Annotated in this window: 102 protein-coding genes and 2 pseudogenes (1 of these 104 only partly in view); 57 read left to right on the plus strand and 47 right to left on the minus strand. The window is 42.7% G+C overall.

Annotated features, from left to right (window positions below; translation table 11 throughout):
• Both cobB and GPUN_RS11200 read left to right on the plus strand, forming a co-directional pair.
• Window positions 1–686: the 3' portion of a Sir2 family NAD+-dependent deacetylase gene (cobB, locus tag GPUN_RS11195; RefSeq protein WP_006006754.1), read on the plus strand. It extends 55 nt beyond the left edge of the window; only the last 686 of its 741 coding nucleotides appear in the window; its start codon lies off the left edge, out of view; its stop codon occupies window positions 684–686.
• A 538-nt stretch (window positions 687–1,224) separates the two neighbouring features.
• Window positions 1,225–2,985, plus strand: coding sequence for a protein adenylyltransferase SelO (locus tag GPUN_RS11200; RefSeq protein ID WP_006006756.1), 1,761 nt, complete (start codon window positions 1,225–1,227; stop codon window positions 2,983–2,985).
• 20 nt (window positions 2,986–3,005) lie between these two features.
• Here GPUN_RS11200 and GPUN_RS11205 read toward each other — a convergent pair whose 3' ends face one another.
• Complete coding sequence (locus tag GPUN_RS11205; protein ID WP_040521003.1) at window positions 3,006–4,478, minus strand: flavin-containing monooxygenase; 1,473 nt, start codon at window positions 4,476–4,478, stop codon at window positions 3,006–3,008.
• Between the two features lie 173 nt (window positions 4,479–4,651).
• On the opposite strand from GPUN_RS11205, the gene GPUN_RS11210 reads away from it, so the two are divergent.
• From GPUN_RS11210 to GPUN_RS11220, 4 genes are all read left to right on the plus strand, one after another.
• The gene (locus GPUN_RS11210) at window positions 4,652–4,909 is read left to right on the plus strand and encodes a hypothetical protein (RefSeq protein WP_006006760.1); all 258 of its coding nucleotides are present in this window, start codon (window positions 4,652–4,654) and stop codon (window positions 4,907–4,909) included.
• A gap of 190 nt (window positions 4,910–5,099) precedes the next feature.
• Window positions 5,100–5,492, plus strand: coding sequence for a DUF4149 domain-containing protein (locus GPUN_RS11215; RefSeq protein WP_006006763.1), 393 nt, complete (start codon window positions 5,100–5,102; stop codon window positions 5,490–5,492).
• Window positions 5,493–5,864: 372 nt separating this feature from the next.
• Window positions 5,865–6,113, plus strand: coding sequence for a type II toxin-antitoxin system RelE family toxin (locus tag GPUN_RS14020; RefSeq protein WP_081483955.1), 249 nt, complete (start codon window positions 5,865–5,867; stop codon window positions 6,111–6,113).
• A 336-nt stretch (window positions 6,114–6,449) separates the two neighbouring features.
• Window positions 6,450–7,568 carry a zinc-binding dehydrogenase gene (locus GPUN_RS11220; protein ID WP_040521028.1) on the plus strand — a complete coding sequence of 373 codons (1,119 nt, stop codon included), beginning with the start codon at window positions 6,450–6,452 and terminating at the stop codon, window positions 7,566–7,568.
• A gap of 229 nt (window positions 7,569–7,797) precedes the next feature.
• On the opposite strand, the gene GPUN_RS11225 is transcribed toward GPUN_RS11220, so the two are convergent.
• The gene (locus GPUN_RS11225; RefSeq protein ID WP_006006766.1) at window positions 7,798–8,928 is read right to left on the minus strand and encodes a M14 family metallopeptidase; all 1,131 of its coding nucleotides are present in this window, start codon (window positions 8,926–8,928) and stop codon (window positions 7,798–7,800) included.
• A 394-nt stretch (window positions 8,929–9,322) separates the two neighbouring features.
• Between GPUN_RS11225 and GPUN_RS11230 the strand changes: the two genes are divergently transcribed.
• The 3 genes from GPUN_RS11230 (at window position 9,323) to GPUN_RS11240 (ending at window position 12,056) form a co-directional block, all read left to right on the plus strand.
• Complete coding sequence (locus tag GPUN_RS11230; RefSeq protein ID WP_006006770.1) at window positions 9,323–10,090, plus strand: exodeoxyribonuclease III; 768 nt, start codon at window positions 9,323–9,325, stop codon at window positions 10,088–10,090.
• A 204-nt stretch (window positions 10,091–10,294) separates the two neighbouring features.
• A complete protein-coding gene (locus tag GPUN_RS11235) occupies window positions 10,295–10,735 on the plus strand; it encodes a tellurite resistance TerB family protein (RefSeq protein WP_006006772.1) in 441 nt (146 codons plus the stop codon).
• Window positions 10,736–10,763: 28 nt separating this feature from the next.
• Window positions 10,764–12,056, plus strand: coding sequence for a cystathionine gamma-synthase family protein (locus tag GPUN_RS11240; protein ID WP_006006775.1), 1,293 nt, complete (start codon window positions 10,764–10,766; stop codon window positions 12,054–12,056).
• Here GPUN_RS11240 and GPUN_RS11245 read toward each other — a convergent pair.
• The 7 genes from GPUN_RS11245 to GPUN_RS11275 form a co-directional block, all read right to left on the minus strand.
• The gene (locus tag GPUN_RS11245) at window positions 12,049–14,076 is read right to left on the minus strand and encodes an NADPH-dependent 2,4-dienoyl-CoA reductase (RefSeq protein ID WP_006006778.1); all 2,028 of its coding nucleotides are present in this window, start codon (window positions 14,074–14,076) and stop codon (window positions 12,049–12,051) included. The two genes, GPUN_RS11240 and GPUN_RS11245, sit on opposite strands and share 8 nt — an antisense overlap.
• Window positions 14,077–14,331: 255 nt before the next feature.
• Window positions 14,332–15,381, minus strand: a complete 1,050-nt coding sequence (locus GPUN_RS11250; RefSeq protein WP_006006780.1) for a metal-dependent hydrolase — start codon at window positions 15,379–15,381, stop codon at window positions 14,332–14,334.
• Window positions 15,382–15,453: 72 nt separating this feature from the next.
• On the minus strand, window positions 15,454–17,427 hold the full coding sequence (locus tag GPUN_RS11255; RefSeq protein ID WP_006006782.1) for a response regulator: 1,974 nt from the start codon (window positions 17,425–17,427) through the stop codon (window positions 15,454–15,456).
• 14 nt (window positions 17,428–17,441) lie between these two features.
• Complete coding sequence (locus tag GPUN_RS11260) at window positions 17,442–17,915, minus strand: response regulator (protein WP_040521030.1); 474 nt, start codon at window positions 17,913–17,915, stop codon at window positions 17,442–17,444.
• Between the two features lie 21 nt (window positions 17,916–17,936).
• The gene (locus tag GPUN_RS11265; RefSeq protein ID WP_040521004.1) at window positions 17,937–19,409 is read right to left on the minus strand and encodes a sensor histidine kinase; all 1,473 of its coding nucleotides are present in this window, start codon (window positions 19,407–19,409) and stop codon (window positions 17,937–17,939) included.
• Window positions 19,410–19,421: 12 nt separating this feature from the next.
• Complete coding sequence (locus tag GPUN_RS11270; protein WP_006006790.1) at window positions 19,422–19,655, minus strand: histidine kinase dimerization/phospho-acceptor domain-containing protein; 234 nt, start codon at window positions 19,653–19,655, stop codon at window positions 19,422–19,424.
• A complete protein-coding gene (locus GPUN_RS11275) occupies window positions 19,652–21,004 on the minus strand; it encodes a sigma-54-dependent transcriptional regulator (protein ID WP_006006792.1) in 1,353 nt (450 codons plus the stop codon). The genes GPUN_RS11270 and GPUN_RS11275 overlap by 4 nt, the downstream gene beginning before the upstream one ends.
• 373 nt (window positions 21,005–21,377) lie before the next feature.
• Between GPUN_RS11275 and GPUN_RS11280 the strand changes: the two genes are divergently transcribed.
• The 4 genes from GPUN_RS11280 to GPUN_RS11295 all read left to right on the plus strand — a co-directional run bounded on the left by GPUN_RS11280 (window position 21,378) and on the right by GPUN_RS11295 (window position 25,108).
• Window positions 21,378–22,745, plus strand: a complete 1,368-nt coding sequence (locus GPUN_RS11280) for an MATE family efflux transporter (protein ID WP_006006794.1) — start codon at window positions 21,378–21,380, stop codon at window positions 22,743–22,745.
• 193 nt (window positions 22,746–22,938) lie between these two features.
• A complete protein-coding gene (nhaC, locus tag GPUN_RS11285) occupies window positions 22,939–24,354 on the plus strand; it encodes a Na+/H+ antiporter NhaC (RefSeq protein ID WP_171901019.1) in 1,416 nt (471 codons plus the stop codon).
• 164 nt (window positions 24,355–24,518) lie between these two features.
• The gene (locus GPUN_RS11290; protein WP_006006798.1) at window positions 24,519–24,719 is read left to right on the plus strand and encodes a hypothetical protein; all 201 of its coding nucleotides are present in this window, start codon (window positions 24,519–24,521) and stop codon (window positions 24,717–24,719) included.
• Between the two features lie 119 nt (window positions 24,720–24,838).
• Window positions 24,839–25,108, plus strand: coding sequence for a hypothetical protein (locus GPUN_RS11295; RefSeq protein WP_006006800.1), 270 nt, complete (start codon window positions 24,839–24,841; stop codon window positions 25,106–25,108).
• Window positions 25,109–25,213: 105 nt separating this feature from the next.
• Here the strand turns inward: GPUN_RS11295 and GPUN_RS11300 are convergent, their stop codons facing one another.
• The 5 genes from GPUN_RS11300 to GPUN_RS11315 all read right to left on the minus strand — a co-directional run bounded on the left by GPUN_RS11300 (window position 25,214) and on the right by GPUN_RS11315 (window position 30,678).
• On the minus strand, window positions 25,214–25,795 hold the full coding sequence (locus GPUN_RS11300) for a PqiC family protein (protein WP_006006802.1): 582 nt from the start codon (window positions 25,793–25,795) through the stop codon (window positions 25,214–25,216).
• Window positions 25,795–27,414 (minus strand): intermembrane transport protein PqiB, encoded by a 1,620-nt coding sequence (pqiB, locus tag GPUN_RS11305; RefSeq protein WP_006006804.1) that lies wholly within the window; start codon window positions 27,412–27,414, stop codon window positions 25,795–25,797. The genes GPUN_RS11300 and pqiB overlap by 1 nt, the downstream gene beginning before the upstream one ends.
• Window positions 27,407–28,096, minus strand: a complete 690-nt coding sequence (locus GPUN_RS13750) for a paraquat-inducible protein A (RefSeq protein WP_051987341.1) — start codon at window positions 28,094–28,096, stop codon at window positions 27,407–27,409. The genes pqiB and GPUN_RS13750 overlap by 8 nt, the downstream gene beginning before the upstream one ends.
• A complete protein-coding gene (locus GPUN_RS13755; protein WP_051987342.1) occupies window positions 28,083–28,694 on the minus strand; it encodes a paraquat-inducible protein A in 612 nt (203 codons plus the stop codon). The genes GPUN_RS13750 and GPUN_RS13755 overlap by 14 nt, the downstream gene beginning before the upstream one ends.
• Before the next feature lie 100 nt (window positions 28,695–28,794).
• A complete protein-coding gene (locus GPUN_RS11315) occupies window positions 28,795–30,678 on the minus strand; it encodes a M1 family metallopeptidase (RefSeq protein ID WP_006006805.1) in 1,884 nt (627 codons plus the stop codon).
• 280 nt (window positions 30,679–30,958) lie between these two features.
• On the opposite strand from GPUN_RS11315, the gene GPUN_RS11320 reads away from it, so the two are divergent.
• The 3 genes from GPUN_RS11320 to GPUN_RS11330 all read left to right on the plus strand — a co-directional run bounded on the left by GPUN_RS11320 (window position 30,959) and on the right by GPUN_RS11330 (window position 35,979).
• A complete protein-coding gene (locus GPUN_RS11320) occupies window positions 30,959–32,860 on the plus strand; it encodes an alpha-amylase family glycosyl hydrolase (RefSeq protein ID WP_006006807.1) in 1,902 nt (633 codons plus the stop codon).
• Window positions 32,861–33,366: 506 nt separating this feature from the next.
• Entirely contained in the window at window positions 33,367–34,752 is a 1,386-nt protein-coding gene (locus GPUN_RS11325; RefSeq protein WP_006006809.1) for a hypothetical protein, read from the plus strand.
• Window positions 34,753–34,920: 168 nt separating this feature from the next.
• Window positions 34,921–35,979 carry an endonuclease/exonuclease/phosphatase family protein gene (locus tag GPUN_RS11330; protein ID WP_006006811.1) on the plus strand — a complete coding sequence of 353 codons (1,059 nt, stop codon included), beginning with the start codon at window positions 34,921–34,923 and terminating at the stop codon, window positions 35,977–35,979.
• A gap of 71 nt (window positions 35,980–36,050) precedes the next feature.
• Here GPUN_RS11330 and GPUN_RS11335 read toward each other — a convergent pair whose 3' ends face one another.
• From GPUN_RS11335 to GPUN_RS11345, 5 genes are all read right to left on the minus strand, one after another.
• Window positions 36,051–36,788 carry a hypothetical protein gene (locus tag GPUN_RS11335; protein ID WP_006006813.1) on the minus strand — a complete coding sequence of 246 codons (738 nt, stop codon included), beginning with the start codon at window positions 36,786–36,788 and terminating at the stop codon, window positions 36,051–36,053.
• Window positions 36,789–36,879: 91 nt separating this feature from the next.
• Window positions 36,880–37,038, minus strand: coding sequence for a hypothetical protein (locus GPUN_RS14390; RefSeq protein ID WP_158309276.1), 159 nt, complete (start codon window positions 37,036–37,038; stop codon window positions 36,880–36,882).
• A 92-nt stretch (window positions 37,039–37,130) separates the two neighbouring features.
• The gene (locus GPUN_RS11340; RefSeq protein ID WP_006006817.1) at window positions 37,131–37,814 is read right to left on the minus strand and encodes a thiol:disulfide interchange protein DsbA/DsbL; all 684 of its coding nucleotides are present in this window, start codon (window positions 37,812–37,814) and stop codon (window positions 37,131–37,133) included.
• Between the two features lie 90 nt (window positions 37,815–37,904).
• Complete coding sequence (locus tag GPUN_RS14395) at window positions 37,905–38,048, minus strand: hypothetical protein (protein WP_158309277.1); 144 nt, start codon at window positions 38,046–38,048, stop codon at window positions 37,905–37,907.
• A 34-nt stretch (window positions 38,049–38,082) separates the two neighbouring features.
• The gene (locus GPUN_RS11345; protein ID WP_081483956.1) at window positions 38,083–39,186 is read right to left on the minus strand and encodes a polysaccharide deacetylase family protein; all 1,104 of its coding nucleotides are present in this window, start codon (window positions 39,184–39,186) and stop codon (window positions 38,083–38,085) included.
• 271 nt (window positions 39,187–39,457) lie between these two features.
• On the opposite strand from GPUN_RS11345, the gene GPUN_RS11350 reads away from it, so the two are divergent.
• From GPUN_RS11350 to GPUN_RS11360, 3 genes are all read left to right on the plus strand, one after another.
• Complete coding sequence (locus tag GPUN_RS11350) at window positions 39,458–40,687, plus strand: NRAMP family divalent metal transporter (RefSeq protein WP_006006824.1); 1,230 nt, start codon at window positions 39,458–39,460, stop codon at window positions 40,685–40,687.
• 119 nt (window positions 40,688–40,806) lie between these two features.
• Window positions 40,807–41,565 carry an SDR family oxidoreductase gene (locus GPUN_RS11355; RefSeq protein ID WP_006006826.1) on the plus strand — a complete coding sequence of 253 codons (759 nt, stop codon included), beginning with the start codon at window positions 40,807–40,809 and terminating at the stop codon, window positions 41,563–41,565.
• A 137-nt stretch (window positions 41,566–41,702) separates the two neighbouring features.
• Window positions 41,703–41,969, plus strand: a complete 267-nt coding sequence (locus GPUN_RS11360; protein WP_006006828.1) for a hypothetical protein — start codon at window positions 41,703–41,705, stop codon at window positions 41,967–41,969.
• 85 nt (window positions 41,970–42,054) lie between these two features.
• Here the strand turns inward: GPUN_RS11360 and GPUN_RS11365 are convergent, their stop codons facing one another.
• Window positions 42,055–42,732: a polyamine aminopropyltransferase gene (locus tag GPUN_RS11365; RefSeq protein ID WP_006006830.1), complete on the minus strand. Its 678-nt coding sequence runs from the start codon at window positions 42,730–42,732 to the stop codon at window positions 42,055–42,057.
• A 60-nt stretch (window positions 42,733–42,792) separates the two neighbouring features.
• A complete protein-coding gene (locus GPUN_RS11370) occupies window positions 42,793–44,352 on the minus strand; it encodes a bifunctional GNAT family N-acetyltransferase/carbon-nitrogen hydrolase family protein (RefSeq protein ID WP_006006832.1) in 1,560 nt (519 codons plus the stop codon).
• 440 nt (window positions 44,353–44,792) lie between these two features.
• On the opposite strand from GPUN_RS11370, the gene GPUN_RS11375 reads away from it, so the two are divergent.
• Window positions 44,793–46,283, plus strand: coding sequence for a RimK family ATP-grasp domain-containing protein (locus tag GPUN_RS11375; protein ID WP_006006836.1), 1,491 nt, complete (start codon window positions 44,793–44,795; stop codon window positions 46,281–46,283).
• Window positions 46,283–47,473, plus strand: a complete 1,191-nt coding sequence (locus GPUN_RS11380) for a peptidase C39 family protein (RefSeq protein WP_006006838.1) — start codon at window positions 46,283–46,285, stop codon at window positions 47,471–47,473. Before GPUN_RS11375 ends, GPUN_RS11380 begins: the two co-directional genes overlap by 1 nt.
• 136 nt (window positions 47,474–47,609) lie before the next feature.
• Here the strand turns inward: GPUN_RS11380 and GPUN_RS11385 are convergent, their stop codons facing one another.
• The 3 genes from GPUN_RS11385 to vapB form a co-directional block, all read right to left on the minus strand.
• Window positions 47,610–48,410, minus strand: coding sequence for a TlpA family protein disulfide reductase (locus tag GPUN_RS11385; protein WP_006006839.1), 801 nt, complete (start codon window positions 48,408–48,410; stop codon window positions 47,610–47,612).
• A gap of 530 nt (window positions 48,411–48,940) precedes the next feature.
• Window positions 48,941–49,342, minus strand: a complete 402-nt coding sequence (locus tag GPUN_RS11390; RefSeq protein WP_006006843.1) for a type II toxin-antitoxin system VapC family toxin — start codon at window positions 49,340–49,342, stop codon at window positions 48,941–48,943.
• Between the two features lie 11 nt (window positions 49,343–49,353).
• Entirely contained in the window at window positions 49,354–49,581 is a 228-nt protein-coding gene (gene vapB, locus GPUN_RS11395) for a type II toxin-antitoxin system VapB family antitoxin (RefSeq protein ID WP_006006846.1), read from the minus strand.
• 379 nt (window positions 49,582–49,960) lie between these two features.
• On the opposite strand from vapB, the gene GPUN_RS11400 reads away from it, so the two are divergent.
• Genes GPUN_RS11400 through GPUN_RS11410 form a run of 3 tightly spaced genes read left to right on the plus strand, consistent with a single transcriptional unit; the run spans window position 49,961 to window position 51,628 of the window.
• The gene (locus tag GPUN_RS11400; protein WP_006006848.1) at window positions 49,961–50,611 is read left to right on the plus strand and encodes a CIA30 family protein; all 651 of its coding nucleotides are present in this window, start codon (window positions 49,961–49,963) and stop codon (window positions 50,609–50,611) included.
• A gap of 25 nt (window positions 50,612–50,636) precedes the next feature.
• A complete protein-coding gene (locus tag GPUN_RS11405; protein WP_006006850.1) occupies window positions 50,637–50,954 on the plus strand; it encodes a hypothetical protein in 318 nt (105 codons plus the stop codon).
• Window positions 50,942–51,628 (plus strand): DUF4919 domain-containing protein, encoded by a 687-nt coding sequence (locus tag GPUN_RS11410; RefSeq protein WP_006006852.1) that lies wholly within the window; start codon window positions 50,942–50,944, stop codon window positions 51,626–51,628. Before GPUN_RS11405 ends, GPUN_RS11410 begins: the two co-directional genes overlap by 13 nt.
• A 159-nt stretch (window positions 51,629–51,787) precedes the next feature.
• Here GPUN_RS11410 and GPUN_RS11415 read toward each other — a convergent pair whose 3' ends face one another.
• The 4 genes from GPUN_RS11415 to GPUN_RS14025 all read right to left on the minus strand — a co-directional run bounded on the left by GPUN_RS11415 (window position 51,788) and on the right by GPUN_RS14025 (window position 54,505).
• Window positions 51,788–52,453, minus strand: a complete 666-nt coding sequence (locus GPUN_RS11415) for a glutathione S-transferase family protein (protein WP_040521006.1) — start codon at window positions 52,451–52,453, stop codon at window positions 51,788–51,790.
• Between the two features lie 95 nt (window positions 52,454–52,548).
• Complete coding sequence (locus GPUN_RS11420) at window positions 52,549–53,499, minus strand: DNA ligase (RefSeq protein WP_006006856.1); 951 nt, start codon at window positions 53,497–53,499, stop codon at window positions 52,549–52,551.
• Between the two features lie 258 nt (window positions 53,500–53,757).
• A complete protein-coding gene (gene hpf, locus GPUN_RS11425; protein WP_006006857.1) occupies window positions 53,758–54,114 on the minus strand; it encodes a ribosome hibernation-promoting factor, HPF/YfiA family in 357 nt (118 codons plus the stop codon).
• A 187-nt stretch (window positions 54,115–54,301) separates the two neighbouring features.
• Window positions 54,302–54,505 carry an AbgT family transporter gene (locus GPUN_RS14025; protein ID WP_425307103.1) on the minus strand — a complete coding sequence of 68 codons (204 nt, stop codon included), beginning with the start codon at window positions 54,503–54,505 and terminating at the stop codon, window positions 54,302–54,304.
• A gap of 419 nt (window positions 54,506–54,924) precedes the next feature.
• Between GPUN_RS14025 and GPUN_RS11430 the strand changes: the two genes are divergently transcribed.
• Window positions 54,925–55,443: a YgjP-like metallopeptidase domain-containing protein gene (locus tag GPUN_RS11430; RefSeq protein WP_040521043.1), complete on the plus strand. Its 519-nt coding sequence runs from the start codon at window positions 54,925–54,927 to the stop codon at window positions 55,441–55,443.
• A 3-nt stretch (window positions 55,444–55,446) separates the two neighbouring features.
• On the plus strand, window positions 55,447–55,833 hold the full coding sequence (locus tag GPUN_RS11435; RefSeq protein WP_006006865.1) for a YacL family protein: 387 nt from the start codon (window positions 55,447–55,449) through the stop codon (window positions 55,831–55,833).
• A gap of 164 nt (window positions 55,834–55,997) precedes the next feature.
• Here the strand turns inward: GPUN_RS11435 and GPUN_RS11440 are convergent, their stop codons facing one another.
• The 3 genes from GPUN_RS11440 to GPUN_RS11450 all read right to left on the minus strand — a co-directional run bounded on the left by GPUN_RS11440 (window position 55,998) and on the right by GPUN_RS11450 (window position 61,235).
• Window positions 55,998–56,270 carry a TIGR03643 family protein gene (locus GPUN_RS11440; RefSeq protein ID WP_006006867.1) on the minus strand — a complete coding sequence of 91 codons (273 nt, stop codon included), beginning with the start codon at window positions 56,268–56,270 and terminating at the stop codon, window positions 55,998–56,000.
• 63 nt (window positions 56,271–56,333) lie between these two features.
• Window positions 56,334–58,376, minus strand: a complete 2,043-nt coding sequence (locus GPUN_RS11445) for a tetratricopeptide repeat-containing sulfotransferase family protein (protein ID WP_006006870.1) — start codon at window positions 58,374–58,376, stop codon at window positions 56,334–56,336.
• A gap of 210 nt (window positions 58,377–58,586) precedes the next feature.
• Window positions 58,587–61,235, minus strand: coding sequence for a TonB-dependent receptor (locus GPUN_RS11450; RefSeq protein ID WP_006006872.1), 2,649 nt, complete (start codon window positions 61,233–61,235; stop codon window positions 58,587–58,589).
• Between the two features lie 257 nt (window positions 61,236–61,492).
• Between GPUN_RS11450 and GPUN_RS11455 the strand changes: the two genes are divergently transcribed.
• Both GPUN_RS11455 and GPUN_RS11460 read left to right on the plus strand, forming a co-directional pair.
• Complete coding sequence (locus GPUN_RS11455; protein ID WP_006006874.1) at window positions 61,493–63,454, plus strand: BCCT family transporter; 1,962 nt, start codon at window positions 61,493–61,495, stop codon at window positions 63,452–63,454.
• 14 nt (window positions 63,455–63,468) lie between these two features.
• Complete coding sequence (locus GPUN_RS11460; protein ID WP_006006877.1) at window positions 63,469–63,942, plus strand: MarR family winged helix-turn-helix transcriptional regulator; 474 nt, start codon at window positions 63,469–63,471, stop codon at window positions 63,940–63,942.
• Between the two features lie 35 nt (window positions 63,943–63,977).
• On the opposite strand, the gene rho is transcribed toward GPUN_RS11460, so the two are convergent.
• Window positions 63,978–64,955 (minus strand): transcription termination factor Rho, encoded by a 978-nt coding sequence (rho, locus tag GPUN_RS11465; protein WP_081483961.1) that lies wholly within the window; start codon window positions 64,953–64,955, stop codon window positions 63,978–63,980.
• A gap of 236 nt (window positions 64,956–65,191) precedes the next feature.
• Here rho and GPUN_RS11470 point away from each other — a divergent pair, with 236 nt between their 5' ends.
• Complete coding sequence (locus tag GPUN_RS11470; protein ID WP_051987347.1) at window positions 65,192–66,649, plus strand: YfcC family protein; 1,458 nt, start codon at window positions 65,192–65,194, stop codon at window positions 66,647–66,649.
• A gap of 26 nt (window positions 66,650–66,675) precedes the next feature.
• On the opposite strand, the gene GPUN_RS11475 is transcribed toward GPUN_RS11470, so the two are convergent.
• On the minus strand, window positions 66,676–68,820 hold the full coding sequence (locus GPUN_RS11475) for an exonuclease domain-containing protein (RefSeq protein WP_006006882.1): 2,145 nt from the start codon (window positions 68,818–68,820) through the stop codon (window positions 66,676–66,678).
• A 213-nt stretch (window positions 68,821–69,033) separates the two neighbouring features.
• Between GPUN_RS11475 and GPUN_RS11480 the strand changes: the two genes are divergently transcribed.
• The 5 genes from GPUN_RS11480 to GPUN_RS11495 all read left to right on the plus strand — a co-directional run bounded on the left by GPUN_RS11480 (window position 69,034) and on the right by GPUN_RS11495 (window position 72,364).
• Window positions 69,034–69,225 carry a zinc ribbon domain-containing protein gene (locus tag GPUN_RS11480; RefSeq protein ID WP_006006886.1) on the plus strand — a complete coding sequence of 64 codons (192 nt, stop codon included), beginning with the start codon at window positions 69,034–69,036 and terminating at the stop codon, window positions 69,223–69,225.
• On the plus strand, window positions 69,225–69,887 hold the full coding sequence (locus GPUN_RS11485; protein WP_006006889.1) for a flavin reductase family protein: 663 nt from the start codon (window positions 69,225–69,227) through the stop codon (window positions 69,885–69,887). Before GPUN_RS11480 ends, GPUN_RS11485 begins: the two co-directional genes overlap by 1 nt.
• Window positions 69,871–70,014, plus strand: a complete 144-nt coding sequence (locus tag GPUN_RS14475; protein ID WP_006006890.1) for a hypothetical protein — start codon at window positions 69,871–69,873, stop codon at window positions 70,012–70,014. The genes GPUN_RS11485 and GPUN_RS14475 overlap by 17 nt, the downstream gene beginning before the upstream one ends.
• A gap of 212 nt (window positions 70,015–70,226) precedes the next feature.
• Window positions 70,227–70,517 carry a high-potential iron-sulfur protein gene (locus GPUN_RS11490; RefSeq protein ID WP_006006892.1) on the plus strand — a complete coding sequence of 97 codons (291 nt, stop codon included), beginning with the start codon at window positions 70,227–70,229 and terminating at the stop codon, window positions 70,515–70,517.
• Window positions 70,518–71,059: 542 nt separating this feature from the next.
• Window positions 71,060–72,364, plus strand: a complete 1,305-nt coding sequence (locus GPUN_RS11495; protein ID WP_006006895.1) for a mechanosensitive ion channel family protein — start codon at window positions 71,060–71,062, stop codon at window positions 72,362–72,364.
• A gap of 247 nt (window positions 72,365–72,611) precedes the next feature.
• Here the strand turns inward: GPUN_RS11495 and GPUN_RS11500 are convergent, their stop codons facing one another.
• Window positions 72,612–72,827, minus strand: coding sequence for an amphi-Trp domain-containing protein (locus GPUN_RS11500; protein WP_006006897.1), 216 nt, complete (start codon window positions 72,825–72,827; stop codon window positions 72,612–72,614).
• A gap of 677 nt (window positions 72,828–73,504) precedes the next feature.
• Here GPUN_RS11500 and GPUN_RS11510 point away from each other — a divergent pair.
• Window positions 73,505–74,518: a D-cysteine desulfhydrase family protein gene (locus tag GPUN_RS11510; RefSeq protein ID WP_006006904.1), complete on the plus strand. Its 1,014-nt coding sequence runs from the start codon at window positions 73,505–73,507 to the stop codon at window positions 74,516–74,518.
• Window positions 74,519–74,738: 220 nt separating this feature from the next.
• Here GPUN_RS11510 and nhaC (GPUN_RS11515) read toward each other — a convergent pair whose 3' ends face one another.
• The 4 genes from nhaC (GPUN_RS11515) to GPUN_RS11525 form a co-directional block, all read right to left on the minus strand.
• On the minus strand, window positions 74,739–76,244 hold the full coding sequence (gene nhaC / locus GPUN_RS11515) for a Na+/H+ antiporter NhaC (protein ID WP_006006906.1): 1,506 nt from the start codon (window positions 76,242–76,244) through the stop codon (window positions 74,739–74,741).
• A gap of 19 nt (window positions 76,245–76,263) precedes the next feature.
• Window positions 76,264–76,401, minus strand: coding sequence for a hypothetical protein (locus GPUN_RS14400; protein WP_006006907.1), 138 nt, complete (start codon window positions 76,399–76,401; stop codon window positions 76,264–76,266).
• 53 nt (window positions 76,402–76,454) lie between these two features.
• Complete coding sequence (locus GPUN_RS11520; RefSeq protein WP_006006909.1) at window positions 76,455–76,868, minus strand: Ohr family peroxiredoxin; 414 nt, start codon at window positions 76,866–76,868, stop codon at window positions 76,455–76,457.
• 61 nt (window positions 76,869–76,929) lie between these two features.
• Window positions 76,930–77,115, minus strand: a complete 186-nt coding sequence (locus GPUN_RS11525) for a hypothetical protein (RefSeq protein ID WP_006006911.1) — start codon at window positions 77,113–77,115, stop codon at window positions 76,930–76,932.
• A gap of 271 nt (window positions 77,116–77,386) precedes the next feature.
• Here GPUN_RS11525 and pnuC point away from each other — a divergent pair, with 271 nt between their 5' ends.
• Window positions 77,387–78,202, plus strand: a complete 816-nt coding sequence (gene pnuC / locus GPUN_RS11530) for a nicotinamide riboside transporter PnuC (protein ID WP_006006913.1) — start codon at window positions 77,387–77,389, stop codon at window positions 78,200–78,202.
• Window positions 78,199–79,227: a multifunctional transcriptional regulator/nicotinamide-nucleotide adenylyltransferase/ribosylnicotinamide kinase NadR gene (gene nadR, locus GPUN_RS11535; RefSeq protein WP_006006915.1), complete on the plus strand. Its 1,029-nt coding sequence runs from the start codon at window positions 78,199–78,201 to the stop codon at window positions 79,225–79,227. The genes pnuC and nadR overlap by 4 nt, the downstream gene beginning before the upstream one ends.
• A gap of 50 nt (window positions 79,228–79,277) precedes the next feature.
• Here nadR and GPUN_RS11540 read toward each other — a convergent pair whose 3' ends face one another.
• Entirely contained in the window at window positions 79,278–80,231 is a 954-nt protein-coding gene (locus GPUN_RS11540) for an NADP-dependent oxidoreductase (protein ID WP_006006917.1), read from the minus strand.
• A gap of 488 nt (window positions 80,232–80,719) precedes the next feature.
• On the opposite strand from GPUN_RS11540, the gene GPUN_RS11545 reads away from it, so the two are divergent.
• A complete protein-coding gene (locus tag GPUN_RS11545; RefSeq protein ID WP_006006919.1) occupies window positions 80,720–81,394 on the plus strand; it encodes an HAD family hydrolase in 675 nt (224 codons plus the stop codon).
• 466 nt (window positions 81,395–81,860) lie between these two features.
• Window positions 81,861–83,957, plus strand: a complete 2,097-nt coding sequence (locus GPUN_RS11550; protein ID WP_040521008.1) for a TonB-dependent receptor — start codon at window positions 81,861–81,863, stop codon at window positions 83,955–83,957.
• Window positions 83,958–84,160: 203 nt separating this feature from the next.
• Here the strand turns inward: GPUN_RS11550 and GPUN_RS14805 are convergent.
• Window positions 84,161–84,391: pseudogene (locus GPUN_RS14805) on the minus strand (EamA family transporter); the annotation flags it as partial.
• Window positions 84,392–84,856: 465 nt separating this feature from the next.
• Window positions 84,857–85,024, minus strand: a complete 168-nt coding sequence (locus GPUN_RS14405; protein WP_006006925.1) for a site-specific integrase — start codon at window positions 85,022–85,024, stop codon at window positions 84,857–84,859.
• 613 nt (window positions 85,025–85,637) lie between these two features.
• Here GPUN_RS14405 and GPUN_RS11555 point away from each other — a divergent pair.
• The 8 genes from GPUN_RS11555 (at window position 85,638) to GPUN_RS11590 (ending at window position 97,418) form a co-directional block, all read left to right on the plus strand.
• The gene (locus tag GPUN_RS11555) at window positions 85,638–88,514 is read left to right on the plus strand and encodes a TonB-dependent receptor (protein WP_006006927.1); all 2,877 of its coding nucleotides are present in this window, start codon (window positions 85,638–85,640) and stop codon (window positions 88,512–88,514) included.
• A 412-nt stretch (window positions 88,515–88,926) separates the two neighbouring features.
• Window positions 88,927–89,934, plus strand: coding sequence for a TRAP transporter substrate-binding protein DctP (gene dctP, locus GPUN_RS11560; RefSeq protein WP_006006929.1), 1,008 nt, complete (start codon window positions 88,927–88,929; stop codon window positions 89,932–89,934).
• Between the two features lie 11 nt (window positions 89,935–89,945).
• Window positions 89,946–90,458 (plus strand): TRAP transporter small permease, encoded by a 513-nt coding sequence (locus GPUN_RS11565; protein ID WP_006006931.1) that lies wholly within the window; start codon window positions 89,946–89,948, stop codon window positions 90,456–90,458.
• A gap of 3 nt (window positions 90,459–90,461) precedes the next feature.
• Window positions 90,462–91,733 (plus strand): TRAP transporter large permease, encoded by a 1,272-nt coding sequence (locus GPUN_RS11570; protein WP_006006933.1) that lies wholly within the window; start codon window positions 90,462–90,464, stop codon window positions 91,731–91,733.
• Window positions 91,734–91,788: 55 nt separating this feature from the next.
• On the plus strand, window positions 91,789–93,006 hold the full coding sequence (locus tag GPUN_RS11575; protein ID WP_040521010.1) for a CaiB/BaiF CoA transferase family protein: 1,218 nt from the start codon (window positions 91,789–91,791) through the stop codon (window positions 93,004–93,006).
• The gene (locus GPUN_RS11580; protein WP_006006937.1) at window positions 93,003–93,911 is read left to right on the plus strand and encodes a hydroxymethylglutaryl-CoA lyase; all 909 of its coding nucleotides are present in this window, start codon (window positions 93,003–93,005) and stop codon (window positions 93,909–93,911) included. The genes GPUN_RS11575 and GPUN_RS11580 overlap by 4 nt, the downstream gene beginning before the upstream one ends.
• 120 nt (window positions 93,912–94,031) lie before the next feature.
• Window positions 94,032–95,453: a mannitol dehydrogenase family protein gene (locus GPUN_RS11585; protein WP_238528978.1), complete on the plus strand. Its 1,422-nt coding sequence runs from the start codon at window positions 94,032–94,034 to the stop codon at window positions 95,451–95,453.
• A gap of 453 nt (window positions 95,454–95,906) precedes the next feature.
• Complete coding sequence (locus tag GPUN_RS11590; protein WP_141567285.1) at window positions 95,907–97,418, plus strand: alkaline phosphatase D family protein; 1,512 nt, start codon at window positions 95,907–95,909, stop codon at window positions 97,416–97,418.
• Between the two features lie 219 nt (window positions 97,419–97,637).
• On the opposite strand, the gene GPUN_RS11595 is transcribed toward GPUN_RS11590, so the two are convergent.
• Window positions 97,638–98,591: a sugar kinase gene (locus tag GPUN_RS11595; RefSeq protein ID WP_006006944.1), complete on the minus strand. Its 954-nt coding sequence runs from the start codon at window positions 98,589–98,591 to the stop codon at window positions 97,638–97,640.
• Between the two features lie 382 nt (window positions 98,592–98,973).
• Here GPUN_RS11595 and uxaC point away from each other — a divergent pair, with 382 nt between their 5' ends.
• A complete protein-coding gene (uxaC, locus tag GPUN_RS11600) occupies window positions 98,974–100,389 on the plus strand; it encodes a glucuronate isomerase (RefSeq protein WP_006006946.1) in 1,416 nt (471 codons plus the stop codon).
• A 45-nt stretch (window positions 100,390–100,434) separates the two neighbouring features.
• Window positions 100,435–101,631 (plus strand): mannonate dehydratase, encoded by a 1,197-nt coding sequence (gene uxuA / locus GPUN_RS11605; protein WP_006006949.1) that lies wholly within the window; start codon window positions 100,435–100,437, stop codon window positions 101,629–101,631.
• A 128-nt stretch (window positions 101,632–101,759) separates the two neighbouring features.
• Here uxuA and GPUN_RS14410 read toward each other — a convergent pair whose 3' ends face one another.
• Window positions 101,760–101,897 carry a hypothetical protein gene (locus tag GPUN_RS14410; protein WP_006006951.1) on the minus strand — a complete coding sequence of 46 codons (138 nt, stop codon included), beginning with the start codon at window positions 101,895–101,897 and terminating at the stop codon, window positions 101,760–101,762.
• A 732-nt stretch (window positions 101,898–102,629) separates the two neighbouring features.
• Between GPUN_RS14410 and GPUN_RS11615 the strand changes: the two genes are divergently transcribed.
• The 4 genes and pseudogenes from GPUN_RS11615 to GPUN_RS11630 all read left to right on the plus strand — a co-directional run bounded on the left by GPUN_RS11615 (window position 102,630) and on the right by GPUN_RS11630 (window position 107,609).
• Entirely contained in the window at window positions 102,630–104,048 is a 1,419-nt protein-coding gene (locus GPUN_RS11615) for a 3-keto-disaccharide hydrolase (RefSeq protein ID WP_006006955.1), read from the plus strand.
• Window position 104,049: 1 nt separating this feature from the next.
• The gene (locus GPUN_RS11620; protein WP_006006958.1) at window positions 104,050–105,381 is read left to right on the plus strand and encodes a Gfo/Idh/MocA family protein; all 1,332 of its coding nucleotides are present in this window, start codon (window positions 104,050–104,052) and stop codon (window positions 105,379–105,381) included.
• 98 nt (window positions 105,382–105,479) lie between these two features.
• Window positions 105,480–105,584: pseudogene (locus GPUN_RS14840) on the plus strand (IS982 family transposase); the annotation flags it as partial.
• Window positions 105,585–106,568: 984 nt separating this feature from the next.
• Window positions 106,569–107,609, plus strand: coding sequence for a LacI family DNA-binding transcriptional regulator (locus tag GPUN_RS11630; protein ID WP_006006962.1), 1,041 nt, complete (start codon window positions 106,569–106,571; stop codon window positions 107,607–107,609).
• Between the two features lie 61 nt (window positions 107,610–107,670).
• On the opposite strand, the gene GPUN_RS11635 is transcribed toward GPUN_RS11630, so the two are convergent.
• From GPUN_RS11635 to GPUN_RS14675, 4 genes are all read right to left on the minus strand, one after another.
• Entirely contained in the window at window positions 107,671–108,876 is a 1,206-nt protein-coding gene (locus GPUN_RS11635) for a Gfo/Idh/MocA family protein (protein ID WP_006006963.1), read from the minus strand.
• A 109-nt stretch (window positions 108,877–108,985) separates the two neighbouring features.
• The gene (locus GPUN_RS11640) at window positions 108,986–109,741 is read right to left on the minus strand and encodes a FadR/GntR family transcriptional regulator (protein ID WP_006006968.1); all 756 of its coding nucleotides are present in this window, start codon (window positions 109,739–109,741) and stop codon (window positions 108,986–108,988) included.
• A gap of 953 nt (window positions 109,742–110,694) precedes the next feature.
• Window positions 110,695–110,856, minus strand: coding sequence for a hypothetical protein (locus GPUN_RS14670; RefSeq protein ID WP_006006970.1), 162 nt, complete (start codon window positions 110,854–110,856; stop codon window positions 110,695–110,697).
• Window positions 110,853–111,050, minus strand: coding sequence for a FadR/GntR family transcriptional regulator (locus GPUN_RS14675; protein WP_006006972.1), 198 nt, complete (start codon window positions 111,048–111,050; stop codon window positions 110,853–110,855). The genes GPUN_RS14670 and GPUN_RS14675 overlap by 4 nt, the downstream gene beginning before the upstream one ends.
• 737 nt (window positions 111,051–111,787) lie before the next feature.
• Here GPUN_RS14675 and GPUN_RS11650 point away from each other — a divergent pair.
• The 4 genes from GPUN_RS11650 to GPUN_RS11665 are packed head-to-tail and all read left to right on the plus strand — an operon-like array spanning window position 111,788 to window position 115,107.
• Window positions 111,788–112,219, plus strand: coding sequence for a hypothetical protein (locus GPUN_RS11650; protein WP_040521015.1), 432 nt, complete (start codon window positions 111,788–111,790; stop codon window positions 112,217–112,219).
• Window positions 112,216–113,286 (plus strand): TRAP transporter substrate-binding protein, encoded by a 1,071-nt coding sequence (locus tag GPUN_RS11655; RefSeq protein ID WP_006006976.1) that lies wholly within the window; start codon window positions 112,216–112,218, stop codon window positions 113,284–113,286. Before GPUN_RS11650 ends, GPUN_RS11655 begins: the two co-directional genes overlap by 4 nt.
• On the plus strand, window positions 113,279–113,803 hold the full coding sequence (locus GPUN_RS11660) for a TRAP transporter small permease (RefSeq protein WP_006006979.1): 525 nt from the start codon (window positions 113,279–113,281) through the stop codon (window positions 113,801–113,803). The genes GPUN_RS11655 and GPUN_RS11660 overlap by 8 nt, the downstream gene beginning before the upstream one ends.
• Before the next feature lie 2 nt (window positions 113,804–113,805).
• Complete coding sequence (locus GPUN_RS11665) at window positions 113,806–115,107, plus strand: TRAP transporter large permease (RefSeq protein ID WP_006006981.1); 1,302 nt, start codon at window positions 113,806–113,808, stop codon at window positions 115,105–115,107.
• Window positions 115,108–115,343: the final 236 nt, after the last annotated feature.

Below are 115,343 nucleotides of genomic sequence, written 5' to 3' on the forward strand. Positions count from 1 at the left end.
TGACCGGGGCAGGTATATCTGCCGAATCGGGTATTAGCACTTTTAGGGACAATAAGGGCTTATGGGAAAATCATACGGTAGAGGAAGTGGCTACGCCAGAAGCATTTGCGCGCAATCCAGAGTTAGTGTATCGATTTTACAATGCTAGGCGTCAACAGCTGTTGAACGATGAAGTTGCCCCAAATCCAGCCCATATTGCACTGGCTAAACTGCAAAGAAAACTGCAGCAAGATTTCGTACTGATTACTCAAAATGTAGATAACCTGCACGAGCGCGGCGGCTGCAAAAATGTTATTCATATGCACGGTGAACTGCTATCTGCAAAATGTATAAATTCCAACAGCGCCGTTAGCACTGTTGACGACGTAAGTTCTTGTACAAAATGTGCTTGCTGTGACACGCCAAGCCCAATGCGCCCCGACATTGTTTGGTTTGGTGAAACACCCTATCACATGAAGGCGATTCAAACCCACCTGCAAGAGGCTGATGTCTTTGTGTCAATAGGCACGTCGGGTAATGTTTATCCTGCCGCTGGCTTTGTTCAAGAAGCACAGTATGTGGGTGCTCACTGCATTGAATTAAATCTAGATCCCAGTGAAGGTCAAAGTAATTTTACTGAGTGTCATTACGGCCAAGCTTCAACGCTTGTGCCGTGGTTTGTAGATGAAATCTGTGCGGCTATCTAGCCATCAATGATAAACTAAATGGCAAGCGCAGCCCAACTAGGTTCTAGCGTTATCAAGGTCTTAGATTGACTTGAAAAATACCACTGCGGTGTTCATTAAAACCCTCCTGGCGCACAGTAAGAGAGCCTTAGCCTGTTTGGCTTGTAGCTTTTAATATCTATGTCAATACTATGTGAAATTAGTGTGAAATATACGATTTATTTTCACGTTTTTACCTTTATTAGCCGACTATCTAGTAGCCCTAATCGTGTTTGAAAATTCGCACTAGATGAATGGGCGCCTTGGACAGACAACGGCAGATCTACCGAAGTAGTAACAAACGATGCTGAACATGACCAAGTGACTGGATTTACCTTACCAAGCCAAGTGTTGCCACCCCAGCGTGCAGCTATGTGCTTGCTGCTTGGTCATTGATACCTTGCGATGCGTATACTTAATATGTTTACAATAGATATGAAAGCTCTTACGTATCTTATAAACAAATATACGCACAGCGTTTATAGTTGGGTAAAGCCATAAAACATCTTGGAGAATACACATGAATATGAAGGCAAACATCCAAAGTGAGCAAGTGTCGACTACTATTGCAAAGCTTGAAGACATCGCCAAGCTCGCAGACTACTCGCTTATGGACACTTTGAACTGCGATCCCGATGCCACTGCAAACGGAGATGATCACGAACCAAGACAGGTGTTTTCGGGTCATTATGTGCCGGTGACCCCTACGCCAATTGCAAATCCCGAGTATGTGACGCACAGCAAAGACTTTTTTCGTGAGCTTGGCTTTAACGACGCTATGGCTGAGTCGACTGATTTTATGGCTATGTTTTCTGGTGACATATCACACCTTCCACAGCCAATGCGAAAAGTGGGCTGGGCAACGGGCTACGCGCTTTCTATTTACGGCACTGAATATATTCAGCAGTGCCCGTTTCGAACCGGCAATGGCTATGGCGATGGCCGCGCAGTGTCGGTACTTGAGGCGGTTATTAATAATCAACGCTGGGAAATGCAGCTAAAAGGCGGTGGTCGCACACCATACTGCCGCGGTGGCGACGGGCGCGCGGTGCTGCGTTCGAGTATACGGGAATTTTTGGCCCAAGAGCACATGCATGCGCTTGGTGTGCCAACGTCGCGTTCTTTAAGTTTGTATGTGTCTAAAACCGAAAAAGTTAGGCGACCGTGGTACTCACAAGGTTCGCACGCGCAAGATCCCGATACCTCTTTGGTAGAGCCTGTAGCTATATCGACGCGGGTTGCGCCGTCATTCATTCGCGTTGGCCAGTTAGAACTTTTTGGCCGCCGCGCGCGCAGCAATCAACATCCAAACGCTATGCAAGAGCTTGAGAAAATTGTGCAACACGGGATTGACCGTGAGTACAGCAAGGTCATCGATAACAGCCTTAGCATGCCTGAAAAAATCGTGCTGCTAGCGCAAGAATTTCGCAATCGCCTTACGTCTCTTGTGGCGAACTGGGTGCGTGTAGGTTTTTGCCAAGGCAATTTCAACAGCGACAACTGCGCGCTTGGCGGCTACACACTCGACTACGGACCGTTTGGTTTTGTTGATGCGTTTCACCCTTTCTTTCAGTCATGGACGGGCGGCGGTCAGCACTTCGCATTTTTGAACCAAGGCGAAGCAGCCCAGCGTAACTTTGATATGTTCTGCACGGCGGTGCGTCCGCTGCTCGCACAACATCAGGATTTTGCACAGCAATTGACCGAGATTCAAATTAGCTTTTCTAAAGCAATGCAAACAAAAATGGAAACCATGTGGGCTGCCAAACTCGGGTTAAATATATATGACCCTATGCTGTTTAGTGAGCTTGAAAGCCTTATGGTGCAAACACCGGTAGATTACACCATCTTCTTTCGTGAGCTTTCATCACTTCCCCACGACATTGGCTCACTTGAAAAGAGCTTTTATAAAGGCGTGAACGGTTCTGCGCAATCCAACCACAGCGCAAATCCAGAAGCGTTGAAAAAAGCTTGGTCTGCTTGGTTCGTAAAATGGAATTCCCTTATTGAGCTTGAAAGTGTTGCTTCAGGGCATTCTCGTGAACAGGTTTCAAAGCAGATGAAACTCGTCAACCCAAAGTACAGTTTACGTGAATGGTTTGTGGCGCCTGCATATCAGCAGGCCAGTGAAGGGAATTACACGCTTGTTAAAGAGCTACAAGATGTAATGACGCAGCCTTACGCTGAGCAAACACAAGTGCAACAAGATAAGTATTACAAACTAAAGCCTCTGGCGTTTTTTGATGTAGGTGGGCTGTCGCACTATAGCTGTTCGTCATAGCTGTTCGTCATAGTTGTTCGTCACAGTTGCTCCTCATAGCTTATAGAAGCAAACATTAGGCTGTCGTCTATTACCGATGAATAGCCTAAGCTTATACGATCAAGTATGTAGTTTTGATTGAGTTTCCAAGGCTTGCTGCTACCCTGCTGGGGCATTTGGCTAAGCGATCGCAGCACATAGCTTGAAGTGAAGTCTATCAAAGGCTCTGCCTGTATGCCTTGTGCAGGTAAAACAGGCTGGCAGTAGTCATATTGATGCTTATCCATATGATTAATTAGGCGACAGACGTATTTCCCTACCAAGTCTGATTTTAAGGTCCACGACGCATTTGTGTAGCCCATCGTAAAGGCGAAGTTAGGCAGTGAGCTTAACATCATGCCTTTATAGCAATAGCTATCGGCAGGCGTAAACGCTATGTTGTCGACACTAAGATTATATGAACCAAGCACCTGTAGCGTGAGACCCGTAGCGGTCACAATAATGTCGGCCTCTAACACTTCGCCCGACTGCAGCTTTATACCTTGCTTAGTAAAACAATCAATTTGGTCAGTTACTAGGCTGGCTGAGCCATCTTTTATTGCGCTGAATAAATCACCGTCGGGCACCAAACACAAGCGCTGATCCCACGGCTCGTAGCTGGGTTTGAAGTGCTTATCCACCGGATAGTCTTTGCCTAAAACCGCGAATATCTCTTTTCGAAGCAATTTCTTTAGTACTTCTGGCCTGCTTTTAGCGATCTTATACATTAGCATGCCAAGCAATATGTTTTTCCAACGGCTAATGCTATAGGCCGCTTTAGCAGGCAGGCAGCGGCGCAAGAAATTCGCCACAGCGTCTTGTTCAGGCCTTGCCAGTACATAGCTAGGTGAGCGCTGCAGCATGGTGACATGCGCTGCGGTTTTTGCCATGGCCGGCACCAGCGTTACGGCGGTGGCGCCGCTGCCAATCACAATCACTTTTTTACCGCTATAATCTAAGTCTTGTGGCCAATGCTGTGGGTGAATTACACGACCAACAAAGGTTTCAATCCCTTTGAAATAAGGCGTATAGCCTTTCTCATAGTTATAATAGCCCGCGCATGAAAAAAAGAATCGACTGATATACGTGCAATGCACGCCGGTTTTTACGTTGAGTACTTTTGTATGCCATTTAGCACACGCGCCATCCCAGTTAGCGGCTATTACTTTATGCTCAAACACAATATGCGGCGTAATACCATTTTCATTGGCCGCTTCACTCACGTAGGTTTTAATATCTTCACCTGGAGATATTGCCTTTTGGGACGGCCAAGGTTTAAAATTAAAACCAAAGGTATACATGTCTGAGTCGGAGCGAATGCCCGGGTAGCGAAACAAGTCCCACGTGCCGCCCATAGCGCTGCGCGCTTCTATAATAGCGTATGACTTACGTGGGCAGTTTTTTTGTAAATGATAAGCTGCGCCAATACCAGAAATACCGGCGCCTATAATGAGCACGTCTACTTCTTTTTTCATGCTGCTCAAGCTAAGATCTCCTTTATTTTTACGCGGTAAATCGTAACTTGTTTCGCACTATAGACAGTCTGGTCAGCTATTTAATTAGTACCAAGGTGGTTACCATTTGCGGTCATATTTTTATTTTGCCTAGCAATTAACCATAGCATAAATCGCATAAAATAGTGAATTTGTTGGCCATATTATATAAGCGCAAGGGTCATCCTGAGAAAACCTTTGAGATTTATGAATTTCTAGATAAAAACAACATTTTGTCGTATACGGTACTAGAAAATTTCGCCTCTATTCTATTTAAAGAAGGCGATACACAAAGAGCCGATGGCTTAATGCAGAAAATAGAATTAACTAATGAAGATAATCCTTCTTGGCTGTATGCGGCGAGAAAACAAGTAGAACTTCAAAACTATACATGTGCAAAACGTTACTTGTGAATAAGCCTAGGGCTTGCAGCGCTAACAGGCGAAATTTATGGCTTATACGAATAAGGAGTCTAAAGCCTGACTATGCTTAACTCGTTTAAATCTTTGAATAGTCTATCCAAAGCATAATCGGTTCTGAACCAGATTGACCAAGGCGCGTATCCTATTATCTATGCGAATTTTACATCATAAGGCTTAATCCATGCTTGACGCACTTCAGCTAGTGTTATTATCCGTCATATTTGGCGGCATGGTGACATTCCAAATTCTATTTGCACCCTTAATCTTTATCAAGCTGAAAATAGATATTGCTAGGCCGTTTATTCGTGCTTTTTTTCCCTTCTACTACCTGTACTTTGCTGCACTTAGCCTAGCATACCTGATCATTTGTTTATTCGTGGGTGACAATGTTCAAGCGATTATAGCAGGCGTGTCTTTACTCGGATTTATAATCTCACGTCAACTCCTTATGCCTAAGGCAAATACAGCGTCTGATGCGAATCAAAAGTCGAGATTTAATTTACTGCACAGGGCTACGGTTGCCATAAATACACTGCAGTTGGCGGCATTTTTTGCTGCTTTGATATTAATCTAGCCACTTGCTGCGATACCAAATAAGCTAAAATTAAGTATGCAGTTGTGCTCTGATTGGTCGTAAATATTGAGTCAATCTTAAGCTTGGCTTTTAACAGGTAAAGGCAGCAGGTGTAAATATTACCTTGAAGCCAGCTATACGCTGGTAAACAGACCATCAAAGGCGAGTCCAATCGATATTATTGTTGTCATCCTAATAGTCAAGCTATGGAGCGCGTTTCGGGATTATTTTTTTCCCAGAAAATAGGCAATACATCCCTGTTAGATCTTCACAGCTAAGTTTTAGATTGGATTTGTCTTCGCTTCTATTCAGTATCAGCTCTATTATATTTATTCTGTTCGTTACTTTGGTGCCAATTAGGCAAATTATAGAATAACGTTTAAAAAATCAGTCGCAAAGGATTTAAAGTCATTACCTAAATCGGATGTTATTAAAATAATCGCAAAGATCGCTAGTCTTGCTGAAGATCCAAGGCGGGTTGGTGCAATCAAACTCAACGGCAATGAATTATACCGCATACGTCAAGGATTTTATTGTATTGTGTATGAGATTAAGCATCAAGAACTGACGGTTTTGTGCATAAGAGTAGGGCACAGGTCTGATATACACAAACGCACGTAACAATGCAAATAAAGACGGGCAGCCTAGAAGAGCCCTTAGTCTGACGCTTATTTCGGTGTTAATTTTAAGGTCTGTTATTAAGAAACACCTAAGAAACACCTAAGTATAAAGCATTGACATTTCGTGTTTTTAAATAGAGCTGTCTTATTCTTCAATGGCAGAAAGCTAATGGATCAGGTCCACTTAGCAAGCACAAAGTATAACTAGGAAAATCTCTCAAGGTCAGGTTGACTTAGCAAACACAAAAGGCATAACTAGTAAGCATGTAAACGACATGTTATTTTATGCATAATGACAACGCTAGTTACTATCAATCCCTTAATTTGCGAGAAAAAAATGACCACTACTAAGCAACTGTTTACCCATATTTCATCTGATGCGTTCTTAACCATTTCACTTGACGAGGTAGATGTACCCGCGCCAAAACCGCATGAAGTGATTGTTAAAATTGAAGCTGCGCCTATTAATCCCTCTGATATGTGGCCTATGTTTGGCCCAGCTAATCTGGCAGATGCCACGTTTGATGCCAGCAGCAATAAGCTTAGTGCGCCGGTGCACCCCGGTATTCTGTCCCGTATACGGTCGCGCGTAGATCAAAAGTTGCCCATCGGGAATGAAGGTGCAGGTACCGTTGTTGCGGCCGGTGACAGCCCACAAGCACAAGCGCTTATGGGCAAAACGGTTGGCGTACTTACAGGCGCAACGTATACGCAACATTGTTGCGTGCCTGTGCAGGCATGTATTGTGCACAATGAGGGTACGAGCGCTCGCCAAGCAGCCTCTTCTTTTGTTAATCCGCTCACCGCTTTGTGTATGGTTGAAACAATGTGCCGTGAAGGGCATACCGCGCTTGTGCACACCGCTGCCGCTTCAAGCTTAGGTGTTATGCTAAATAAAATTTGTATTGCGCAAGGCATCAGCTTAGTTAACATTGTGCGCAAACAAGAGCAGGTAGATATGCTCAGTGATTTAGGCGCTAAATATGTGCTCAATTCTACCAGCGAAAGTTTCAAAAAAGACCTATATAAGGCCATAAAGGAAACCGGAGCAACACTGGCATTTGACGCAATTGGCGGCGGCAACCTCGTCAGCGATATTCTTAGTGCAATGGAAGCCGTAGGCAGCAAAGACGCTACCGGCTTTAACACCTATGGCTCTGCCGAAAATAAGCAAATATACGTTTATGGTAATTTAGATTTTACCCCCACGGTATTAAATCGCGCCTACGGTATGACTTGGAATATAGGCGGATGGCTGCTGATGCGCTTCTTAGGTTCACTAGAAGTTAAAGACGTATTGGCCTTGCATAAACGAGTTGCCGATGAGATAAATACAACCTTTGCGCTTGAATTTAGTAATGAAATTTCACTCATTGACGCCATGAAACCTAAGAATATCACTCGTTATAATGCAAAGAAAACCGGCGAAAAATTCTTTATTAATCCATCTTTATAAGTCACTGTAGTGTAGCCGCCTATTTTGCGATTGCGGACTTGATGCGTTCTCAATCGCAGCGGCATCAACAATCAGTATTACTTATCTTTGCTTATTGGTGCTGTCTTTGTTTACTTGATAATTGAAAGGCTTTTCACATAAATTAGGGCCCATACTTAAATGCGCTATAAGTATTTTCAGTGCTCAAAATAATAATAACGATAAGAAAAAAAATGCGGGGTATAGCCTTCTACAGCTCAAAGTAATTTGTAAAGCACTTATAAAGCTGTGTACCGCCGAAAACGCTGGCAGACGGGAAGTGAAGAATAGGTATCAAATCGCAAGGTGCAATAACCTCAAACGTTGCTTTTTCATTATCGAGTTCATCAATATTAAGTACTCTTGCCAAAACCCCCCCTTTTTCGACAACCGTGCCGGGTTTTGCCACATATTCAACCATACCACCAAACTGACTAAACATTACTTTGTAGTCTTTCAGGTAAACTGCGCGCCTAATCATTTCCTTTGGTGAATACTGCTTTGTTACAAAGCATTTTTTATGGGATAGGTACGTTAGTATACTGATAGAATCTGCAACGCCTGCTTCAAATTCGATGACCTCTTGAGATCCCATTTCAACTGTAAAAGCTTCTACACCAAAGTCCCACTCTTTTTCTGGGAACTTTTCTTGCAGCGCGTTTTTCAAAGACCACCAAGGGCAAAACGTTGCCTCATCTAAGGCACCAGAAAAGACATTTGGGATCAGAATAACATTTGGAATATTGAAGAACTTCGCGGAATGTTGAGCGTATTCAGGCACGTAAATATGCCTGGTTGATACAGGACCATTATGAAGATCAAGCACAATATCTGCTTCAAGTGCCATTTTTTGGAGCTTTAAGTTCAAGCACTCAGCAAGCCCTAAACCCCAAATATTGTTAAGTTTCTTCTCAATTGACACCTTTAGTTTGCTGCGGTACTCAGTTTTGATTTTATCAATATCACTGTCTGGATTAATACTGTTTGCGTACTGCGCTATTAAATCTTTGTCGTAGTGGTAGGCGCGATTCCAGTTTTGACCGTTAACTGGATCAAATCGGCCTAAGGTATACTCTCCCGATTTAAGGTTACTTCCTACTGGGTTGCAGTTGGGAACAAGCGTGATTTCCCCTCTAAGATCAGCTCCTTGCAAGTGTTTTAACAAGTGAAACAGTACAATATTCCCCTGTACTTCAGCGCCGTGAATGGAACTTTGAAGGTATACTTTGGGTCCAGGCAAGTTACTTTTAAATTTATAAACCGGTACATTTAAGTCTCGCCCTGATGCATTTTGCGCGACGACTAAATACTCTTTTGAAAAGGCTACCTTAGCTTTAGCCATTTGCTATACCTCAACCTTATGAATAAAGCTTTGAATATAAGCGTTAAAGCCATGCTGAGGGTCACAAATTCGATAAACAGGCACGTTAAGACCTAGATCCGACGCATATTGAGCAACGGTGATATGAGAGTTTGGTAGACGAGTATGAGCTTTTGGCATTGTTAGGAATTAGCAGATTGCATTGATTGGCTTCGTCATTTGACAATAAAGCATTGCACTTTTGAAGTAAATCACCGCGTTAACAAAATTTACAAAAAATGCTTATAAAGCATCAAAGTATATGGATGTGAGCTATATAGTAATAGCAAGGCTTGGCATTAGCTCACCAATCTATACAATACTGGTTAAGCATAAGCACCATAGTAAGTAACAAATAGCATATTTGGAGAATTAAATGAAACTAGTATCTTGGAACGTTAACGGCATTCGAGCTGCAGTGAAAAAAGATTTTTTACAATCGCTTGCCGCGATGGATTGCGACGTACTGTGCCTACAAGAAACTAAAGCACAAGACGAACAGGTCATTGAAGCACTGTGTGATTTGCATGGCTACCATATTTTCACCAATTCAGCGGTGAAAAAAGGCTACTCTGGCACTAGTGTTATTACCCGCGTAGAACCCATAGATGTCACGAAAGATATCGGCATATCTGAGCATGATCAAGAAGGGCGAGTGCTTTGCGCCGAGTTTTCTGATTTTTATCTGGTCACAGTATACACGCCTAATTCAGGCAGTGAGTTGAAGCGCCTAGGGTATCGCGGGCAGTGGGATGCAGACTTCTTAACCTATATAAAAGCGCTTGAGGCGAAAAAGCCGGTGGTGATTTGTGGAGACTTAAATGCAGCGCATAAAGACCTAGATTTGGCCAGACCTAAGCCAAATTACAATAAAAGTGCAGGCTACACCCAACAAGAAATAGACGGCATAGACAATCTTATTGCCGCAGGCTTTATTGATTCATTTCGACATGTGCACCCTGATACCGTTAAATACAGTTGGTGGAGCTATAGGGCAGGAGCGAGAGAGCGTAACGTTGGCTGGAGAATAGATTATTTTTTGGTGTCTAGTGCATTAGCCGCAAATATTAGCGATGCTGAGATATATGATGATATTCACGGCTCTGACCACTGCCCGGTTAGTGTTAAGCTAGCGTTTAAATAAACGTGTAAAAAATATTAATGTGGAAAATAACATGGTGACGCGAAACGTGAGTAGAGGTGAAAAGAGATGAACAAAGGAGAAAAGAAGTAAATAATAGTGAGTAACAAACCAAAATCATAAATTATCGTACTAAACATAATATAAGTCTGCAGCACCGACACTTTGTATGCCTACTGCGACCTTGTCTAATTTGTAAGGAATACTATGCTAAGAAAATTAAAAGACTTTTTTACTGCCGAACTCCAAGTAAAAGATAAAATAGACCCCACCAAGGCCTTACAGAGAGCAAGTGCGATGCTATTAATGGAGGTGTGCAGAGCCGATTTCGACTTAGCCTCAAGTGAAAAAAACAGGGTTATTGACTTACTAAGGTCTTTATTCAATTTGACTGAAACTGAAGTGGCCGAACTGGTAGAGTACAGTGAAGCCAAAACAGAAGAAAACACCTCTATGCACCCGTTAACCTCATTAATAAATGAGCATTACGAATACGAGCAGCGAGTAAACCTAATTAGCTTAATGTGGAAAGTCGCCTATGCCGATGGTGACTTAGATAAATATGAAGATAGCATTATTCGAAAAGCCGCCGACCTGTTATACATTAGGCATAGCGACTTTATAAAAACTAAACTGGCAGCGGCTTAGGCCACTGTCACAGCTAAAAGAGCAGACAATGGCTAACGACAATAATTATAAAAAAAGCAAAATTGGTGATCACGCACTAAAGCCAGAAACAATGATGATGTCGTACGGCTATAATCCACAGCTGTCTGAAGGTTCTGTTAAGCCGCCTGTATTTTTAACCTCGACTTTTGCGTATCAAACGCCTGAAGAAGGCGAAGAGTTCTTTGATATTATGGCTGGCAGAAAGCCTGCACCAGCGGGCAGTGTAGGTGGCCTTATTTATAGCCGCTTTAATCACCCAAACGTTGAAATTATTGAAGATCGTTTGTCTTTGTTTGAAGGCAGCGAATGCTCTGTTGTGTGCTCTAGCGGCATGGGTGCTATAAGCGCTATATTGCTTGCCTATTTGCGCCCAAGCGATGTTATTGTGCAAAGCGCGCCTCTTTACGGCGGTACCGAAACGATTATTCGAAAGTTTCTACCGCAGTTCGACATTAAAACGGCTGAATTTCATGACGGTTTAGATGAGTCAGGCATGCTTGCTTCACTGCGTGCTGCAGGTGAAAAAGGGCGCGTGGCGATGGTGTTTGTTGAATCCCCTGCCAATCCAACAAATTCCCTTGTGGATTTAGCTGCGCTAAATCGCGTACTTGATATTATTGAAAAAGAAGCAGGTCATAGGCCAATTAGTGTGTGCGATAACACGCTTATGGGACCGGTCTTCCAGCAGGTTGTGCCACAAGGCATCGACATAGCCATGTATTCACTGACTAAATACGTAGGCGGTCATAGCGACTTAGTGGCAGGCGCGGTATGCGGCAGCCGTGATATGCTACGCCCAGTACGCGCTACGCGTGGCACCTTGGGGCTAAACCTTGATCCGCACACAAGCTGGATGATTTCTCGTTCACTTGAAACCTTAAGTATACGCATGGAAAGAGCGGCTAGCAGCGGACATAAGGTAGCTCAGTGGCTAGCCACTAACCCCTACATGCCAGCAAAAGTATTGCACCCTGATTTTATTCAAAACGAACGGTATCAAGCGGTATATAAACGCCAGTGTAGTGGCCCTAGCTCAACGTTTTCTTTTGTACTGGATGTGCCAAAAGCAAGCGCCTTTCGCTTAATTAACAACTTATCTATTTTCAAATCGGCGGTTAGTTTAGGCGGCAGTGAAAGCCTTGTTTGCCATCCAAGCAGTACTACCCATTCTGGAGTAGCGGCTGATTTACGCGATAAATTTGGCATAACTCACGGTCTTATTCGCTTATCTATCGGCTTGGAGCATCCTGATGATTTAATAGCTGACTTAGATCATGCTTTTCGCGCTACGTTTAAATAGCAGCGGCGAGTTCTGCGCCTTGGCGTATAGCGCGCTTAGCGTCTAGCTCGGCGGCAACGTCGGCGCCGCCGATAACGTGCACTTTTAAGCCGGCTTCAAGTAAGCTCGCTTCTAGGGTTCTAAACGGAATTTGGCCAGCGCATACAATAACGTTGTCTACAGCGAGCAGCATTGGTTTGCCTGCTATGGTTATATGCAGGCCTTCGTCGTCTATTTTGTTGTAGCTTACGCCGTTCATCATTTGTACTTTATGATTGGCGAGTGACGAGCGGTGGATCCAGCCGGTGGTTTTGCCTAAGCCTTTACCCACTTTAGTGGTTTTACGCTGCAGTAAAAAGACTTGTCGGCCGCCCTTAATGGGTTCTTTGGGGCTCAGCGCGCCGGGCTGTTTATATTCTTTGTCAATTCCCCAATGGTCTAGCCATTTATCGAGGTTAACGGTTAAGTCTTGAGTCTCCACCAAAAACTCTGATACGTCAAAGCCTATACCCCCTGCGCCAATAACCGCGACCCTCTTACCCACTGGCTTGTGGTCTCTTAATACATCAATGTAGCTCATAACCATTTTGTGATCGGCGCCTTCAATGTCAAGTTCGCGTGGGGTAATGCCGGTGGCCATAATGACTTCATCAAAACCTTCTTTTTTCAATAAGGCGGCGTCTACCTTGGTGTTTAAATGCAGACTAATGCCCGTGCGTTTTATTTGATTAGCGTAGTATCTTAAGGTTTCGTAAAACTCTTCTTTGCCGGGTATTTGTTTAGCATAGTTAAACTGGCCGCCTATTTCGCTAGATTGTTCATACAAGTGCACTTTATGGCCGCGATCTGCTGCGTAGGTGGCAAATGCAAGTCCTGCAGGGCCTGCGCCTACTACCGCTAATTTTTTAGGACTGGCCACCGCTTTAAAAATAAGTTCTGTTTCATAGCATGCCTGCGGATTTACCAAGCAGCTTGCCCGCTTGCGTTCAAAGCCGTGGTCTAAACACGCTTGGTTACAGGCTATGCAGGTGTTAATTAAGCCAGATTCGTTGCGCATGGCTTTAGCCATAAAGTTAGGGTCGGCTAAAAATGGTCTGGCCATAGACACCATGTCGGCGTGGTTATCAGCAAGCACCTGTTCGGCTACTTCGGGGGTATTAATGCGGTTACTGGTAATAAGCGGTATGGACACTTCCTTTTTCATACGCTGGGTGATCCACGTAAAGGCCGCACGCGGGGTCGACGTGGCAATGGTAGGCACTCTAGATTCATGCCAGCCAATGCCGGTGTTGATGATGCTTGCACCGGCTTTTTCAATTTGTTTGGCAAGGTAAACCACGTCATCCCATGGCGCGCCGCCTTCTACTAGGTCGAGCATAGACAAGCGATAAATAATGATGAATTCAGGGCCTACTTTTTGACGGGTTTGGGTGACCACTTCAATGGCTAATCTTGCTCGGTTTTCTAAACTGCCACCCCATTCGTCGTCTCTTTGGTTGGTGCGCTGGCAGAAGAACTGGTTAATTAAATAGCCTTCTGAGCCCATAATTTCAACGCCGTCGTAGCCCGCTTGTTTGGCATAGTTGGCGGAATCGACGTAATCACTTATGGTGCTCTTTATGCCGCGCTTTGAAAGTGCTTTGGGCTTAAACGGTGAAATAGGCGACTGTACATTAGACGCCGACACTGCAAAGGGATGGTAGCCGTAGCGACCGGAATGCAGTATTTGCATGCAAATTTTGCCGCCTTCTTTATGTACAGCATCGGTTATTACCCTATGTTTTTTGGCGTGCCGGGGGCTGCTCATGCGCCCTGCCAATGGTGCTAACCAGCCTGCTATATTCGGTGCGATACCGCCAGTTACAATAAGTGCAACGCCGCCTTTAGCGCGCTCAGCATAAAAAGCCGCTAATTTATCAAAGCCGCCTTTTTCTTCCTCTAGGCCCACATGCATAGAGCCCATTATTGCTCTATTCTTTAAAGTGGTGAAACCTAAATCTAACGGGCGTAATAAATGTGGGAATAAAGAAGCTGTGCTCATATTGTGACCTTTGTAATGTTACTTCATGGCTTAAGTATAGTGTATATTGTGTGTTGACGCTTTGATTACATGCAAATTTTACTACTCACATTAATCCTTATGATTACCCATAATTTGGCGATATAGCAATAGTAAGCTCACGTGTCGACTACTTACAAAAATATCCGTCAGTAAATAAGCCTTATTTCTCACCGCATGTAAAGTATTTTACAAAAAACCGATAAAAGGCTAAGCAAAATGGGCGCAAGCAAGTGCTTATTTAGCCGCTAAGATTGGGCATTTACCGTTTATAAGCGTGGGTGACAGGGGCACCGAAGGGTCCCATATTCTATCCCATATAGATGTTATTTGACCAAGATCTGGACGCATAGAGATCTTTTCATAGTTGCCTGCTACCACCGTGCCTTCTACATATTCTCCGACCGCAAAATTAAACACATAGCCACATTCAGCGCCCATTCGTAAATCTTGTAGTACCACGTTATTGCCATTTTGTTTAATCGCATAAAACCCTTTTGTAAACCAACGCAAACGCTGCACGCCCCATTCATTGTCAATGTTTTTGAGTAGGTCTGGGTCTGTTGCAAAAGTCGTAAAGCTTACTTCGCTTGGGCTATCAAAAATAGAGGCATAACCTTCGTAGTATTGATTATTAGACATAGCCACTATGCGCCATAAAAATGTGGTCAGGGGCGCGGGCGTGCTCATAAAGTGGGTGCTACTTTTACCCTGCTCCACCAAAGCGGCTTCTACCTTTTTGTCGATATAAACTTTAGCCCCTAGCGACCAAGCTATGTACAGAGTGCTTACAATAAGACCAACAGCATTTACACGACTAGCGTTGGCGTGACTGATTTTGGGTGTAGCGGCAATAGTAAGACAAAACAGCAAGGGTAGGGTGTATAAAGGATCAATAATAAAAAGATTTGAAACCCCAAACGGATATTCAGTAAGAGGCCACAGCAGCTGCGTACCGTAAACCGTTAGACTGTCTAAGACAGCATGTGTGCTCAAGGTTAAAAACACCAGCCAAAACCAGCCTTTTTTATAGACAGTAGTGTGAGTATGCACTTTCAATATGAGCCACACAATTATCGGGCTCACAAGAAGGTGCATTAATATAGAATGGCTAAAGCCTCGATGATAAGTGAAGGCCTCAACTTCACCTGCATAGGGCAAAAATACGTCAAGGTCAGGTAGCGTTCCAAGCGCAGCTCCCCAAAGTATCGCTTTGCGGCCTACTTTACTGCCTAATACCGCATAACCAACGGCGCCACCTAAGGCAATTTGGGTTAATGAATCCATAGTGTCGTGTTTTATCCGTGGGTTGAAATATTGTCTTGTTTGCTAATGCGGGAGGCGCTTCACGATTTTACGCTAACGACGATTGTTATTCACTAGCCACTGCTGCAAAGTTTTTTTGCTAATAGGCTTAATTAAATGACCTGCAATGGGAAAGTGTTCCAGCATGTGATGGTCAGGTTGGCTGCCGCTTAAAATGGTGACCTTGCCTAGCACAGTCCGTTCAAAAAACTTACGTATAAAGGCTTCTCCCTGCAGATCGGGCAGTCCTAAGTCGAGCAAATGATGCGATATTTGCGAGTTTGCTTGGCTATTTGCAATGGCTTGAAGCGCCGTACTTGAGTGAACTACCGCATAGCCTAGCTGTTCAAGCAGCATTTGCATTACCGCTGCGCTGTCAGGATCGTCTTCTACCAAATGGATAAGCTCTAAGGGGGAATTAGGTGAGTGTATGGCCGTTTTATTGTGATGTGCGCGTGAACATCCACTAGGAAGCACCTGTTTCAGCATTTCCCATAACTCTTGCTTATCTAAGGGCTTGGCAATGAGATGATCAAAGCCGTCTTGCAATAATTCATTGTGTAAACCTTTGCTAATAGCGGCCGTCATAGCGACAATACAGCAGGTGTTGCCTTTTTCTCGCAGGGCCTTTACCGTCTCTTTCCCCGTCAGAACAGGCATATGCAGATCCATAAAAATAACATCAATAGGCTTATTGTTTTGCTCTGCTTGGGCCACCTTAGATAGCGCTTGTTCGCCGTTATTGGCAAACTCTACCTGCACCCCCGTTTCCTTGATGAAGTAGCCAGCTAATTGCCTAATTTCAAACACGTCGTCAACAACAAGGACATGACCCGTATACCGAGGTGTTTTGAGCGAGTCTTGATTATCGTAGGATAGATTAAAATTATATTTTATGCGTTCAGGCGACATTCCATTGCACGGCATTTTAAGGGTAAACAAAGAGCCTGCAGCAGGCCTTGACTCAATAATGAGTTCCCCTCCCATTTTTTTAACTATTTCGGCGGTAATTGACAAACCCAAACCGGCACCGCCTGCTTTGCGATCTGCTACGTCTTCAAGTTGTTTAAAAGGCGTGAAAATACCCTTTATTTTATCTTCGGCTATGCCAATCCCAGTATCGTTTATCTCAATACTCAGTTGCGTTTCTTCCTCTTCCTGTATTAAACCAGCGGTGACAGTAACACCACCGCGATCAGTAAACTTAATCGCATTGCCTACTAAATTAACCAATGCTTGTTTAAAGCGAACGCCGTCTAAGGTGATCAGTCTAGGCAGCATTGTGCTACTGTCAAACGCTAAAAATAAGCCCTTGTCTAAGGCACTGACCGACAGTAATGAATTCACTTCTATAAGCAGCTCTTGAAAGTCAGTTGGTTCTTCTTTAAGTTCAAACTTGTCGACCGCTATTTTTGATAAGTCTAATACATCGTTCAGCAAGCTTAATAAATGCTTACCGTTATTAGAGATAATCTTAAGTTCTTTTTGATATGAGGAAGTGTCTTCTTTTTCGAGCAGCAGAGAAGTGTAGCCTAATATGGAGGTAAGCGGTGTTCTTAATTCGTGGCTTAAATGTGCAATAAACTTGTCTTTAGCCACATTCTCAGCTTCACTTTTTAGCGCAAATAAGCGCGCGAACTCTAGTTCTTTTCGAGATATTGCGTAATGCACCGATTTTTCAAAAATATCGTCATCTATTGACGATTTCATGACAAAGTCTTGCGCACCGCTTTTAATAGCTTGCTTGGCAACTTCATCATCATTTTGGCCAGTTAGCATAATAATAGGCGTAGCGAGTTCAGCCTGTGCCACGGCGTTTAAAATTTCAATGCCTTCGTAGCCTGCTAAACGATGGTCTAAAATACACAGATCAAACGCACGTTCGGTTAAGAGACTAATGGCCTCTTGCTTATCTGAACTGCTGACAAAGTAGCAGTCTGTGGCCACAAATTCTCTAAGCCTTTCTTCGATTAAAAACAAGTCGTCGAGATCATCGTCAATGATTAATACCGATTTTATATTATTCACTTTACCCGCCCGTGCTATTTACTATCTTTATCTATTACTACGTGCGGAATAGTGGCGGTCTCAAACCAGTAGTTGTTAAAAGATTTCATCATATCCACGAGTAAATTAAATTTGCTTGGCTTAATCATGTAAGATGACGCACCTAAGCGGTAGCTTTTACTCACGTCTTCCTCTTCGCTGCTGGTAGATAATATAACAACCGGTATGCTGCACAATAGTGTATCTTCCTTGAGCTGCTTAAGTGTTTCGCGACCATCCAGAATGGGCATATTTAGGTCAAGCAAAATAACGCTGGGTAAATCACTGATATCATTTAAAATATACTTGCCCTGACACCTCAAATAATCAAGCAATTCTTGTCCATCATTCACCGTGTGACATAAGTATTTGGACCCGCATGCTTCCATGGCATCTTGCGCTAACAATCTGTCATCTTCGTCATCTTCTGCCATAATAATGGTAAAGGGTCTTCGTGGGGTGGTGGGCAGGTTCATGTTTCACTTCCTCTGTTACTGCTTAATACTAATCAAGTAGTTGTTAATAGGCAAGGTCACTGTAAATACCGCGCCCTTGTCAATTTCGCTAATGGCGGCTATCTCACCATTGTGGCGTTCTACGATACGGCGGCAAATGGCTAGACCGATGCCCGATCCTTTAAAAGCTTGACGGCTGTGCAGACGTTGAAAAGGGGCAAATATCTTTTGGGCATACTCTTGGTCAAAGCCTATGCCATTGTCGCTTACGGCGATACATACCCAGTTGCTTAAGCCCTCAACCTCAATTGAGGCGGGTTGGGCTACCGGTTTTATGCTGATACTGACCATTGGCGATGAGCGTGTTTGTGAAAACTTTATAGCATTGGCAAGTAAATTAAAAAGCAGCTGATGCATTTGGGTTGGGTCTGCGCTTATGCTAGGGAGTGGCGCTATATCGATCACGACATCAGTTTCTTCTATAAGGACATTTAAGTCATCCACACAGTCTTGTAACACCTCATTTAGTGCAACAGTTTGGAAAGATTTACCTCGTGTGCTTATGCGCGAAAATTCTAATAAATCGCTAATGAGTCTGCTCATGCGACTGGCCGCGCCGCGCATTCGATACAAATAGTCGCGCTGTTTATCACTCAAATTTTGTGCCTGCGTTTCAAGTCTGTCGCCAAAGGCCATAATTTTACGTAGCGGCTCTTGTAGATCATGCGAGGCGACAAAAGCAAAATCTTCAAGCTCTCGATTACTGCGGCTAAGTTCATCTGAAAATAAGGATAGCTCTTTTGTGCGCTCATCTACTGCTAGCTGCAAGCGGTCGTTTTGCGCTTCCATTTCAAGCTCTCGCGTTCGTTGATTTTTAATGTTCAGCTTAGCTAAAAAGAACAAGCCGATTAACAAGAGTAAACTAGTTGCAAAAAACACACTCAGATTGCGCGCTGATTCTTTGGTGATTAAGGCTAATTTTGTCACCTGCGCTGCAGCGATAGCGTTTGTATTCGATTTTATTTCTTCAAACAAACGATGTATTTCCGCGTAATTTTCGCGCCCATCGCCAGCATTCACTATGGCTACCGCTCGGGCGAAGTCACCTTTTTGGGCTATCCTAACGGTGGCGCTCAATTCGTCTACTTTTGTTTGAATGAGGGTTTTAAGCGAGCTGATAAGCCTTGCTTGTGCAGGAACGATTGAATGCTGTGTTTGCGAATGACTAAGCGATGCCTGTAAATTAGTCACGGCGTCGTTATAGTGTTTGAGGTAAGCCTCGTTTTGATTCAATAAATAACCGCGCTGGCCCGACTCCGCTTTTAATACATTCCCGTGCATTTCTTCTAAGGCAGTAACCGTATTAGTGGCCAGTGCAATCTCGCTGTGAAGTGCGGTTAATTTACTAATGGTAGCTTGGCTAATATACGTGTTTATAGCTACCAGCGCTAGCAGCAGCATTGAAATGAAAATCCAAGAGCGAGTAGAGTGGGTCGATAAGAACGCCATTATGCGTGTCTATTATCTGTCTTTACTGGAGGCTGATGGCTTTGCTGCTAAACATTCTATCTCTTCATACAAGTCTTGAAGTAGATCGCTGCAATGCTTGGCGCTAAATATGATTTTATTAGATGCTTCTTCAACCTTTAGCGATGTGTCGTTTGCGTGGCTGAGTATTTTGATCAGCTCTGCCTGCATACTAATGGTATTTAAAGGCTTACGAATGTCGTGAACTCTTTGCTGTAGGCTGTTCATATTTTTTCACCATATGCGTGCAAACGGTTATACAAGGTTTTAGTGGAAATGCCGAGCATTTCTGCTGCGGTGGTTTTGTTGCCGCCCACTTCATCGAGGGTGGCGTAAATTAGCGATTTTTCGACCTCTTCAATGGTATTACCCGCACTCATTACAGACGGTTTGTGGCTTTTTTGAGAAAAGGGCGAGTCGAATGTACTGGGGAGTTCGAGTGTTTTGCTGCCAGGCTCACTCATAATAAACGCTCTGTGGAGCGAATGCCTAAGCTCGCGCACGTTGCCTGGCCAATCGTGGCTGGTGAGTATGTCAATTTGAGCGGGGCTTAGCACGAAGTGCTCGTTATGCTCGGTGTTTAACTGCGTTAAAAAAGCATTTGCCAACAGCGATATATCATCTTTTCTTTTTCGCAGCGGCGGTATTTCAATTGGAAACACGGCGAGTCTAAAGTAAATGTCTTCACGTAAAATATGCTCGTTTGCAATTTGATCAAGCGTGCGGTTTGTAGCACTAATAATTCGGCAGTTAACTAAAATTTCTTGCGTGCCGCCTACCCTGTTTACACGCTTGGTTTCAAGAACACGCAGCAGATTTGGTTGCATATCTATGGGCATTTCGGTAACTTCGTCTAAAAAAAGGCTGCCGCCGCTAGCCCTTTCAAAGACGCCTTTTTTCTGACCGATAGCGCCCGTGAACGCGCCTTTTTCATGACCAAACAGTTCACTGCCTATTAGTTCTTTTGATAAACCGCCGCAGTTGGTGGCAATTAAATCACCTTGAGACAAACTTGCGTTATGAATCGCTTCTGCTACAAGCTCTTTACCCACACCGCTTTCGCCCATTAGCATCACGTTGGCGTGACTAGGCGCGACTCTCTCAATCATTTTATACAGCGTTTTCATTAAAGCAGACTCGCCCATTAAGCAGCCAAAATGTAAATTGGGAAGCGCATTTTTAGGCGGTGTTGATGTTGTTTTTATGGGTGCTTTCGTACGGGCGTGTTTTTTTGGCGTAAGCACCGACTCTAAGTCTTCACGTTCAATGGGTTTCATCAAATAATTTACGCCAGGCCCGGCTATGTGATTTATGGCCGACTTAATTTGTGGATTGCCGGTTATAAAAGTAACGCGCGGCATTCTGGCTTTGTTCTTAAGCGCTTCATACACATGCAAACCACTGCCGTCTGGTAGCATAAAGTCTATTAACAAGTGATCAAACTCATTATTTTGCAACCACTGCTTGGCTTCTTCTACCGACTCAGCAACTGATACAATATGCCCTAAAAATTCTATAATATGGCTTGCGACTTGTGTAAACTCGGGATCATCATCGATTAAGAGAACAGATTTCACATGATATCCTTTAAGTGGTTAATCTAAAAATGTCTTAGTTATTTGCTACTGAAACAAAACATGTACAATTAATACTTCTAATTATACCACAAACGCTTTTGATTAAGGACTCCGCGATCTTCACATTGTATCTATCACTTTATTTATTTCAATATAATAAGGGCAAACTTCAGTTTCACTTGCACGTATACTAATATCGCTAAGCTACAGTCATAAACGAGCGTAAGTTAAAGACGCATTGTGTCAAATTTCTCTTATTGCTTAATTATATTGTTTTACACCTTACGAATAAAGGATTTTCGAGATAAACGCTTGTGACACACAAGAATAAATACACCAGTTAAATTAAGGTCGGCATGGAACACACCCATAAATGAAGCCTGCATCCACAAAAAAAAATGAATCGTTGATATCGGGTTCTATTATTTCCCACATGATCCGTTTATCAATTCCCGCGTCAATGGGGATGGTTTTTAATACACTGTACAACCTTACCGACATTTGGTTTGCAGGGTATATTTCTGACGATGCACTGGCGGGTTTGTCGATAGCCGGGAGCGTCTTTTTTTTACTGCTAAGCATCGGTATTGGTATTCAGGCTGGTGCGTCGGCTATGATTGCACCGGGCGCGGGCAGAGGTGAAACCCACGAGGTGAAAGACTGGGTTAATAACGTAAGCGGCTTGGCAATTGGCTTTAGTGTGCTGTCATTTTTGCTCGGCATGCTGGCAGCGCGACCGTTAGTTGTTTTATTAGGCGCAGAAGCCCATATAGAACCTCTTGCCATGGAGTATTTATGGGTCACACTGGCCGGCTCTATTGGCTTTACGCTTTCGTTTGGTGCCGCCGGTGCCCTCATGGCCTTGGGCGACACAAAGTCGAATCGTAACGCACTAGCAATAGGTTTTTTTGCTAACTTTGCTTTAAATCCCCTGTTCACTTTTGGCTTAGGGCTTGGCGTGACCGGCATTGCCTTGGCCACCGTGGTTATAAAGCTTGCCACCGCGTTTTACTTGTTAAGAGTACTGGCGCTACGCTTGAATATTAAGCTTAGGCCAGCATTTGACTGGCATCGCTGGCAGATCCTGTTAGCACAGGTGCTGCCAGCAAGCTTTAATATGCTGACCATTATTTTGGGCAGTTTTATTACTGTGGCGCTTATTGGCCAGTTTGGCAGCGAACATGTGGCGGGCTACACGATTGGATTACGTCTTGAGCAAGTGTTGCTGCTGCCGGCGCTAGGCTTAAATAGTGCAGTTATGGCTATTGCAGGTCAAAACATGGGTGCAGGCCAAAATCTTCGTGTTGCACAAACCTTTCAAAAGAGTCTGCTAATTGGACTGGCGATGGCACTCGTATCAATGCCCATAATGTACTTCTTATCGCCCTTTATGATGGGGCTATTTAGCACTAACGAAGCGATTAAAAATACCGGCGTGACTTACCTTCGAATAGACGCTTTGGCATTTTATGCATACGTGGTGCTGTTCCAAAGTGTGGCGGTTTTACAAGCTATGCAAAAGCCCATGTTTCCCCTGTATTTAGGCATTGCGCGTCAGCTTGTTATTCCCGCCAGCATCAACTATGTGCTAATTGTGGTGTGGGACTACCCCATGGTGTCTATGTTTTACACCATTGTGATAGTGGTAATATTAAGCGCGGTGCTTGCCTATTTTTATACTGCGCGTGAGATTGGCCGGCTGGTGCAGTCGACGTTAACGAGCAAGACTCACCGCGTATAAGCCTTTAAAATCTGTAGCTTGTATAAATTTTATGACGAAAATACCCTTTGTATGTTATTATTTTACGCATGTAATATGCCTGAATTTGCACGATTGTGATATTGTGTTCTACCCCATTATTTGATGTGTCGGTATTTTTTAAAAATACGTCGAAACTGTACCTAATACTATACCTAAAACTATGCCTAAAATTATGTCTAAAATTACCCCCGACTCACCGCGCCCTCCTGGTTTTTTGCAGTCTTTAATGTGTTTTTGCGTCATTGTTATTACCATTGCCGGCGGGCTTTTCGGCTTAGGTATCAGCCTGCATGCGCTGATGTTTGTATGCTTGTTGTGGGTGGCTGTTAACGCCTACTTTCTTGGCTACGGTTATCCGCAAATACGCGAGTTAATGACCAGCGCACTGACGAGAGCTATGCCGGCTATTTACATCTTTATTTTGATTGGGATGGTCATTTCAAGTTTTATGCACAGCGGTACTATCGCCACGCTCATGTATTATGGTCTTAGCTGGCTCAGTCCTGGATTATTCCTAGCAGTGGGTATGCTTTTATGCGCGCTAATGTCCGTTGCCACAGGTACTTCATGGGGCACCGTAGGCACCTTAGGCGTAGTTTTCATTGGTATTGGCGCCGCAATGAATATTCCCCTGCCCTTGGTGGCTGGTATGATTGTGTGCGGGGCCACGTTTGGGGACAAAATGTCACCCATTTCTGACACCACCAACTTAGCGGCAATGAGCGCAGGAACTGATCTGTATCGGCATATTTATGCAATGCTGTTTACCACCGTGCCAAGTTTTATCATTGCCTTGTTAATATTTTTAGTGATTGGAATGTACTATGGCGAAGAAAATATTGTTCTTGTAGAAATCACGTCTATACAGCTTGCGCTAAGCACTCACTTTAGTCTAATGCCTGTGGTCACGCTCGCCCCTTTGCTATTGCTTGCAACCCTTAGCATTCGGAGAGTACCTGCCGAAGTTACCATGTCGTGTAGCATTGTGTTGGCGGCGCTTATTGCCATATTTTACCAAGGCCTTAGCCCTATTTTTGTGCTCAATGCCCTGTGGGAAAACAGCCCTGGCGAAACGGGTATTGACACTTTAGACTCACTACTAGGCCGCGGCGGCATTAGTAGCATGAGCTGGACATTACTACTGGCTATAATGGCGATTGCGCTGGGCGGAATTTTACATGGTGCGGGTTTTTTGGCTTCCTTGCTAGCCGGTATTATCAAACGAGTACAGCGCACCGCTAGCCTTGTTGCCACCACGATTGTGTCGGGCTTTCTAGGCAATGTGGCTATGGGAGAAGCGTACATTTCTATTATTTTGAACTGCCAATTGTTCAAAACAAAATACGCCCAAAATAATATAGAAAGCGCCGTGTTATCACGTTCTGTAGAAGAAGGCTCTACCATGACTACTGGGCTTATCCCGTGGACAACAGCCGGTGCTTTTTATGCGGCCACGCTTGGCGTAGACGTTCTAGACTACGCTCCTTATGCGTTCTTTAATTATATGAATGCAATTGTTGCGGTGGTCATGGCAGCGTTGGGGATAGGCCTTCTTACACCGAAAGCCAAGTCCATTACTGCCAAATAATCGCTAACGCTAGTTACCCTGTCGGTGCGACTGCCTGCGCTGCTCACTGGCCAAAAGCGATCAGCCAAGAACTAATAACTGCATGCATGTACTTATGTTTAATGTCAATTTACGCAATGCTAGGCAGGCTAGCTATCACTCACTATTTTTGAAGAGGTATTATAATGGAAACAATCATTGGTTTATTGCTGTTTATTCCTATCGCGATCATATGGTTAATCCCGGTGATCATTATCTTGCTGTCTAGCCGCACTGCCGGTGGTGAAAAAATCGCATGGTTGCTGGCGGTTATTTTCGTGTCATGGTTTGCATGGATATTTTATATGCTGTTAGCGCCGCTAAATGACAAAAGTACGCGTGCATAATTTACAGCTAAAAATGAAAAAATTCTAATTAGATTGAACTTTTCGCGTAAGAACCTTTCATACCCTTGTAGTATGTTTTGGGATTAGAGCGGCTGCCAATAAGCAGCGAGAGGGACAGCGTGACAAAAGCAAGAAAGCAGGCCAACTTCAGAGGAAAAATAGCAGGGCTGTTTTTCATTTTTCTACTGATTAATATTGCGATGAAAATTGCTGGTATTTCCACTCTCGACGAATCCCAAGCGCTTACCGTATCTCATGCAATGGGAATGAAAATTAGCTATTATGCTATCCCTGTCTTTTTTTTATTGAGCAGCTTAGTCTTCATGCAGCTTAGCAGGCGCAAATCAGCCGAAGCAGAATCAATTGAAATAAGTGGCTGCAGTTGGTAATACTAGACAAATGCTTGAGCTAGCTGGGCAGCGATGAGTAAAACGGCATAAGCTCTCGACTTCGCGCCTGACAAAATTGCAAAACGCCTCTATCTCATAGCACCGCTAATAACTGCTCTGCAATATGCCCATCTCCATTGCCAGTTTACTGACTAAATCGCGCATCACGACGACTGCTTCGTCGTAGCCACCTTTTTCAAGCCTTGAGTTTAACAAAAAGCGCACTTGCTGTTGGCTTTTGTCTACACTGACTTTTGTATAAGTGCCCGAAAGCAAAACGTCGCCACTTTGAGTGGGATAAAAATGGTCAATGCTAACAATCAGCTCAGCGCACTTTACGCACTGCTGGGTGTAAATTACGCCAGGACTTGCAGCGTTGAGTTCACGCATCAGCACGCGCTGAATACTTTCACTTAAATCTTGCGCCCAAAAATGATAGTTAGCGATTTTTATTTGATGATTATCAAGTTTTAAGACCAAATTAGACTGCTGCAAATAGTCAGGTACACGCACCGTAGACAGTTTAATGTATGTTTTTGTTGGCTCTTTAGAAGCCCCAGCGGTGTTATTGTGTTCCTTCATTGGCGCAGCATCTAATAAATAGTAAAAAGACTCTTGCGGCGTTTTATTGCTTATGCAGCCTAGTAACAAATATGTGAGCAATAACAGACTTAATAGTTTTAGCATTATTGTTGTCCTTTTCCTTGTGGTTGAATATCGGCGGGTGAAGAGCCGCTAAATATCAATGAATTAGGCTTTTGGCGAATCTCTTGTAAAAACGGCTGCATTATTTGCATTGTGCGCTCCAACTCCGCTAGGTTGCGCTCTAAACGCAAGTACAACGGCGAATCTGGCTGCATTCCTTGCAGGGTCAGGCTAGCTTCTTTTAAGGTGTCTTCTACGCTAAGCAATACCGACTGCGTGGCAATTACCGTGTCATTCGCTGACAGTATCGCGGTGTTGGCCGAGCTTATCGCGTTGTTGGTGCTTTGCACTAGCTCGTTTAAGGGCAAGCTCTCAAGCTTACTTAACAATCTGTCGGTTTTACTTACAATGCTAGCAAAGCCTGTTTGGGCACTAGGAATAACGGTATACTTACCAAAATACTCTATCTCTGGCTGTATTTCGTTGCCTAAATCTAGGCTGACTTTCATAGTGCCGGTTAGATAGTTGGCGGTTTCTAAACGCGCTGCAAGGCCAGACTTTATCCATTTGTTAAATTGCTCGTTAAACCAAGGTAGATCGTACTCATTGTTAGATGCTAACCTTGCTGGCTCTAAGTGAATAATTACAGGGATACGTGTTTCGTCGCTATCAATTTGGTTCATTTCATAAAAGCCTAAATAAGGCTTGCTTACACGTCCTATTCGAATGCCCCTGTATTCGACTGGCGCGCCGGCTTGCAGTCCGCCAACGGTATCATCCACTAAAATGACATACTCTATATACTCATAAACCCTATCCTCTTTTATACTGGCGCGTGAAGAGTAAAGCTTAAAGTCGCGACTTTGAGTAATACGCTCGCCTAGCACTAGGTCGTCGGGCACATCAAAGCGCACGCCGCCTGATAAAAGTGATTCTATTGAGGCTAGGTCAATGGTAATACCGTCGGTGGTGGCGGCAAACGACAGTCCGCTTGAGTTCCAAAAGTAGGTGTTAGTGGTTATAAGGCCGTCATAAGGCGCTTGTATAAAGATACTGTAGGTGACTTGACGTGATTCTATGTCAAAATTTACCGACTCAACCGCGCCAACTTCAAAGCCGCGATAGGTAACCGGGTTACCCACGGTAAGAGACTTGCCACCACCCGAGATAAGTTTTAGCTTAATTCCTTGAGACGTTGGGGATGAGATAGGCGGATTTTCTAAACCGACAAATCGCTGTGATAGCGACTCTGATTTGCCTGGGGCAATGTTTATGTAAGCGCCCGACAACAAGGTACCAAAGCCGGTAATACCGGCGCTGCCAATTCTAGGGCGTACAACCCAAAATTGACTGTCGCTGAGTAAGTAACTTTGCATTTTTTTGTCAATTTCTATCATCGCTTCAATTGAAAAACCATCGTCAGAAAAATTAATCTCTTGCAGCGTACCGATGTCTACGTCTCTGAATTTCACTTTGGTTTTTTTGGCCTCAAGGCCTTTGGCATTATCAAACACAATAACAATTTCGACGCCTTTGTTTTGCCACTGCTGATACACCATGCCAACACCAATGATGACGGCAATAAGAGGCAATAGCCACACCACTGAAAAGCGTGATTTTGGAATGACTATTGGCTGTGATGTATCGTTTGTATCATTCATTATTTTTTTGTTTATCCCAAATCAGTCTTGCATCAAATTGATGCGCTGCGATCATCGTCAATATGACCACTCCCGCAAATGCTTGCGCAGCGGTGCCTGGCTCAACCACCATAATACCGGTTATGTGTACTAGGGCGACCAATATGGCGACCACAAAAATATCTATCATAGACCACTTGCCGATAAATTCAGTGGCGCGATATAGGCGGCTTAGTTCAGGTCTACTTAGGTGGCTTTGCCTTGAAGTGGCATAGCATAGCCACAGTATAATGAGCATTTTTGCGATGGGGATCAATACACTGGCCGCAAAAATAACCGCGGCTATAAAGTATGAACCACTTTCAACAAACAGCACGACACCGCCTACAATCGTGCTAGCGGTTTTGTCGTTAAATAAAACGGTGTTCATTATAGGGTATATGTTAGCCGGAATATAAAGCAGTATTGCGGTTATTATCAGAGCCAAGGTCCGCTGAATGCTGTTAGGGGAGCGTAAATATAAAGTGTCGTTGCACCGGGGGCAGTTACCTACATTTACATCAGATAATAATTGGCAGCTACGGCAATTAGCAAGGCCCTCAAAAGCCGCAGTACCGGGTGGATATTGAAAATGCTGTGTGAGCGTATTCGCTTTTTTTTGTGCGGCGATGTCGCTGGCGACTTTTGCTTTATCGTTTCGCACGGTCTATCCAATACCAAAGCTGGTGGCGATTAGATATATTCGCCGTTAGAGTAAACAAAATAGCAAAACCTATGTAAGCCCAAAATGAAAAGCCCACAATAATATCGGCTAAATCAATCACTTTTATAAGCGCAATTAAGACCCCAACAATAAATACTTCAGCCATAATCCAGGGTCTAAAATACCCAATCAGCCTGCCAATAGATACCGCGAAAAAAGACTTTAGGCCAAATTTAATCGGAATAAGTAAGATCAGCAGTAGGCTTAAGTATGCCATGGGTAGCAGCAGCACAAATATATATACCAGTACGGCTAAAAATACAAAATCTTGGATGAACAAGTCGTTGGACGCCTGAATTAACGTAATGGTGCGAATTTGTCCCTGCACGTCAAAGGATAAGAACGGGAAGCTATTCGCCATTACGAGCAGTATTAGTGACGACAAACCATAAGAGATGCTGTAGTCAAGCGGACGATTGTAGGTGGTAAACTGCTTGCTTGAACAGCTTGGACACACCAGCGTTTGGTTTATCTGCATCTCAGGCAGCATAATTAGACAGTCACAGTCGTGACAGGCTATTTTGGATTGTGTTTCCATCTACTTATGCCTGCAAAGAAATTTTTTACTGTAAAACATAAAGCGACTCGTTTAAAAACAAAGGCTTATACCTTTATTTACTATAAGCCTTTTTATGCACTTAGTCTACAAATCCTTCATTCGCGCGTATAGTCAGCGGATGATAGCCTGGTTTAGCTTCTTCAAATGCCTTTTTAGCGAAAGCCTTGCCCTCTGGTGTTTTTGACAGCGCTTCGTATAAAGGCTTTACTAATTTATTACGGCCTATGCTAGTAAGGTAGCTATATAAGCGATCGTAGGCAGGCTTATACTCATTGCTAACCGCTATCATTAGCCAACTGTGGGCTATTTCATTATTTTTACTCTGCGTGAATGCAAATGTAGCATCAAGCTCAGCAAGCTGCTGTGGGCTGAGTTCATTGGGCATATTATTTAAAAAATATAGCCACTGATGAACCGTCCACGTTTCGGATATGATATCTGTTACCGGAATATCACCGCTTAGCCACGCGTCGCGTTCGTTATCAACAAAAACAAAGGCATCAGACGACGGCACAGGTGCATCTTGTGGAATACCGGGGGCGAAAATCCACTCTTGAATGCGCGTTTTGCTGAGCTCATTTGAATAGGTTTTTAGCAGCGTGTTGTCTAGGTAGGCAATAAATTCGTCGGTGGTAATACTTTTAAATGCAAATGCATCGAAGTAATCAAGCAAGAATTGATCAAAGTTATCGCGGCCAATTTTCATTTCAAGCTCGCGCAAAAACAAGGCACCTTTTTCATAGGGGATAGTTGAAAATACATCGTCAGGATTGCGTCCGCGCAGGTCAATGGCTAAGATTTGATCATTCTCAGGCAGCCTAGCAATAGCCGCCTGCAGGTCTTGATAACCTAACACCGCTTCCATATTGTAGCGGTCGGTGCCGTAAATCATCTCCATGATGCGGTAGGTCAGATAAGTCGTAAAACCTTCATTTAACCACAGGTCACGCCAGGTAGCGTTGGTCACGGTATTGCCCGACCAGCTATGCGCAAGCTCATGCGCAATGAGTGACACTAAGCTTTTGTCTCCCGCAATGACGGTAGGGGTAATAAATGACAGGCGCGGGTTTTCCATGCCGCCAAAAGGAAAAGACGGTGGCAAAATAAGCAGGTCGTAACGGTCCCAGCTGTAGGCACCATATTTTTCTTCGGTAAGCTCAAGCATACTTTCGGTGTCTTCAAACTCTGCCGCAGCAGCCTGTAATATTGATGGCTCTGCATATACGCCGGTGCGCTCTCCCATGGGCATAAAGCGTAAATCGCCAACGGCTAGGGCAATTAAATAGGAAGGAATTGGCTGTGGCATAGTAAATTCATAAACGCCATCTCGCGGGGTATTAGGATCATTGGATGCGCTCATCACCGCAAGCAATTCTTTGGGAGTGCGAATAGTGGCGTTGTAAGTTACGCGCACTTGGGGAGAGTCTTGCAGTGGTATAAAGCTTCTTGCATGAATAGCCTGAGCTTGGGTAAATAGAAATGGGTGCTGTTTGCCGGCTGTTTGCGCAGGCGTAAGCCACTGCACGCCCGACGCGCTGGGTGAGGTTTGATAGTGAACAGTAACTTGTGTAGCCCGCTTGCCAACATCAATATGCAGCGCTGCGCCTAAATTTTCATCGGCTGGTTTTAACGTGTAATCGACTGGTTTGTCGTTTACAGTCACGTTTTTAATCGTCAGATCACGCGTGTCTAGAATGAGTTCGGTCGCTTTTTGCTCAACGCGTTCAAAGCTAAGCTGGGCGCGGCCTATAAGGCTTTTTTGGCTGAAGTCAGCGTTTAGATCAAGGTTTATGTGCTTAACTAGTATTTCACTAGGATTGCTAAACGAGTGGTAATCGGTACCCGATTCAATCGCGACGTCATCAGGTGCTGCTGAAGCTTCAGGTTCTTTTGGAGCGCTGCATGCGCTAAGTGCTAATGCCGAGGCAATAAGCGTAAGGCATAGCCAAATAGAGGTTTTCATTGTTTGTTCCTTATTATAATCAGCGCAATGCGCAAGTATGATATAGGAATACCATACTCGATAAGTCAGTTCTACACCATTTGTGTTTGGTTTAATAAGCCTCAATAGCAATAGGTAACCTAGTAAACCGCTTACCTATTGCCATTGAACCGGCTCCACCTGCAACCGTTGAAGTGCTAGAGCGCAAAACTTGGTAAGCAGTTTGTAAGGATTCGGTAAAACGTGCGACTATACATAGAATTAATAATAATAGCCTACTAGGCAATACTAGGATGTTTAAATGAAATACCGTTTGGCAATATTAGTTAGTGTTGTTTTGCTAATATCTTGCGGCAAAGCAGCTGATCCCGTGGTTCTTAAGCCAGTTCCTACAACAGTACCGCAGTGGACAAAAGAAGCCATATGGTATCAGATTATGGTTGACCGGTTTTATAATGCCGACTCAGGTAACGACCCTACAGCAGCGACGCTTGTCGGCAGTGCACCGGGCTATATTCCACCTACTTGGGAAATCACCCCGTGGACTCAAAACTGGTATTCACCAGACTCTTATTTTGAGGATATGTTTGGAAAAACAGACATCAATGGCGGTGTCATACACAGTTTCGATGCAAAAGTGGCTCTTAGGCGTTACGGAGGCGACTTACAAGGCGTGCTTGATAAGCTCGATTATTTGGAAAGCCTAGGAATAAACGCTATTTATTTTAGCCCTATAAACGATTCGCCCTGCGCTGATAAACGTCAGCCGCGCAGCTGGCGTCACATCGATGTTAACTTTGGTCCTGATCCTGCTGGTGATGTCGCGCTCATAGCTTCTGAAGACCCTAGTGATCCAAGTACTTGGCACATGACCAGCGCCGACACCTTGTTTTTAGAGCTTATAAAGCAAACAAAAGCGCGTAACATTCGTCTCATCTTGGACTATTCATGGGGCGCTCCTGGGCAACATTTTTGGGCTTGGCACGACGTTTTAGATAATCAGCAATCATCTCAATATATTGACTGGTTTGACATGAAAAGCCCTGATAACGTTGGCCGAATAGCAAGCGATATCACACCATTGCCTGCGCAAAAAAATGCAAGTGAGGCTACTTCAACACCCAGAAGCTTAGTCCAAGGTGATATTAAGAGTCAAGCGGCAAAAGCGCATATAATGGCTGTGACACGCCGGTGGCTTGACCCTAACAAAGACGGCGACTCCAGCGATGGAGTTGACGGCTTTATGTTAAGCGACGCCAATAATCTTCCCTTGGACTTTTGGCGTGACTATCGTATTTACGTTAAATCTATCAATCCACAAGCTTATTTAGTGGGTGATATTTCAACAGATAAAAACAGCGAAATGCGGTTTACTGCCGACCTTGCGCTGCAAGGTGATGTATTTGACGGCCTCATAGATAATGGCAGATACAAGGCTGCAAGTGACTATTTTTCAACGCCCGCTCAGGCGCAAAGGCCTTCACAATTTGTGTCTATATTACAGCAGGCCGAAAAAGGTCTTAATAGGGAGTATGTGTATTCGAGTATTAATATATCTGCTAGTCATGAAACACCGCGTCTTCTGAGCGCTTTACTGGCCAATAGTAGTGAAAAAACAAAAGGCAAGGACAGCAATAATAAAAACTATAATGCTCTTAAACCAGGCTTAAGTACTATCAACACGGCAAAATTGCTGTTAGTTTTTCAGTTTACTTGGTTTGGAGCGCCACAACTCTTGGCGGGAGACGAAATGGGTATGTGGGGCGATGAAAGCCCGCATCATCAAAAACCACTTATATGGCCAGAGTATTCGTTTGCTAATGAAAGTGAGCATCCCCTAGCTAGCATGGACCAAGTTAAGGAGGTGCAATTTAATCAAGATTTATTCGATTATTATCAATTTCTAGTGAAGTTAAGGCGCGCTAATCCAGTGTTATCTCAGGGAGCTATAGAGTTTTTTCAACAAGACGATAAAAAGCGCTTAATGTCTTACAGACGTTATAATGACGAGGGAGAGAGTGCTTATATTGTATTCAATACTGGGCCTAAGCGCCAACAAATCATATTACCAAGTGCGGTCGTAAACACCCAAAGTTGGCTGCTCTGGCATTCCAATGACAGCACTAATATTTTGCAAAGCGTACCCAGTGAGCAACTTTCTATAGATGCCGAATCTGCTATTGTCATTATTACTAAACACTAACAAAGAAGTGCACATTTTTTTAAGATCTTGTTTTTAAGATTATTATTTCGATGCGGTTAACAAAATACTGGCTCATGCTTAACATTTTTACAAAGCACTTTAGTCTAATAATCGTTTTTAAATAATTAAGCAGCCTGACTATGTTGTATTAGAACAGCATTAGACGAAATATTATGTAAAAACACCGCGGATTCACACTAATTTAGCTCAAACTCGTTCTTGTTATACTTTTTTCCTAAGCACTACTTCACCTTGACCTTTGCTTGCTTCCATTGATTTTGTAATTTGGGTCTGTGTGTTTTTAGCATTTAATTGCTTCAATGTCAGTCGGCTTAGGCTAAATGTAAAAAAGTTACACCTTTTGTGTGAAAATAGTGTACAAATTAAGCTGCAGTTTTGTCGTCATATTGTAGAACACGCAAGAATGATATAAATAAGATTTTAAAAATGCGTACCCAGAATACGCAGGGCTATTACTAAATAGCTGACTAAGGGAAAATAATAATATGCTAGCAAAAAGACCCGACGGTGAGGTTCAGCCCGGTTTTAAATGGGGACCGTTTACTATGCGGATACCGCTTATTCATCTGCGCTTTTCACTAGCTGACATGCTCCAAGGATTCGCGGTCGCAGGCGCGACAGGACTAGCCTTAGTGCCTTACTTTATGGCCTTGTTAGGCCTTAATTTTGAAGAAGCGGTGGTAATGGCGATGTTTCATAGCTTGCTCATATCGTTTTCTTGGATGTTTTTTGGGGATCCCTATGCGCCCGGCTGGCTAACGCCGGCCATACCATTTGTAGTCGCTTTTATAACCACACCGGCTTATTTAGGTGATCATGCATCTCAATTTCAAGCGATGACAGCGCTGTCGCTCAATTTTGCGTTCATTCTTATTTTTTTGGGGGTGACGGGGCTAGGAGAAAAGCTCATAAAAGTAGTGCCCAATGTGTTCAAAGGCGGCATTATTTTAGGGGCGGCGATTGCGGCGTTTATGCGCGTTACGTTAGAGGGCGATGTAGCAAACGTGTTTGAGTCGGCGCCTATAGCCGGCACGCTTGGTGTGGTAGTGTGTTTAGTATTTGCTTTTTCAAAACCGCTGCAGACATTGGCTATGGACCAAAAATGGTTTGCTAAAATTCTTGGTTTTGGCTTACTCCCTGGTTTCGTCGTTGCTGGCACAGTAGGCTACTTCACTGGTGAGTTTCAATATAATATACGGTGGGAAATTTTAGATGTGGGCGCTGCTACCGCTTCACTTTGGGAAAAGGCATCACCTTTTTCCATTGGATGGCCGCCTATCGACACGTTCTTAGCTTCATTTCCCTTAGCGTTAATTACCTATATTTTGTTTTTTGGTGATGTAGTAACGGGCAACGAAATGATTGAACAAGCGCAAAAAACAAGAACAGATGAAATACTAGAATTAAACGGCAGCCGCGCGCATATGGCAACTGGTTTACGAAATGCCATGATGGGAATAATCGCACCCTTCTTTGGCACTCAAGGTGTGCTATGGACCGGTATTCAGGTCGTTTTGTTGAAACGTTGGTCGCAAGGGCGCGACAAGGTCGACTCAATCTTTGACAGTATTGGTAGCTTTTATGCGTTTGGCCTGCCGTTCTTATTTATATTATTGCCACTGGTGACGCTGCTTGAGCCGCTCTTACCAGTGGCCTTAGCGGTAACACTTATACTTACCGCTTTTGCTTGTGCTACCTTAGCCTTGTCTTTAGTCAGTGACGCCACAGAGCGCGGCGCAATGGTAATTACCGCGATGGCCTTTAGTTTGTTTGAGCCATGGCTTGGCTTGCTGGTTGGCCTTATTACTATTGCTGCGCTGTGTGGGTTTAAGGTGTTTATGCCGGCAAAAGAAGCGCCCGAGACCAAATAGAGCATAGTTCCTAGCGCCCTATTGCTTTAAAAGATAAATGAAAAGCTTTTTAGCAATAGGGCGTATTTATTTCCATTACGCTCTATTTAACGAACAAGTAGCGTTCAATATTTATTGAAGAAGATGAGACTAGGTAAATCTCTCTCTTTGTATAGGAAAACATAGCTTATGAAATTACAAAAAATTCTGCTTATAATGTTAAGCGCAGTCACCATCGCCGCTTGCTCAAGTAATAATGCAGGTCTTGAAACGCCCTCATCAGACCTTTACTTAGCTACAGCAGAGGTAAGCGCAGCATCATCACAAATATATAAGGCAGGCTGGAGCGCACCCGCTAATTACGCGTACACAAACCAAAACACCCTAAAAATTATCTCGTGGAATGTTGAACACTTTGTTGATCAGCACAATGACCCTTACGTGAACAATAGCCGCGAAGACGATGCACAACATATGGGCAATAAGCGCGCCGACTTAGTTATAGCCTTACAGCAGGCAAATGCCGACATAGTGGTATTACAAGAGTTTGAAAGTGCAAAATTGCTCAGAGAAATTGCAAGTACCGATTTAGCTGACATGGGCTATCAGTTTTTTGCTGACGCGCCGTCACACACTTGGTACATGAACGTGGTTATTATGAGTAAAGTGCCTTTGGGCGTGATGTATAACTACGGTAATTTGCACACCGAACTGGTTAATTGGCGCGACGAGGATGGCGAGCCTGCTACTCAAAGCCGGCTAAACACTCGCACGTGGGCAATCGAGGTATATCCATCGGATACTTATTCTTTTGTGCTAGGCGCGGTGCACTTAAAAGCAGGTAGAGACGAGCGAGATATTGCAACGCGCTTAGGTCAAATTAATATGCTAACAGCCCAGTTTGAGCGATTTTTAAATGAAGATAACAATAGAAATATACTGCTAGTAGGCGATTTCAACGCGCTGCCCAACACCCTTGAGCTAAGCACATTGTTAGCAGGCACCAACGCGGGTAATACCTTTGTTGATCCCTTAGGCGCTAGCGATTTTACCCATCCAGCCATTGCGCCGGTTCGCAGGCTTGACTATGCCGTGATGAACCACAATATGCACGCTGAGATGGTGCCAAATTCGGCCAAAGTTATCACCTACTTTGACGCGCAGCGTCAAGATGACTTAGCTGACCATTTGCCCGTTGTGATCGAATTCTTTTTGCAGGATGCACCGGTTAAAAAACCTGCTATGTAATAATTGACGTATCATTTGCTTGCGCCACGGATCAAGCCAGGCATGTTTAATACCTTGCATGCCTACTAGTGCTAGCCAACAATGATAATAACCGCCGTGTAGGGCCTTATCATTAGGGCCTGTGATGTAACAAAGGTAGTTGCTTTAGGGGAATCTGACTGCCACATGGTAATTTTAGTTGAGGTCATAAAGCCAAAAGGTAATGGGACTTCGACGGTGTCAAAAGAAAAGTTAAACGCAACAAATGCGCGGGTATTTCCCAAGGTGCGCTGATATGCAAATAGAGAAAACTCTTCACTGGCCGTATAAATATCTATTTCGCCTTGCTTAAACACATCAAACTCATCGCCAAGTGCTATTAACGAATCTACATACTGTGACCACGTTTCGTTTTGCTGCAAATAGTCATTATCTTTTGGGGACAAATAGAGCTCACCTAAAGATGCGAACTGATGCGCAATAAACTGTTCATTTCGCTGCTGCTCAATCGCCAAACGCGCTTCATTCTCGATGCTACTGCTAAGTGATCGAGTCAGAACATTCTCTATTATTAAGGATTTTTGTGCAGCTAGACTGCCGTCATTAACCTTTGTTGCTTTACTTAAGTCATTGAGACTTTTTGCAAGCAGAGGAATTTGCGCAGGGGAGGTGTTAAAGAATAAATCGTAAGACTGGCCATACCAGCTTGGAAGAATATTAGGGTCATTGGGTAGATTATAATCACCAGATTGATTGGTTGGGGTACAGGCAATTATTAATAAAACCAACGAAAATACTATTAGCTTGATAAACTGAGGTATGAAGGTCATAAAACAACGCTGGCAAGAGAAAAAGATGAATACAAGTATTACGTGCGTGGCCTAAAATAGTTTTTTCATTGTTTTTCTCAATGGTGCTTATTTAGGTATCGCTTATACTGCCGCTAAGCATGGGTCCAATTTGATGACTCTGGCCATTAAAAGAACCAAATTCGCCGACTTTTCCAAAGCTGTTAAACATTTCTACGCTTAGGGTAAGTTTGTTGTCTATGCTTAACCGCCATCTGAATATAATTTTCACACAAGTGCTGCCAGACAAAATATCCGACAGCATACCAGATTATTTATACAACAAGTAAAGGGCTAATGCGCGCAAAGCCACTAAAGTAAGCCTTATTGTGTGGTAAGCCATGCAATAAGATTAACCATATCGTTTATATCCATTTCTTGGGTGAACTTTACCTGATATTTTCCATTTACAATGAAGGTGGGTACGCTTTGTATATTCGAACGATATTGCGTGAATGTATCGCTGTGTTCTTGCACTAAGGCTGCCAGTTCTGGCGAGGCTTGGGCAGTTGCAAAGTCTTGCGCCGAGACTTGATTTGCTAAAAATAGTGGTTCTATGTCAGCTAAACCTGCAATCTCTTTTTTTTCAACGTGAATGTGGTCAAATATGGCACTGTTGATAACATCCTCTTTGCCCATATAGTCAGCAATTAACATTGCCTGACTGGCGCTTTGTTGAATCTCCTTCGAGGTAAAGCCCATAAAATCCACGTGTACCTTTTTAAACGCGGTTCCAGCATCGAGCTGGTCTTTTATAAGCGCTACTATGGGCTCAAAATTATGGCAGTGAGGGCACCAAAATGAGAAAAACTCTTGCACCTGAGGGGTTTCGCTGGCGGGTTGATCTAGCACAATATAGTGAATATTTTCAAGCCAAGGCGCTTGTGCTTGAGAAGACGCTTGTGTATCTATAGAGGGCTCGCTGGGTGCCTCAAGTGGCGTTTGACTTGGCTCTTTGGAACAAGAAGCCAGCATTAGAAGTAAAAGCAAGAAGAGAGACTTTTTCATACAAAGACCTTATTAAAAATGAATAGAATGTGTTTTTGGTTTGGGCTGTGGGTTTTGCAAATGGCGATTAGTATATCAAAAATTTTTACACTAAGGCTCAAGTTTATGGGCGCTTAGCTCTAGGCTATAGTGCAAGCGCTTGCTTTTATCATCGCTGCTGTTCTTACTCGCCGAGCAGCTCAACGTCGCAAGTAGCACTAGAGCAACGACACTGACGCTTCTTATTATCTGCATGCTTACTCCAAAATATAGCCACTGGAGCAGGTATTTAATCTAAAAACTTACCTTCACTTGTTGCCGTAAACATGGGATATGAAAACCAGTAATATCTGGAGGGCGCTGAAACGCTTGGCGCCGTGCAGTTAATGCGGGCACGGCCAGCAAGGCTTGTATGATTTACTTTTACAGTAAGGGTATTGCCGTTGGCCATAAATTTAAGTTTTTCGCCTTTAAAATAGCAGGCAAAAGCACTTAGGCGAACGTCGGCACTAGTTACTTCTAGTATTAGCTCATCGATGACCGTGTTTGGCGTAAACTCAAATGTAGCAGGCGCTATTAATTTAACCGGCATGGCTAAGCTGTCAAGTTTCACTTTTAAGGCGCTAATTTTGGCGTATATGCCAGCTGCAGGAAAACGAGGCAGCGCGCCAAAATCACTAAAGCGGCTCACCGCGCCAGACTGCTGACCAAAACCAATGTAAGCTTGGACCTGCAGCTCTTGCTTAAGTGCATGGTTGAATTCACCGAAAGGATAGGCCAGCCATTTTTTACTATAGCCTAGTGTCTCAAGCATTATTTGTTCAGCCTGATTCACATCTTGCATTACCCGTTCAAGCCATTGCGCTTGCGTCTCGCCAGGGTATTTTTCTAATAAGTGAGCATGGTCCAAAGTATGATTGGCAAAGGTGGCTAAGGGCTGCATTTGCTTTATTTGTGCCCATGTTAATTGATTTGCAAACTCTCCTATTATGGCGGGGTTAATAAATATAGTGTATGGGAACTTATGTTTAAGCAACACCGGATGTGCGTTTGTTAAAATATTAGTAAAACCGTCGTCAAAGGTAATTGCGACTGATTTTTTGGGCAAAGACTGCTTGTTTTGAATAGCGGAAATCGCCTCAGCAAGGTCTATAACCTTATAATTTTGCGCCAAAAACGCCATGTGCTCAGCAAACACTTCAGGTGTCACGCTAGTGCTTGCTGGCGTGTCGCTAGCAACATGATGATATTGCAAAATAACAAGATTAGCGTCTGCGGTAGAAAAAGTGCTGGCGGCTATTGCCTCCTGTGCTTTTACATCACCAATAGTGAAAAGTAAGCATTTTATGCAAAGCAATGTCAGTAAAGTTCGTATAAATAAAGTTATGCTCATGTCGTCTAGCCGGTTTAATAAGACCTGCGCACATATTATCACTTTTTGAAATCAAACTCACATTTGCACTTTGTTAAAGGTGGATGCTTACTGTGGTGATCGCATTTGTGTGTGGGCAAGAGTTTAGTAAGCTGTCAGTGTCAGCGCAGCAAATTTAGTAAGCGAATACTCAAGCACACCACTTGTCCTTGTTTGCCGTTAACAGATGTTGAATCGCGGGTGCATTTTGTTTATTATGCATGCACATTCACATCAAATAACAACGCACCGTATGGAAGCTCAACAGCAAGGATGGCAAGGCCGATTACAGGCATTAGGCCCGGGTATTTTAATGGCTACCGCTGCCATTGGTGGCTCCCATTTGGTGGCGTCTACGCAAGCCGGTGCGCTGTTTGGCTGGCAGCTTGTTTGGCTGATAGTACTGGTTAATATACTCAAATATCCATTTTTTCGGTTTGGCGTGCAGTACACCCTAGAGCGCAATGAAAGCTTACTTGAGGGCTATCAGCGAAAGGGCAAGGCCTATTTCTACAGTTTTATTGTGTTGATGATTATCGCTGCTGTGGTCAATACCGCCGGGGTGCTGTTACTCACCGCCAGCCTCTTGCAGTATGCGCTTCCAGGCAATGTGTCGATAACGTTATTATGCTGGGTGGTCTTGGCTGCCTGTTTGCTGATTTTGCTGCTGGGTCACTATCGAGCACTCGACGCGGTATCAAAAATAATCATGCTGGTGCTAACCGTTACCACCTTAATTGCCGTGGCGATTGCTTGGCAAAACGGTGCCCAAGCGCCACCTGACTACATTGGGCCGTCGCCATGGACCTTAGCGGGCATGGGGTTTTTAGTGGCCTTAATGGGCTGGATGCCTGCCCCTATCGAGATTTCAGCTATCAGCTCATTGTGGTTAAAAGAAAAGCAGCGCCATGTGCAAATAACGCGCTCCCAAGGTCTGTTCGATTTTAATCTTGGCTATTGGCTTACCGCTGGGCTAGCGCTGATGTTTTTATCTTTGGGTGCCTTAGTACAATATGGCAACGAGCAGCCCATTGCGGTGGCTGGAGGGGCGTTTGCGCAACAGCTCATGAATATGTATGTGAGCACTATTGGCAGCTGGTCGCGGCCGCTGGTTGCTCTGGTGGCTTTTTTATGTATGTTTGGAACCACTATTACGGTCCTAGATGGCTATGCGCGCAGCCTGCATGCGTCGTTTACCCAGCTCGGCTGGATTGCCTCTACCGCGCCGCTTAATTATTGGTTGCTGGTCCAAGCCGCATGCGGTATGGCGCTAATTTTATTTTTCAAATCAGCGCTGGCACCCATGCTCACCTTTGCTATGACCTTGGCCTTTTTAACCACGCCGGTATTTGCCTGGCTCAACTATAGCCTGATGCAAGGCACTAACGGCATTGCGCTGAGTTTGCCGCTGAAACTGCTTAGCTGGATAGGCTTATGTTATCTCACCGGCTTCGCCCTGTTATTTCTCGTCTTTATTTTTTAGACCTCACTTGGTTTGCTGGACATTCTTGAGACTAATACACACTCATGAAAATAAAACAGTTCTTTAGTGTGGCTAAATCTCCTACAGTTTCATGGTTTAAATTTAGATAGGATATAGCGATGAATAATTTTATTGGCAAAGTAGTACTGATTACGGGAGCTGGCAATGGTATTGGGCGGGCTACGGCACTGGCTTTTGCGCAGCAAGGTGCAAATGTTGTGGTGGCTGACATTAGTCAAGCAGATGGTGAAGAGACGGTTTCTATAGTCAAACAAGCGGGCGGAATAGCGAGATTTATTTTTTGCGATGTAACCAAAAATGAAGACGTTAAAGCAATGGTTGAGGCTACTTTATACGCCTATGGAAAGTTAGACATTGCGTTTAACAATGCGGGTATTGAAATAGAACAGTGTAAGTTGGCAGATGGTGACGAGGCTATTTACGACAAAATAATGGACGTGAATGTGAAAGGGGTTTGGCGCTGCATGAAGTATCAAATTCCTGCTATGCTCAAGCAGGCTTCGTCGTCTATTGTGAATACCGCGTCGATTGCGGGTTTGGGCGCCGCGCCTAAAATGAGTGTGTATAGCGCCAGTAAGCATGCGGTAATCGGGCTTACGAAGTCAGCCGCGGTTGAATATGGTAAAAAGGGCCTGCGTGTGAATGCGGTATGCCCTGGGGTTATCAATACGAAAATGTATACTCGAGCCATACATATTGAGCCGCAAAAAGAGCAGTTTATCAAAAACCTTCATCCCGTTGGGCGCATCGGCCAGCCTGAAGAAGTAGCCGCAGCCGTGCTGTATTTATGCTCAGACTTAGCCGGATTCACTACAGGCATTGCTTTACCAATTGACGGCGGCTCTAATGCTATTTAATAATAAACTCTTGAATTTACTTGCTTAGTGAGATCCCAGCGCTAATAACATTCGCGTCTTATATGTGATCAAATAATGTTGAATGCGGCTATAATAACGAGACATTTATTAAATAACATAGTGATGCGGAGCTGTGAATGGCCGATATGAATTTGTATGTGGTAGTGGCGATTACTACGCTACTAAGCACGGGGCTTGCGCTGTTATTTTTTGGTGCGCTGTTAACAATTGCCGCTGCATTTGGTAATAAACGAACCACGTGGGGAATAATATGCGTACTGCTGCTGCCGCTTACGGGTGCCTATGTAATGCTGTATTGGGATGAAACCGCGTATTCACGTAAGTACTTACTACCAGGCGCTGCACTTGTAATCGTAGCCGCCGCTTGTTTTTATCTCCTTTAATTCGTGTTAGAGGCCATAATGTCTATATTTTCGCGCGCAGTGAAACTAACATTGAAACTAAGTATGCAGTTAACTTTCAGCTACGCTAGGCTTTTCGCGCTAAAAAAATAGTATGCCGGCTGCCCTTTCCTTTGCGTGCTCTAGCAATGCGAGTACTGACTTCATACCCCGCTTTCTTTAATCTAAGCGTAAATAAGTTATCTGGCCCAGCGGACCATATTGCCAGCACCCCTTTAGGTAAAAGGGTTTGATAAATATCTTTAAGCCCACTTAAGGAATATATCCAATCATTGTCGCGTTGAGTTAGGCCTTCAGGACCGTTGTCTACATCCAGTAAAATGGCGTTATAGGTAGGCGCGCGCGTGGCCAATAGTGTTTTAATATCCCCTATGTGCACCTTAGTGCGGGGATTATCAAGTGGATTTTTTGCACACCTCCCCAAAGGGCCCTTATTCCACTGAACTACCTCAGGTACCAGCTCCGCTACCGTCACGGTTGCGCTGTTGTTAGTGGCGCCAAGCGCGGCAGCTAAGGTGTACCCCATGCCTAATCCGCCCACTAATACATGCGCGTTTTTAGTAGTGCTTATATGAGCGCAGCCAAGTGTAGCCAGCTCTTGCTCTGAGTTGTACACGCGGCTGTTCATCAATTCTCCGCGTATACCGGATAGTTTTATCGAAAACTCTTCATCGCGCCTAGACAGGGTTAACTCGCCGCCATTGTTGGGTATAATGGCTTTACCCAGATACACCCAGGGGATCATAAGGCCGCCTTACAAGCTAATGTAACAACAATAGTATTGAGCATGTTGGCCTGCCTTTTATTACTTTTCACCAATCCACTGTACTCTGTATAAGTCTCTGCGCTTGTCTAAATAGTTACGTACTGAACCTTCGTTCTTAAGCTTCTCAAGCTTGTCTAAATCCAAATCGGCAATCAGCATCATTTCCGTATTAGGGGTTGTTTCAGACACAATAGCATCGTGTGGGAAGGCAAAGTCGGAAGGTGAAAAGACGGCGGTTTGTGCATACTGAATGTCGACATTGTCTACTTTAGGCAGGTTCCCTACGCTGCCCGCAATAGCAACGTAACACTCGTTTTCAATGGCGCGAGCTTGAGCACAGCGGCGTACACGCAAGTACCCATTTTTGGTGTCAGTCCAAAACGGTACACATAAAATTTGTATTTCTTCTTCTGACAAAATACGCGCAAGCTCTGGAAACTCAACGTCATAACATATTAAAATACCTATTTTGCCAAAATCAGTTTCAAACGCAGCGAGTTTGTCGCCGCCTTTCATCAGCCAGCCATTTTTTTCATAAGGCGTGGGATGCAGTTTATATTGGCTTTCAACACGGCCGTCTCGGTGACACAAGTAAGCGACGTTATACAGCTCATTATCTTCAATTAAGGGCATTGAACCGGCCACAATATTAATATTGTAGCTTACTGCCAGCTCCGATATTGCCGTTAACAGCTCTTCGGTGTACTCGGCTAAATGCCAAATAGCGTCTATGGGTGCGTCTGAATCGCTTAGACCCATAAGCGGTGCATTAAAAAACTCGGGCAGCACGGCTAAGTCGCATTTATAGTCAGACAGCGCGTCAATAAAGTACTCAACCTGCTGGAGCAGTTCAGCCACATCGTCAAAATAGCGCATTTGCCACTGCACCAATCCTAAGCGGGCACTTGAATATTTACTTGCTAATAAAGAGGGTTTTTCTGCGTCGTAGTACATGTTGTGCCACTGCAGTAAAGTAGCGTAGCCATGTGAGGCTTTATCTTCGGGTAAGTAAGCTTTTAGTATTTGCTTAACCACAAAACCGTTGCTCATTTGAAACGAGAGCGTTGGGTCGTGGATCTCTTTTTCTTTTACTTGCTCAATATATTCATACGGCGTCATCTTATCTGCGTATTGAGAATAGTTAGGAATACGCCCGCCCGCCATAATACTTTTTAAATTGAGGTTACGGCATAGCTCTTTGCGCGCCTCGTACAAGCGGCGACCTAAGCGCATGCCGCGATATTCTGGGTCTACGAAAAAATCTACCCCATACATTACGTCGCCTTTCGGATCGTGAGTAGTAATGTAGGCATCGCCAGTTATTTCTTCGTAGGTGTGTTTGTCACCAAATTTTTCGTAATCAACAATCACCGCAAAGGCGGCCGCGATGACTTTACCGTTGTCTACTATACAAATTTGTCCGTCGGCAAAGGTATTTATTTGTGCTTGATAGCGCTTTTTCGAAAGTGCCCCACCGTTGTTTTTATACACAATATTCATAAGCGCTTGAATATCTTCGAAGTCATCAAGGGTTAAATGCCGTAATTCAATATGTGTTCCGGTTTCTTCAATCGAGTTGGGTGAATTGTCGTCGTTCACAGGTGTCTCCGTAAATGGTGGCTGCTAGTTTTGTTAGCTAATAATATGGTCAAGGTTTAGCGGCAGTAGGTTCGATATGTAAGAGCTACATCACTATGAGCGCTGTTATGTGCCTGCAAGATAGAGCAGGTACATTAAAAAAGCAATGGGGTCACAGAAACTAAGAAACTAGAGAGGCCTGGTTAAATTAGTTTCTCTTGCTAACATCTGTTACATCCTCTATATTCGCGGCTCCACACCATGCCCAATTTTCTACCTAAGCACACCATGCACGCTACAACAAATGCAGCGCCAGCGACCTATATAAATAGCGCCAGCGACCTATATAAATGGGTAAGACAATGCAGCAATACTGCACATATTGTTTAGTAAAACTTGTTGATTAAGCAGCATATCCGCTTATTATATTTACTCTCACATTAGGAACGCTCGGAACAAAAATGTCTATCACATTAATAGTCAGTGACTACGGTCAGCAAATTTCTGGTGTGCAAGCACAAGTATTGAGTTTTGCAGAGTATTTAGCGCAGTACCCGAAGGCGAATGAGCAAAAGACGAGAGTCATAAACTTGTGCGATACAGAGCAGTATCTCAGTGAGGGATATTACTGTTCATTGCTGGCTCAGGCGCGCCAGCATGAAGTGTTACCCAGTGTCAGCACTATTGTCGATATTGGCTCACAGCTTCAAAACGGCGGCGAAATGCAGTTAATTTTGCCCAGCCATTTTAATAAAGCCTTAAATGCTGAGCTAAACGGGACAGGCTCTAGTGCTGAAACATTTGAACTGCCAATATACTGTGGCAATACCGCTTCAGTGAGCTTTACCCGCTTGGCGAATTATTTATTTATGCAGTGCCGACTGCCCTTGTTAACTGCTCGCTTTAGTAAAAGTGGTGATCTTTGGCGTGCATTTCTTAAAAAGAAATCTATTACTAGTTTGACTGAAGACCAATTTAGCGATTTTCATACGCAGCTTGAGAAGTTTACACAGCAAGTTTGGCGAAGCCGCACTAAAACCAAAAAGCACCGCTGGGATATGGCTATTCTGGTAAATTCAAAAGAAGAGACACCGCCAAGTGATAGCAAAGCCTTAAAGCTTTTTGTAAAGGCGGCATCGCAGCTTGGCATTAAAGCGGAATTAGTAGAATACGACAACTGCATTGATTATCGCAGCTTTGTTGCCCGTTTCGACGCGCTGTTTATTCGCGAAACAACCTCCATCAAAAGTCATACCTACGAATTAGCAAGAGCCGCTGAAAAAGAAGGTATTGTGGTAATAGATGACCCTAGTTCTATACTTCGCTGCTGCAATAAAGTGTTTTTGCATGATGCCTTTAGTTACCATAAAATACCGTCACCCAAAACGCGCTTTGTGACTAACTACACGCCAGAAACCTTAACAGATTTAGCCGATACCTTCGGTTTCCCGATGATTTTGAAACTGCCTGAAAGCGCCTTTTCACTGGGCGTATATAAGGTTAAAGACGAAGCCGCGCTGCTTGAAAAATTAAAAGAAATGATAAAAGTGTCAGCGCTAGTGCTGGTGCAAGAATATTTATTCACTGAATACGACTGGCGCATTGGCGTGTTGAATAACAAGCCTATTTTTGCCTGCCGCTATTTTATGGCGCCTAACCACTGGCAAATATACAACCATGCAAACAACAGTGAAGCTGGTATGGCGCAAACCTTACCCACCTTTGAAGTGCCTAAAAATGTGCTCAGCAGCGCCATAAAAGCCTGCCGCTTTATTGGCAATGGCTTATATGGCGTTGACATTAAAGAAGCCAACGGTAAAGCCTATGTTATTGAAGTAAATGACAACCCCAATATCGATACCGAGGTTGAAGACAAGTACGCCGGCAAAGAGCTGTATATGGAGATTATGCAAGAATTTGTGAATCGTTTAGAAGCCAGAGGGCGTAAGTAATGTCGTCAAATAGAGTTGGCGTAACGCGCATAGAAGCTGCTTTTAGGCAGGCAACCATGGCCGACGTCAATGCGCTAACAGAGCTTGAAAACACTTGTTTTCAGACCGACCGCCTGTCTAGGCGGCAGTTTAAATACTGGATAAAAGCGCAAAATAAAGTGCTACTGCTGGCAACCATAAACGACACTATTGTTGGCTATGGATTAGTTATTTTGCGTAAAGGCACTAGCCTAGCGCGACTTTATTCGCTAGCCTTATTAAATGCGCACCGGGGTAAAGGCATTGCTGGGGCACTAATGCGTCTATTAGAAGAAGCTTGCATCGAACATAAACGTGCTTATTTACGTTTAGAAGTATCTGAAAAAAACGCCACCGCGATTTCACTGTATGCGTCTATGGATTATAAAAAATTCGGCTATTATCCGCATTATTACGAAGACGACTCAAACGCAGTGCGTATGCAAAAACCTATTATGCAAGGTCAGCAAAGCGCACGTTTGGCAGCCTACCCTTACTATGCACAATCGACAGAGTTTACCTGCGGGCCAGCATCGTTGTTAATGGCGATGGCGAAACTCGACAATAATATTGCCTTAGCGCAAAATGCAGAGCTTGACATATGGAGAACCGCGACCACCATATTTATGACCTCTGGGCACGGCGGTTGCCACCCTTTAGGCCTAGCTATAGCCGGGGTTAATAATGGCTTTAGCAGCGAAGTGTTTATAAATCAAGAGGTACCTTTGTTCTTAGCTGGTGTGCGCCAAGCGCATAAAAAAGATGTTATTGCACAGGTAGAGCACGATTTTGTCGATAAAGCGCAGCGAGCTGGTGTGAAGGTTAACTACAAAGATTACACCACCAACGATATAGCCGATGCACTTAACACCGGTGCTAGCGTAATGTGCTTGTTGAGTAGCTATCAGTTCGACGGTTTCAAAGGCCCGCATTGGGTCGCAGTTACGCATATAGATGAGGACTTTATGTACATTCACGACCCTGACATTGACTTTAAAGACGCTACTCAAATTAACGAAGGCGAAAACGACAGTAGTTATAGGCAGCACGTGCCGGTGAGCTTATTAAATTTTGAACGTTATACTCGATTCGGCAAAGCAAAGCTACGCACAGCCCTTATACTGCGATTGGTAAGCTCATCGTTAAACCAAAGCAGCACACTAAAACCTTAAGCTAAAAGAGCAAACAAAGTCTCCATATATACCAAGACCGAAGGAGTTTTGCACGCACGTTCTTATCAACTGCCTAAGTTCCCATTTGCAATTGGTGCAAATACTTTTTAACGGGTAACCCCGACCGCGGTATTTATTATCTTAGGTAGCCCTCAATGCCCCGTTCTAAATCTGCTTGCGAGATCCGTCCGGTATGACTGTAGACTAGCTTGCCGTTAACGTCGAAGAACAGTGTGACTGGCAGGCTGAAAAGTCCCTTGTTTGTGGCAATTTCGCCTTTGGTATCTATGAGTACGTGTTGAAAATTGATGCCTTCACGCTGCAGAAACTGTGCTACCGTTGGGCTTGCTTCGCGCTGATTTAGTGAAATGAAGGTGACATTGTTATAGCGCTGCTCAGCTGCCATCAACACAGGCATTTCTTGTAGGCAAGGATCACAAGAAGTCGCCCACAAGTTGACAACAACCGGTTGTTGCTGACTAATATCCCTTATTTTAATCTCTTGTCCATTTAGCTGCATAAAAGTGCTTTGCGGGAGCACGGTATGTGAACGCGCTAAGGTAATTACCAAGCTAAATACCGCATATGTGCCTAACATAGTAAACGTCCCGCTAAGGAGCGCTCTACGCTGTTTACCTTGGCGAAGCTTTACAAATAAAACAAGCGCAAAGCCAACGAAGGCGCCTGCATAATCAAGGTCGCCGTCGCGTATATCGAGCATGTGCCAAAGGCTGTTGTAGCTATCAAAAAAGCGCAGTACAAATACCAGCCTGCCAAGCACCAAACCCGCTAGAAGCATCGTTAGCATGACATCTGACGCACGGCCTTTATATTTTCTTGCCACTATAAGCGTTACTATAAAACCAATTATTACGCTAATTAACGCTAATACGGGTGATACAGATAACGCAAAAGGGCCAAAATTAGAGGAAGTCATTATTCGCCCATTACTGTGAGTGATGCACTTAAGTGTGGATCAGTGTGCCGGCTTGCACACAGCCGGCTCAATCCAACGCTAACAACTTGATTGCACAGATTCATTCAACTCTCCACATCAATGTTTTAATAACAATTTTAGTTTTGCTTGCTACATTAGCAAAGTTAAGCGTGCATAAATAAAGAATTGAATGCATTAAAACATAAATTTTGTTTTCGATTACTTAATGACATTCTTATTCTAGGCCTATTGCTGCCCTTAGATTTACTGCTAAACAGCAAAAAAAGCGCACTTTTCTATTGAAAGCCCTATCAGTTGAGCAAGTAGTAGTGGTCCGGTCCCAGTAATGCATAGTTTTTAATTCCTACAGATGGATACACTAATTTTCTTGGTGCTATTCAGGGCTTCAGCCCAAAGCGGCCAGTAGTCCCGATGCTGCAAAGCCTAAAAACGAGCTGCAACAGCTGGCTACATCAGCGAATAGTAAGCCGGTGGTCGTAAAGAAAAAGTAGCCCCTAGTAAGGTGGTGATTATTTCGTCCAATCTTCAATACTAAGACCCTTCACACGTGCAAACTCTTTGGTATTATTAGTGACTAATACGCAATCTACGGCGATCGCGTGACCTGCTATTGCGTTATCATTGGCACCGATGGTAGTGCCGCTGTCACTTAAGTGTTTTTTTATTTTTGTTGTGGCGTCAACCGCTTCTTTATCCCATGGTAAAACACTTTCAATCCGTGACATAAATTCATCCACGATGACATTGTGTTTGGGGGATAACTTTTTGCCAATAGCACCAAACCTCATTTCTGCATATGTAATAGCAGAAACTACAAGCCGGTCTTTGGCTTCGACATGTTTTTGCAATATTTTGAGTAACTCTAAAGGGCGTTCACGCATAATGAAAGAACAAATATTTGTATCTAACATGTATGTCTTTTTCAAAATGATACCCTACCGTCGGTAACTACATCGGTGCGCTCATCCATAAAATCATCGTCAGCTTTATCAACTAACGAGAAAGTCGACCATGATTTGCGTCTAGGCGTTAACACGATTGAATCACCGTTTCGAGTGATTTCAACTTCGTTTATCCCTTCGAATTCTAATTCCTTGGGTATCCTAACCGCTTGGCTTTTGCCATTTGTAAACAATGAAGCAGTTGCCATATTGTGTCGCCTATGTATAAGTCTAGTATATATTATTGTATGTTCAACCATGTATATGTCAAGCATATACATGGTTGAATATATGTCAGTTTTAAGTATGACAGCAGAAGTAAGATCGCACTTTCAAGGCCTTTGGGAAGCTCTTCGTATATCTTAAAAAGTTTTAAGCTGTTGATACATATATTTTCTAAATTTCAAGTTCTTCGTTAAACGAGCTTATATTGGCATATATCAATTAATAATAAGGAAGATCTTGTTTACCAACTTCCCAAATATTTAAAAATAGCAGACAAGATATATAAAGTCTTTTACTAAGCACTTATGATCGAAGCGACCTATACTTACATAAGAAGAGTGATATAACTCAGCGATAGCAATTATGAAGCCTACTTTAGAAAAGCACAAAATAGCGTCGCGTGCTAGACAGCGATTTTATAACATCAAAGTTATACTAAGACTTGGCTTTGTGTTAATGACAGCAACAATAGCAGGCACTGCGATGGCAAATTCTACATCAAGCCCACAAATAAAACTCAGCACCGCCGCTGAAGCCCAAAATTGGATAGTGGTAAACGACACCGTAATGGGCGGCCGTTCTCAAGCTAGCATAAAGCTAGGCGCTGATCACATGCGCTTTGATGGCGACTTGTCTATGCTAAACAACGGTGGTTTTGCTTCTATAAGACGGGTAGATGAGCCGATAAACTGGCAGGCCAGCACACCCATGCAAATTGTGGTGAAAGGCGACGGTCGCACGTATCAATTTCGCCTTCGCACTGACCGTTATATCGATGGCGTAGCCTACGTGGCGCCGTTTCAAACTGTAAAAGGTGAATGGCAAACGATTCGTTTCACCACTAATGACTTTACCCCGCAGTTCAGAGGCCGCTTAGTGCCGCGCGCACCAGCCCTCACTTTTGCCGACGTTACTCAGCTTGGATTTATGCTAGCTGATGGCGCACCGGGCGAGTTTGCGCTTGATATTAAGGAAATTTCCCAAGGTAGTGAAGGTAGCCAACATTCGCTATAGCGTGAGGAAATAAGGAAGTATTAACATGGATTGGAAAACATTTACTGCGCAATCTAGACAAGCGCAGGTTACCTTTTTAATGAAGCTGGCGGAAGTGTCACTCCGTGCGGCCGTGATTGAGTCTTTTAGAGCCTTGGAGTCGGGCTTGGAAAAAGCGTTTGTTATGGCTTACCCTGAGCTCAACGCAAGTGATTTTAGAAGCCCTGCACAAATGCAAAAACAAGCCTTCATTGCTAAAGTAGACACCTACTTCAACGAACAAGTGTCGGTGTTGTGCGCAAAATATATATCTTTAAAAGTATGGCTTGATGAACAAAATAAGGATCGTCAGTGCAGCAGGTAGGGTTCAACGCCATAAGACCCCTTTGGGTACTGGCTGTATTGTTATTTTTATACGGCTGCGCCGCCACGGGTGACAACGCTAAGGTGCTTAACTATACCAAGAGCGACACCGACTATTACGCCATTATTGATAAAATAAACAACCACCAAGCACACGCAGCTGATTATGACCGTATAATTCAGCTATACCCGCTGACGTCCTTGTACCGCCCTAGAAGTGATGACGAGCAGCGTTTTAAACTGCTGTCTCAAGCATATATGCAAAATGGCCAGTGGCAGCAGTGTTTGAATATAAACAATGAGCTGCTGGCAACAAATTATACCTCACTTACCGGGCACTATGGCGTGGCTATATGCGCCGCAGAATCGGGCAATATTGCGCTAGGCAGGTTTCATAATGCAATACTCGATAATTTTATTGAAGCTATTTGGCGCACCGGCAGCGGACAAAGCCCCGAGTCACCTTTTTACATTACCAGTGTGAGCGATATTTATGCCTTCATTCAACTGCATCAATTAGTCGCGGTGGGGCAGTCGCTTACGTATATCAATAACTTGCCCATTCAGGCTATTAGAGTGCAAAATCCTGAAACGAACCGCTCGCTTACTTGGTATTTTAATGTTACGCCGCAGTTTAGGCGCGGCGTAATAGATCAGTTAGAAAATACACCGTAATATACCGAAGTACACCGTAGTACACTGTAGGAAATACTCTCATGGAAACCTTTCTCACTGAACAATCTTCTCAACAGGACCCTGGTGAAAGAAGCGTTACAAAGTACGCAAACTTTACGCTTTATTTAAGTGATTAAAAAGCGACTGTTGTAGTGCTTCTTACTTTTTCATCTGCTGCGCTACATAGGCGCTAAAAGCTGGGCCGGCGGCTCTTTTATCCTTTGCGATCGCCTTAACTTCGGGCATGGCGTTAAGCGTTCTCATAAGCTCTTGGGCGCCTGGTGCTTCGGCTAATAAGTCTATGTTGTAGAGCTTTTTGGCGACACCTGATGCTAAATCGAGCGAATATAAAAAGAAAATATCGGCGGCGCTTAGCTTGTCTCCGGCTAAATAAGGGGAGAATGAGGCGGCGCGAGAAATTGCCTGCATACCGTTTAGTAAGGCGCGCTTAACTTCTGATTTCGTGATGTCGTCAACTTTTCCGCCAAAAAATGCTTCGCTATGGCAGCGTCTAGCCGGTAATTCAACATATAGCTCAACCATTTTCATTAGCTCGCGTATACGTGCTTTTTCATATGCGCTGCCATGTATTAGGGGCATCTGGGGTGAAACTTCTTCTAAGTAGTCAAAAATAACGTTAGTTTCTATTAGCATGCCATCGCTCGTTTGCAGTGCGGGCACTTTGCCGGTGGGCACTATCGCTAAATACTCTGGTGTTTGGTTGGGGTAAGTAGGAACCGCTTCATATTCAATGCCTTTTAAGGCCATGGCGAGTTTAATCATGTTGTAGTAGTTGCTTACGTCGAATCCGTATAATTTTAGCATTTTGTCTCCGCTTGTTTTATGAGGCTTGTTGTCATCATTTCTTGATAACGTAAACTTGTACGGTGCGATGAACTATTCAGGCTCATTTTTTGTTTTTATGGTTGCTTATAGGTCATTGTTCGAACTCTAATAAAACTTGCGAACCTTGGAATACCTCGCTTGGTATAGCCATGATAAGCAAAGGTAACGGTGCTGCCTATTGCCGGTGGTTTATTGCGCTGGGCATCGCTAAAGCCAGTGCCAATTTTAAAACGCACCGTGTGGCCGCTATCGTTTATGTGTTCAATTAGCATTGCGCCCATGCTGTCTGTGTACTTACCTTTACCATTTAAGTGCTCAAGCACTAGTCCCTCGGCGTCCATGTATTTTTTTAGTTTGAGCAAATTGCCGCTACGACCATTGGTAAATAGTGCGTCGGCCTTTTGCAACATAAGGCCTTCGCTACCGTTTTTTGTATATTTTGCTAACAAAGTCATTAAGGCCTGATTATTGTCAACTGTGAACTGCTTAACAGGCTGTATATGAGGAATATTCAATTCGTTTAGCATATCGGTATAATGCTGTGCTCGTTTTTGAAAACTATCGCGCTTATTGGGCGCATCAAACACCATATATTTTATATACTGCCACTGCTCATCAATTGGAATGTGTTTAGTCACGGCAGAAGCCACAAATTCAAACTCTTCGCGCTGATACCAAAGCTCACCGTCTAGCCACACATTTGGCAAGGCTTGTGTAAACCACGCTGGGGCATGTATTAAGTGTCCGTTTCGTGTGCGAAGCTCATTGTTTTTCCAGATAGCCCGAATGCCGTCGTATTTTTCACTGACCAAATAGGCATGAATGTTTTCACTTTCATAAACCTGCGCAAGCTGCACGCTTGTGGTTACTTGTCTTGCAAACGGTGACGGCGAAGTCGTTAATGGTGAAGCTGCTGATGAAAATGCCCACAGTGTTGTCGTGGTGCTAATATATAATGCTAAAAAGACGAAAAACGGCGACATAAAAAATGCGCGGCGCATGGCTTCATATTGTGTTGTTTTCATGACACGTCCTTGTGTTGGTGAGTTTCATATTTCAATCGATGCTTGCTGCAATATATATGCTTTTTCAAGGGGCAATCAATAGCGCAGATGAAAAACTAGCCAAACGGCCAGCAAACTTCAGGATGTGCTGACTTGACAAATATTACCTAGAAACTGCAAAAAGCCCTCTTAAAAAGAGGGCTTTTAAATACGCCTAACTCAGCGCTTAGCTAATTGAGTTTTCTACCACACTAGCGTTTAACAGTGTTGGAAATACCGTTACTTAAGATCCATACCTTGAATAATTTCGTGGGCAATTTCGGGGGTGGTTACTTCTGGCTTATCATGCAGGTCGGCTTTTAATTGGCCCTTTCTATGCTTAAGCGCTGCATCTAATTTTTTTCTCGCTTGGGTAATGGCGGGGTACATAACGCTGTGCTTGCCGGTTACACCAATTTTGGTGCCTTCATATTTTGTGGCAACTTCTGCGCTGTATTCACCGTGCTCTTTGGTTACAATAATGTCTATGGATATAAGAGTAGGAAAATGGCTAGCTATTTTTGAGAATTTCTCTTGAACGTCTTCTTGCACTTGCTCGGTGATATCGCAGTGATGACCTGAAACATTTACTTTCATAGGGTTTCCTTTTGGCTTCTGTTACGTTTTTGAATGCACACTTATATACCTTGGGACATTGTGACCACAACACAAGGGATTTCTATATTTTAGTTACACAAAAATTACGTCCCATTCACACAATACATCAATGCGATGCGTCTTGACAACACGTGTATTGTCACAAATTATACAAATGTATAGTGGCTTATACTAATGTGCCAATGCCCGCCGCGCTTAAACCTGCCGAAACACCTGCAAACGCGGCTGCCATACCAATAAGCGGATTGTGGCCAAGGCCAGCGTATAATAGGCCTGCCAGCGGAATAAGCACCAAGTAGCCGGCGTCAGTCGCAATTGAGCTTAAAATACCAATTAACACTGGCAGTAAGGGCAGCCATGCTTGTGGAATACGACCGGCCGGCGCGTACTACAAAGCTACCTAAAGATTTTTTGTTTATGGGCATAGTGTTTTTCTTATTATGTGAATAGCATAATCGTTTCTTTATTAATCTGCTGGTTGGTCTATTTTCATATCTAGACAAATAAAGCCTTGTGTAAAATTTGATTACAGCGCCAATATAAGGTTTATAATATGAACATAAACGATGCCTACACGCTTGTAAATCTGCGATGAACCTTTGGCCTTGATGACCGCACTGTGCTGATACAGCCTGATTGTGTCGATTGCGTGAACAATCGACACTTATATCGCGCTCTGGTAATGTCAACTAAGCGAAAAGAAAGCTTAAATACTGCGCTTGTGCTACTTCAAGCATAGGCTACACTAGACTTATATTTTACGGCCTTTTTGTGTTTATGAATAAAGCAATGATGACTCTACCCTATTTAAGCCATTACCCACAAAGCGTTCAGCAGCAGGTCGCGAAGCTGGTTGAACATGATACTTTAGGAACGTGGCTACAGCATAAATACAGCGGCTTACACAAGGTTAGCAATGACGCCGAGCTGCGTGATTATGTGATGGCAATTAAAAATAAATACCTGAAAAAAACGCAGCCTCTAAGTAAGATAGCATACGACAATAAAATGCATGTTGTTAACCATGCCCTAGGCCTTCACACCTTTGTGTCGCGCGTGCAGGGCGCCAAATTAAAAAGCAAAAATGAGCTGCGCGTCAGTAGCTTATTCAAACAAACCCCATGCGCTTTTTTAAATATGATTGTGGTGCATGAGCTGGCGCACCTAAAAGAAAAAGAGCACAACAAAGCGTTTTATAAATTGTGTGAGCATATGCTGCCGAGTTATCATCAAGTAGAATTTGACGTAAGAGTGTACTTGACTGAATTTGACCGCAGTGGCAATGTTTTTTTAAGCGAACAGAGGTGATAAGTGGATTATAAATTTTTTCGAGATGTAAGCGGTAAGCCTACAGCAGAATGTGAAGAAGAGGCAGCCACCTTTGGTGACTGGCTGAGCAATGAGCTTAGCGGCGATGACAGCGCAGTTGCCGACGTGCTTGTGATAATCGAACAGTTGCAAACACAAGCCATTAAAACACATAAAATTAAAGGGCACGATTACACCCTTGTGCTTGATCAAGACGAAGCTGAACTGCATCGTCATTTAGGCTATTGGGATGAAGATACGCCCTTGCCCGAAGGCACCGAGCTTGATTTGCAAGATGATGTGGGCTGTGGATTGCAAGACTTGAAAGAGCTCCTGCTCGACTGGCAAGACTTTGTGAAGGATACTAAGCTGTTGTCTGAAATGGACTAGTTAACCCTTACTTAGTGCCTAAGCGCATAAGGGGTTAATTGGAAAAAGGTAATAATTATACGATCATCGCCTTTTTATGTTCTGCTGATCCTGTAAATTGAGTTCTATTATTGTAGCGCTGTTGATACTTGTTGAGATGCCTTTCATAAGTAAACTTAGCATCGCTAGCGCTTTCTGACCGCCTTGTACTGGCTTGAGCAGTAACCGCGGCTAACATCTTTGCTGCGCAGTTTTAAATGTTTGGTTTTGCGGCCTGATACGCGCGCCCGCCAGTTGTTGAAGGTTTTGCGTTTTATGCTAGCGCGCATAAGTGAAATGACCTCTGGCTCTGATAGACCATACAGTCGCTCTATCGCTTCAAATGGAGTGCGGTCTTCCCATGCCATTTCAATGACGCGTGACTTGTCTTCTTCAGATAGGGTGATGGTTTGTGTCATAATCCTTGCGTTCATTTCCTGTTATTTTATTTTTTACGTGTTTTATGTAAAAAAGTTTAGCGTTTAGGCAACATCGCTATTTAAGGCGTCTTTGAGCTCTTGTAAATAGGGCTCAAAGTTTTTCCATTGTGCAAGTCCGCTGGTATAGATGGGTTGCCTGACTTGCTGGGCACTTGGCGTTTTAACCGCGCGCTTGTTTTTATGGAAGTCAATGCAGGCTTGTTCAAACTCTAGGCCGCAGAAGTCGAGCATTCTGCGTATTTGAGTGTCGGTGTTGGCCACTATGTCTTCATGATTAACCAATAATATTTCACCCGGGAATAGCTGCTGCCAGTGGTCCATTAACGTGACATAATTTTTATAATATAACGCAATGTCGGTCAACGAATAGCTGAATTCTTGGCCTTCGCCGAATAGTTGTTTAAAGCCACTAAAACAGCAGGCCATGGGATCGCGTCTTGCGTCAATTATTTTGGCATTGGGCAAAATGAGTTTTATCAGGCCAATGTGCATGTAGTTGTTAGGCATTTTATCAATAAAATAGGTGCCGCCTTGTCGATACACTTGGGTGTCGTTTATGAACTTTTCCCCAAAGCGAGCAAAATAGTCGTTGTTAATGCTGCCTAAATTAAAGGGATAGCTGGGCTTGTTGCCCTGTTTCTTACTCAAGTTTGCCGCTAAGCCCATTATTTCATGTAGCTCCATGGTGCCGTCTACAGTGGAGTGCGAGGCAAGTATTTGTTCTAATAAGGTCGAGCCTGCACGGGGCAAGCCCACGATAAATATAGGCGCGGCGCTACTGTGGCCTTTGTCTTTGAGCTGTCTGATTAATTCAGGCGTGAAGGCATTTATTTGCGATTTTACAAACGATCTGTGACTTTCATGTGAATACGCAAGGGTTGAGCGCTGAAGTTTGTTGCCAATGGCATAGTGAGTAAATGCGTCTTTATACTTGTTTGCGCTAGTAGAACCGTTTGCCCCTTGGTCTTCATAGGCTTTGCCAAGCGCAAAATGCAGGTGAATTTTGTCTTTTACGCTAATATCTTGCTGCTGGGTGCCGCTTAGCATGGTATCAATTTCGGTGGTGGTAAAGGCGTAAGTTTTGGTGTTGGCCAAGCTCCAATAGGCATCTCCGCAGTATGGGTCTGCGCTGTATGCCTGTTGATACGCGGTTACCGAGGCCTTTATGTCGCCTTGGTTTTTATATGCATGCCCTAGAAGCAAATATATATTGGCTTGGGTGTGGCCATTGGCAACGGTGTCTGTGTAAATAGTGATAGCAGCGCTTATATCGCCAACGCCAACTAAGGCGGTTGCTTTGGCGAGTTGATAAAACGTGTTTTGTGGGTCTTGCTCGGTAAGGGTATTGGCAAGTGCGAGGGCTTTGGCAAATTTGCCTAATTTGCTGTAAATCTTAAACAGCTGGTATTTGACCTCTGGCTTTTCGGGGGCTAATTCTACGGCTGTCTCTAAGATAAATTCCGCTTCTGATGTGGCTTTTAAAGCAAGCGCAATGTCGGCCAGAAGTTGTAAGCCTGTTATAGAGTGTTTGTTTTTTTGCAAATATTGCCGGCACATAATGTCGGCTTGAGTAATTTTGCCATCGTAGAGCAAGTCAGTGGCCGCCAAAATAGGCTTGGGCAGCGCGCTTAACTGCTTTATTTGGCTTTGGCATAGCTTTGTGGCGCTGCTTTGGTTGGCCTGTTGATAAATAGGTAACAAGGCCTGCCATGCCGATAACAGCGCGGGGTTAATTTTGGTGGCTTTGTAAAAATGAATGCTGGCTTGTTTGCCTTGCTTAAGTGCGCGGTAGTTATAACCTAGCTCTTGAAACGCCCTAGAATGCTCAGGGGTAATGACCAGCAGCGTGTTAAGTGCTTCAATGGCGCTTTCATGGCTTTGTTGTAAACGGTAGCCAACGGCTAGCAAATACCAGCACATTGTGCGTGTTTCTTGATCAGTGCTTTTGGCTAATAAGGCCTTAGCGTCTAATTCTGCTTGAGCAAAGTTACCTTGTTGAATATTTTGTTGGATAGCACCTAATGCTTGCGCTGAGGTATTTGCGTTTGCTTGGGTTTCAGTTTGTGGCGTGTTAATTGATGACATAGTATTAGGTGGCTACCTTAGTTTTTTAACGCTGCGATGTTACGGTGTCTATGAATGTATAAATATACATGAAGAAGTTGATGATCATAAGTATCTTTCATATATAAAAAGCCCCTAAAAAGGGGCTTTCTGGGGTTTTACTAAGTAATTGATACGTCGTTTACACTACCTAGGTAAATACTAGGAGTGCGGGCAACGGTGTTCAACTCTTTAGAAAAAGTCGTACGAGAATCTTACACCGATAGTACGTGGACGGTTGGTGACCACCTTAGGTGTAAACTGCTGATTATCGATATGTAGCACAGCGTTATCATCAAACAGGTTGTCGATAAATAGCTCAGCTTTCCATTCGTCGTTAGTAATACCGTAAGCTACATTGGCTAACACGTAGCTGTCTTGAATGTAACGTCCGCCTTTGAAGGCATCGCCGTTGGCGTCAGTGTAGTTAACGCCTGCAAACACGGGTGCTTCTTGTTGAATACTTAGGCCAGAGCCGGTGCCATAGACAAGTTCGGTTGTTTCTTCAAGAACGAAGGCATCCATGGTCATGCTAGCAATACGGTCACCGGTATATACCAAGGAGCCATTTATGTAACTTGTTAAGCCGTTTTCCAGCTCCATGAAGTAGCGCGCTCTTATATTACCTGAGAACGATGCTGAATACGGTAGTTCAGCGCCTACAGGAGGCGCAATGCCGTCTAGCTCTGAGTTTATACGTGTTAATTCAGTGTCTAATAGACTAAACGAGGCGTCTAATATTAGATTGTCAGTGGCTAGCCACGTCATGTCACCGTCTATGCCCATAATCTCTGCATCGCCGACGTTATCGGTGAATACTAAGAAACTAATATTGGTGGGGTCAAACCGTGAGGTTTGTAGGTCGGTAATCTCTGAATAAAAGGCTGTTGCGTTCATACGGAATACGCCGTCAAAGAAGTCGCCTTTCATGCCTACTTCGTAGTTTTGCAAGGTGTCGGTAGTTGAATATACCGGTATGCGGAAGCCCTCAAATGCGCCTGTTTGTGAAGTCGATTTGCCGCCGCCAACACGGTTTGTGACTGGTGGCCTGAAACCTTCGCTTATTGTGGCAAAGAACAATAGATCGCTGGTTGCTTTCCAGTCTATTGAGGCTTTGAAAATGGTATCGTCTACGGTAAGTACGCCGTCGTCATCTAGTAATGACACATCTAACTGGCCGCTGGCTATAGCGGCGTTAACGGCTGCTGGATCTTCGCCAACCGCAATAAGTTCATCCGGGTCAAGTGAACCAAATGCGCGTAGTCTTCGTGATACATCAACGGTCGTGGTGGAGCCTTTATAGTCGTCTTTGATTTCGTACCAGCGAGCGCCTAAAGTAACCGTTAAATCTTCGGTTATATCGTACTCTGCTTGACCAAATAAAGCGATTTGATCAATACCGTGGCTTACATCATTTACGAAGCCTACTTCTGATTCAAATGGACCGCCGTTGCTGTTGATGCCTTCTTTACCTACTGTTTCACGTGCTAAATCAGTGAATTTCTCGGTGTTGGGTATTTTGAACCTACCCACGGTGTTTAATTCTTGTGAATCGTAGAATATGCCTGCGGTGATGCGCCAGTCTCTTGCTGCGTCAGTGTTCACACGAAATTCATGCGTTATACGTGAGGTATCGGTTTCTTCTTTATAAAACTTGGTCGGATCTAAGCATTTGTCATCAGCCTGATCGGCGTTGTTATAGCTACACACGTAGTAGGCTGAGAATAGGCCGCCGTTGGTGTAGCCGGTGTAATCTACCAATGAATCAATATCTCGGTTTAATAATCCACCTGTATAAACTAGTTCAAGCTCATTTAAACGACCGTTTAGTGTCCATGTAGTTAAGCCAAAGGTATCGGTGTTCTCTTCTGGTTGGAAGCGGTTAACGCTTGATGTGCCCTGCAGATTAGGATCGTAGGCAAACACGCCTTCGGTTTCAAGTTGCTGGGCAGTGTGCTGAACTAACACATCCCAATCGCTACTAAATTCATGCGCAATACCAAAACGTACGCCTGAGTATATTGCATCGTTGAAGTCGTCTTCAACTAGTGCATCGTTTTGAGGTACAACAACCGGGGTGTTGGCTGGGTCGGCTAAGGCGCCGCCTGAAATTCTACTGATAACAACGGAACTGCCTCTGTAGCCACCTTGGTCTGGGTCGTTAAGCACGTTGTCTATCCAACCGCCTTGTCTGTCGTTATAAGCGGTTATTCGTACTGCGGTGTTGTCAAACGGTACAAAGTTTAAGAACGCTTCAACTGAGTTGCTCATTTCACCGCCTTTAGTGAAACTAGTGCCAAAATCGAGGCCGCCTGCGAAACCTGCAAAATCAGGCTTTTTAGTGATCATACGCACGGTGCCAGACTGTGAGCTGGCGCCAAACAAGGTCCCTTGTGGACCGGGCAACACTTCAACGCGTGAAATGTCTGCAGCATATATGTCAAGGTTTCGACCTTGCATAGACACTGGCTGTTCGTCTAAATAAAACGCTACTGATGGCTGCAAAGCTTGTACGGTAGACACCGCAATGTTAGTTTGTGACGTCGCCGCGCCACGGATGTATATTTCGTTTTGACCAGGGCCTGTGCCTTGAAACACTACGTTAGGTAGAAATTCGACGTAGTCTTGAAAGTTGTCAACGCCTAAGTTTTCAAGAGCATCGCCGCTTAGGGCGCTTACCGTTACGGGAACATCTTGAATAGATTCTGCGCGTTTAGTGGCAGTAACCTCTATGGTTTCAATAACGCGTTTGGGTTGTGCTGTGTCGGCAGTTTGCGCTGTTGCAATGGATGATACGCCTAATGCAGTTATGATTGCATAGCTTAATTTATTGATTTTCAATAGCTTCCCCTAATTAATTAACGAATAACGTACAATCAATGCATAATAGTTAGTGTGCTAAATATTACAATTATACGCTTCTTCTGTGTAGTGTAGCACATACTTATGTATGGTATGACACATAAACTGCATAAATAATGTAATTATTCATTTGTGGACTAATTATTTGGTGTTTATTTAATTTTTTATTAAAATAATCGTGTTTAATACTACGCAATGTACTAAAATCGGACTTGGTTTTAATAAAGGATCACCCCGTGAATAAAGATGCACCAGGTAAGCTAAATAAAGCAGTATTCTATCCAGCGTCGGGGCTCGTTATAAGTTTGCTGATGTTCACACTTGTTTTCCCTCAGATTTCTGGCTTGTTTTTTAATAACTTACAAACGACTATTGTCGACAACGGCAGCTGGTTTTATGTGTTCGTGGTGGCCGTTGTGCTCGTTTTTACGCTTTACCTTGGGCTGTCGCGTTTTGGCAATGTAAAACTAGGCCCCGATCATTCTGTGCCTGATTACCCATACTTAAGCTGGCTTTCAATGCTGTTTGCCGCAGGCATGGGTATTGGGCTCATGTTTTATGGGGTTGCAGAGCCTTTAATGCATTATTTGGCGCCGCCCACGATGGAAACTGGCACTATACAGGCGGCCCAAGAGGCAATGAAAATGACCTTTTTTCACTGGGGCTTGCATGCGTGGGCTATTTATACAATCGTCGCGCTAATTCTGGCGTACTTTAGTTTTAGGCACGATTTGCCGCTTACTCTTCGTTCAGGGCTTTATCCGCTTATTGGCGATAAAATTTACGGCTGGCGCGGTGACTTAGTGGACGTTTTTGCAGTAACGGGTACGCTTTTTGGTGTCGCTACTTCACTGGGCTTAGGGGTATTGCAAATAAGTGCAGGCTTGAATTATTTATTTGGGTTTTCAACTACCACCATCGCGCAAGTATGTCTTATTATTGGCATAACCTCACTTGCGGTGCTGTCGGTGTGCAGCGGGCTTGATAAAGGGATAAAATTACTCTCTGAGTTCAATATGACGCTGGCGGTGGGTTTGTTGTTGTTAGTATTAGTGCTGGGGCCTACCGTGTTTTTGCTGCAAGCGCTTATGCAAAACACCGGTGCTTATTTGTCGGATATTGTGCGCAACACCTTTAATTTATTCGCTTATCAGAAAACCGATTGGATTGGTGGTTGGACCATCTTTTATTGGGGTTGGTGGCTAGCGTGGGCGCCTTTTGTTGGCTTGTTTATTGCGCGAATTTCACGCGGTCGTACTATTCGCGAGTTCATTTTAGGGGTAATGATAGTGCCAACTATTTTCACCTTAATATGGATGACGATATTTGGTAACACTGCGATAGACATGGTGTTAAACCAAGGCAATGAAATGCTAGGCACCTTGGCCAATGACAACACCCCAGTGGCGCTGTTTTTGTTTTTAGAGCAGTTCCCCTGGTCGAATTTGCTGTCGGGTATGGCGGTATTAATGATAGTCGTCTTTTTTGTCACCTCATGCGACTCGGGCGCAATGGTAATTGATATGTTGTGCAGCCATGGCAACAATAATACACCTTTGTGGCAGCGAATATACTGGACAGCAGGCGTGGGGGTTATAGCGGCGGTGCTGCTACTATCAGATGGGATTAGTGCACTTCAAACCATGACCATTGCCAGTGCGCTACCCTTTGCTGTTGTACTGCTTATTGCAATGGTAGGGCTAATGAAAGCTTTGCGTGTAGAATCGTACAAAAAAGAGAGTCAGTTACTTGGGCAACCGCCCATGCAAGGCACAGGTAATTTGGGAGATTGGCGAGAGCGCCTAAAAAGCGTAGTGGATTTTCCAAATAAACAGCGCGTCAGTCGCTTTATTACCGAGGTAGGCCTGCCTGCATTTGGTGCGGTAAAAGCTGAACTTAAAAATCTTGAAATTGACGCAGCTGTCGAGCAGAATAGCCGCGGAATTATGATTAGTGTTGACCAAGGGGATGATCAAAGCTTCAGCTATGCGATAGAGCCTAAGCGCCATTTGCAGCCTGAGTTTTCCCATGACAACGTGCATAATGACGATAACGACAGCGTGTATTATCGCGCTGAGGTCCATCTTAACGAAGGTGGTCAAGATTATTGCGTAATGGGCTGGTCAAAAACTGCGCTTATTAATGATGTGGTTGATCAGTATCACAAACATTTGTACTTTTTGCATTTAATGCGCTAAGGATTAAAAGAAATATGAAGAAAGATGAAGAGTTATTGGTTGCCCTGCGCAGAATTATTCGCGCTATTGATATGCGCTCGCGTCAGTTGAATAAACAAGTTGGTATGACAGGCCCGCAGTTGTTAATACTACACAAGGTAGGCAAACAAAGCGGTGTAATGGTGCGCGAGATTGCCGAAGATATTAATTTAAGCTCAGCGACTGTCACCAGTATTCTTGATCGCATGGAAGATAATAACCTCGTGAGACGCATTCGCAGAACGCAAGACAAGCGCAAAGTTGGTGTGTTTTTAACAGAGGCCGGTGAAAAAGCATTTGAAACCGCGCCTATGCCCTTTCAAGAGCATTTTACAAATCGTTTTAACAGTCTAGAAAAGTGGGAGCAAAGTCAAATGGTGGCGACGTTGCAGCGCATTGCTTCAATGATGGACGCGCAAGATGTAGATGCTTCGCCAATGCTTGAGCTTGGCAGTATTTTAGATCGTTAAGGTGTGTTAAAAAAGTGTAAAAGGGTCAGGTCCAATTACATTTTTTTTCCACTCATCACTTCCAATAATTGTGCATTAGTCGGATACTTTTCGAGTAACTCAAACAATTTAGCGGCGCCGTCATATGCCTTGAGGCCGGTCAGTCCTCTGCGCAGCGTTCTAACATTCTCGATGTCTTTGGCGCTTATAAGAAGTTCTTCACGGCGCGTACTGCTTTTAGCAATATCTAAAGCGGGGAAGATACGCTTGTCGGCGATGTCGCGCGATAACACAATTTCCATGTTGCCGGTGCCTTTAAATTCTTCGAATATAATTTGGTCCATGCGGCTTCCAGTGTCAGCCAGTATGGTGGCTAAAATGGTCAATGATCCACCGTTTTCAATCTTTCTGGCAGCGCCGAACAGTTTCCTTGGAATCTCCATTGCTTTAGCGTCAAGACCGCCCGACATGGTGCGGCCGCTGTTTTTTGTGCGCGCATTATGTACCCGTGTAAGCCGGGTAAGTGAATCTATCACTATCATCACATCATGACCTTCGCCCGCTTCACGCTGCGCTTTTTGAATGAGCTTGTTGGCTACCCGTACATGGTGTTCATAGCTTTCATCGGTAGATGATGCGTGTACCTGCGCCTGCACGCTGCGGGTGAAGTCGGTGACCTCTTCTGGCCGTTCATCAATTAATAAAGCGTACAGTTTTATTGCAGGATAAGCGCAGCCCACGGCTTGGCAAATGTGTTTTAAAATGGTGGTTTTGCCACAGCCTGGTGGTGCCACAATAAGGCCGCGCTGGCCCATGCCAATGGGCGTAATTAAATCCATCGCTCGCATTGACAGCTGCGATGAACCTAATTCTAGATGAATACATTGAGTAGGGTTTACCGCCACACCGTCTAAAAATCGCTTTAATGGATCGCTTTGTGGCTCCCTGCGAGCTACTTTCTTAGCGGTCTTATCTGTTTCTGGTTTGAGCTCTTTCTTTTTTGGCAGGTTCAAAGATAATATTTTTTTTGTCATGGTATCGCTTTTTAGCTGTGGTGCACTAAATTTTTTAGATGCGTGTAATGGGAACAGCCCAATAAACATTATACAGGCTCATTAGGCATATTTCACGAAAGTCATTCATTGTTTCAGTAATAAGCTTCGTTAGGCAAAACCTGTGTTGCTGTGTAAGCACAAGCTACTTGTTTTTCAACATTTCTAGTTACACAATAGACCAAATTGTGATAACAATCTTTGCGGCTGCACTAAAAATGATAAAAAAAGAATTCGCGATACCTCACACGCTCATTTTACTACTGTGCATGATGTTTGTCGCCTATATTGCGACTTGGCTAATTCCTCAAGGTTTCTTTGAAACCGTCATTTTAGACAATGGACGAAGTGCGGTAGTGGCCGGCACTTATGCATTGGCCGATGAGCAAATTAGGCTCACGCCGATGGACTTTTTAGTGGCCATTCCGCGTGCTCTTGCGGCGGCGCAAGATATCATATTCTTTGTATTTATTGTCGGCGGTGTGCTCTCTATCGCGCGCGCTACCGGTACCATAGATGCTCTCATCGGCAGTTTGTTAGAACGTTTTGGCCATAAGCCTCATTTGCTAATATTTATGGTGGTGTTTTGTTTCGCGCTGGCCTCTGGTGCTATTGGAACGGCAGGTGAATATATTCCATTCGTGCTTATTTTAGTGGGCCTGTGTAAAGCGATGCGTCTTGATGCCATGACCGCTGTGGGCATGGTGGTCACCGGTTATGGCATAGGCTATGGGGTGTCGGCTTTCAGTCCTTTCACCGTTATGGTTGCGCAGCAGGTAGCTGGTATACCCTTGTATTCGGGCATTGAATTGAGGTTAGCGATATTTGTGCCCTTTGTATTAATCGGGTTTCATCATGTATGGCGCTATGCAAAAATGGTGCAAGATGATCCAAGCAAATCTTACACTGCTGGTTTGCCCTGCCCTCTAGAGAATAGCGAATCGGGCAACTATCCAGGCTTAAACTTTCGCCATAAACTAATATTATTTGGCTTAGTGGCAAGTATTGTAATTGCCGTGTGGGGAATTTCGCAAAGAGGCTGGTATCTTTACGAGCTAGGTGCGGTGTTTATTTTGTGGGGAATATTAACCGCGATAGTGGGCCAGTTAAGCGCCGACCTTGCGGCAACCAAATTTATAGAAGGGGTGCAAGAGCTTGCCACAACGGCGATATTAATAGGGGTTGCACGCGGCATTGCGCTGATTATGGAAGATGGTCAAATACTCCATACTTTGGTGCACGGCATGTCTATGCCCTTGTCGCATTTAGGCGCAGAATTTGCCGCGGTGGGTATGTTTATCATGCAGTCTTTGCTCAACCTATTTATACCTTCTGGCAGTGGCCAAGCTTACGTTACCATGCCTTTGATGGCGCCGGTGGGCGACATTATAGGCGTGAATAGACAAATTGTGGTGCTTGCCTATCAGTTTGGCGATGGTTTCTCGAATATGATTATTCCAACTAACGCTGTCTTAATGGGCATTATTGGGATGGCCGGGGTGCCTTATCATCTGTGGTTTAAATTTTGTTACCCGCTTATTTTGAAGTTGATGCTTGCGGCGTCTGTCGTGTTGGTGTTTGCGGTTATATTTGATTATGGGGCTGATGTGCAGCCAGCTGCTGTGAATGCTGTGAATTTGCTGATTGGACCTGACCCCATTAGTTCTTGGTCTTAGTGAGGCTATGGGCTCAATGTAATACCTTATCTTCTAGCCTCGTTGACTAACTTTAACAGTTCACTCGCCGCGACTGCGTCAGACAGAGCGCGGTGATGGCGCTGCATGCCAATATCAAAATGCCTGGTTAAATTGGCCAGCGAGTAGCTAGGCAAACCTTTGTAGTGGGTTCGCATTTGCTGGACGGTGCACAATTTTGGGCGTTTGTAGTGGCGATTTATGCGGGCAAACTCTTCTCTTATAAAGCCGTAGTCGAAATTGACATTGTGAGCAACAAATATGCAGTTTTCGGTGAAAGCTTCGAGTTCATCTGCAATATCGGCAAACAACGGAGCGTCGGCAACCATGTCGTTAGTGATGCCGGTGAGTGAGGTGATCATTGATGGTATACGCCGCTGCGGATTTATGAGGCTTTGCCATTGATCAACTATCTCGCCGTTAACCATTTTCACCATGCCTATTTCAGTGATTTTATGTGTGCCCGCGCGCCCGCCGGTGGTTTCTATATCGATAACCGCATAGGCTTGCATAGGATCCAAGGTCCAGCCCACGGTGGTGATGCCTACATCAATGCCGAATCCGCGCAGGCTTTGTAACTGCATAAGCTGATTGCGGCGCAAAGTGTCGCCTTGCGCTTTAACTTCTTCAAACCTAAGCTTATTGTTTTCAAGCACCATAATGTCAGGGTAGCCGTCGTTGTATAATTGCCAGTCAGAGCACATCGCGCGCAGTTGTCCTTTAAGGCCATTAAGCGGCAGATGTTCAATGACTACTGTTAGCTTATCGAGCATGTTCGTGTGCCAATTCACTATGCCTTGGCTTTTACTGTAATGGGCGGTGGCGCTTTTTGTTACCTGTAGCAACAAGTCTTTACATGAGGAAAACGAGGCAAGTCTTGACGCAATTTGTTTGCCGGCAACCGCTATGAAATTATGGTGTTTAAGGCATACTGGAAGGTAATCAAAAGGGGTCGCTAAGCCCAAGCCTTCTAGCTCGAAAAGCTCATGCCAGAAGCACAAACCAAATAAGTTTTTCCACACACTGTTTTCGGTTCGCCATGCCTGTATGTCGCGTGCGTGATAGTAAGCAATTACACCGTACTCAACACTTCCTTTATAGCTTTCATCAAGCAGTAGATGCCTATTATTTTCGCGCAGCATGTCAGTTAAGATGCTGGTGCGTTTTTTATGGTATTTACGGGCTAAAAAATCTTCGGCAAATTGCAGCAGTTTGTCTGTGTTTGGGTCGTCTACTATGGCATTGAGCTTTGCTTCAACGGCGTCTTTGAAGCCTAACTTATAGGCTTGCCTGCACCAAAACTCCTGCGCGAGTGGCGCTTGCAGATCTTGCGCGATGCTGAGCGCGGCAACGGGGTTAACCGTCAGCATAGATTTTGCCATCACATATCCAAGCTTTTGTGACACAAGAACGGCTTGAGGGCCATTGGCTTTTGGTAAGGTGGCCATGAAACTGACAATGTCACGTTCACTTTCATAAGTATGCTTTTTGGCAAATTCATATGCTTGGGTGAGTGCAAAGCAGCTGTACGCACTCGCATAATCAGCGAAGCGAGACTGCATTTGCGCCTGTTCGTCTCGGGTTCGCATTAGGCCTAAATCGCGCATAGAAAATTGATTCAGTTTGCCATTGATGTGGCCAAAGTATAAAAATAAAAAATAATCGACAAATGCGTCGGTTGTGCGCATTATATAGTCTTTAGCGACGCCGCTAGTGACTATTTTATGCGGGCATAAACGCTGGCAGTGTCGAGTAAAACTGGCTTTGTTTGCGCTTTTGATGAGTTTAGGAGAATCTGCAGCAGCGACTTCTTCATATAGTGCAGCTAATTCAGGTTTTGTTAATACCTCAAGCAGGTTTAAAACGTTTTCTACGCTTACGCTTTTTACAAAGCCTGAGGACACTAAATCAACCAAAACTTCTGAGGCCAAGGGAATTTCAGGAAAAGAGAGGGAACTGCGTTTTATGACCGGATATTTTCGGTTAATCAAGCGAACCGTTAAACACTGTGCTAAATGCGCAGATTGTGAGTATTTTTGCAGAAACTCAAGATCAAATTCGCTGAGTAAATGCGCGCTGGGCCCTTTTACAAAATCGAGAAATTCAGAAAAGTGAGTATGATAGTAAAATGTAGGTAAGTCGCGAAATGCCATAAAATCTTGCCGTTAATGGAGACTAGAAGGTGAGTAAAGAACAAGGAAATTAACTTGCAAAGTAGGCTCTTTAATTACTGGTTTAATATACAGTATTACGTGGGCACAGGTAAACCGTTTTTTTTAAGCCTTAAACGTAATAATCCAGACGCTACCTTTTGGCGTAAACAATACACAATTGATGTAAAGTAATAATAGAAGGCGTGAGAATTTATGAGTTTATCCCGAGCCGAACGCTTTGAGTGTCCCTACTGCATGACCATCAACGACATCGAAATAGATGAAGCCAACGATATTGGACAGCAGCAAATTGTTGATTGCCAAATATGCTGCGCGCCCATAGAGGTACTTATCATAGACAATGGCTTTGGCCTAGAGATTATTGCGAAACGAGACGACGAGTAATGACTAATAGAGTATTTACACAACGCGACATAATGCAGTTGCCGCAGCGAGAGCGTGCGAATTTCATCAACTCACTGTCAGGTTTCAAAAGCGCTAATTTAGTTGGCACGCAAAGCAAGGAAGGTCTTAATAATTTGTGTTTGGTGAGTTCGGTGTTTCATGTAGGCGCGCATCCTCCGCTTGTAGGTATGTTAATGCGTCCACACACGGTGAGGCGAGATACGCTTCAAAATATCAAAGACACAGGCGTTTACACCCTGAACCATGTCCATGTTAGTTTTGCCGACAAGGCACATCAGTGCAGTGCGAACTACCCCGGTGATACCAGCGAATTTGAAGTGGTTGGTTTAACGCCGAAAATGTCAAGTGTAGTGAAGGCACCGTTTGTGGCAGAGTCGATAATAAGCATGGCGCTTGAAGTTGAGCAAATTAATGTGATTGAATTAAATCAGACCGAACTTGTTATTGGACGTGTTGTTGAGGTTGTATTGGCTGACAATATTTTGCTTAATGACGGCTATGTTGATATTGAAAAAGCGGGGTCAGTGGCAATATCTTGTTTAGACAGTTATCACAAAACAGCGAGATTAGATCGTTACAGTTACGCGAAACCTGAGCAAGCGTTAAGCTCTATATGGCTAAATGATGATCCCAAATCTTGAGCAACTGCTGCTTGTATGTGGTATTTCGCTTGCAGGGGTAGGGCTAATAGTGTGGCTAATACTCAAAATACCGGTAGAGCCTGAGACTGACGATGAAGATAATGATGAAGATGAACGGATTAATTAAGTCCCTTGCAAGAGCAGTTTTAGGCCTTTCTGTTCACTTTTGTTAACACAGCACAATAAAACTAAATAAACACCTTTACAATCCGTTCTATTTCCACCACAGTATAGATTACACAACCCAAAAGGCCTGCGATTTTTCGCGGGCCTTACTTGTTTCTGGGAACATGTAAAAAAGAATTGTTCTCATTAGCGTTTTGTAAAAGGAAATATAATATGAAACCAGTAAATCGTCGTAACTTCTTAAAATTAACTGGCTCTGGCTTAATCGGCCTAACTCTTGGTGGCGTTGCACTTAGAGTTAATGCACAAGAAAAATTATCGCCTGACGACGCCACTGCCAAAGCGCTTCAATATGTACATGAATCTCCTGTTGAAGGTAAATACTGCGACAACTGTATGTATGTTCAAGGTGAAGATGGCGCAGAATGGCGTCCGTGTGCAATTTTCCCAGGTAAAGTCGTAGCCGCTAAAGGCTATTGCTCTGCTTGGTTGACAAAAGGCTAAGCCCTTACTACAAGCGCGCAGAAACTTAAAAAGCCGGTACCGTCGTTGTTCCGGCTTTTTTACGTCTAGGGCTTCCCCTAATACATTGATCACTAATCTATACTTTAGACATTAATATTAATAGTCTATACGCGCATGTATTAGACGCACGTGAGTAATAATGAACGAAAATTCTATTATTTGAAATACCGCCCTTTCTTCGCCTGTGCAGACTATTACTTGCGCTAGTAAGCTATCTGTATGAGCTTGGGATGGTATTAAGCAACAATCAACTTGACGCGCTATAATTTAGGGTAATCGTTTTATTCCACCTAAGGTGATTGACCTGTATGAGATTTATACTAGTGTTAGCAAAGACCGGCTATATAATGCAGGCCTAAGAGTTCTTAAACCGGCACTAGCGTCGCAGTTTGCGCCCAATATGGCTCAAATTGTTTAGAAAGGGTCACAGGGAAATTGATTTCCCGTCGATTTTCCTCTGACCCATTGATTTTCTTTGTTAGTATACGGATGTTTATAAACGTAAACATAAAGGATAGTAAATGGATGCCTTAAGAAGCCAATTCAAAGATTCGGCTTTGCTGTGGTTGCAGACCTACGTGCCGGGTGAGGCAGCGCTGTATGTCAATTTTATAGCCTTAGCATGGATATTGTTTGTGGCGGTGCTGCTGCATATTTCATTGCGCATGATATCTTCTAGATTGGTCGCAAAGTTTGAAGAAAGGCGTCGCTCGCGCACCCAACTTACTGCTTTGTCGCATAAGTTACTGCGGCGCATATCGTTTATTATTCAAACTGCGGTGGTACTGCTTCAGGCCAGTGTATGGTTTGAAGAGGGATCATCTGCACTTCGCGTCATAAGTGTAATAGGAGACCAGTTTATTGTAGTGTTCGCCTTGCTGGCATTTTTTACGCTACTCAATATTTTCCAAGCCTTTAATGACTCGCGCACAAGGCGCACTCAGTTCCCGCTGAAGGGTTTATTGCAAACCGTTAAACTAATTGCCAGCGTGCTAACTGGCATACTGCTGGTGTCCCTACTCATGGATAAGTCGCCTTTAATACTCTTAAGTGGTTTGGGTGCGGTATCTGCAATTTTGCTATTGGTATTTAAGGATCCCATACTCGGTTTAGTTGCTGGTATTCAGCTGTCAGCTAATAATATGTTGTCGGTGGGTGATTGGCTTGAAATGCCAAAATATGGCGCCAACGGAGACGTGGTCGATATTGCGCTTACTACAGTAAAAGTGCGCAACTGGGACAAAACAATTACCACCATTCCCACCTATGCGCTTATATCAGATTCATTTAAAAACTGGCGTGGAATGACCGAAGTAGGCGGGCGGCGTATTAAGCGTTGCGTATACTTGCAAATGAGCAGTATCGGATTTTTAGACGAAAATACGCTTAATCGCCTGTATAAAGCTGAGCTGTTAACCCCTTACCTAGAAGAAAAGTTAGCGCAAATTAAAGAAATCAATAGCAGCTTAAACACGGATATGTCAATACTGTTGAACGGCCGCAGACTGACCAATATAGGTACGTTTAGGCAGTATTTGTTGTCATATTTAAAAACGCATCGTCATATTCGTCAAGACATGACCTTAATGGTGCGCCAACTCCAGTCATCTAATTTGGGTTTACCCATTGAGATTTATGCGTTTACAAATACGACAGTATGGAATGAATATGAGAATATCCAGTCGGACATATTTGACCATGTGTTAGCGGCACTGCATGAATTTGGGCTACAGATACATGAAGATCCTACCGGCCAAGATGTGCGTTTTTTGCAAAGCGCGTTTAAGATTGAGCCGGCCAAGATTGACACTGCCAAGTCAGATTGAGTTCAAAATTAAGCACGCTCGCTGATAAAAGCGCGGGGTTTGAAAGCGAGCAAATTAGGTTTAGCCGAAATCGTTGGGGCAAAGGAAGGGGGTAGGACGTAACTTGAACAAATAATTGAATGATAATGATTGTCATTCAATCTATTTGATGTATAGTTCTACTCTTGAAGTTTGTGCTCCTAGAGCTTTTTAGTGTGTGTTGAGGCGGGCTGTGTGGGCCCGCTTTTTTATGTCATTAATATGTGTGCTAGTTTGACCATTTTATCTGAAATTCTATTTCTTCCTCTGAATCATCTCTCTCATGCTCAATGCTATATACCGCCCTCACTGGAACATAGATTCTTTCACCGGCTATCTGAATATCAAAGCGTTCTCCCGATTCTAAGGCATCCGCTAGGCGTCTCAACTTTGAAATAAATTCCGCTGTTGTATATTCTTTTTCTATATCTCTTTCGTTCTTCATAAATTTTATCCTTTTGAACACGGTAGTTATCTTAAAAAGCGGTGAGCATCGGTACGTTTAGCGGCGATTTTAATCTTAGCTTTTTGCAAGCAACAAGGATTCAGGATACCAACGACTGCGCTAATCACCCTTTTCAGGCCACAATAATAAATACCTATTAGGTTCGCGTATTGGATCATTTCGTACTAAAAGCAGTAAGGTATATTTCAATTAAAATATCAGCATAAACAATGTCCCGCCTGTGTCACTGTTGCCTACTTTAACCGCACCGCCGTTGTTGAAAAGGCAGAGAATTTTTCATATATCTAGTACGGCGACAATGATGTCTAATGCAAATGTAAAGTAACTAAAATAGCGACTATTGTCGCCATTATTTAAGCCTAGATGGGCCTTTAATAAAATGAAAAACGGATAGTATTTAATTGTGGTGACCTGGCGGTTTCTGTGTTGCTTACAAATGTTAACGTGAGCTTTGCGACGAATTTTAATACGCTTATTTATGCTCGCTTTAGCAAAGTTGCTTAACAAACTACACCGTTAACTCAGGCTTATGAGCCGCATAGTAAGTATCGCTATGATTTGAAAACGATATACAATCATTGCTTTGAGTCGTTATATTGTGATTGAATATTAGTGAACTGACGTCGTAATAAGTACTGCAACAAAACGGGTAAAGTATGAAATACAATCACATTCCAAGAGAGCGTTTAGGGTTTTTCCCAACACCGCTGGTTGAACTTAGTAAATTGAGTAAAAAGCTTAATGGCCCTAGAATATTCATGAAGCGAGATGACAACACCGGTCTTGCAATGGGGGGTAATAAGACAAGAAAGCTTGAGTTTATTTTGGGAGACGCGCTGGCTCATGGCGCAAACACAATTGTTACAGCAGGTGCGGCGCAGTCAAATCACTGCCGGCAAACAGCCGCCGCCGCGGCTAGTTTAGGGCTTGAATGTCATTTGGTGTTAGGCGGAAAAGAACCTGCTCATGTAAATGGTAATTTATTGCTCGACAAAATTTTTGGCTGCCATATTCATTGGGCAGGACAAAATCGCAAAGGGGAAGACATTCCTACTATTGTTGAGCAACTGAAAAGAGACGGCAAAACGCCCTATGTTGTGCCTTACGGTGGCTCAAATGCGCTGGGGGCTGTAGCCTTTGTAGAGGCTTTTGCTGAGTTACAGGCTCAGTGTAAAGACTTAAGGCTATCATTCACGCATATCGTTTTTGCTTCGAGCTCTGGCGGCACCCATGCTGGTTTAATGCTGGGAAATAAGCTTTTCAAATCGCCTTGCCAAATAGTGGGGATAAATATTGATAAAGATGAAGCGGGTGAGGCTTCCTTTCATCAAACCATCGTATCTCTTGCAAGCAGTGCAGCGAGGCTAATAGGCGAAGACTGTACGTTTTCAGACTCGGATTTAACGCTTAATCTTGATTACGTAGGGGAAGGCTATGGTGTGATGGGCGCCTTAGAAAATGAAGCTATTTCGATGACTGCGCAAACACAAGGGATATTATTAGATCCGGTTTATACGGGTAAAGCGATGGGTGGCTTAATTGATATGATCCGTGCTGGCCAATTTAAGCCAAGCGACAGGGTTTTGTTTTGGCATACCGGCGGAGCACCTGCTTTATTTGCTTATTCGAGTGCGTTAGATTTAGCGCAAAATAGTAGTACGCTTGGATAGGAATTTCGAACGTTTTGCGCTTACGCTGCGATCGCTAAAGCGGTAATTGCGCTGGGTAAGAAGAGCTTAGGCTTACAAGTGCTTGCCCAGGCAGCGGAAACCTTAAAGCAAGCGCAGATACTAAAGACCTTACAGTGCGATACCCCGCAGGGTTTTACTGTAGTGGGCCGGTAGCGTTTGAACAGGCGTTGCTTCACGCTATGATTTTTGTTGAGTAGCTCTAACGCTCAACAGGGGCATCGTTGATTTTTGGCGTGCCATCGTCGTTAAATTCAGAAACTGCTTCATTAGAGGACGCCCAGCGCTCTTTTTCTTTATCTGTTGCTTTGGGTGAAAATAGTCCCGTGAACGCGTAAAAAATACCAATTAAGGGCGCCGTCCAGCAGGCAAATGCGAGCGGTATATACAAAAGGTTCTCCAAATTGCCATCTACAATACCAAGACCGAGTGTTGAAATCACAAACGCGCCACCTGCATTCCACGGAATTAATGGCGACATTAGGGTGCCGCCTTCTTCAATTGCACGCGATAAATTTAAGGTTGAATACCCCATACCACGGTAGACTGGTGAATACATTCTTCCTGGCAAAGCGACCGATAGATAAGGATCACCCGCGACTATATTCGTGGCAAAAGCAGTGCCAACCGCAGCTGTTTGAATGCCAGCAAAGCTAGTTACTTTGCTCTTTATTTTATTAATAATTGACTTTAAACACCCTGTTTTTTCAAGTGCACCGCCATAGCCTAGCGCAATCAATATCAATGAAATTGTCCACATCATTGATTGAATACCCCCACGATTCAGCAAACTGTCAATCTCTTGGATGCCGGTACTAATTGAATAACCATTGTTGGCATAATCAAAGATTGACTGCAGGCTTTGCCCCTGCAAAATCATCGCGGTTGCGCCACCCACAACCACGCCAGCAAATAGTGAGGGAATGGGTGGATATTGCTTTATAGCCAAGCCCATGACCACCACAGTTGGCAATAGCACCCATCCTGAAATATAAAAATTTTCATTTAAGGCACTAGTAATACCCTCAACTTGCCCAAACGAAACGCTTTGGGTGTCTATCACGAAAAATCCGACGAGCAGATAAATGACGAGGGCGATTAGCATAGCGGGGATTGTTGTTGGCATCATATTCTTTATATGGGAAAAAACGTCTGTGCCGGTAACCGCAGGTGCTAAATTGGTTGTATCGGAGAGTGGCGAAATTTTATCACCAAAAAACGCGCCAGAAACTACAGCGCCGGCCGTCCAATACATAGGAATGTCAAAGCCTTCTCCAATACCCATCAGGGCTAAGCCAACGGTTCCTATACTCCCCCAACTGGTGCCAAGAGAAACAGATATCAGCGCACAAATAACCATAGCAGACGGCAAGAATATTTCAGGTGAAAGTATCTTTAAGCCATAATAAATAATACTGGGGACGGTGCCGCTGGCAATCCAAACACCTATAATCATGCCAACTATGATTAACACAGATACTGATGGCAAAGCCACGTGAATAACGTGAAAAATCCCTTTCTTAATATCGTCCCATTGCAAGCCTAACTTAATGCCAACGATGCTAGTAATGGCTAAACCGATGGCAAGTGGAATGTGTGGTTCAAAAACGCCGAAGTAAAAAATTTGAGTGCCAAGAATGAAAAGCGTTAACACGATAGGCGTCAAGGCAAGCGCAAAGCTTGGTGTTTCATAGTCTGTTTTTTTCATTCAAATGCCTCATGGCTTTTTACGATTTTGGGACCTTTTCTTGGTTGAGGTCAACAATGACGATATCAGCGCCATCTTTTGCTAAGCCAAACGCAATAGCTCTTCCAGCACCTTTGGCAGCGCCAGCGGCTAATGCGGTTTTACCTTGTAATGACATACGTGTTCCCTCTTCGTTGCTGGATTAAAAAGGTCGCTGTACCGATTTGGGTCTTAATTTACTTCCGAAGTTACTTCGATATCAATGTTGTTGCGGGTGGCTTTAGAGTAGGGGCAGACTTCGTGTGCCTTTTCGACCACTTTTTGGAAGGCATCGGTTGACAAATCTGTACTGTTTGCGATGACGTGAATTTTAATCGCTAGTTTGTAATCGTGATTATCGCCCTGCAGCAAATCTACTGTCGTTTCAGTAATTGAAGCAAAGCTGACGCCTTCCATTTTTTTAACCACGCCTAGCGCACTATCAAAACAAGCGCCATAGCCCATGGCTAGCAGTTGTTCAGGATTGTTTCCTGTTTTATTGCCGCCAGGTGGTGACATGCTGACCTCAAGGTCGCTGTCGCTTAAGGTAGCCGTGCCGACACGGCCGCCTGTAATGGTAGATTTAGTAGAATATAGAGATTTCATAGTGGATCCTTTATCGTTGATTTATAAGTGACGGGGCAAACTTAATACGTTTTCGGAATGATTAAGAAACGACTGATTCACTAGGCAATCTAATTGCTTGTGAACCCAAGCCATTTAAGTGTGAAATTTTTTCACTACCTTGGTAACTTTGTAACAGTATAGAAATGCCTTTGTAACCTTTTAGTCTTTCTCTAATATTAGCAGTGAAGGATGTTAACTGATTGAATAAAAATGATTCTTTCGCCATATTTACATGCCTTTTTCATTTGAATAGTGTTCAATTGTAAGATTTCTACTTTTACTTACTTCAAGTTTTAGGCCATGTTTACAATCTGATACTTACATCATATATATCGCAGTTTATATATTTTAAGGACGACTAATAATTGAAGCGATGATTTTATTTTTACTATTTTCCTACCAGCTTTCAATCGTTTAGTGCGTTTACCACCATAAAAATTTACAATGCCTAGCAATGCCGTTCAAACGGAATCTATCGTTATTAGGATATCCCACAGATGAAGCAAGATGTGCAAGTGTTAGCTGATTTAAAGCGTCTGCGTAGCGGCGAGCGTCTTTGGCTAGCCGTGTTTTTGGTAATCATACTTATCAGCACTTTGTGGTTTAGTATTGAAGGTACCGACTGGCAAAATACGCATTCTATACTGCTTAATTGGCTGGTAAGTCCGATAAGCGCTATTAGCGGTGTATTGTGCGTGGTGATGGTGGCCAAAGGCCTATTATCTAACTGGATTTGGGGACTTATTAGTGCGCTTTGCTATGGGCTAATTGCGTGGACCTCAGGTTACTATGGTGATTGGCTGCTAAATTGGTTTTATTTCCTACCGGCTCAGATTTTTATTTACCTTAGCTGGAAAAATCAGATGAGCAGCGATACTAACATCGTCAATATGCGTAGGCTTGGTTGGCACTGGCTATGGGTAGTTGCCTTAGTGCTGCTGGGCATTGGATTGGGTGCATTGCTATTGATGCAGGTCGATGGCTTTGTCAGCGAAGCACTGAAACGCAATTCAATGGTGTATGGCAGTTTGCAGCAGCTAACCGGCAGCAATTGGAGTGGACCCCTGCTAGACAGTTCAACTGTGATGCTTCAAATCACTGCCCAGTTGTTGATGATCCGTATGTTTACCGCACAGTGGGCTTTCTGGCTATTAACCAATGTGTTAAGCATTTTTGCATGGTCAATGGTGCTTATTACCGAGCCTAGCTCAGCGCCCTACGCTGTGCCAACCTTATTTATGTGGCTGGCATTTTTAATAAATTCAGTGTACGGTGCGGTCAATTGGCATTATGGAGCGAAAGCAGCGCAATGAAAGTTGGTTTATTTCCGGGTAAGTTTCTACCGCCCCATCGCGGGCACATTACGGCGATATTGCGTGCTCACGCCCTGTGCGACAAACTATATGTCGTGATCAGCGAGCGCAGTGCTGAAGATACGGCACTGTGTGACGATGCAAACTTACCGCATATTGCTGGCGTGTTGCGACAACGCTGGCTATCACAAGAGCTACAGGGCTTGGGTATCGAGGTCATACTGCAAAATGATGGCAATACGCCTCCTTTTCCGCAGGGCTGGCCCGACTATTCCGCACTGCTCAAGCAAAATACACCTGAACCGTTCAACCTCATCTTCGGTGGAGAGGAGAGCTATCGTGATGGCTATAACCAGTATTTTCCGGGTACTGACTACATATTATTAGACCCTCAGCGCACCCAATGGCCCATTAGTGGCACCGCCATTCGTCACAAGCCATACCTACACTGGGACTATATTGCCGGCGCTGCTCGCCCGTTTTTTGCCCGCAAAGTGCTGATCACCGGGCCAGAATCCTGCGGAAAAACAACGCTAACGCGCAAGCTGGCAAAAGTCTATTGCACTTCATGGTCTGAGGAGCTTGGCCGCGATTATCAAGAGGACGTGATTGGCGGCAACGGCGATTTATTTGATTTAGAAGATTTTAATCGCATAGCGCACTTGCAATATGAGCAGGATCTTGTGGCCTTGCGCAGTGCCAACAAGGTCTGTTTTTTTGACACCGATGCTGTGGTAACGGCGTTTTTTAGTGAAGTGTTTCTGGGTGAGGTTGCCACTCGCGTGCACAGCTTTATTAATCCAAACAAATACGATTTAATCATTGCGCTTAAGCCTACAGTGCCATGGATAGCGGACGGTATAAGGGAGTTGGGCACGCAAGCTGAGCGCGATCACAGCTTTGATAAACTTATGCAGCTGTATCAAAGCTGTGGTTTTGATGCTAATAAGGTTTTGATCATCGATTCGCCGGACTACTATCAGCGGCTAGAAGCCTGTATTACGGCAGTAGATAAACTGCTATAGCGCTGCGATGCCCAGTGCTGAAGCCCACTTGCTAAACACCGCAACTGAATCTAAAAATCAATCGCCAAAACCACTTTACCCTGGGTCTTGCGTTGTTCATTTTCGTCTTGAGCCTTTGCCGCTTCTTTTACAGAACGAATATTAATCGTTGGTGTTTTTACTTTTTTAGCATCAATTAATTGCGCGATTTCTTTTAACTCTGCACCAGAAGGTTCGACGAAGACAAAAGTTGCTTGAACACCAAGTTCACGAGCTTTGTTTTCATCAGGTGGCTGTACGATACTTACCAGGCGGCCGCCCTTTTTTATCGTAAGCCATGCTTCGTCAAGTGAGTCTCCCCCAGAAGCATCAAACACTACGTCAACGCCTTGGGGAGCTATTTTTCTAACCGATTCCACAACATTGCCTTTGGTATAATCAATCGTATGATCCGCACCTAGAGTTTTTAGGTAGTCGTGGTTCTTAGAGCTTGCCGTGGTAATTACAGTGGCGCCTTGGACCTTGGCGAATTGAATTGCTAAGCTACCGACGCCACCTGCTCCCGCAGTAATAAAGACAGTTTCACCCTTTTTTAAATCTGCTGTATTAAAAAGGCTTTGGTGTGCGGTCAGGCCCACTAGGGGGATCGCCGCTGCTGCTGAGAGTTTTAGTGTACTGGGCTTCAATGCCACTGCGCTCTCTGATAGATTGATAAACTCCGCGTATGTACCATCATGGACCTCTGCTTTTCTAGCGTAGGCATAAACTTCGTCTCCCACTTTAAAAGAACTAACAGCGCTGCCGACTGCAGTAACTTTGCCAGCCACATCCCAGCCTGGGACTATGGGCAGTTTGTGAGACAGCATTTCCACAAGGTGTCCGGCTCTAATTTTTGCATCTACAGGGTTTACAGAAGTAAATGCGATGGCTACTGTGACTTCGTCATTATTAAGATCGGGAAGTGTTATGTCGGAAGTTTTAAGAACCGATGAATCACCAAATTTGTCAAAAATTATTGCTTTCATTTTTTCTCCATTTTTTTAGTACCCTTGCATTTGCAAGGGGCGATGTTGCTAAGATAGCCACTGTGTGACATTAATCAAACGAATTACAATAATAATTGGTATCAAAAATATTAATATCAATACTAAAGACCTGAATTTAGACTGTAGGATGAATTAACACTATACCCTTCGTTACAGCTGTCTTGTGGCATGGATTGATATTTGCTAAAGGAAGTTTGTGGTGATATTTGTGAAAATGGCAGCCGTTAATAACGTATGTTAGTAATCCTTTGGTACTGAAATCCTGCAAATACCAAGCGCTAACATGAGCGCCATTTAGCAGCGCCCATGTTAGCGAGGGCTTTGCCCCATCATATCGGCCGCCTGTGTTAAAACGCAATGTGTCTAACAATAAAAGTGTATCATCTCAAATAACGGCAGACCGAGCATGTTTGCTTTAGTTTCTAAACTAAAAATGTCTAAGCAATTACAAGGAGCTTAACCAGATTATGACATTAAAAGCGATTTTATGGGATATGGATGGCACTTTAATTGACAGTGAACCTGCTCACCAAAAGGCCTTTCTCAAGGCTTTAGACTCACTCGGTGTGAGCGTGGGGTTTGGCACTCAAAAAGAAATGTTGGGGCTTAGCTCTGTTGAAGTACACCAAAGGGTGGTAGAGCTGACTGGGCTTAACATTACGCTAGCACAGTGGCGATCTGAGAAATGGCGGCACTATCAATACTGTTCAAGAAATATTACCCCACTGAAAAATAGTCAAGCCATTCTTGATGCTTTTAGTGCAAAAGCGATTCCAATGGCCTTAGTATCTAACTCAAGTCGCGACGAGCTTGAGTTGAATCTTGAAGTGACGAATTTACGAAATTATTTTAAAGTTATTATTAGCCGTGACGATGTAGAAAATGGCAAACCTTCACCCGAAGGATATTTAGCAGCGGCAAAAGCACTATCAATCAAAGCCAATGAGTGCCTAGTAATAGAGGATAGTTTAACGGGTGTTAAAGCCGGTTTAGCAGCGAAAATGACAACACTGTTTCATCCAGAGTCCGATAGTTTGGCGCCGCTTTGTCCTGAAGATGCAATATTGCTAAGGCCAGACAAAGATTTGAATGCATGGCTATTAAAGGCTTTTAACTACCCAGATGAAAATAGAAAACGATGACTAGCAGCTTACGCATAACGTAAGATCATGTTTTACCACAATTGAGCGAAAAGCCCCGTCGTTCAAGGCTGGGGAGAATTCAGGCGGCAGCTGGACTACAAGGTGGCATGGAACGGCGGCATGCTGCACTGTTGCGAGCTTATCCTCCGTCTTTAACCCTGCCTCTAATAGAGGGCTCTACACGACATCTTCAGTTCATTCTAAACCGCCATTAGGATTCCGACTGAAAATATCAGCAAATCTTAAAATAGATCGCTTCATTACCTTATCGAACAATATATATCTTAATTCAAACTGGCAATTTTTAGGAAACGTAAACGTTTCAAGACAGTGAGTTAAGCTTAAATCAGATAATAATATGAATGCGAATGATTCGCATTGCTTTCTTAGCTTTATTATGGATAATGCCTCTCTCAAATTAATGTATTAATGGGCCTTGTTTGACTATAATGCTTGGAGAAGAAAATTGAAATTAAAGTTAACAGCAATCGCAACGGCAGTACTAATGAGCAATATTGCATATGCTCAGAGTGAAAAAGACGTAGAAGTGATTGCGGTAAAAGGACAATACCTTTCTATTAATGAGTCAAACTCAATCAAAACGCCTACGCCTATTATTGACGTTCCACAAAGCTTATCTATTTTTACGGCAGATCAAATAACTGAACGCGGGATCACCAGCGTTGGGCAAATGATTGACTACACGCCGGGTGTGAATAATTCTCAAGGTGAAGGCCATCGTGATTCAATCGTGTTTCGTGGTAACCGATCAACAGCAGATTTTTACATAGATGGTAACCGAGACGACGTCCAATACTATCGCGCGCTCTATAACGTAGAACAAGTTGAAATATTACGCGGGCCAAATGCGCTGTTGTTTGGCCGTGGTGGCACGGGCGGCATTCTAAACCGTGTATCAAAAAAGGCACAAGTGGGCGAGCAGTTTAATGTTTATAAAGCGTCATTGAACACATTTGGCGGATTTAACCTTGAATTTGATTCTAATTTTGAGACGGGCGATACATCTTCAATCCGCATAAATGCGATGTATGAGAGTGTAGAAAATCACCGCGATTTTTATGACGGCGAACGATACGGTTTTAATCCAACTGCACACTTGGAACTGAGCGACGACACCACGGTTGACCTTTCTTATGAGTATATTAATCACCAGCGATTTATAGATCGCGGAATACCCACTGGAACCGACGGAAGACCTGTAGAAGCTTTAAAAGATGTGGTATTTGCCGACCCTCAAAATAACTACCATGAATTAGAGGCCCATATTTATAGAGCCAACCTAGCGCATCAGTTTACCGATAGTATTAAAGGTAATTTCAGCGCATTTTATGCCGACTATGATAAGGCTTACGCGAATTTTTATGCTAGCGGCTATGACCAAAGCACTAACGTTGTTGAGTTAGACGGCTATATTGACAACACTGTGCGCGATAATCTCATATTGTCGAGTAACATTGTTGCCGAGTTTCAAACCGAGAGTTTTGGACACACATTGATTGTGGGTGCTGATTTCATTCAGACAAACTCAGACCAAAACCGCTTCAACCCTGTGTTTAGTACGACAATGGATGATCGTGAGTTTTTTGTTGCAAATAGGCCCATTTCTTTAAACGGTTTCGCTGGGGTTAATGCAAGTGGCGAGAGTTTCACTACCGGATTTACTGACTTAAATGATGATACTCGAGTAGGCCTAGATGTATTCTCGCTATATATTCAAGATGAAATTGAAATTTCTGAACACCTAGATATTATCATTGGCGCACGTTTCGACAGCTTTGACATAGAGGTACTTAATGCAAACCCAAGTGCAATTGAGACACGCTCACGCAAAGATGAACAAGTTTCACCGCGCGCAGGTATTATTTACAAACCTCAAGAAAACGTATCAATCTATGCTAGCTATAGCGAATCATTTTTACCTCGCAGTGGCGAGCAATTTGCAAATATTAATGGTAATAATAATCAACTCGACCCTGATACTTTCGCCAACCAAGAGATAGGAATAAAGTGGGACTTTGCCGACGGTCTCAGTTTAACGGCTGCGTTATTTGAGAATGAACAAAGCTCGCCTCAAGTCGCAGATAACGACCCAGCAACCCTAGACGTAATTGACTCTGAAATATCAGGTTTTGAACTGCAACTCGCTGGACAAGTCACTGATGCATGGTCTGTGTCGTTTAACTACAGTAATTTAGACGGAGAAATAGTTGACCGCAACGGTGGCACAGGACGCTCACCTCGAGAAGTGCCAAAGAACAATATCTCTATTTGGAATACTTATCAAATTAGTGATGTTATGGGTCTCGGCTTAGGCGCAACTTACCAAGATGAGAGTTTTATCAACAATTCGAACACGGCAACCTTGCCAAGTTATACACGGGTTGATGCATCCGCTTATTATGATGTTAGCGACACTATGCGTATTCAACTGAATGTAGAAAACTTAACAGACGAGTTGTATTTCCCTAATGCACACTCTACTCATCAAGCGACAGTTGCCGCTCCTTTAAATGCTAGATTATCAATAATCGGGGGGTTCTAAACAGTCGAACAGGGCCACATTTTGTGGTCCTGTTCAATCTAAGTCGCTTCGATAATTAATCCAGAGCACTACAATACACAGAAATTGACGGGCGCCGATTGGCAGCTACTAGCCCATTGCAGAGCCAAGGCTCTAAAATTCTATAAGGGCTTATCTGCAAACCTGCCGAATTCGGTATTGCACTGGCATTATTCTCTGGCATGTTACTTTATTTTGGGCTTCATCATCATTCCTACAGCCACCAAAATAAGTGTGAGTCCAGCCGCGTGGTAAATCGTAAAAGCTTCATCCAAAAGGATAACGGCAAATATCGATGTTATTACTGGGCCACAGGTACCGACAATACTGGTGAGTTCTGGGCCAATTTTATGTATAGCTTCTGCCACAAGCAGTGAAGGAATAACTGTACAGAAAAATGCAAAACCAGCGACAACTAAGAAGGCGTGGTTTGAAACGTGCTAGCGTTAATTTGTCTTCTACTCAAATACAAGGCATAAAATTTAGTCAGTCGTTATTCACCTTATAAATTTTACAATACTGTAGTTATTCATATTAACCGTTAAGATGAATAGGTAATTAATCAACTTGGTATAACGTGTGTTGACAATTGCCGGTGTCGTTTGTATTGTGTTGTTTGCTGCATTGCCAACACAGCTATCATCCTTGATTGACCTACTTGGACCAAAGTCTGGCAGAACGTAAGAAGCTTTTCGACTGGTCACTAGACGGTTTTTGCATGCAAAAGGAGCGAAATACTGCCTTGATTTTACAATAACCGAACGGCCGGTTCTCGCTCAAAACGGACTGTCGAAGCATCGATTACTTATAACGGCTTGCCGCTCTCTCCTGCTTAACTTTATTACAAACAAAATTTTCGCCGTGTCCTCTCAAACCAAATTCTATTTTTGTTTACTAATCTCCTCACCCAACACTCGATCCCAAGTTTCAATAGTAGCCGTTTTTTTCTCCAAATACTCATGCATATCATAGAGCTTTGCTGAAACATCTTGTGCCGCGTGATTGTTAAGCTTATCTAAATCTGTTTTTGGAATACCTAGCGCTGTCATGTTAGTTTTGCAAGAGCGCCTTATGTCGCGGACAATAAAAAATGGAAAGCTTCGGTTTTGAGTTCTGAATCTTCCAACTGCTTTAGTTAGTGTAGTTCTAACGACTGACACGTTAAAGGGGTGCGAAATGTCAAATACAGCGATTGAAATAATATCAGTTAAATAGTTCCATTCAATAAATCCGCATTATGGAATAAATGACACCGGTGTTTTTTAACGATAATTTCGCGTCAGCTTAGATAGATAAAATAAATGAAATATTGTTTTTACAGCAGCTGAAAATTATTTTAACTATACCTAAGCCATATCAAATATCAAAAAAATTATTTTAAAATCAATAAAATCATATATTTATAGCATTAATACAATAAAAAGCATAAAATTTACAATTGCTTTACAAATTGAATTGACATTTAAAATAAAATAAATTACTTTATGATACCGGTGTCAATTATGGTTTTATTTTTGAAACCTCGGGTTAAAAACATCCTTGTGATATCGAATTGGTTTTAGCCACTATCGCCTTTGATAGCAAACCAGAGTCATACGACCCAGTTAAAATCAATGAGTAGAACTTTAATTATAAAATGAATGAACTATTGGGAGATGCATTATGGTAAACAAGGTGAACAAAGTAAGCAAAGCGGTATTAATGAGTCTATTTTTCTCCGGTGTGGCGGTCTCTCAAGAGGTCTTTTCTGATGAATCTAGCCAAGAACAAGAAATAGAGAAAGTATCAGTAGTAGGCGTTAGGTCGTCACTTGAGGCCGCACTCTTTAATAAAAGATACGCAGATTCCATTCAAGACGGTATTTCGGCCGACGATGTTGGCAAATTTCCCGACTTGAATTTAGCTGAATCACTCCAGCGAGTAACAGGTATTCAAATGGACTACGCTGGTGATGAGGGAGAGCGAAGAGAGGGTCGTATTGCAATACGCGGTTTGCCAGTAAATTATGCTATAACCACATACAACGGACAAATATTAGCAGCTCCAAGGCCAGACCTTGGCTTCAGTTTCGGTAACATCGAATCAAGTGTTATTTCTGCTGTGAATGTTATTAAAACTCCTACGGCAAAGATGGATGAAGGTGGTCTCTCAGGCATAATTGATATTCAATCAAAACGCGCACTCGATATCAGTGAAGACTATTTTTCTGCAGGAATAAAAGGCACCTACGAAACTCTGACGGATGATATATCACCTGGTTACTCGTTTGCATTTGGCAAAAAAATACTCGATGACAAGCTTGGTATTGTTGCTTCATTAGCCATGGCAGAACAAAAATTTAGAGGCGATGTAATACGCGTTAATAGATATAGTTCTAAAGATTTAAATGATGATGGTTTGGCAGATATATATACGCCATCTGAAATACGCATACTCTCTAGAAAAACTGAAGGTGACAGAATATCTGCAACTCTAGGATTAGAATACGCCGTAACTGAAAATCTTAAACTAGGTTTAAATGGACTTTATGTGGATGATCCTTTTACCCATGATTGGATGATGGGTCAGATTGATAAGGCAAAGATTACGGAAGTGCTCGACACGGTTACAAACGATACCTTTGGAACAACAGTAACACGATTAAATATGGTGAACCCTCGAGTTAGAAATCAACAGCGCATAATTGATGTTGACAACAAAACACAAGCAATTACAGCAGATTTTGAATGGGAAAGGCACAATTGGATTGTAACGGGTGCGATACATAGAGCAAAAGCAAGTCAATTATCTACTGGTGCTATTGCACGTCGCCAACTTAGAGATGGAACGGGCAACGGTATAAACTTACTGATTGATACTGGAGCTGGTAACGTTGATAACTTTATTTTTAAAGATTCAACAGGGGCATTATCTGATCCAAGTTCATATGCTGTAAGTGGATGCTCAGCTGCTGAAATATCTAGAGGAGACTCACAAAGTAAGTGTGTAACCTCTAGCTCAGGTGTTGGAGATTGGTTTTTAACGTACGACTCGGGTCATGAGTTTGATTCTACGGATGAAGAAAATGCTTTTCAAGTAGATGTAGAGTACACATTTGATGATTCAGTCATTGAAAGTGTTGAAACCGGATTTAAACTCAGACAATCTGAACAGTCGTTTGTCCGTCCCGAATGGGCACTGCCAAACAATGAATTCGACTACAGCACCATACCTGACGGTGGTTCATTAATTTCCCTCAATGATTTTACTTCAGCGACTGGTTTTTTTGATGGTCGGTTAGGCAACCAAATTGATAACTTCTATTTTCAAGATGGTGCAACGATGCGTCAAGCACTTGTTGGCGACAGAACCTTTTCTGGTAACACCTTCGATGGACTTCCTTTACCTGCTGATGGAGGTGATATAGCAGGTACATTCAGTTTAACAAATCGGGATATTTTATCAGTCTATGCAATGGCTAACTTCAATTTTGAAAAGGGTTCTATAGATCTACCTATCCGGGGTAACATTGGCTTGCGGTATGTCGATACCAAAAGGGAAACTGATGCATTTCGTGATAATAATGGTAATTTAGAACCGATTACTGCAAAAACAGACTTCAGTCATGTACTACCATCTTTAAACGTCACTTGGGCAATTCAGAATGACTTACTGTTGCGGGCTGCTTTTTCTGAAACTATTGTTAGACCGCATGCTACAAATTTTGGGGTAGGTCAAAACGTTGATGTTAATTTAACAGCAGAAGCTACGGACAGTATAAATATTGAGCTCGGAAATCCAGAGCTAAAACCTTTTGAATCAACTTCCTTCGATCTTTCTTTAGAGTGGTACGCTGAAAACGGTCCCACGATCACGATGGCTTATTTTCAAAAAGAGATTTCCAATGGTTTCGATGATCGAATTCTTTGTCCTAGCAATCTTGCAGATATACAGGCACTTGAAAACACGAGATTAGATAGTTTGCTTTCAGGACCATTGTCGTTTAACTCAAGTGGTATATGCTCTGATCCTAGTGGTGCAGAAGTACTGATCACTGATCAAGTTAATAATTCTGATAGTTTTGATATTTATGGTTTTGAAATTGGACTATTGCAAAGCTTCGACTTCATTGATATCCCTATCATTCGTAATATGGGTTTACAAGCTAACTACACTTACATTGATACAAGTGAGGGCCCTGATAGAGATTCAAGTGGTAATAACTTACCTCTTGCTGGCGTCTCTAAGGACACAGTCAACCTTATCGTTTTTTATGAAGTAGAGCAATTTGCAGTGCGACTAGCTTATACAGCTCGAAGTGAATATTTTGACAAGACAACGAGCACAGTTTCTGGAGATAACAGATTTATTGATAAACAAGATCGATTAGATGCTCAAATATCATACAGTCCAAAACAAATTGATAATCTATTTCTAACGTTAGAGGTGTTCAATTTGACGAATGAGCAATTCTACGCTTACCAAGGAACTGAAAGTAGATTTAGAGAAGCAAGAGAAGTCGGTCAAACGGTGTCCTTCCAAGCACAATATAAGTTTTAAATTTAACCGATCCATCAGCTCAGTTTTGCCTCCCCCCTCTTAACTAGATAGCTTTAAGAAGGGGGATATTTTATCGGGTCGGTGATATATTTTTCAGTAGTGTTTCCGCGGATATTGAAATCAGACAAGCCAATTTGACAACGAGTATGTGTTTGTTAAGCGCTTTTGGCAAACCTTTTTGCATGAGCTGAGTTCGAATTAATCATTACTGCCAATATAAATATCATAACTGTTTCCTATATTGTGCCCAGAGCCGTATTTTCCGGAGCTTGTTTAAAACAACACGGGGGAATCAATTTAGAAACGGTAGCTGTGTTTTATTAAGTTAAATAGGACATGAAACAAGAGGTTACGTTTTGTAAAAAATTATTAACGTCTAGTCTCGTGATGAGCAGTTAAGGATAGGCATAGTATGAAAAAGCGTAAATTTTTGAGAGTGACAGCGTCGATAGTAATGACGCTGTCAATAATTTTTTTTATGAGCGCAGCAGCCTTTGCTGAAATTATCATCAGGGTGACGTTACAATTACAGGAATCACACCCATTAGGTGAAAACCTTAAGTCATGGAAAGAGATTGTTGAAAGAGATAGCAACGGTCAATTAAAAGTGCAGATTTTTCCTTCAGCACAATTGTTTAAAGATAACTTTGTAGGGCAAGCGGTTGGTGCAGGCGCAGTGCCAATGGGAACCGCCTCGCTTTCAAGTTTTGCTGGCGATGTTCCTGCAGTAGATTTCGTGTTTTTGCCTTTCATGATGGACAGTCCAGCAAAAATAGAAGCAGTAACCAATGTAAATAGTCCAATTAGAAAGATTATTGATACTGCTATATTAGAGGCAACAAACAACAAAGTATTATGGTGGCAGAGCTACGGTAGAACGGTTTACTTATCAAATAATACGCCGTTTAGGACACCAGGTGAAATTAAAGGTAAAAAAATACGCACGTTCGGGCGCCTGCTCGGCTGGACAGTAGAGGCCTTAGGTGGAGCACCTACTTTAATGTCAGGCTCTAGGCAATTTCTAGCTTACCAACAGGGTGCTGTTGACGGTGGAGTTACCGGTATCACCGCAGTAAAGTCGCGGAAGCTGTATGAAGTTATGGACTATTTGAATCTGACCTATGATTCTAATATTGAATTTGTAGCAATAATGAATAATGATTTTTTCGAAAATTTGTCGCTTGCACACCAAGACATAATAGAGAAAGCGTCGTTGATTGTGGAAAAACAATTACGCCAAAAAATTACTTTTTTAGAAGAGTCTGCATTAGAAGCAATCAAAGATGAAATAGTCATAGTTGAGCTTTCAGATGAAGAGAGAGAGCAATGGCGCGAGGCCACAAAAGATGTTGTCACTCGCTTCATCAACGAAGGTGGCCCACTCGCGCAAGATGTCGTTAGTCTACTCAATAAACTTTAAAGGTCTTATCGATGAGCATTGTTCAAGTAGTAGATAAAATATCAGAGGTTGCGGGAAAATTAGCCGCTTGGCTTTTTGTATTAATAGCCTTGAGTATCAGCTATGAGGTGGTTGTGCGTTATTTTTTTAATAGGCCAACTATTTGGGTAGATGAAGTGTCAACGATCGCGCAGGTATGGGCGACCTATCTAGGTGCTGCCTATATTTTAAAAAGAAGGAAATTGATTGTGGTCGAATTAGTGTTTCACGACACCATGACATTAACCCGTAAAATATCCGAAAGTTTCGCGTTACTGGTAATCGTTTGTGTGTGCCTGATTGCGGTTCGTTATGGTTACTCAGAATGGCTAGATAAAACCCTTAAAGGCGCAACGTCAGCCTCCTTTCTTGCCACTCCTAAATGGGCAACATTGTCTTGTATATGGATTGGATTTGGGTTGCTGTGCTTACAGTCGATAGTTGAATTATGGCGGATTTGGACCGTGGGTATTCCTGACTCTGAAAAATCTTTAGGAGCGCATTGAGTCATGGAAATTCTCATAATATTAATCATTTTGTTAGGCTTGTTAATATTGCGGGTGCCGGTTGCTTTCGCTCTGGCCTCATTAGGTATTGGTATGCTCTGGCTGAAAGACCTGCCTTTGGTAGCGGTGCCAATAAAATTGTATGACACTATGGACAGTTTTGAATTATTAGCGATTCCAATGTTTTTACTAATGTCGAACATTCTGTTAAAAGGCAATGTGGGTAAAGATCTCTTTGCTGCCGTACAGGTATGGGTAGGGCACTGGCCTGGTGGCCTCGCCGTCGCAACCATTCAAAGCTGTACGCTTTTTTCTGCTATTTCTGGCTCTTCGGTGGCCACGGCAGCAACGATTGGCACAATTGCTATTCCTGAAATGGAAAAGAGAGGATATGAAAAGCCATTTATCATGGGGCAATTGGCAGCAGGCGGCACACTTGGAATATTGATTCCGCCTTCTATTCCACTGATTTTATACGGTATGTTAACAGAAGTTTCTATTCCCGCACTCTTCTTGGCTGGCATTGGACCGGGCTTATTCTTGGCTTTTATTTTTATTATTTATTCGATGATCCATGCAAAAACCAAGGGGACTGCTCAGACGTTAACAAGAGTTCCATTGGTGGATAGGTTGAAGATAACACTAGTCGCTTTTCCTACGGTTTTTCTGGCGGTATGTATAATTGGCTCCATCTATGCAGGTGTAGCTACGCCATCTGAAAGCGCCGGTATTGGTTTTGTACTGGCTGCTTTAATGACGGTGCTTATGGGTCGAATGAACTGGCGTCTTTTTAAGCAGGCCGTTTATGAAAGCCTTGATACCACGCTGATGATTTTTCTCATTATAGCAGGTGCTAAGATTTTTTCTTATGCCATTACGCTGTATTTAATACCACAGACAGTCAGTAGTTTTTTAACCACACATATTAGCGATCCAGCACTTTTTATACTGGCAGTTGGAATTGTGTTACTTATTGTTGGCTTTTTTCTCGAATCAATTTCTATGCTCCTGATCATGGTTCCGGTGCTTTACCCAGCATTGCAAGCTATGGGAATAGATCCCCTGTGGTTCGGTATATTTTTTGTAGTGTTGATTGAAACAGCGCTAATTACCCCGCCAGTAGGCTTAAATTTGTTTGTTATTCAAGCCGTGGGCAATGCAAAGCTAGAGGATGTTGCTAAGGGCGCGTTACCTTTTGCAGTAATTATGCTGGGTATGGCTTTTCTACTTTGGTTTTGGAAGGATTTAGCGCTATATATCCCACGAACATTTTAACGGCTTGATAGTGGATATAAGGAAAGGAAATATTTTGAGAGAGAGTCAATCTGATATGAAAGTAGGACCCCTAGCTGGTCTTAAAGTCCTTGAGTTAGGCAATTATGTTGCTGCACCATTTTGTTGCCGTCTTTTGGCTGATTTAGGCGCAGAGGTTATAAAAGTTGAGCCGCCGAGAACTGGAGACCCTGTCCGTGCTTGGGGCGAAATGTTAGATGAAAAATCTATTTGGTGGTCGATGCATGGGCGTAATAAGAAATGCATTACGCTTAACTTGAAACATGAAAAGGCAACAGCACTTGCTAAAAAATTGGTTGCCCAATCTGACATTGTTGTTGAGAATTACAGACCAGGTCAGCTTGAAAGTTTTGGTTTAGGACCGAGCGTGATTGAAAAAATCAGGCCGTCCTGCATCTTGGTTCGTATTTCAGGCTATGGACAAAGCGGTCCGTATAAATCCAAAGCAGCGTTTGGTTCGATCGGAGAAGCGGTGGGAGGTATACGTTATCTGACAGGTTATCCTAAAGATATCAGTGACCTATCGTCGGTTAGGACAGGGGTTTCCATTGGCGATAATATAGCTGGGCTTTACGGTGCGTTTGGCGCATTGTCGGCTTTAACCGAAGTGAGAACGAACCCAACTGACACGTCGTTGCGCATAGTCGACGTTGCTTTAACAGAAAGTATATTAAGTATGTTAGATGGCTGTATTCCTGAATATAGTGTCACCGGCAAAATCCGAGAGCCTGCGGGTCCAGCACTTTCAACAACAGCGCCTAGCAATGCTTATAGATGCCTAGATGGCGTTGATATTTTGATTGCAGCAAATTCAAGTTCTTTATTTATCAATCTTTGCAGTGTGATGGAAAAAGAGTCGTTAGCAAGCGACCCGCGCTTCATAACCAACAGCAAGCGAGTAGAGTATATGTCGCTTTTAGATACGGAGATCAAGCAATGGACGAAGCAACGTACAAGTAATGAATTGATAAATATACTTGAAAAATCAAATATTCCTTGTTCAAAGATTTTCACGGTCGAAGATATCGTCAACGATCCCCAATATAAAAGCCGCATGGCTATTCAGTTAGTGAGAGACAACTTTCTTGGTATAGATGTTTTGCAAACGGCTCCAATGCCTTTTTTTTCTGATGGTAAAAACGGATCGGTTCGATGGGCTGGGCCCACCATAGGGCATCATAATAAGGAAGTTTTATCTGCTTTACTGCAGGAAGGTGATGATTTGAGTATGCTGGAAAAACAGGGTGTTTTATGAAGCAAATAGAAATTGTAGATGTGACCGCTCGTGACGGCTTTCAATCGGTAGTGCCGTGGATTGCTACTAATCAAAAAATTAGAATTATCCGTAAGCTTTTTGAAACAGGTTTGCGCCGTATGGAAGTTGGTGCGTTTGTGAGCCCAAAACATGTACCTCAGATGAAAGACGCTTTACGGATACATGGCGGCCTGCAAGATTTAAACGGTGCAAGTTTATATTATTTGGTACCAAATCCTGAGGGGCTGCTGCGCGCAGCCCAGGCCGGTGTCCAGAATTTTTCTTATGTTATTTCAGCCTCAAATGCTCATAATTTGGCGAATATAGGCCGTTCTATTGATAGCTCAGTCCAAGAACTAAAAGTAGTATGGCCAGAAATAGAAGCTAGGGTTACAAGTTTTAAGCTTGCCCTGTCTACATGTTTTTATTGTCCTTTTAATGGGGAGGTGTTAATAGCAGACGTTATCAATATTGTTGAAAAAGTCCGAAGATTTACTGGAGCCATTGAAGTGGATATTTGTGACACAACAGGTAGAGCAACACCGGACAAAGTTGAGCGGCTCTTCGGTGCTTTGTTTGAGCGTTTTTCTGGTAATGATATGCAATGGGCCTTTCATGGGCATGATACTTACGGACTAGGTGTTGCCAATGCGATTGCAGCCTATAAAGCTGGTGTTCGCGTTGTTGAGGGTTCGACTGGCGGGTTGGGAGGCTGTCCTTTTGCTCCTGGGTCATCGGGTAACACGGCAACGGAAGACCTTGTTTTTGCGTTTGAAGCTATGGGAATTAAGACTGGAATTGACCTTAGATCTTTATTATCTGTTGCTGATGAAATTGTGAATCTGGATGGCGTGACCGTCGGCGGTCATATTCGTAACATTCCCAGAGATCGCGTTTTCAATTAAATCGAAAACGCAAAAACAAGATAAGAGAACAGTATGAATTTACCTATCAAAAAATTGGGTCAGCACAATTTAGCTGAAATAATTAATAATCAAGACATTCAAACGCCAAGCTACGACCGGGTGAATACTCAAATTGGTATTGTTCATCTTGGCCCAGGTGCTTTTCATCGGGCTCATCAAGCTGTTTATACCGAAAATGCAATGAATTTGTCCGGCGGAAACTGGGGTATTTGTGGTGTGTCGCTGCGAAGTGTAACAGCAAGGAATATATTAGCTGAGCAAGATTATTTATACACGCTTGCAATTTTAGATGAAGAAGTTAACTACCAAGTGATCGGTGCAATAAAGGAGGTATTATTTGCTAGCGAGCAAAGCGCTGAAGTTATTACTCGTATGTCTGCTGCAAGCACAAAGTTAGTTACACTTACTATTACCGAAAAAGGTTACTGCTTAGCATTTAATGGTTCTTTAGATTTAGACAATGATGACATAAAGCATGATTTAGCGAATCCAACAAACCCTATTAGTGCAATTGGATTTATCGTTGAATCACTCAAGCAAAGGAAAATAAATGGGGTTGATGCCTTTAATCTTATTAGCTGTGATAATATTTCTAAGAATGGTGAAAAGCTTCGCCGCGTGGTCTTAGATTATGCCAAACAGTTTGATGTAAGCCTGCAATCGTGGATCGATCAAAACGTCGCTTTTCCGAACACAATGGTCGATAGTATTACACCTAAGACTGAACATTACACTATTCATTCAGTATCAAAGGTTATTGGTTTACAAGATAACTGGCCAATACAAAGAGAGCGCTTCACGCAATGGGTTATCGACAATAATTGGCAAGGGGAGAGACCAGATTGGCAAAGTGTCGGTGTCATATTTACGGATGATGTAGACGGTTTTGAGAAAGCTAAATTAAGGTTATTGAATTGTTTGCATTCTACACTAGCATATTCGGGTTTATTGGCAGGTTTTGAAACTGTATTCGACGTGACCAGTGACAAAGGTTTTAATTACTTTATTTCTAAACTGGCCTCCGATGAAATTATTAACTCATTTGCTCCGCCAAAAGAATTAGATGCAAAGGTTTATGGTAATGAAATTATTCAACGTTTTTTAAATCCTTCTATTCGCCATTTACTGGCACAAATTGCCTGTGATGGCTCACAAAAAATACAAATGAGAGTGTTACCTATTATTGAAGACAACTTAGCACTAGGACTTCCCACTAAATTGCTTTCGTTATCACTAGCTTGCTGGTTTGAATTTATTTGCAATGCATTAAAAGAAGGCAAGGAAATTATTGATCCTATGGCTAACGACTTTGCAAACATGCCTAAATTACTGAGCAACGATATATGTGAAGTGGTTGAAACTTTTTTGAGTATTAACACAATTTTCAGCCACGCACTCAGAAACAATATCTTATTAAAAGTCCAATTAGTTAATAGTCAAACAGCTTTGCGTCTTGGTGAGATAAATAAGATTAACGATATTGTGGAGAAGTTATGTCGAACCCAAGGCATACCTCAATAGTTCAAAACAGTCTTATCATGACGGTTTTACAAATGCAAAGCTCTGAGTACATGGTTACTGTTACCCATGCATTATACCAAAGATGTATCATCAGTGCTAAGCATTGTATTTACTAAGCTACTCCTGACGTAATTTGACTGACTTTTTCTTCCATACCTATAGAATAATTGGACAGGCCAATTTTACAATTGCAATTCCAATTATTAATAAAACCATTGGCTAAAATAACTAGCCAAAATCAGAGTAGTATAAGGTGCAAAAAAATAAATATTTAGGATGCCTAATAACCATGCCAATCGATATTCGGCAATTACTTATAAGCAATAATAAACACGAAGACACCCTTATAAAAAACGTGATTCCTTTTCTGCCTCCCTGTGAAAACATAAGTATTTACGTACCCTGCAAATATTGATGTTAAATTCCACGATAATCAAAAGAGAGTAAAGTACTATGTATAAAAGAACAAAGATGAAATTTCTAATCGCAAGCATCTTGGTGGTTTTTCTATTTGCTTGTAAGTCGGTTAATGAGCACGTCCCTGCTCGTCAACTAGTTACGCTTAAAGAGGCGCACATAGGTTCGTTAGAGATGGATACTAAATTGCTTGATAGTTATGAACCTTTACCTGAAAATCTCAGACAATTTTATATTGATACTCGTTTTGTTTTTGCTAATGACTCGGTCGCTGATTTTACGCATCCTGAGATCCTGAAAGCGGCAGAAAAATATGGGATACCGCTAATTGGTGGGCCTATGCTCGGACAATTACGTGATGATGGCGTGACCCTTTGGCTGCGTCCATCTTCTAAAGACTCTTTAACCGTAAAAGTAAAAAAATCTACTGACAGAGAGCCCAAGAAATTTATTATAAGTGATAATGTACCCGGCGTAGAGCAACGTATTAAGTTAGATGGCTTGCTTGCAAATACCCATTATCAGTATGGTGTCTATGCAAATAATAATCAGATTGCAGAAGGTGCCTTTACCACTGCACCGCCTATGGATAATAAAGGATTATTCAGTTTAGCATTTGGCTCCTGTTCTCATAAAATAGGCCTACACAACCCTAATATTATAAATCAAATCATGAAAAGAGACCCTGATATTATGTTGTTATTGGGAGATATTGCCGTTGATGATAGATTGAATAATATTAGCATGCATAAAGCTGACTATGCATTGCGTGATATTTCAAAACCATGGCGTTATTTGGCCGCTAATACTCCGATTTATGCGATGTGGGATGACCACGATTACTTTGACAATGATCTTGGTGGTATTCCTGAAGGTTTTAAAGCTGGTGACAGAGACACTGTTAGAAATGTGTGGCAACAAAATTGGAATAATCCTCAAACGCAAAGTGAGGGTATTTATTTTAATACACGCATTGGACCGATAGAAGTTATAATGCTTGATACACGTTCATTCCGCGAAATTGATCGCCGCGGTGGTTATGCCTCTTTTCTAGGTAGCGTACAACTAGGTTGGTTAAAAGATACATTGAGTAATTCGACCGCGCCTTTCAAGATAATTACTAGCGGAACCATGTGGAGCGACGACATTAGTAACGGAAAGGACTCTTGGGGAACTTGGGATACAGTAGCTCGTGAAGAGCTCTTTACGTTAATTGAAGCAGAGCGAATTTCAGGCGTATTGCTCATCAGTGGAGATCGACATGGTGCACGTGGATTTACTATTTCTCGTCCTTCAGGCTATAAACTTCATGAGTTTCAAGTGTCAACACTATCTGGTGTAGAAGGTCCTGAAGCAATCGCAAAAAATCCAACTAATCAATTGTTTGGTCATATTGGGAAAGACACAATTGCTTTCGGAGAATTTATCTTTAACACGCAAAAAGAAGAAGCGTTAGTGACGTTCAGGTTGATTGACGAAACAGGTAACATCATGGAAGAGCATGTATTACCGTATAGTCAATTAATACCAAATGAGCTAGTGAATTGAGCATGCTCTGAAAACTAAGGTGGCTTGTAAATATACTAAGTCTTACTGGTTTAAAAGGTTAGCTGCTACTGTATATTATGGTTGCTCAATGTAAAACAATTGAGTGACCAAATATACCCGTTCTACTATTGATATTGCTGTTTAATAACTAATACTGATGTAATGTACGTGTATGCTCATAACGTGGCTTTAGAAACTCAGCAGTAGGCAAAAAATAACTTAATTGCTCTGTTGCTGCTGTATAATTTGAAGATGTTTGTTTAACTTAGACAAGTGTGGTGTCGAGAGCCCCCCTCCTTTTATTAACAGTATCTGTGATGCTGCTTTTGCAGCAAAATTTACCGCATCATAGGGAGTTAGACCTGCCAATCGAGCGCCTATATATCCACCATTGAACGTATCACCCGCGCCAGTTGTATCGATAACATTTTTGGACGGTGTTATCGATACAGTAGTTAGGCAGTGGTTATAAATTATCGAGCAATTCCTGCTGCCATTTTTAATTACGGTTTCACTTATATCAATAGCCAATAAGCGCTCAAATATATCCTTCGACGATGTACAAGCAAAAAGTATCTCTTCTTCTTCATAGCCAGGTAAATATATATCTACATGCGGCAATATTCCTTTAATAGCCTGAGTGGCAGCGGCTTGATTAAGCCATAGACTAGGACGATAGTTTGGGTCGAAAATAACTTTCCCACCGAGCTGTCTATAATGTTCGAGAAACCGGATAAATATTGATGCATTTGAAGTATTGATAAGTGCAAGGGTAATACCTGAAAAGTAAAGATAATCGTGATTTTTTACTTGATTTAATAATGGCAGTAATAGATCCTGATTATTAAATAAAGCTTTTGCAGCTGAATCATCTCGCCAGTAATTAAAAGAACGTTCCCCATCCTTATCATTGTATACTATATAAAGCCCTGCTGATTTATTGAAAGCAGAATTCGGCTCAAGTATTTGAACATTTCGCTGCTGAGCGTCTTGGCGAATAATTGCTGCAGGTTGGCCCTCGCCCAAACTTGTAATATATGTGACACTAATGTTAAGTCCTGCAAGTGTGCACGCAGTGTTATAAGTATCACCGGAAATCCCTAGCACATAATTTCTTTCACTAGTAGAAGAAAACTCGAGCATCACTTCACCAAGGATAGCAATATTGGTCATAAAAACTCTCTATAGATTGGCTGAAAATAGTAAAGTGTGACTGGCAAGGTTACTACACATTTAATGTACTGATACATAGTAAGTGAAAAAATACCGGCCTTACCAGTTATTTTTTATTTTTTGCTAATTATCAGGCATATACCAGTTTTAAATCGTAATAAGCTACTATTTAATTATTATTATTATAATAATCAGCCTTTTACATTTAAATAAACAATATATTACGTTATTTTATTTGGACTTACCAGTGGCGTATCTGTTATATTGCGTTACCGTTTTTATTTCAATTAACCCATCTCCTTTTTTATACATTCGAAATTGGTCAGGCCTTGAGATTGGTTGTATTTTGATAGGATAGTTATCTGTCTAGGAAGAAGGTTTCATGATTAAAAAATTAGCATTGCACCCCGATAGACTCTTTTCATCAAATGTAAATATTCGAAAAGTTGCGCGTTCTCTATATCAAGTAGTGAAAGACCTACCGATATTAAGTCCGCACGGGCACACTGACCCATCTTGGTTCTCTGAAAATAAAGCTTTCAAAAATGCCACTGATTTACTTATTAAACCCGATCATTATGTTTTTAGGATGCTTTATAGTCAGGGAATTCCACTTGAAGACCTCGGGATTCAAACAGCCGGAGACAATAAGGTTGAAAAAGATGATCGTAAAATCTGGCATACATTTGCTAGACATTATTATTTATATCGTGGAACGCCCTCACGAATGTGGCTTGATATGGTGTTTTCGGAAGTGTTTGGTTTTGACCTCGTGTTGTGTGAAAAATCAGCAGATGATTATTACGATAAAATTAATGCTGCGTTAGTAACTGACGCTTTTAAACCTAGGGCTTTGTTTGAGCGCTTTAATATTGAAGTGCTTTCAACCACCGAGTCTCCCCTCAATGACCTGGCACATCATCTAGCAATTAATGCAAGTGGGTGGAGGGGCAGAGTAATCTCAGCTTATCGGCCTGATCCTGTAATTGATCCAGATTTTGTCGGTTTTGTTAGTGCAATTAGAAGGTTTGGCGAAATTACTAATGAAGATACGTCAACATTTTGTGGCTATCTATCTGCTCACAGAAAACGACGAGATTACTTTAAATCAACGGGTGTGACAGCAACAGATCACGGCCATCCTACGGCTCAAACAGCTTACCTTGACAGACAAGCAATAGAGACACTTTATGCCACAGTTATTTCAGGTCTAGCATCTCCGCAAGAAGCTGAACTGTTTAGGGCACATATGCTTACCGAAATGGCAGGAATGAGCATAGAAGATGGCTTAGTTATGCAATTACATCCAGGTGTGTTTCGCAATCATAATCAAGCCATTTTTGAACGTTTCGGTTACGACAAAGGGGCAGATATACCAGTACAAACTCATTTTACAGAGCAGCTCAAACCACTGCTTGATAAATATGGTGTTAATCCAAATCTAACGCTCATTTTATTTACTCTTGATGAGACTAGTTATGCGAGAGAGCTTGCTCCTTTGGCAGGGCATTACCCTTGTCTGCGTTTAGGTCCTCCGTGGTGGTTCAATGATAGCCCTGAGGGTATGCGGCGCTTTCGTCAACAAACAACAGAAACAGCTGGCTTTTATAATACCGTTGGTTTCAACGATGACACACGCGCTTTTTTATCTATTCCAGCCCGTCATGACATGGCGCGAAGAATGGATTGTAATTGGCTTGCAGAGCTAGTGTGTGAGCATCGTTTAGATATTGACGAAGCAGAAGAACTAGCGATTGACTTATCGTACAGACTAGCCAAGAAAGTTTATAAGTTATAACAGTGAACGAAAATGGTTAGTCATTAAACTGATGGAGGTTTTATAATGCGTGAAGCTTGGAGATGGTTTGGCCCCAATGATCCAGTATCAATTGCCGATATTAGGCAAACGGGAGCAACAGATATTGTTAGTGCATTACACGCGATACAAACGGGTGAAGTCTGGCCTTTAGACAAAATACGAGCGCATAAAGTGTTAATTGAAAAGGACAATCGTGCCCAATCATCTCTTGTATGGTCAGTTGTTGAGAGTATTCCGGTACATGAAGATATAAAATTAGGTCTAGAAAATATACAAGGCTACATTGATGCCTGGATTACATCGATGGAAAATCTAGCAAAATGCGGTATAAAAACGATTTGTTATAACTTTATGCCAGTGCTTGATTGGACCCGGACAGACCTGAAGTTTCAACTACCAAACGGAGGGTTTGCTCTTAGATTTGATCAACAAAAATTTGCAGCCTTTGATCTGTTTATTTTACAACGTGAAAATGCAGAAGCTGATTATTCTGCTGAAGAATTCGCCCAAGCAAAACAAATTTTTTTAGAGATGCCTGAAGATGAAAAGGCATTATTAACCAAAAATATTATTGCTGGTTTGCCAGGTAAAATGACGGATTCTTACGAGATAGATGATTTTCGGAGAATGTTAGAAAAATACAAAAATGTAACTAAAGATATTCTTAGAAAGAATTTATTTTCTTTTTTATCGCAAGTCTTACCAAGAGCCGAGCAATTAGGTGTAAAGTTAGCCATTCATCCAGATGACCCCCCTAGAGACATGTTAGGGCTCCCACGCATTATTTGTACTTCAGACGATTTAGATCTTCTCTTTTCAGCTCTACCTAGCCCATCAAATGGAATAACCTTATGTGCAGGTACTTACGGTAGTCGACCTGACAATGATTTACCGCGAATGGCTAGAGTGTTCGGTTCTCGTATTCATTTTGCCCATTTACGAGGTGTTAGCAGAGATAAGAATGAACAACGTTCATTCTATGAAGCTGACCATTTATCAAGTGATGTTGACATGGTTGGGATTATCTCTGCTCTACTAAAAGAAGAGCAGTTGCGCGATGTTGCCACAAATCCTCAAGGAATATTTATCAGGCCAGATCATGGTCATCAAATTTTAGATGATATTAATAAATTGGCTAATCCAGGATATTCTTGTATTGGGCGCTTGAAAGGCTTAGCTGAGATAAGAGGCGTCATTAAAGCGCTTAGTACTCCTCATTAGCGCGCGAAAGGGTGATAGCAGATACACGTTCTTCGATTTTTTTATACAATACTTGTCGTTAACTAAAAGCTGACAATAGGTATATTTTGAGGGGCATATTTGAGCAGGTGATTGTTAAAACGAAGAAGTTATAACTGTTTTGCTACTAGGGATAAATATTTTGCAAAATCATCGATATCGCAGTACAACTCGACTAATTTATTGATGCTGGTTCCTTCTTGGATTTGTTCAATCTTTGTCGAAATTTCAGATCTTGGAAACAGCATTTAGTTCAATTTCTTAAGTATGATTCGGGTTAATGAGTCAAACGAGATCGCCATTAGCATTACGAGAGGCTATTCGTGCGACCATCCCACTGAATTAAGACAAGTTATCCTCAACGTAATTCGTAAAAATCAAGCCAGTATTCTTATGTATATGAAGCTTGCAAATGGCAACAGTAATGACATAGCGGGCTTTAAACAGACAGTGAAGTCGCATATTCATAACCTAAAAGCCGCACAGGCCAGTCAATACTTGGGAAAGATGCCGCACTTCATGTCAAAGAGACTCTGGAAGATCTAAACAAGCTTGTGCAATTACTTTTACGCGTGTACCGCAAACATTAATAGAAGCCAATGACCTGATTAAATAAGTGCCTACCAAAACGTTCGAGGCGATGGAAAACTGCTACTCAGGTATATGGGCGAACTCTCAATATGCAGGTGTTGTTAGCGCCGGCGAAGATCCGCTGATATTTGCCGAATTATAAAGTGGGTGGTTAACGATGTTAATTGCCATTTATAAAAGCTCTTATGGAACTAGTTCCTCAAATTCAACATCCATCAAACAATACTATCTTACTTATTAGCCAAATTTAACAAGCCTACTTTGCCAATTTTTATTTCTGTATGACCAATTATGTGATATAACTTTCTAACGCTACTTTGATGTAAACAGTATGTTATGCGTTCGAAATTGCATAGATTTAGATTTTATAAAAAAGGAGAAGTAGGATAATGCGAAAATTAAAGGTGTTATTGATGTCGTGTTTAGCAACAATCCTGATGAGCTGTTCGTTGCTAGGTAACGCTGCAGAATCTGATGGCTGGCAAAGTTTATTTGACGGTAAAACTCTCAGTGGTTGGAAACAAATCAACGGCTCTGCAAAATTTGAAGTCATTGACGGTGTCATTGTGGCTACTGCTGATGAAACATCAAAAAGTAGCTATCTTGCCACAGAACTAACATTTGGTGATTTCATCATGGAGTTTGAGGCAAAAGTTGATAGTCCATTAAATTCAGGAGTCCAATTTCGTAGCGTAAGTAAGACAAGTTATAAAAATAGCGATGTTGTCGGTTACCAATTAGAGATTGATCCAAGTAGTCGTGGGTGGACAGGCGGGATTTATGATAAAAATCGCGGTAAGTGGTTATATCCATTGTCATATAATGATGCTGGTCGGACCGCTTACGAAAAAGATGAATGGAATAAATTCCGTATAGAAGCTATCGGCAATGTTCTACGCACGTATGTTAATGGTACAGCAACCGCTAACCTTTCGGATAACCAGACATCAGAAGGTTTCTTTGCACTTGAAATTGAGTCTACTGCTGGCGACATTTCAAAGTTAGGCAACCAAGTTAGCTGGCGAAATATTCGCGTTAAAACTCAAGATTTAGATCAGGAGCGCTGGTCAAATGGTAAAACTATAGCGGAAGTTAACTTTATTCCTAATGAACTAACTGAGGGTCAAATAGCGGAAGGATGGGAGCTACTGTGGGATGGCAAAACAACTCAAGGGTGGAAGGGTGCTAAGCTTGATAGTTTCCCACCGATAGGTTGGGAAATTAAAGATGGAGTATTAAGTGTCTTATCATCGGGTGGTGCTGAATCTCGAAATGGTGGAGATATTACTACTTTGGAGGAATTTAGCGACTTTGAACTGGAAGTTGATTTTAATATTACTACTGGAGCAAATTCAGGTATTAAGTACTTTGTTGATCCAACCTTACTTAAAGGTGAAGGCTCTGCGATTGGTTTAGAATTCCAAATTTTAGACGATGACACACATCCAGATGCTAAAAAAGGGGTTGCTGGTAATCGCACTGTAGGGTCTCTTTATGACCTTATTGCAGCCAGGAATTTAACCGAACTTAAACGTGATAACAAATACTTTAACGATATTGGGTACTGGAATCGAGCGAGAGTAGTGGTGCAGGCTGGCGACGTTCAGCATTGGTTAAACGGTATAAAAGTCGTTGAATTCAACCGCCATAGTCAAATATTCGATGCACTTGTTGCCTACAGTAAATATTCAAAATGGCAGAATTTTGGTGGTTGGGAAAAAGGCCCTATTTTATTACAGGACCATGGCGATTTAGTTCATTTTCGTAGTATTAAAATCAAACGTTTAAATCGAGTTGAGGAAAAATAAAATGACCATTACACGCAGAAAATTTTTAGGAACAGCAGCTGCTGCACTAGGTGTTGCGGCGGCATCAACTTTTTCAGCTAGTAGTTACGCCCGAATTTTTGGAGCGAACGAACGAGTTAATGTAGGGTTTATGGGACTACATAGCCGAGGTGAAGGTTTAGTGGGTTCATTTATTAATGGTGGTGGTGTTAACATTACTAATATTTGTGATGTTGATAGTCGCGCGATAAGTAAAACGTCAATGATTATAAAAGGAGCTGGCTTTAAAACGCCTAAAGCTACTGCAGATATTCGTACCATGCTTGAGGATAAAAATATAGACGCTATTTGTATTGCGGCACCAGATCACTGGCATGCCCCTGCCGGTGTGATGGGCCTAGAAGCAGGCAAGCATGTTTATGTAGAAAAGCCACTTAGTCATAATCCCCATGAAGGAGAAATTTTTGTTGAGGCGCAAAAGAAGCATGGAAAGATTGTACAAATGGGTAACCAACAGCGGTCTTCAGTTGAGACTATTGAACTGATTAAACATATTCGTGAAGGTATGCTAGGAAATTGTTATAAAGCTGAAACTTGGTATGCCAATAACCGTGGTTCTATTGGTAATGGAAAATCTGTACCTGTACCTAATTGGTTAAATTGGGAGTTATGGCAAGGACCGGCGCCACGCACTCAATATAAAGATAATATTGTGCATTACAATTGGCATTGGTTTTGGCATTGGGGCACGGGTGAACTATGTAATAACGCGGCTCACGAACTTGACATTGCACAATGGGCGTTAGATGTAGACTTTCCTGAAAAAGTATCAACTACCGGTGGGCGTTACTATCACACTTCTGATGATTGGGAAATGTATGACACTATTCGGGCTCGTTTTAGCTTTAAAGGCGGTAAAACCATAGAATGGGCAGGTAATAGCTGTAATAATATTAAACGTTTTGGCCGCGGCCGCGGCACCTTAATATTAGGTACAAAAGGACATGCAATAGTCGATAGAGCTGGATATGAAATTTATGATGTGTCAGGTACTCTGATTAAAGAGCGTAAAGTCGAAGGAGCTGCTACTTCAACTAACGATCTAATAGGAGTAGGCCCATTAACTGAAAGTCATATTGCTAATTTCCTTGACAGTATTCGTGGTAAGGCTTCTAAGTTGAACTCGCCTATTGACGTGGGTCATGTCAGTACGCTGCTTTGTCACTTAGGTAATATTTCCTACCGAATAGGTGAAGATGTTAATTGCGATCCTCTAAACGGCCGTGTTCAAGGAACCAAAGCGAATGAACTTTGGGGTCGTGAATTCCAAAGTGGTTGGGATATTAAAGCTTAATTAACCTGAATCGTGGACAAAAAAATTGAACTAAATGCCTGTTCCAAGATCTGATCTTTCGACAAAGACTAAACAAATCAAAAAAGGAGCAGGCACCCATTAATAAGTTAGTCGAGTTATATTACCATATCGATGATTTTTGCAAGATATTTATCCCCCAGTGGCTAAAGCAATTACTGGAAGATTGCACTCAGAAGCGTCAGTGAAATTGCTGGCTGACAACGAGTGAAATTGCGACACTTGTTTTTTGTGCTGCTCATGCTTACACGCCAGCTCACTGCGGATAAGTAGCCACGTTTGTGCAAAACCCCCGTAGTCACTGTCATAACTCGCGCCTTCGTAGCCTTGCGAAATCGTCGGAAAAGTTAAGGTCGGCGCTTGCTTAATAAATGATTTGGTTTCTTTGAGAGTTTGTGGCATACCCGCGACAAACAATTGCCATTGAGCATCTAAGTTTTCAATGGTTTCCTTAGCTTATAAAACGGCCTCGGCCACTAAATAGAGGTTCGCTTGGGCCACTTTCATGTGAACCGGTATGCCGGACTGATTCTCACAGATAAGATTGAGGATGGCTAGATTAAGCTCACCGCCATCAGTGGCTTTGCCATCATAATGATTGAATCAAGATGTAAGGCATTTGTTTCCAAGCCTATTACTAAGGCTTAGCCTATATCTTGGCATGGTCAGTGGCGCTACCTGATAAAACGGTAAGAACTGCGTTTGCAATGCTGCCCAAAGGTACAGAATATAAAGCTAAATGCATTCACACATAAAAAGTGTCAACAATAAAGTGCGTAAAAAAAAGTAAAAACGAGCGCGTTAAATCAGTATTACTCTAAGAGCCTATAGTCCGCAAAAGAGATTTGAAAACATGCTCGCGGAAATATTATAGAGTCTGATTCACCTACTCAATTAGAACTCGTATATAAGTTCGCATGTACACCTTTAAAAGTAAAGTTTGTTGTTGACAACACGGGGTCCACATAAGAGCAATAGATCAAGGCTTGGGATCTGCTTTGACAAAAATAGGATAGGTGTCTAATTAGTGAACGAATTGAATTTTAAATAGCGGTACTGAATGATATAAAAATGATACCGGTATCATTTTTATATCATAGATGGTAACATCATCACGTTCCGTATTAATTTTTAACACTGAAAGTTAGGGGACTTTGTGAGATCTTATTGTGATAAAAAAAGAAAAAAAAGCGACTATTAATGATGTTTCTAGGTTGGCAGGTGTTTCAAAAAAAACTGTATCTCGCATAATCAATAACTCCCCAAACGTCAGAGCAGCGACTCGTGAAAAAGTCGAAAAGACAATAAAAATATTGAATTACTCTCCAGACCCTCAAGCCAGGGGTTTAGCCTCGCAGCGATCTTTCTTATTAGGTTTGGTATACGATAATCCGAATGCATCATATGTCGCAGAATTTCAACAAGGTGTTCTTGATCATTGTCGCTCTCAAGGCTATGAATTAGTCGTGCACCCGTGCGACAATAAAAGTGTTAACTTGGCCGGGGAGCTAATTAGGTTCATAAGTCGACTTAAACTCGATGGTATAGTCATTCTTCCACCCTTGTCAGCAAATGCATCACTTGCTGAATTAATAGAAAAATCTGGTTGTCACTGCATTCGGATATTGCCTGCAGCCTCTGAAGCACCGGCTCAAGTTGTTCAATCAAATGATTTGCATGGCGTCAGAAAAATAGCTCAGTTATTAGTGAAGCTTGGTCATACAGAAATAGGCTTCATTCATGGACCAAAAGACTCCTTGTCGGCCAAAGAACGTTATGTCGGCTTTGAAAAGACTTTGTTAGATCTCGGTGTAACATTACCTCAACAGCGAATAGTTTGGGGTGAATATACGTTTGATTCTGGAGTCGCATGTGCAGAAGTATTACTTACTAAACAACCAAGACCTACTGCAATATTTGCCAGTAACGATGAAATGGCACTTGGTGTAATATTAACCGCAGCAAATATGAAAATAAAAATACCAGATGAGCTATCTGTTATTGGCTATGATGACGAGCCTCATGCTTCAAAGATTTTCCCCTCACTAACTACAGTGAATCAAAATGTAAGAGAGATGGGAAGATTAGCTGCAATTAAATTAGTAGCATTATGCAGAGGAAGCGGGGAAGAAGATGAACCAATGGAACACTCTGTAATGCCGACCTTAATTGAGAGGCAATCAACAGCCAGGGTGAAATTCAAATTCTAATTCCACTGTTTTTCTGTCATTTTTCACAACAAAAATTGAAAGTTTTTAAACATTATGCCACCTAAATAGCTTTATTAAAGTCTTTTAAATATACTGTTTTATTAGTATCCATTGCTTTTATTCCCATATCAATAGCAATAGAAGTTTTCGCTCCTGTAAAAACATTTGATAAAGGAATTGTCGTATTAATAATTGCATCTCTAAAGTCTATTAGTGCCTGCTTTGTGGGATCCAAGTGCTCGAACTGTATGGGCTTACCTTTACTTTCTTCCCAGTTCATGGTCGCCCCCGAGACACCATCTACGTCTCCATATGTTTTATTATATTTCCCTTCAGTGAATTCCCACGCCGCATTACGACCTATAATAATTGTGCCCTTGTCGCCAGAAACTCTTATTTGATAATCATCTTTTGCATTAGATGTTAGACAAGTAAATGATGCTTTTAAGCCGCAAGGGTAAGCATAAATTACGTGTGTATTATCGTAAGTTTCGCGCCCATCTTTCCAATAGTCAATACCACCAAACCCAGTAACCCTTTCTGGCTGCGAGTTTGAAAACCAATTAACGAAATCAATTTGGTGGGAACTTAATTCTGCAAGCAGTCCGTATGAATATTCTCTGTACATTCTCCAATTAATTTGTCTTTCCAACGATGGCTCATGAACTGCGCGACGCCAATTACCATTTCTATTCCATTGCGCTTGAACAGACGTGACCTTTCCTATCTCTCCGTCTTGAATTTTCTCTACTAAATGAGAATACAAACGAGAACTATGGTATTGATGGCCGGTCTGGAAAACTTTTTTATGGTGGTTTGTAACTTTCTCAGTTAACTTGAGAGTATCAATATATCCTTTCACCATTGTTTTTTCGCAGTAAATATGGACTTTTGCATCAATTGCAGCCATTGCAATTGATGCATGAGTACTTAAAGGAGAGCTTATTATAACAGCATCAAGGCCTTTGTGATTTAGTAAGCCTAAGTGATTGGAATATGTTTTTGCATTGGGAGAGATGATACGAGTCTCTTTAAATCTAAACTCGAGTGGGTCACATATAGCCACAATCTCAAAGAAATCTAATTCAATTAGAATTCTCATTAAACCTTTGCCTCTAGAACCTAAGCCAATTACACCGATCCGAACTCGCTCTCTGTTTTTAGGAAGTAATATTCCAAAAGCACTATTAAAAGGATAAATTAAAGACGAAGAAACGGCTACAGTAGCTGCTGCTGTAATTTTAAGGAATTTTCTTCTTTTGATCATAAGTTTTTGTTCCGTTATTAATATTTATAACTAAACTTTTTCAGATAGAACACGCGCTATTTTAATATTACTATCCCAATCGGTAATTGTAGCGAGTAAGGTAAGAGTCTCAGAAACTTCGATATCTTTCCCTAGCCTTCCGTGATTGATCTCGCGCATCCTCTACAGCCTCAATTTCAGTTGCTTCTAAAATATCATCTATAACTCGCATTAAATGTTCTCTCATTAACCTCCGCGAAGAATCAGCGTCATGCGCCTTGAGCGCCTTGTAAACTTCGCGATGCTCCTCAACAGACGGCTTTAGGCCACTATCACGTACTTTCTCATACATACGCTTTGTTAGTATAGAGTGCTCGCGCTCATCCCAAAGTTCTTCAATAACAGACATAATAGCGGTGTTTTTCGTTGCTCCCGCTATAATCATATGGAATCTTTTATCAGCTGCTTCGTGACTGTTTGTATCGTTGTTATTTTCACATGCCATTTCTTCTAAGGTCTCTGAAAGTAGGGCCAACTCTTCGTCAGTGATCATAGTAGCAGCGAGTGCCGCTGCTTCGCCTTCAAATAATGCTCTAGCTTCTGTTAAATCAAATGGTCCGATATCTTTATCTGCAAAGCGACTTGTGACTCTGCTGTTTTCAATGACATAAACACCTGATCCCATGCGCACTTTGACATAACCTTCTAATTCGAGTGCAATAACTGCTTCACGTATCGTCGGTCTACTTACACCAAACATTGACGCTAAATCTCGTTCAGCCGGTAACCGCATACCTACGGTATAATTGCCGGTGTCTATTAAAGCTACTAATTTTTCAGCCACTTGCTGATAAAGTCGCAGCACCTTTACTTTTGATGAGGCCATAAAAATTCATTCACTGTAAGTTCATATAGTATTGTTGTTGTAGGTTTGGCGTTAATTGACTAATTCAACTTAATATTAGAATGTACACTACCTTCAACTATTGATTGTTTTTATAATAATTGGATTGACCAGTTTATCTAGCACCAAACTATAATGCAAAATATATTTAAACTTTCTTAAAGTGCACGCTCAAAATGAGCATATTATCTGAAAATCTAAGTATTTAACTACTAACGGAAACATAATTCTTTACTGCGTTTATCACCATGTAAAGATAAATACTTTGAGTACTACTTAAGAACCATTGTGTATGGCATTAATAGGCGGCGTCGTACGACATTAACTAACAAGACTTCATTGTGTTTGAGGTGACAAAGAAAGCCAAACATCTTAGCTCGAACAATGCGATTTTTTACTCCATAGTTAGTCATCATTTAACAAGAATTAATCAACTCAGGTAGGCAGGCGGCTAAAACAATAGAAGTCTTATATAGTGTTTTTGGGATGGTTTAAGTTAGCAGTGTCATTTTTAAAAAAAGCTGGACAGACCAATTAATCATAATACCTGCCGTGGTAATCAGAGAGATAATCACATCCCCGACAATGGAACCTTGATCAATCTTGTGTTTTATCAATCTACAAAACATGTTTTTATTTACATTAATCCATTAATCTAAGTTTTGACAATATTTAAACCTTAACTGGAATTCAACGGGGTTACTAATAAATGGGACACAATATCGTATGGGCATTTTGCCTAAGTGCCTTAGGGTCATCCAGCTATCTGGCATGAAACTAATAAACTTTCTGCCAACAAGAGTTATATTTGTATCAATGTAAATAAAAAAAGCCTTACCAGTTTTGTTATGTACCCAATCTAGGCGTCGAGATAACCTAGGTCCTTCATACTCTATTTCCTTTTAGAGCAACTTCTTTAAGCATATGCAGCCCAGTTACTTTCTAAAATGGTGTGCAGCATTTGCGGTGGCTGATTCAATGATTAAGCGTATTTCTAAAATTTCGAATGGGCCAATACCGGTGTCATCTAATGCAAACTTTTTATTTGGCTTATCTTTAGAGCCATAAATACCCGAACCAGAACGGATCTCAATCACCCAGTAAGTTCAAGTGCAATCATCGCTTCTCTTACCCTAGGGCGACTTACGCCAAGTTGCTCGGCTAACTCGCGCTCTGAGGGAAAGCGTTCTCCGTGTCTTGTTTCATTGCTCTCAATAAGTTTGCGTAACTGTTTTGCTACCTTTATATAAAGGCTATGATTTTTAACGATTTCTAATTGTAACGATTTCATTGGATATCTCTTCTTAGATACATGGTGGCTTGACCAAAATTTATTTGCCAATACTAATGGCTTAACGAAAGAACTAAAATTACTTAGTAAGGTATTCTTTGCGAGCTATTTGAGACGTATGAGAGGCCTTGAAGTAAGGTATTGCAAGCAGCAATACCTTAGATTTCTCGATATTTTTAACACTTGTATCAGATCATTGTCTCAAATAACGAGTGCAAATCTGACAGGAAAGTAATGGCAACCAAAGACATAACGCCGTTATAACCCCAAAAAGGAGGTCTTTTGGCTACACGATAGTTAAGTTAAAAATTGACAACACAATAACATGCTGTTTACACTACTGGTAAGGAGGCATGACCAATTGTATAAGTGGAATGTGTCGAGATTTTACCTTTAAGGAATAATTTTATTGCACCAGATAATCTAAACCGCGGACAGACTATGGTGCGTTCTAATACCTACTACCTTTATAATTTACCTTCATCAGCAAAGACTAAGGCCTACTAATGTCTCCAACGCTCCACTTAAATGAAATGCATATACTCCCTGCCGAAATCAATGCCAGGTTGGGGTGTAAAATGCTCTATTATCACGTAAAAAAAATTCCTACTATAAGTCCAGCTAGTCATTCGTACCCTAGCTGTTTCGTAGAAATTCAGCTTTTTGCAAATATTACCTCACTACTATTCATCTCCAACCATTATCTCTTGCCTATCTTATGTAGCCAAGGCCTTAGCATGCAGCCGCTAAGTTTAACTAGTAAAAACGGCCCACTTTTTGAGCAAGACACCAAAAATGTGTGGCACCTGTTTGCAAAACACTATTGTTTTTTTTGCGGATCCCCCACAAAACGATGGCTAAACTATATGTTTACCGGCATCTGCTTCGTAGTTGCAGCATGGAAGCAGTACGTTTCTGGTTTCAAACCAAAAAATCTAGCAGCCAAAGCACAAGAACCTAAGACGGGTGTTCTTGCCCAAATCGGAAAACAATATGCTTCACAAACCGAGAGGTGGTTGTCAGATACGATGTGTCAAGATACAGTATTTGGTAGAGATTTGGAATTTCAGGTGTACTTAAGTCACAACCTAGTTACTTGCTTAGAGCAACTGCGCGTAAACGCAGACATTGAGCTAGCAGTCACTGAGTTTATGGATACAACACAATGAGCTCAATAAACAGTCTAATATTAGGTCGCGCTAAATATTTGCCGCCGTCAAGCATCAGTCAAGTAGTGTTTCGTTCCTTAAAATTGGTCTTTTCGAAATTCCTTCTCAGCATTGGTTTGTTATTTCTATTAAGCGCCTGTTCAGACAACAATAACACCGTAGAAATAAAATTGGGCCATGGTCTAGATACCCAACATCCCGTGCATTTAGGCATGCAATATATGGCCGACAAGTTAGTACGCTTATCAAACGGTGAGATGAAAATAGACATCTATCCGAATCAGCAGCTCGGAAGTGAACGTCAAACACTAGAACTACTGCAAATTGGCAGCGTGGGTATGACTAAAGTGTCTGCCGCGGTACTTGAAAATTTTGCGCCAAACGTAAAAGTATTAAGCCTCCCCTACATTTTTATTAATAAAGATCATGCTCACCGCGTTATGGACAGTGACATTGGCAGAGATCTGTTGACCGAAAGCGAACGGTTTTGGCTAAGAGGCCTGACATTTTACGATGCAGGTAGCCGCAGTTATTACAGTATAGACAAACCTATCTTATCGCCCGACGACTTGGTTGGAATGAAAATACGAGTGCAGCCAAGTGTAACAGCTATGAGCATGGTAAGAGCGATGGGTGGCGCGCCTACACCTATTGCTTGGGGTGAACTGTATACCGCGCTGCAGCAGGGTGTAGTAGATGGTGCTGAAAACAATCCGCCTAGCTTTTATTATTCGCGCCATTATGAAGTCGCCAGATACTTTTCGTTAAACGAGCATACTTGGGTGCCTGATGTGCTAATGATTTCAACGCATCTGTGGGATCGCCTTACCAAACAGCAGCAAAAATGGCTGCAGCAAGCCGCAGATGCCTCGGCAATTGAACAACGAAAACTATGGGCAATAGCAAATCAAGACGCGTTAGCTGCTGTAAAAGCGGCAGGTGTAGAAGTGATTTATCCTGACAAAAAGCCCTTTGCCGACGCCGTGCAAGACTTACTTAATACCTATACGCAAGAGCCGCAGGTGTATCAATATATTCAGCGTATCCGCGAGGTAGCCAATGACTAGTCAACCAGGTGGTTCACAAAAGAGCCTTGCACTGCACAAGTTTCTTAACAAATTACTTGAACCGCTGCTAATCACAGCACTTACAATGCTGGTGTTTGTTGTGCTGTGGCAGGTGTTCAGCCGTTATGTACTGCAGTCGCCAAGTACGGCCACAGATGAAGTTGCACGTTTTTTGTTAATGTGGCTAACGCTGTTAGGGGCGGCATGGGTAGTGGGCCAGCGCGGGCATTTGGCCATTGATTTACTCAGCGGTAACCTGTCTACCAAAAATGTAGTAACCCTGCAGCGCTTACTAATTGTGCTTATGGCAATTTTTACAATGGCAGTGCTCATCATAGGCGGCATTAGTTTAGTGCACGTTACCTTAACGCTCGCACAAACTTCTACGGTACTTCAATTACCAATGGGATATGTATATTTAGCGCTCCCTGTGAGTGGAGTATTCATGGTGGGTTTTAATCTATGTGCATTCATTCAAGCGAAAAGCGAAGCTTTACCTTTACATGGAGAAGAATAATTATGGCTTTTATCGAAGTACTTGTGTTGGTGCTTACCTTTATTATTTTGTTAGGTGTTGGTTTGCCAATTGCTTTTAGCATTGCTATTTCAGCCACCGTTACCCTATTACTTAGTGTGCCAGCTATGGCCGCTCTAACCACGATTGCTCAGCGTATGGCCACTGGCCTTGATAGTTTTACGTTACTGGCCATTCCATTTTTTATTTTAGCCGGCCAGCTAATGAACAGCGGTGGCATTGCACGGCGCTTAATAGACTTTGCTCGTGCGCTTGTAGGCGCTCTTCCCGGTGGCTTAGCGTTTGTAAACATTGTGGCGAACATGTTGTTTGGGGCTATCTCGGGCTCTGCTGTAGCCTCAGCGTCGGCGATTGGTGGGGCGATGGGTCCGCGCATGGAAAAAGAGGGCTATGACAAAGCTTTCTCAGCGGCAATTAATATTAGTTCGGCTACGACCGGGCTGATTATTCCGCCCAGCAATACGCTGATTGTATTTTCACTTGCTAGCGGCGGCGTATCTATTGCCGCGCTGTTTATGGCCGGTTATCTGCCTGGACTGCTGATTGGTGGCCTGTTAATGCTCACCGCAGGTATCATGGCCAAACGGCGTAATTATCCACGAGGCGAAAAAGCTAGTTTTGCTGAAGTTGCCAGAACTTTGGTGTCTGCAACGCCAAGCTTGCTGATGCTAGTAGTGGTGATTGGCGGCATAGTAAACGGCTTATTTACGGCAACCGAAGCCTCTGCCATTGCAGTGCTATACTCGGCCTGCTTGGCTGCGGTTTACCGCGAGGTGTCTCAAAAGCACATTCGTCCTCTTTTGCTCGACACAATTAAAACCACATCAATTGTATTGTTTTTAGTAGCAACCTCCATTGCTCTGTCGTGGGTAATGGCCTATGAAAACATTCCGCAAAGCATAACCACTGCGCTATTAAACATTAGCGACAACCCCATTCTTATTTTATTGATCATCAATGTGATATTACTTGCGGTGGGGGTATTTATGGACATAACCCCTGCGATACTTATTTTTACGCCTATCTTTTTACCTGTAGTCGTTGCCACTGGCATGGACCCAGTTCATTTTGGCGTTATGATGATATTAAACCTTTGCATTGGCTTGTGCACCCCGCCGGTCGGCTCAGTGTTATTTGTCGGCTGCAGCGTGGCAAAAATTAAAATTCAGAACGTAATAAAGCCTTTGCTGCCACTTTTTATTACTATGCTGGTGGGCTTAATGCTAGTGACCTTTCTTCCAGAGATTAGCTTGACTCTGCCGCGCGCATTGGGACTTATTGATTGAGATCTTAGGTACGAAAAACATGTTGGTACCTCATTTACTTGCTCTTATTGCAGTTTTGGACAAGCCCGTCCGGACACTTATGTGGATTCCCCCGTTGCGGTGTATGTCATGATCTGTAAGTGTCATGATACACAGAGGGGTGAACTGCATATTTTATATATCTATATGTTTGGTCTTTTTTATTTTCATTATTTGTCACTAAACCTAGGAAGGTATTTTTGATCGGGTTTAGTCTG

The organism is Glaciecola punicea ACAM 611 (assembly GCF_000252165.1).
GTDB classification, from domain to species: Bacteria; Pseudomonadota; Gammaproteobacteria; order Enterobacterales; family Alteromonadaceae; genus Glaciecola; species Glaciecola punicea.

What these genes read in the sequence shown, in the direction of transcription:
- GPUN_RS11200 (WP_006006756.1), top strand. Translation starts at nt 1,225, where the DNA reads ATGAATATGAAGGCAAACATCCAAAGTGAGCAAGTGTCGACTACTATT.
- GPUN_RS11205 (WP_040521003.1), bottom strand. Translation starts at nt 4,478, where the DNA reads ATGAAAAAAGAAGTAGACGTGCTCATTATAGGCGCCGGTATTTCTGGT.
- GPUN_RS11215 (WP_006006763.1), top strand. Translation starts at nt 5,100, where the DNA reads ATGCTTGACGCACTTCAGCTAGTGTTATTATCCGTCATATTTGGCGGC.
- GPUN_RS11220 (WP_040521028.1), top strand. Translation starts at nt 6,450, where the DNA reads ATGACCACTACTAAGCAACTGTTTACCCATATTTCATCTGATGCGTTC.
- GPUN_RS11225 (WP_006006766.1), bottom strand. Translation starts at nt 8,928, where the DNA reads ATGGCTAAAGCTAAGGTAGCCTTTTCAAAAGAGTATTTAGTCGTCGCG.
- GPUN_RS11230 (WP_006006770.1), top strand. Translation starts at nt 9,323, where the DNA reads ATGAAACTAGTATCTTGGAACGTTAACGGCATTCGAGCTGCAGTGAAA.
- GPUN_RS11235 (WP_006006772.1), top strand. Translation starts at nt 10,295, where the DNA reads ATGCTAAGAAAATTAAAAGACTTTTTTACTGCCGAACTCCAAGTAAAA.
- GPUN_RS11240 (WP_006006775.1), top strand. Translation starts at nt 10,764, where the DNA reads ATGGCTAACGACAATAATTATAAAAAAAGCAAAATTGGTGATCACGCA.
- GPUN_RS11245 (WP_006006778.1), bottom strand. Translation starts at nt 14,076, where the DNA reads ATGAGCACAGCTTCTTTATTCCCACATTTATTACGCCCGTTAGATTTA.
- GPUN_RS11250 (WP_006006780.1), bottom strand. Translation starts at nt 15,381, where the DNA reads ATGGATTCATTAACCCAAATTGCCTTAGGTGGCGCCGTTGGTTATGCG.
- GPUN_RS11265 (WP_040521004.1), bottom strand. Translation starts at nt 19,409, where the DNA reads ATGGCGTTCTTATCGACCCACTCTACTCGCTCTTGGATTTTCATTTCA.
- GPUN_RS11270 (WP_006006790.1), bottom strand. Translation starts at nt 19,655, where the DNA reads ATGAACAGCCTACAGCAAAGAGTTCACGACATTCGTAAGCCTTTAAAT.
- GPUN_RS11280 (WP_006006794.1), top strand. Translation starts at nt 21,378, where the DNA reads ATGAAGCCTGCATCCACAAAAAAAAATGAATCGTTGATATCGGGTTCT.
- nhaC (WP_171901019.1), top strand. Translation starts at nt 22,939, where the DNA reads ATGTCTAAAATTACCCCCGACTCACCGCGCCCTCCTGGTTTTTTGCAG.
- GPUN_RS11290 (WP_006006798.1), top strand. Translation starts at nt 24,519, where the DNA reads ATGGAAACAATCATTGGTTTATTGCTGTTTATTCCTATCGCGATCATA.
- GPUN_RS11300 (WP_006006802.1), bottom strand. Translation starts at nt 25,795, where the DNA reads ATGCTAAAACTATTAAGTCTGTTATTGCTCACATATTTGTTACTAGGC.
- pqiB (WP_006006804.1), bottom strand. Translation starts at nt 27,414, where the DNA reads ATGAATGATACAAACGATACATCACAGCCAATAGTCATTCCAAAATCA.
- GPUN_RS13755 (WP_051987342.1), bottom strand. Translation starts at nt 28,694, where the DNA reads ATGGAAACACAATCCAAAATAGCCTGTCACGACTGTGACTGTCTAATT.
- GPUN_RS11315 (WP_006006805.1), bottom strand. Translation starts at nt 30,678, where the DNA reads ATGAAAACCTCTATTTGGCTATGCCTTACGCTTATTGCCTCGGCATTA.
- GPUN_RS11320 (WP_006006807.1), top strand. Translation starts at nt 30,959, where the DNA reads ATGAAATACCGTTTGGCAATATTAGTTAGTGTTGTTTTGCTAATATCT.
- GPUN_RS11325 (WP_006006809.1), top strand. Translation starts at nt 33,367, where the DNA reads ATGCTAGCAAAAAGACCCGACGGTGAGGTTCAGCCCGGTTTTAAATGG.
- GPUN_RS11330 (WP_006006811.1), top strand. Translation starts at nt 34,921, where the DNA reads ATGAAATTACAAAAAATTCTGCTTATAATGTTAAGCGCAGTCACCATC.
- GPUN_RS11335 (WP_006006813.1), bottom strand. Translation starts at nt 36,788, where the DNA reads ATGACCTTCATACCTCAGTTTATCAAGCTAATAGTATTTTCGTTGGTT.
- GPUN_RS11340 (WP_006006817.1), bottom strand. Translation starts at nt 37,814, where the DNA reads ATGAAAAAGTCTCTCTTCTTGCTTTTACTTCTAATGCTGGCTTCTTGT.
- GPUN_RS14395 (WP_158309277.1), bottom strand. Translation starts at nt 38,048, where the DNA reads ATGCAGATAATAAGAAGCGTCAGTGTCGTTGCTCTAGTGCTACTTGCG.
- GPUN_RS11345 (WP_081483956.1), bottom strand. Translation starts at nt 39,186, where the DNA reads ATGAGCATAACTTTATTTATACGAACTTTACTGACATTGCTTTGCATA.
- GPUN_RS11350 (WP_006006824.1), top strand. Translation starts at nt 39,458, where the DNA reads ATGGAAGCTCAACAGCAAGGATGGCAAGGCCGATTACAGGCATTAGGC.
- GPUN_RS11355 (WP_006006826.1), top strand. Translation starts at nt 40,807, where the DNA reads ATGAATAATTTTATTGGCAAAGTAGTACTGATTACGGGAGCTGGCAAT.
- GPUN_RS11360 (WP_006006828.1), top strand. Translation starts at nt 41,703, where the DNA reads ATGGCCGATATGAATTTGTATGTGGTAGTGGCGATTACTACGCTACTA.
- GPUN_RS11365 (WP_006006830.1), bottom strand. Translation starts at nt 42,732, where the DNA reads ATGATCCCCTGGGTGTATCTGGGTAAAGCCATTATACCCAACAATGGC.
- GPUN_RS11375 (WP_006006836.1), top strand. Translation starts at nt 44,793, where the DNA reads ATGTCTATCACATTAATAGTCAGTGACTACGGTCAGCAAATTTCTGGT.
- GPUN_RS11380 (WP_006006838.1), top strand. Translation starts at nt 46,283, where the DNA reads ATGTCGTCAAATAGAGTTGGCGTAACGCGCATAGAAGCTGCTTTTAGG.
- GPUN_RS11385 (WP_006006839.1), bottom strand. Translation starts at nt 48,410, where the DNA reads ATGACTTCCTCTAATTTTGGCCCTTTTGCGTTATCTGTATCACCCGTA.
- GPUN_RS11390 (WP_006006843.1), bottom strand. Translation starts at nt 49,342, where the DNA reads ATGTTAGATACAAATATTTGTTCTTTCATTATGCGTGAACGCCCTTTA.
- vapB (WP_006006846.1), bottom strand. Translation starts at nt 49,581, where the DNA reads ATGGCAACTGCTTCATTGTTTACAAATGGCAAAAGCCAAGCGGTTAGG.
- GPUN_RS11400 (WP_006006848.1), top strand. Translation starts at nt 49,961, where the DNA reads ATGAAGCCTACTTTAGAAAAGCACAAAATAGCGTCGCGTGCTAGACAG.
- GPUN_RS11405 (WP_006006850.1), top strand. Translation starts at nt 50,637, where the DNA reads ATGGATTGGAAAACATTTACTGCGCAATCTAGACAAGCGCAGGTTACC.
- GPUN_RS11415 (WP_040521006.1), bottom strand. Translation starts at nt 52,453, where the DNA reads ATGCTAAAATTATACGGATTCGACGTAAGCAACTACTACAACATGATT.
- GPUN_RS11420 (WP_006006856.1), bottom strand. Translation starts at nt 53,499, where the DNA reads ATGAAAACAACACAATATGAAGCCATGCGCCGCGCATTTTTTATGTCG.
- hpf (WP_006006857.1), bottom strand. Translation starts at nt 54,114, where the DNA reads ATGAAAGTAAATGTTTCAGGTCATCACTGCGATATCACCGAGCAAGTG.
- GPUN_RS11430 (WP_040521043.1), top strand. Translation starts at nt 54,925, where the DNA reads ATGATGACTCTACCCTATTTAAGCCATTACCCACAAAGCGTTCAGCAG.
- GPUN_RS11440 (WP_006006867.1), bottom strand. Translation starts at nt 56,270, where the DNA reads ATGACACAAACCATCACCCTATCTGAAGAAGACAAGTCACGCGTCATT.
- GPUN_RS11445 (WP_006006870.1), bottom strand. Translation starts at nt 58,376, where the DNA reads ATGTCATCAATTAACACGCCACAAACTGAAACCCAAGCAAACGCAAAT.
- GPUN_RS11460 (WP_006006877.1), top strand. Translation starts at nt 63,469, where the DNA reads ATGAAGAAAGATGAAGAGTTATTGGTTGCCCTGCGCAGAATTATTCGC.
- rho (WP_081483961.1), bottom strand. Translation starts at nt 64,955, where the DNA reads ATGACAAAAAAAATATTATCTTTGAACCTGCCAAAAAAGAAAGAGCTC.
- GPUN_RS11470 (WP_051987347.1), top strand. Translation starts at nt 65,192, where the DNA reads ATGATAAAAAAAGAATTCGCGATACCTCACACGCTCATTTTACTACTG.
- GPUN_RS11475 (WP_006006882.1), bottom strand. Translation starts at nt 68,820, where the DNA reads ATGGCATTTCGCGACTTACCTACATTTTACTATCATACTCACTTTTCT.
- GPUN_RS11480 (WP_006006886.1), top strand. Translation starts at nt 69,034, where the DNA reads ATGAGTTTATCCCGAGCCGAACGCTTTGAGTGTCCCTACTGCATGACC.
- GPUN_RS11485 (WP_006006889.1), top strand. Translation starts at nt 69,225, where the DNA reads ATGACTAATAGAGTATTTACACAACGCGACATAATGCAGTTGCCGCAG.
- GPUN_RS14475 (WP_006006890.1), top strand. Translation starts at nt 69,871, where the DNA reads ATGATCCCAAATCTTGAGCAACTGCTGCTTGTATGTGGTATTTCGCTT.
- GPUN_RS11490 (WP_006006892.1), top strand. Translation starts at nt 70,227, where the DNA reads ATGAAACCAGTAAATCGTCGTAACTTCTTAAAATTAACTGGCTCTGGC.
- GPUN_RS11495 (WP_006006895.1), top strand. Translation starts at nt 71,060, where the DNA reads ATGGATGCCTTAAGAAGCCAATTCAAAGATTCGGCTTTGCTGTGGTTG.
- GPUN_RS11500 (WP_006006897.1), bottom strand. Translation starts at nt 72,827, where the DNA reads ATGAAGAACGAAAGAGATATAGAAAAAGAATATACAACAGCGGAATTT.
- GPUN_RS11510 (WP_006006904.1), top strand. Translation starts at nt 73,505, where the DNA reads ATGAAATACAATCACATTCCAAGAGAGCGTTTAGGGTTTTTCCCAACA.
- nhaC (WP_006006906.1), bottom strand. Translation starts at nt 76,244, where the DNA reads ATGAAAAAAACAGACTATGAAACACCAAGCTTTGCGCTTGCCTTGACG.
- GPUN_RS14400 (WP_006006907.1), bottom strand. Translation starts at nt 76,401, where the DNA reads ATGTCATTACAAGGTAAAACCGCATTAGCCGCTGGCGCTGCCAAAGGT.
- GPUN_RS11520 (WP_006006909.1), bottom strand. Translation starts at nt 76,868, where the DNA reads ATGAAATCTCTATATTCTACTAAATCTACCATTACAGGCGGCCGTGTC.
- GPUN_RS11525 (WP_006006911.1), bottom strand. Translation starts at nt 77,115, where the DNA reads ATGGCGAAAGAATCATTTTTATTCAATCAGTTAACATCCTTCACTGCT.
- pnuC (WP_006006913.1), top strand. Translation starts at nt 77,387, where the DNA reads ATGAAGCAAGATGTGCAAGTGTTAGCTGATTTAAAGCGTCTGCGTAGC.
- nadR (WP_006006915.1), top strand. Translation starts at nt 78,199, where the DNA reads ATGAAAGTTGGTTTATTTCCGGGTAAGTTTCTACCGCCCCATCGCGGG.
- GPUN_RS11540 (WP_006006917.1), bottom strand. Translation starts at nt 80,231, where the DNA reads ATGAAAGCAATAATTTTTGACAAATTTGGTGATTCATCGGTTCTTAAA.
- GPUN_RS11545 (WP_006006919.1), top strand. Translation starts at nt 80,720, where the DNA reads ATGACATTAAAAGCGATTTTATGGGATATGGATGGCACTTTAATTGAC.
- GPUN_RS14405 (WP_006006925.1), bottom strand. Translation starts at nt 85,024, where the DNA reads ATGACAGCGCTAGGTATTCCAAAAACAGATTTAGATAAGCTTAACAAT.
- GPUN_RS11555 (WP_006006927.1), top strand. Translation starts at nt 85,638, where the DNA reads ATGGTAAACAAGGTGAACAAAGTAAGCAAAGCGGTATTAATGAGTCTA.
- dctP (WP_006006929.1), top strand. Translation starts at nt 88,927, where the DNA reads ATGAAAAAGCGTAAATTTTTGAGAGTGACAGCGTCGATAGTAATGACG.
- GPUN_RS11565 (WP_006006931.1), top strand. Translation starts at nt 89,946, where the DNA reads ATGAGCATTGTTCAAGTAGTAGATAAAATATCAGAGGTTGCGGGAAAA.
- GPUN_RS11570 (WP_006006933.1), top strand. Translation starts at nt 90,462, where the DNA reads ATGGAAATTCTCATAATATTAATCATTTTGTTAGGCTTGTTAATATTG.
- GPUN_RS11575 (WP_040521010.1), top strand. Translation starts at nt 91,789, where the DNA reads ATGAAAGTAGGACCCCTAGCTGGTCTTAAAGTCCTTGAGTTAGGCAAT.
- GPUN_RS11580 (WP_006006937.1), top strand. Translation starts at nt 93,003, where the DNA reads ATGAAGCAAATAGAAATTGTAGATGTGACCGCTCGTGACGGCTTTCAA.
- GPUN_RS11590 (WP_141567285.1), top strand. Translation starts at nt 95,907, where the DNA reads ATGTATAAAAGAACAAAGATGAAATTTCTAATCGCAAGCATCTTGGTG.
- GPUN_RS11595 (WP_006006944.1), bottom strand. Translation starts at nt 98,591, where the DNA reads ATGACCAATATTGCTATCCTTGGTGAAGTGATGCTCGAGTTTTCTTCT.
- uxaC (WP_006006946.1), top strand. Translation starts at nt 98,974, where the DNA reads ATGATTAAAAAATTAGCATTGCACCCCGATAGACTCTTTTCATCAAAT.
- uxuA (WP_006006949.1), top strand. Translation starts at nt 100,435, where the DNA reads ATGCGTGAAGCTTGGAGATGGTTTGGCCCCAATGATCCAGTATCAATT.
- GPUN_RS14410 (WP_006006951.1), bottom strand. Translation starts at nt 101,897, where the DNA reads ATGCTGTTTCCAAGATCTGAAATTTCGACAAAGATTGAACAAATCCAA.
- GPUN_RS11615 (WP_006006955.1), top strand. Translation starts at nt 102,630, where the DNA reads ATGCGAAAATTAAAGGTGTTATTGATGTCGTGTTTAGCAACAATCCTG.
- GPUN_RS11620 (WP_006006958.1), top strand. Translation starts at nt 104,050, where the DNA reads ATGACCATTACACGCAGAAAATTTTTAGGAACAGCAGCTGCTGCACTA.
- GPUN_RS11635 (WP_006006963.1), bottom strand. Translation starts at nt 108,876, where the DNA reads ATGATCAAAAGAAGAAAATTCCTTAAAATTACAGCAGCAGCTACTGTA.
- GPUN_RS11640 (WP_006006968.1), bottom strand. Translation starts at nt 109,741, where the DNA reads ATGGCCTCATCAAAAGTAAAGGTGCTGCGACTTTATCAGCAAGTGGCT.
- GPUN_RS14675 (WP_006006972.1), bottom strand. Translation starts at nt 111,050, where the DNA reads ATGAAATCGTTACAATTAGAAATCGTTAAAAATCATAGCCTTTATATA.
- GPUN_RS11650 (WP_040521015.1), top strand. Translation starts at nt 111,788, where the DNA reads ATGCAGCCGCTAAGTTTAACTAGTAAAAACGGCCCACTTTTTGAGCAA.
- GPUN_RS11655 (WP_006006976.1), top strand. Translation starts at nt 112,216, where the DNA reads ATGAGCTCAATAAACAGTCTAATATTAGGTCGCGCTAAATATTTGCCG.
- GPUN_RS11660 (WP_006006979.1), top strand. Translation starts at nt 113,279, where the DNA reads ATGACTAGTCAACCAGGTGGTTCACAAAAGAGCCTTGCACTGCACAAG.
- GPUN_RS11665 (WP_006006981.1), top strand. Translation starts at nt 113,806, where the DNA reads ATGGCTTTTATCGAAGTACTTGTGTTGGTGCTTACCTTTATTATTTTG.